This is a genomic window from Bacillus basilensis, assembly GCF_050630465.1.
Taxonomy (GTDB): Bacteria; Bacillota; Bacilli; order Bacillales; family Bacillaceae_G; genus Bacillus_A; species Bacillus_A basilensis.
Map to the genome: position 1 here is coordinate 1 of NZ_JBNTQO010000010.1, position 115,343 is coordinate 115,343.

At 34.0% G+C, this 115,343-nt stretch carries 118 protein-coding genes, 8 pseudogenes and 1 other annotated feature (1 of these 127 running past the window's edge); of the genes and pseudogenes, 93 read left to right on the top strand and 33 right to left on the bottom strand.

From position 1 onward, the window contains the following. Window positions 1-204 precede the first annotated feature (204 nt). Window positions 205-436, top strand: a binding site (T-box leader). A gap of 154 nt (window positions 437-590) precedes the next feature. The 21 genes from ACQVV1_RS18390 to bcbE all read left to right on the top strand — a co-directional run bounded on the left by ACQVV1_RS18390 (window position 591) and on the right by bcbE (window position 23,608). After that, a complete protein-coding gene (locus ACQVV1_RS18390) occupies window positions 591-1,886 on the top strand; it encodes a homoserine dehydrogenase (protein ID WP_431169334.1) in 1,296 nt (431 codons plus the stop codon). After that, window positions 1,879-2,937: a threonine synthase gene (gene thrC, locus ACQVV1_RS18395; protein ID WP_309260028.1), complete on the top strand. Its 1,059-nt coding sequence runs from the start codon at window positions 1,879-1,881 to the stop codon at window positions 2,935-2,937. Before ACQVV1_RS18390 ends, thrC begins: the two co-directional genes overlap by 8 nt. Next, entirely contained in the window at window positions 2,934-3,827 is an 894-nt protein-coding gene (thrB, locus tag ACQVV1_RS18400; RefSeq protein WP_309260029.1) for a homoserine kinase, read from the top strand. The genes thrC and thrB overlap by 4 nt, the downstream gene beginning before the upstream one ends. Window positions 3,828-3,942: 115 nt before the next feature. Next, window positions 3,943-4,152 carry a DUF6366 family protein gene (locus tag ACQVV1_RS18405; RefSeq protein WP_063221738.1) on the top strand — a complete coding sequence of 70 codons (210 nt, stop codon included), beginning with the start codon at window positions 3,943-3,945 and terminating at the stop codon, window positions 4,150-4,152. Window positions 4,153-4,367: 215 nt separating this feature from the next. Then, complete coding sequence (locus ACQVV1_RS18410; protein WP_431169335.1) at window positions 4,368-6,668, top strand: glycoside hydrolase; 2,301 nt, start codon at window positions 4,368-4,370, stop codon at window positions 6,666-6,668. A 201-nt stretch (window positions 6,669-6,869) separates the two neighbouring features. Beyond that, the gene (locus ACQVV1_RS18415; protein ID WP_431169336.1) at window positions 6,870-7,871 is read left to right on the top strand and encodes an LCP family protein; all 1,002 of its coding nucleotides are present in this window, start codon (window positions 6,870-6,872) and stop codon (window positions 7,869-7,871) included. A gap of 163 nt (window positions 7,872-8,034) precedes the next feature. After that, entirely contained in the window at window positions 8,035-9,282 is a 1,248-nt protein-coding gene (locus tag ACQVV1_RS18420; protein ID WP_431169338.1) for a hypothetical protein, read from the top strand. Window positions 9,283-9,295: 13 nt separating this feature from the next. Beyond that, a complete protein-coding gene (locus tag ACQVV1_RS18425) occupies window positions 9,296-9,985 on the top strand; it encodes a response regulator transcription factor (protein ID WP_063221735.1) in 690 nt (229 codons plus the stop codon). Next, the gene (locus ACQVV1_RS18430; RefSeq protein ID WP_431169340.1) at window positions 9,982-11,343 is read left to right on the top strand and encodes a sensor histidine kinase; all 1,362 of its coding nucleotides are present in this window, start codon (window positions 9,982-9,984) and stop codon (window positions 11,341-11,343) included. Before ACQVV1_RS18425 ends, ACQVV1_RS18430 begins: the two co-directional genes overlap by 4 nt. 100 nt (window positions 11,344-11,443) lie before the next feature. After that, the gene (locus tag ACQVV1_RS18435; RefSeq protein ID WP_063221733.1) at window positions 11,444-12,265 is read left to right on the top strand and encodes a peptidoglycan-N-acetylglucosamine deacetylase; all 822 of its coding nucleotides are present in this window, start codon (window positions 11,444-11,446) and stop codon (window positions 12,263-12,265) included. Between the two features lie 14 nt (window positions 12,266-12,279). After that, on the top strand, window positions 12,280-12,936 hold the full coding sequence (locus tag ACQVV1_RS18440) for a YkyA family protein (RefSeq protein WP_431169341.1): 657 nt from the start codon (window positions 12,280-12,282) through the stop codon (window positions 12,934-12,936). Between the two features lie 158 nt (window positions 12,937-13,094). Beyond that, window positions 13,095-13,775, top strand: coding sequence for an MgtC/SapB family protein (locus ACQVV1_RS18445; protein WP_000119510.1), 681 nt, complete (start codon window positions 13,095-13,097; stop codon window positions 13,773-13,775). Window positions 13,776-13,870: 95 nt separating this feature from the next. Then, a complete protein-coding gene (locus ACQVV1_RS18450; protein WP_431169342.1) occupies window positions 13,871-14,410 on the top strand; it encodes a GNAT family N-acetyltransferase in 540 nt (179 codons plus the stop codon). Between the two features lie 310 nt (window positions 14,411-14,720). Then, entirely contained in the window at window positions 14,721-16,529 is a 1,809-nt protein-coding gene (gene asbA, locus ACQVV1_RS18455) for a petrobactin biosynthesis protein AsbA (RefSeq protein ID WP_431169343.1), read from the top strand. 59 nt (window positions 16,530-16,588) lie between these two features. Next, complete coding sequence (locus ACQVV1_RS18460; protein WP_431169344.1) at window positions 16,589-18,427, top strand: IucA/IucC family protein; 1,839 nt, start codon at window positions 16,589-16,591, stop codon at window positions 18,425-18,427. Continuing rightward, on the top strand, window positions 18,414-19,652 hold the full coding sequence (locus ACQVV1_RS18465; protein ID WP_063221728.1) for an AMP-binding protein: 1,239 nt from the start codon (window positions 18,414-18,416) through the stop codon (window positions 19,650-19,652). Before ACQVV1_RS18460 ends, ACQVV1_RS18465 begins: the two co-directional genes overlap by 14 nt. After that, the gene (gene asbD / locus ACQVV1_RS18470) at window positions 19,649-19,924 is read left to right on the top strand and encodes a petrobactin biosynthesis protein AsbD (protein WP_063221727.1); all 276 of its coding nucleotides are present in this window, start codon (window positions 19,649-19,651) and stop codon (window positions 19,922-19,924) included. Before ACQVV1_RS18465 ends, asbD begins: the two co-directional genes overlap by 4 nt. A gap of 23 nt (window positions 19,925-19,947) precedes the next feature. Beyond that, window positions 19,948-20,931 (top strand): DUF6005 family protein, encoded by a 984-nt coding sequence (locus ACQVV1_RS18475; protein ID WP_431169345.1) that lies wholly within the window; start codon window positions 19,948-19,950, stop codon window positions 20,929-20,931. A 37-nt stretch (window positions 20,932-20,968) separates the two neighbouring features. Next, window positions 20,969-21,811, top strand: coding sequence for a petrobactin biosynthesis 3-dehydroshikimate dehydratase AsbF (gene asbF / locus ACQVV1_RS18480; protein ID WP_242251585.1), 843 nt, complete (start codon window positions 20,969-20,971; stop codon window positions 21,809-21,811). Window positions 21,812-21,934: 123 nt separating this feature from the next. Then, the gene (locus tag ACQVV1_RS18485) at window positions 21,935-22,141 is read left to right on the top strand and encodes an alpha/beta-type small acid-soluble spore protein (RefSeq protein WP_000113545.1); all 207 of its coding nucleotides are present in this window, start codon (window positions 21,935-21,937) and stop codon (window positions 22,139-22,141) included. Window positions 22,142-22,378: 237 nt separating this feature from the next. Then, window positions 22,379-23,608, top strand: coding sequence for a bacillibactin exporter BcbE (gene bcbE / locus ACQVV1_RS18490; RefSeq protein WP_309260265.1), 1,230 nt, complete (start codon window positions 22,379-22,381; stop codon window positions 23,606-23,608). A gap of 53 nt (window positions 23,609-23,661) precedes the next feature. Here bcbE and ACQVV1_RS18495 read toward each other — a convergent pair whose 3' ends face one another. Next, complete coding sequence (locus ACQVV1_RS18495; RefSeq protein WP_063221724.1) at window positions 23,662-24,276, bottom strand: LysE/ArgO family amino acid transporter; 615 nt, start codon at window positions 24,274-24,276, stop codon at window positions 23,662-23,664. A gap of 118 nt (window positions 24,277-24,394) precedes the next feature. Here ACQVV1_RS18495 and ACQVV1_RS18500 point away from each other — a divergent pair, with 118 nt between their 5' ends. Together ACQVV1_RS18500 and ACQVV1_RS18505 are read left to right on the top strand one after the other, a co-directional pair. Beyond that, window positions 24,395-25,837: an aminotransferase-like domain-containing protein gene (locus tag ACQVV1_RS18500; RefSeq protein WP_431169347.1), complete on the top strand. Its 1,443-nt coding sequence runs from the start codon at window positions 24,395-24,397 to the stop codon at window positions 25,835-25,837. A gap of 12 nt (window positions 25,838-25,849) precedes the next feature. After that, window positions 25,850-26,017, top strand: a complete 168-nt coding sequence (locus tag ACQVV1_RS18505; protein ID WP_000816383.1) for a DUF3933 family protein — start codon at window positions 25,850-25,852, stop codon at window positions 26,015-26,017. A gap of 109 nt (window positions 26,018-26,126) precedes the next feature. Here the strand turns inward: ACQVV1_RS18505 and ACQVV1_RS18510 are convergent, their stop codons facing one another. Both ACQVV1_RS18510 and ACQVV1_RS18515 read right to left on the bottom strand, forming a co-directional pair. Continuing rightward, window positions 26,127-27,092, bottom strand: coding sequence for a patatin-like phospholipase family protein (locus ACQVV1_RS18510; protein WP_431169348.1), 966 nt, complete (start codon window positions 27,090-27,092; stop codon window positions 26,127-26,129). Window positions 27,093-27,179: 87 nt separating this feature from the next. Beyond that, window positions 27,180-27,323 carry a YjcZ family sporulation protein gene (locus ACQVV1_RS18515; protein WP_000540420.1) on the bottom strand — a complete coding sequence of 48 codons (144 nt, stop codon included), beginning with the start codon at window positions 27,321-27,323 and terminating at the stop codon, window positions 27,180-27,182. A gap of 224 nt (window positions 27,324-27,547) precedes the next feature. Here ACQVV1_RS18515 and ACQVV1_RS18520 point away from each other — a divergent pair, with 224 nt between their 5' ends. The 4 genes from ACQVV1_RS18520 to ACQVV1_RS18535 all read left to right on the top strand — a co-directional run bounded on the left by ACQVV1_RS18520 (window position 27,548) and on the right by ACQVV1_RS18535 (window position 30,399). Further along, on the top strand, window positions 27,548-28,300 hold the full coding sequence (locus ACQVV1_RS18520; protein ID WP_431169349.1) for a YwqG family protein: 753 nt from the start codon (window positions 27,548-27,550) through the stop codon (window positions 28,298-28,300). 145 nt (window positions 28,301-28,445) lie between these two features. After that, a complete protein-coding gene (locus ACQVV1_RS18525; protein WP_431169350.1) occupies window positions 28,446-29,606 on the top strand; it encodes a transglutaminase domain-containing protein in 1,161 nt (386 codons plus the stop codon). Window positions 29,607-29,709: 103 nt separating this feature from the next. Continuing rightward, complete coding sequence (locus ACQVV1_RS18530; RefSeq protein WP_242251591.1) at window positions 29,710-29,907, top strand: DUF4083 domain-containing protein; 198 nt, start codon at window positions 29,710-29,712, stop codon at window positions 29,905-29,907. 30 nt (window positions 29,908-29,937) lie between these two features. Then, entirely contained in the window at window positions 29,938-30,399 is a 462-nt protein-coding gene (locus ACQVV1_RS18535; protein ID WP_431169352.1) for an NUDIX hydrolase, read from the top strand. A gap of 47 nt (window positions 30,400-30,446) precedes the next feature. Here the strand turns inward: ACQVV1_RS18535 and nadE are convergent, their stop codons facing one another. Further along, window positions 30,447-31,265: an NAD(+) synthase gene (gene nadE, locus ACQVV1_RS18540; protein WP_063222807.1), complete on the bottom strand. Its 819-nt coding sequence runs from the start codon at window positions 31,263-31,265 to the stop codon at window positions 30,447-30,449. Between the two features lie 271 nt (window positions 31,266-31,536). Here nadE and ACQVV1_RS18545 point away from each other — a divergent pair, with 271 nt between their 5' ends. The 3 genes from ACQVV1_RS18545 (at window position 31,537) to ACQVV1_RS18555 (ending at window position 35,049) form a co-directional block, all read left to right on the top strand. Continuing rightward, a complete protein-coding gene (locus ACQVV1_RS18545; RefSeq protein ID WP_242251594.1) occupies window positions 31,537-33,417 on the top strand; it encodes an FtsX-like permease family protein in 1,881 nt (626 codons plus the stop codon). 114 nt (window positions 33,418-33,531) lie between these two features. Further along, complete coding sequence (locus ACQVV1_RS18550) at window positions 33,532-33,819, top strand: AbrB/MazE/SpoVT family DNA-binding domain-containing protein (protein ID WP_063222805.1); 288 nt, start codon at window positions 33,532-33,534, stop codon at window positions 33,817-33,819. Window positions 33,820-34,098: 279 nt separating this feature from the next. After that, window positions 34,099-35,049: a serine protease gene (locus ACQVV1_RS18555; protein WP_242251595.1), complete on the top strand. Its 951-nt coding sequence runs from the start codon at window positions 34,099-34,101 to the stop codon at window positions 35,047-35,049. 41 nt (window positions 35,050-35,090) lie between these two features. Here the strand turns inward: ACQVV1_RS18555 and ACQVV1_RS18560 are convergent, their stop codons facing one another. Beyond that, the gene (locus ACQVV1_RS18560) at window positions 35,091-35,399 is read right to left on the bottom strand and encodes an ArsR/SmtB family transcription factor (protein WP_242251596.1); all 309 of its coding nucleotides are present in this window, start codon (window positions 35,397-35,399) and stop codon (window positions 35,091-35,093) included. 65 nt (window positions 35,400-35,464) lie between these two features. On the opposite strand from ACQVV1_RS18560, the gene ACQVV1_RS18565 reads away from it, so the two are divergent. From ACQVV1_RS18565 to ACQVV1_RS18575, 3 genes and pseudogenes are all read left to right on the top strand, one after another. Further along, window positions 35,465-36,400, top strand: a complete 936-nt coding sequence (locus tag ACQVV1_RS18565; protein WP_242251597.1) for an aldo/keto reductase — start codon at window positions 35,465-35,467, stop codon at window positions 36,398-36,400. A 49-nt stretch (window positions 36,401-36,449) separates the two neighbouring features. Further along, window positions 36,450-37,625, top strand: a pseudogene (locus tag ACQVV1_RS18570) (MFS transporter). Between the two features lie 496 nt (window positions 37,626-38,121). After that, complete coding sequence (locus ACQVV1_RS18575) at window positions 38,122-38,484, top strand: DUF805 domain-containing protein (RefSeq protein ID WP_063222800.1); 363 nt, start codon at window positions 38,122-38,124, stop codon at window positions 38,482-38,484. Window positions 38,485-38,691: 207 nt separating this feature from the next. Here the strand turns inward: ACQVV1_RS18575 and ACQVV1_RS18580 are convergent, their stop codons facing one another. Both ACQVV1_RS18580 and ACQVV1_RS18585 read right to left on the bottom strand, forming a co-directional pair. After that, window positions 38,692-38,916: a hypothetical protein gene (locus ACQVV1_RS18580; protein ID WP_000162601.1), complete on the bottom strand. Its 225-nt coding sequence runs from the start codon at window positions 38,914-38,916 to the stop codon at window positions 38,692-38,694. An 84-nt stretch (window positions 38,917-39,000) separates the two neighbouring features. Beyond that, window positions 39,001-39,348 (bottom strand): DUF4257 domain-containing protein, encoded by a 348-nt coding sequence (locus tag ACQVV1_RS18585; RefSeq protein WP_000426313.1) that lies wholly within the window; start codon window positions 39,346-39,348, stop codon window positions 39,001-39,003. 196 nt (window positions 39,349-39,544) lie between these two features. On the opposite strand from ACQVV1_RS18585, the gene ACQVV1_RS18590 reads away from it, so the two are divergent. The 5 genes from ACQVV1_RS18590 (at window position 39,545) to ACQVV1_RS18610 (ending at window position 44,619) form a co-directional block, all read left to right on the top strand. After that, the gene (locus tag ACQVV1_RS18590; RefSeq protein WP_431169353.1) at window positions 39,545-40,072 is read left to right on the top strand and encodes a DinB family protein; all 528 of its coding nucleotides are present in this window, start codon (window positions 39,545-39,547) and stop codon (window positions 40,070-40,072) included. 182 nt (window positions 40,073-40,254) lie between these two features. Then, a complete protein-coding gene (rsgA, locus tag ACQVV1_RS18595) occupies window positions 40,255-41,304 on the top strand; it encodes a ribosome small subunit-dependent GTPase A (RefSeq protein ID WP_431169354.1) in 1,050 nt (349 codons plus the stop codon). Between the two features lie 204 nt (window positions 41,305-41,508). Then, on the top strand, window positions 41,509-43,491 hold the full coding sequence (locus ACQVV1_RS18600; RefSeq protein WP_242251601.1) for a HAMP domain-containing methyl-accepting chemotaxis protein: 1,983 nt from the start codon (window positions 41,509-41,511) through the stop codon (window positions 43,489-43,491). A gap of 200 nt (window positions 43,492-43,691) precedes the next feature. Beyond that, window positions 43,692-43,997 (top strand): hypothetical protein, encoded by a 306-nt coding sequence (locus ACQVV1_RS18605; protein WP_242251603.1) that lies wholly within the window; start codon window positions 43,692-43,694, stop codon window positions 43,995-43,997. Between the two features lie 253 nt (window positions 43,998-44,250). After that, window positions 44,251-44,619 carry a DUF3979 family protein gene (locus tag ACQVV1_RS18610; protein WP_048527400.1) on the top strand — a complete coding sequence of 123 codons (369 nt, stop codon included), beginning with the start codon at window positions 44,251-44,253 and terminating at the stop codon, window positions 44,617-44,619. A 36-nt stretch (window positions 44,620-44,655) separates the two neighbouring features. On the opposite strand, the gene ACQVV1_RS18615 is transcribed toward ACQVV1_RS18610, so the two are convergent. Beyond that, complete coding sequence (locus ACQVV1_RS18615) at window positions 44,656-45,696, bottom strand: YkvI family membrane protein (protein WP_048527401.1); 1,041 nt, start codon at window positions 45,694-45,696, stop codon at window positions 44,656-44,658. 241 nt (window positions 45,697-45,937) lie between these two features. On the opposite strand from ACQVV1_RS18615, the gene ACQVV1_RS18620 reads away from it, so the two are divergent. From ACQVV1_RS18620 to ACQVV1_RS18630, 3 genes are all read left to right on the top strand, one after another. Beyond that, complete coding sequence (locus tag ACQVV1_RS18620) at window positions 45,938-46,381, top strand: Dps family protein (RefSeq protein WP_242251605.1); 444 nt, start codon at window positions 45,938-45,940, stop codon at window positions 46,379-46,381. Window positions 46,382-46,487: 106 nt separating this feature from the next. After that, the gene (locus ACQVV1_RS18625) at window positions 46,488-46,943 is read left to right on the top strand and encodes a DUF3939 domain-containing protein (RefSeq protein ID WP_063222792.1); all 456 of its coding nucleotides are present in this window, start codon (window positions 46,488-46,490) and stop codon (window positions 46,941-46,943) included. Window positions 46,944-47,169: 226 nt separating this feature from the next. After that, entirely contained in the window at window positions 47,170-48,114 is a 945-nt protein-coding gene (locus ACQVV1_RS18630; protein ID WP_252209207.1) for an alpha/beta hydrolase, read from the top strand. A 45-nt stretch (window positions 48,115-48,159) separates the two neighbouring features. Here ACQVV1_RS18630 and ACQVV1_RS18635 read toward each other — a convergent pair whose 3' ends face one another. Beyond that, window positions 48,160-49,161, bottom strand: coding sequence for an LLM class flavin-dependent oxidoreductase (locus ACQVV1_RS18635; RefSeq protein WP_242251609.1), 1,002 nt, complete (start codon window positions 49,159-49,161; stop codon window positions 48,160-48,162). Window positions 49,162-49,266: 105 nt separating this feature from the next. Further along, the gene (locus tag ACQVV1_RS18640; protein WP_242251610.1) at window positions 49,267-49,458 is read right to left on the bottom strand and encodes a DUF3896 domain-containing protein; all 192 of its coding nucleotides are present in this window, start codon (window positions 49,456-49,458) and stop codon (window positions 49,267-49,269) included. 177 nt (window positions 49,459-49,635) lie between these two features. Between ACQVV1_RS18640 and ACQVV1_RS18645 the strand changes: the two genes are divergently transcribed. Further along, window positions 49,636-51,099 carry a flavin monoamine oxidase family protein gene (locus ACQVV1_RS18645; RefSeq protein ID WP_242251611.1) on the top strand — a complete coding sequence of 488 codons (1,464 nt, stop codon included), beginning with the start codon at window positions 49,636-49,638 and terminating at the stop codon, window positions 51,097-51,099. Between the two features lie 84 nt (window positions 51,100-51,183). Then, on the top strand, window positions 51,184-51,768 hold the full coding sequence (locus tag ACQVV1_RS18650; RefSeq protein WP_242251613.1) for a GNAT family N-acetyltransferase: 585 nt from the start codon (window positions 51,184-51,186) through the stop codon (window positions 51,766-51,768). A gap of 23 nt (window positions 51,769-51,791) precedes the next feature. On the opposite strand, the gene ACQVV1_RS18655 is transcribed toward ACQVV1_RS18650, so the two are convergent. Further along, window positions 51,792-52,694: an aldo/keto reductase gene (locus ACQVV1_RS18655; protein WP_098557048.1), complete on the bottom strand. Its 903-nt coding sequence runs from the start codon at window positions 52,692-52,694 to the stop codon at window positions 51,792-51,794. 165 nt (window positions 52,695-52,859) lie between these two features. Between ACQVV1_RS18655 and ACQVV1_RS18660 the strand changes: the two genes are divergently transcribed. Further along, complete coding sequence (locus ACQVV1_RS18660; protein ID WP_242251615.1) at window positions 52,860-53,810, top strand: CobW family GTP-binding protein; 951 nt, start codon at window positions 52,860-52,862, stop codon at window positions 53,808-53,810. A 97-nt stretch (window positions 53,811-53,907) separates the two neighbouring features. On the opposite strand, the gene ACQVV1_RS18665 is transcribed toward ACQVV1_RS18660, so the two are convergent. Beyond that, complete coding sequence (locus ACQVV1_RS18665; RefSeq protein ID WP_000172416.1) at window positions 53,908-54,378, bottom strand: GNAT family N-acetyltransferase; 471 nt, start codon at window positions 54,376-54,378, stop codon at window positions 53,908-53,910. A gap of 537 nt (window positions 54,379-54,915) precedes the next feature. On the opposite strand from ACQVV1_RS18665, the gene ACQVV1_RS18670 reads away from it, so the two are divergent. Beyond that, on the top strand, window positions 54,916-55,110 hold the full coding sequence (locus ACQVV1_RS18670) for a hypothetical protein (protein WP_306475100.1): 195 nt from the start codon (window positions 54,916-54,918) through the stop codon (window positions 55,108-55,110). Here ACQVV1_RS18670 and ACQVV1_RS18675 read toward each other — a convergent pair. The 3 genes and pseudogenes from ACQVV1_RS18675 to ACQVV1_RS18685 all read right to left on the bottom strand — a co-directional run. Next, window positions 55,072-55,209 (bottom strand): annotated as a pseudogene (locus ACQVV1_RS18675) (exosporium leader peptide-containing protein); the annotation flags it as partial. The gene ACQVV1_RS18670 and the pseudogene ACQVV1_RS18675 sit on opposite strands and share 39 nt — an antisense overlap. 171 nt (window positions 55,210-55,380) lie before the next feature. Continuing rightward, on the bottom strand, window positions 55,381-55,545 hold the full coding sequence (locus ACQVV1_RS18680; protein WP_000017081.1) for a hypothetical protein: 165 nt from the start codon (window positions 55,543-55,545) through the stop codon (window positions 55,381-55,383). A gap of 146 nt (window positions 55,546-55,691) precedes the next feature. Next, a complete protein-coding gene (locus ACQVV1_RS18685; RefSeq protein ID WP_001042534.1) occupies window positions 55,692-55,886 on the bottom strand; it encodes a hypothetical protein in 195 nt (64 codons plus the stop codon). Between the two features lie 144 nt (window positions 55,887-56,030). Between ACQVV1_RS18685 and ACQVV1_RS18690 the strand changes: the two genes are divergently transcribed. Continuing rightward, complete coding sequence (locus tag ACQVV1_RS18690) at window positions 56,031-56,282, top strand: transcription initiation factor TFIIIB (protein ID WP_242251617.1); 252 nt, start codon at window positions 56,031-56,033, stop codon at window positions 56,280-56,282. Window positions 56,283-56,779: 497 nt separating this feature from the next. Here the strand turns inward: ACQVV1_RS18690 and ACQVV1_RS18695 are convergent. Beyond that, window positions 56,780-56,965 (bottom strand): annotated as a pseudogene (locus tag ACQVV1_RS18695) (hypothetical protein). A 1,498-nt stretch (window positions 56,966-58,463) separates the two neighbouring features. Here ACQVV1_RS18695 and ACQVV1_RS18700 point away from each other — a divergent pair. The 4 genes from ACQVV1_RS18700 to ACQVV1_RS18715 all read left to right on the top strand — a co-directional run bounded on the left by ACQVV1_RS18700 (window position 58,464) and on the right by ACQVV1_RS18715 (window position 66,442). After that, window positions 58,464-60,296, top strand: coding sequence for a GAF domain-containing sensor histidine kinase (locus tag ACQVV1_RS18700; protein ID WP_242251619.1), 1,833 nt, complete (start codon window positions 58,464-58,466; stop codon window positions 60,294-60,296). A gap of 1 nt (window position 60,297) precedes the next feature. After that, complete coding sequence (locus ACQVV1_RS18705; RefSeq protein WP_242251621.1) at window positions 60,298-60,939, top strand: response regulator; 642 nt, start codon at window positions 60,298-60,300, stop codon at window positions 60,937-60,939. 403 nt (window positions 60,940-61,342) lie between these two features. After that, on the top strand, window positions 61,343-65,584 hold the full coding sequence (locus ACQVV1_RS18710) for a S8 family serine peptidase (RefSeq protein WP_242251623.1): 4,242 nt from the start codon (window positions 61,343-61,345) through the stop codon (window positions 65,582-65,584). Window positions 65,585-65,842: 258 nt separating this feature from the next. Next, window positions 65,843-66,442, top strand: coding sequence for a TasA family protein (locus tag ACQVV1_RS18715; RefSeq protein WP_242251626.1), 600 nt, complete (start codon window positions 65,843-65,845; stop codon window positions 66,440-66,442). 146 nt (window positions 66,443-66,588) lie between these two features. Here ACQVV1_RS18715 and ACQVV1_RS18720 read toward each other — a convergent pair whose 3' ends face one another. Further along, complete coding sequence (locus ACQVV1_RS18720; protein ID WP_242251628.1) at window positions 66,589-67,035, bottom strand: hypothetical protein; 447 nt, start codon at window positions 67,033-67,035, stop codon at window positions 66,589-66,591. A gap of 333 nt (window positions 67,036-67,368) precedes the next feature. Between ACQVV1_RS18720 and ACQVV1_RS18725 the strand changes: the two genes are divergently transcribed. After that, the gene (locus tag ACQVV1_RS18725; RefSeq protein ID WP_242251630.1) at window positions 67,369-67,548 is read left to right on the top strand and encodes a DUF4083 family protein; all 180 of its coding nucleotides are present in this window, start codon (window positions 67,369-67,371) and stop codon (window positions 67,546-67,548) included. Window positions 67,549-67,795: 247 nt separating this feature from the next. Here ACQVV1_RS18725 and ACQVV1_RS18730 read toward each other — a convergent pair. Continuing rightward, window positions 67,796-68,002 (bottom strand): annotated as a pseudogene (locus ACQVV1_RS18730) (IS4 family transposase); the annotation flags it as partial. A 205-nt stretch (window positions 68,003-68,207) separates the two neighbouring features. Between ACQVV1_RS18730 and ACQVV1_RS18735 the strand changes: the two are divergent. The 3 genes and pseudogenes from ACQVV1_RS18735 to ACQVV1_RS18745 form a co-directional block, all read left to right on the top strand. Further along, a pseudogene (locus tag ACQVV1_RS18735) lies at window positions 68,208-68,425 on the top strand (helix-turn-helix transcriptional regulator). A gap of 1 nt (window position 68,426) precedes the next feature. Further along, window positions 68,427-68,897 carry a DUF6773 family protein gene (locus ACQVV1_RS18740; RefSeq protein WP_242251632.1) on the top strand — a complete coding sequence of 157 codons (471 nt, stop codon included), beginning with the start codon at window positions 68,427-68,429 and terminating at the stop codon, window positions 68,895-68,897. After that, window positions 68,898-69,178, top strand: a pseudogene (locus ACQVV1_RS18745) (transposase); the annotation flags it as partial. A gap of 129 nt (window positions 69,179-69,307) precedes the next feature. Here the strand turns inward: ACQVV1_RS18745 and ACQVV1_RS18750 are convergent. After that, on the bottom strand, window positions 69,308-70,258 hold the full coding sequence (locus ACQVV1_RS18750; RefSeq protein ID WP_063222780.1) for a metal ABC transporter substrate-binding protein: 951 nt from the start codon (window positions 70,256-70,258) through the stop codon (window positions 69,308-69,310). A 266-nt stretch (window positions 70,259-70,524) separates the two neighbouring features. Here ACQVV1_RS18750 and ACQVV1_RS18755 point away from each other — a divergent pair, with 266 nt between their 5' ends. After that, on the top strand, window positions 70,525-70,674 hold the full coding sequence (locus ACQVV1_RS18755; protein WP_000540925.1) for a hypothetical protein: 150 nt from the start codon (window positions 70,525-70,527) through the stop codon (window positions 70,672-70,674). 115 nt (window positions 70,675-70,789) lie between these two features. Further along, window positions 70,790-71,449, top strand: coding sequence for an oxidoreductase (locus ACQVV1_RS18760; protein WP_242251634.1), 660 nt, complete (start codon window positions 70,790-70,792; stop codon window positions 71,447-71,449). A 29-nt stretch (window positions 71,450-71,478) separates the two neighbouring features. Here the strand turns inward: ACQVV1_RS18760 and namA are convergent, their stop codons facing one another. Beyond that, window positions 71,479-72,516, bottom strand: coding sequence for an NADPH dehydrogenase NamA (gene namA / locus ACQVV1_RS18765; protein ID WP_242251636.1), 1,038 nt, complete (start codon window positions 72,514-72,516; stop codon window positions 71,479-71,481). Window positions 72,517-72,649: 133 nt separating this feature from the next. Here namA and ACQVV1_RS18770 point away from each other — a divergent pair, with 133 nt between their 5' ends. The 6 genes from ACQVV1_RS18770 to ACQVV1_RS18795 all read left to right on the top strand — a co-directional run bounded on the left by ACQVV1_RS18770 (window position 72,650) and on the right by ACQVV1_RS18795 (window position 77,519). Continuing rightward, window positions 72,650-73,102: a methylated-DNA--[protein]-cysteine S-methyltransferase gene (locus tag ACQVV1_RS18770; protein ID WP_098556281.1), complete on the top strand. Its 453-nt coding sequence runs from the start codon at window positions 72,650-72,652 to the stop codon at window positions 73,100-73,102. A 25-nt stretch (window positions 73,103-73,127) separates the two neighbouring features. Next, on the top strand, window positions 73,128-74,111 hold the full coding sequence (locus tag ACQVV1_RS18775; RefSeq protein ID WP_242251639.1) for a DUF2628 domain-containing protein: 984 nt from the start codon (window positions 73,128-73,130) through the stop codon (window positions 74,109-74,111). Window positions 74,112-74,200: 89 nt separating this feature from the next. Continuing rightward, window positions 74,201-75,862: a peptide ABC transporter substrate-binding protein gene (locus ACQVV1_RS18780; RefSeq protein WP_309260041.1), complete on the top strand. Its 1,662-nt coding sequence runs from the start codon at window positions 74,201-74,203 to the stop codon at window positions 75,860-75,862. 58 nt (window positions 75,863-75,920) lie between these two features. Beyond that, on the top strand, window positions 75,921-76,337 hold the full coding sequence (fosB, locus tag ACQVV1_RS18785) for a FosBx1 family fosfomycin resistance bacillithiol transferase (protein ID WP_063222774.1): 417 nt from the start codon (window positions 75,921-75,923) through the stop codon (window positions 76,335-76,337). A 12-nt stretch (window positions 76,338-76,349) separates the two neighbouring features. Further along, window positions 76,350-76,895, top strand: a complete 546-nt coding sequence (locus ACQVV1_RS18790; protein ID WP_242251643.1) for a short-chain dehydrogenase — start codon at window positions 76,350-76,352, stop codon at window positions 76,893-76,895. A gap of 12 nt (window positions 76,896-76,907) precedes the next feature. Further along, on the top strand, window positions 76,908-77,519 hold the full coding sequence (locus ACQVV1_RS18795) for a phosphoserine phosphatase 1 (protein WP_063222772.1): 612 nt from the start codon (window positions 76,908-76,910) through the stop codon (window positions 77,517-77,519). Window positions 77,520-77,564: 45 nt separating this feature from the next. On the opposite strand, the gene exsB is transcribed toward ACQVV1_RS18795, so the two are convergent. After that, window positions 77,565-78,143 carry an exosporium protein ExsB gene (gene exsB, locus ACQVV1_RS18800; protein ID WP_063222771.1) on the bottom strand — a complete coding sequence of 193 codons (579 nt, stop codon included), beginning with the start codon at window positions 78,141-78,143 and terminating at the stop codon, window positions 77,565-77,567. Between the two features lie 181 nt (window positions 78,144-78,324). Between exsB and cotH the strand changes: the two genes are divergently transcribed. The 8 genes from cotH (at window position 78,325) to ACQVV1_RS18840 (ending at window position 86,253) form a co-directional block, all read left to right on the top strand. After that, on the top strand, window positions 78,325-79,401 hold the full coding sequence (gene cotH / locus ACQVV1_RS18805) for a spore coat protein CotH (RefSeq protein WP_242251644.1): 1,077 nt from the start codon (window positions 78,325-78,327) through the stop codon (window positions 79,399-79,401). A gap of 106 nt (window positions 79,402-79,507) precedes the next feature. Next, complete coding sequence (locus ACQVV1_RS18810) at window positions 79,508-80,125, top strand: NUDIX hydrolase N-terminal domain-containing protein (RefSeq protein WP_242251645.1); 618 nt, start codon at window positions 79,508-79,510, stop codon at window positions 80,123-80,125. Between the two features lie 104 nt (window positions 80,126-80,229). Further along, complete coding sequence (gene uptA, locus ACQVV1_RS18815; RefSeq protein ID WP_000881206.1) at window positions 80,230-80,832, top strand: undecaprenyl phosphate transporter UptA; 603 nt, start codon at window positions 80,230-80,232, stop codon at window positions 80,830-80,832. A gap of 96 nt (window positions 80,833-80,928) precedes the next feature. Further along, the gene (locus ACQVV1_RS18820; protein ID WP_242251646.1) at window positions 80,929-82,308 is read left to right on the top strand and encodes a putative polysaccharide biosynthesis protein; all 1,380 of its coding nucleotides are present in this window, start codon (window positions 80,929-80,931) and stop codon (window positions 82,306-82,308) included. A gap of 333 nt (window positions 82,309-82,641) precedes the next feature. Further along, the gene (locus ACQVV1_RS18825; RefSeq protein ID WP_000932392.1) at window positions 82,642-83,583 is read left to right on the top strand and encodes a magnesium transporter CorA family protein; all 942 of its coding nucleotides are present in this window, start codon (window positions 82,642-82,644) and stop codon (window positions 83,581-83,583) included. A gap of 198 nt (window positions 83,584-83,781) precedes the next feature. Beyond that, on the top strand, window positions 83,782-84,678 hold the full coding sequence (locus tag ACQVV1_RS18830) for a permease (RefSeq protein WP_000418728.1): 897 nt from the start codon (window positions 83,782-83,784) through the stop codon (window positions 84,676-84,678). A 3-nt stretch (window positions 84,679-84,681) separates the two neighbouring features. Then, complete coding sequence (locus tag ACQVV1_RS18835) at window positions 84,682-85,551, top strand: TIGR03943 family putative permease subunit (RefSeq protein ID WP_242251647.1); 870 nt, start codon at window positions 84,682-84,684, stop codon at window positions 85,549-85,551. 195 nt (window positions 85,552-85,746) lie between these two features. Further along, window positions 85,747-86,253: an acyl-CoA thioesterase gene (locus ACQVV1_RS18840; protein ID WP_000141167.1), complete on the top strand. Its 507-nt coding sequence runs from the start codon at window positions 85,747-85,749 to the stop codon at window positions 86,251-86,253. Between the two features lie 126 nt (window positions 86,254-86,379). Here ACQVV1_RS18840 and ACQVV1_RS18845 read toward each other — a convergent pair whose 3' ends face one another. Then, window positions 86,380-86,466 (bottom strand): YjcZ family sporulation protein, encoded by an 87-nt coding sequence (locus tag ACQVV1_RS18845; protein ID WP_000505094.1) that lies wholly within the window; start codon window positions 86,464-86,466, stop codon window positions 86,380-86,382. 160 nt (window positions 86,467-86,626) lie between these two features. On the opposite strand from ACQVV1_RS18845, the gene cls reads away from it, so the two are divergent. The 4 genes from cls (at window position 86,627) to ACQVV1_RS18865 (ending at window position 89,389) form a co-directional block, all read left to right on the top strand. After that, complete coding sequence (gene cls / locus ACQVV1_RS18850) at window positions 86,627-87,811, top strand: cardiolipin synthase (RefSeq protein ID WP_242251648.1); 1,185 nt, start codon at window positions 86,627-86,629, stop codon at window positions 87,809-87,811. Window positions 87,812-87,842: 31 nt separating this feature from the next. After that, window positions 87,843-88,301 carry a spore coat protein gene (locus ACQVV1_RS18855; protein ID WP_242251649.1) on the top strand — a complete coding sequence of 153 codons (459 nt, stop codon included), beginning with the start codon at window positions 87,843-87,845 and terminating at the stop codon, window positions 88,299-88,301. Window positions 88,302-88,487: 186 nt separating this feature from the next. Continuing rightward, window positions 88,488-88,667, top strand: a complete 180-nt coding sequence (locus ACQVV1_RS18860; protein ID WP_001045957.1) for a hypothetical protein — start codon at window positions 88,488-88,490, stop codon at window positions 88,665-88,667. A 101-nt stretch (window positions 88,668-88,768) separates the two neighbouring features. After that, the gene (locus ACQVV1_RS18865) at window positions 88,769-89,389 is read left to right on the top strand and encodes an NAD(P)-dependent oxidoreductase (protein ID WP_242251651.1); all 621 of its coding nucleotides are present in this window, start codon (window positions 88,769-88,771) and stop codon (window positions 89,387-89,389) included. Between the two features lie 24 nt (window positions 89,390-89,413). On the opposite strand, the gene ACQVV1_RS18870 is transcribed toward ACQVV1_RS18865, so the two are convergent. The 3 genes from ACQVV1_RS18870 to ACQVV1_RS18880 form a co-directional block, all read right to left on the bottom strand. Beyond that, window positions 89,414-89,896, bottom strand: coding sequence for a DUF456 domain-containing protein (locus ACQVV1_RS18870; RefSeq protein WP_242251652.1), 483 nt, complete (start codon window positions 89,894-89,896; stop codon window positions 89,414-89,416). 1 nt (window position 89,897) lies between these two features. Beyond that, window positions 89,898-91,205, bottom strand: a complete 1,308-nt coding sequence (locus tag ACQVV1_RS18875; protein ID WP_063222762.1) for a hemolysin family protein — start codon at window positions 91,203-91,205, stop codon at window positions 89,898-89,900. Window positions 91,206-91,413: 208 nt separating this feature from the next. Beyond that, entirely contained in the window at window positions 91,414-92,283 is an 870-nt protein-coding gene (locus tag ACQVV1_RS18880; protein WP_063222761.1) for a hypothetical protein, read from the bottom strand. Window positions 92,284-92,538: 255 nt separating this feature from the next. Between ACQVV1_RS18880 and cbpA the strand changes: the two genes are divergently transcribed. From cbpA to ACQVV1_RS18900, 4 genes are all read left to right on the top strand, one after another. Continuing rightward, window positions 92,539-93,186, top strand: a complete 648-nt coding sequence (cbpA, locus tag ACQVV1_RS18885) for a cyclic di-AMP binding protein CbpA (protein ID WP_063222760.1) — start codon at window positions 92,539-92,541, stop codon at window positions 93,184-93,186. A gap of 435 nt (window positions 93,187-93,621) precedes the next feature. Next, a complete protein-coding gene (gene brnQ4, locus ACQVV1_RS18890; RefSeq protein ID WP_396022990.1) occupies window positions 93,622-94,959 on the top strand; it encodes a branched-chain amino acid transport system II carrier protein BrnQ4 in 1,338 nt (445 codons plus the stop codon). Window positions 94,960-95,025: 66 nt separating this feature from the next. Next, window positions 95,026-95,355, top strand: a complete 330-nt coding sequence (csaA, locus tag ACQVV1_RS18895) for a chaperone CsaA (protein ID WP_242251654.1) — start codon at window positions 95,026-95,028, stop codon at window positions 95,353-95,355. 17 nt (window positions 95,356-95,372) lie between these two features. Beyond that, window positions 95,373-95,900 carry a DUF1572 domain-containing protein gene (locus tag ACQVV1_RS18900; protein ID WP_098555904.1) on the top strand — a complete coding sequence of 176 codons (528 nt, stop codon included), beginning with the start codon at window positions 95,373-95,375 and terminating at the stop codon, window positions 95,898-95,900. Here the strand turns inward: ACQVV1_RS18900 and ACQVV1_RS18905 are convergent. Continuing rightward, window positions 95,873-96,178 (bottom strand): permease, encoded by a 306-nt coding sequence (locus ACQVV1_RS18905; RefSeq protein ID WP_242251922.1) that lies wholly within the window; start codon window positions 96,176-96,178, stop codon window positions 95,873-95,875. The genes ACQVV1_RS18900 and ACQVV1_RS18905 overlap by 28 nt on opposite strands. 4 nt (window positions 96,179-96,182) lie before the next feature. Continuing rightward, window positions 96,183-96,479, bottom strand: coding sequence for a hypothetical protein (locus ACQVV1_RS18910; RefSeq protein ID WP_063222757.1), 297 nt, complete (start codon window positions 96,477-96,479; stop codon window positions 96,183-96,185). Window positions 96,480-96,567: 88 nt separating this feature from the next. Here ACQVV1_RS18910 and spoIIP point away from each other — a divergent pair, with 88 nt between their 5' ends. From spoIIP to ACQVV1_RS18935, 5 genes are all read left to right on the top strand, one after another. Then, window positions 96,568-97,722 (top strand): stage II sporulation protein SpoIIP, encoded by a 1,155-nt coding sequence (gene spoIIP / locus ACQVV1_RS18915; protein ID WP_242251655.1) that lies wholly within the window; start codon window positions 96,568-96,570, stop codon window positions 97,720-97,722. Between the two features lie 269 nt (window positions 97,723-97,991). After that, complete coding sequence (locus ACQVV1_RS18920; protein WP_242251656.1) at window positions 97,992-98,489, top strand: GNAT family N-acetyltransferase; 498 nt, start codon at window positions 97,992-97,994, stop codon at window positions 98,487-98,489. An 11-nt stretch (window positions 98,490-98,500) separates the two neighbouring features. Next, window positions 98,501-99,241, top strand: a complete 741-nt coding sequence (locus tag ACQVV1_RS18925) for a M15 family metallopeptidase (protein ID WP_242251657.1) — start codon at window positions 98,501-98,503, stop codon at window positions 99,239-99,241. A gap of 23 nt (window positions 99,242-99,264) precedes the next feature. Beyond that, a complete protein-coding gene (locus ACQVV1_RS18930; protein ID WP_098555908.1) occupies window positions 99,265-99,711 on the top strand; it encodes an NUDIX hydrolase in 447 nt (148 codons plus the stop codon). A gap of 186 nt (window positions 99,712-99,897) precedes the next feature. Beyond that, entirely contained in the window at window positions 99,898-101,373 is a 1,476-nt protein-coding gene (locus tag ACQVV1_RS18935) for an amidase family protein (protein ID WP_431169360.1), read from the top strand. Window positions 101,374-101,427: 54 nt separating this feature from the next. On the opposite strand, the gene ACQVV1_RS18940 is transcribed toward ACQVV1_RS18935, so the two are convergent. Then, complete coding sequence (locus tag ACQVV1_RS18940; protein WP_242251659.1) at window positions 101,428-102,639, bottom strand: MFS transporter; 1,212 nt, start codon at window positions 102,637-102,639, stop codon at window positions 101,428-101,430. A gap of 273 nt (window positions 102,640-102,912) precedes the next feature. Between ACQVV1_RS18940 and ACQVV1_RS18945 the strand changes: the two genes are divergently transcribed. From ACQVV1_RS18945 to ACQVV1_RS18975, 7 genes and pseudogenes are all read left to right on the top strand, one after another. Beyond that, window positions 102,913-103,341, top strand: a complete 429-nt coding sequence (locus tag ACQVV1_RS18945; RefSeq protein WP_242251661.1) for an NfeD family protein — start codon at window positions 102,913-102,915, stop codon at window positions 103,339-103,341. A 2-nt stretch (window positions 103,342-103,343) separates the two neighbouring features. Next, entirely contained in the window at window positions 103,344-104,312 is a 969-nt protein-coding gene (locus ACQVV1_RS18950; protein ID WP_242251662.1) for an SPFH domain-containing protein, read from the top strand. Between the two features lie 104 nt (window positions 104,313-104,416). Next, window positions 104,417-105,007, top strand: coding sequence for a histidine phosphatase family protein (locus tag ACQVV1_RS18955; protein WP_063222748.1), 591 nt, complete (start codon window positions 104,417-104,419; stop codon window positions 105,005-105,007). Between the two features lie 6 nt (window positions 105,008-105,013). Beyond that, the gene (locus ACQVV1_RS18960) at window positions 105,014-105,790 is read left to right on the top strand and encodes a Cof-type HAD-IIB family hydrolase (RefSeq protein WP_242251663.1); all 777 of its coding nucleotides are present in this window, start codon (window positions 105,014-105,016) and stop codon (window positions 105,788-105,790) included. Between the two features lie 145 nt (window positions 105,791-105,935). Next, window positions 105,936-106,481: a MarR family winged helix-turn-helix transcriptional regulator gene (locus tag ACQVV1_RS18965; RefSeq protein WP_242251665.1), complete on the top strand. Its 546-nt coding sequence runs from the start codon at window positions 105,936-105,938 to the stop codon at window positions 106,479-106,481. 281 nt (window positions 106,482-106,762) lie between these two features. After that, window positions 106,763-107,457 (top strand): annotated as a pseudogene (locus tag ACQVV1_RS18970) (MFS transporter); the annotation flags it as partial. A gap of 24 nt (window positions 107,458-107,481) precedes the next feature. After that, window positions 107,482-107,880 (top strand): MFS transporter, encoded by a 399-nt coding sequence (locus tag ACQVV1_RS18975; protein WP_242251924.1) that lies wholly within the window; start codon window positions 107,482-107,484, stop codon window positions 107,878-107,880. A gap of 24 nt (window positions 107,881-107,904) precedes the next feature. On the opposite strand, the gene ACQVV1_RS18980 is transcribed toward ACQVV1_RS18975, so the two are convergent. Next, window positions 107,905-108,366: a DinB family protein gene (locus ACQVV1_RS18980; RefSeq protein ID WP_242251667.1), complete on the bottom strand. Its 462-nt coding sequence runs from the start codon at window positions 108,364-108,366 to the stop codon at window positions 107,905-107,907. 171 nt (window positions 108,367-108,537) lie between these two features. On the opposite strand from ACQVV1_RS18980, the gene alr reads away from it, so the two are divergent. Beyond that, a complete protein-coding gene (gene alr / locus ACQVV1_RS18985; protein WP_097949752.1) occupies window positions 108,538-109,713 on the top strand; it encodes an alanine racemase in 1,176 nt (391 codons plus the stop codon). 20 nt (window positions 109,714-109,733) lie between these two features. On the opposite strand, the gene ACQVV1_RS18990 is transcribed toward alr, so the two are convergent. From ACQVV1_RS18990 to ACQVV1_RS19000, 3 genes and pseudogenes are all read right to left on the bottom strand, one after another. Then, entirely contained in the window at window positions 109,734-110,447 is a 714-nt protein-coding gene (locus ACQVV1_RS18990; RefSeq protein ID WP_242251669.1) for a class I SAM-dependent methyltransferase, read from the bottom strand. After that, window positions 110,440-111,327 carry a GNAT family N-acetyltransferase gene (locus ACQVV1_RS18995; protein WP_242251671.1) on the bottom strand — a complete coding sequence of 296 codons (888 nt, stop codon included), beginning with the start codon at window positions 111,325-111,327 and terminating at the stop codon, window positions 110,440-110,442. Before ACQVV1_RS18995 ends, ACQVV1_RS18990 begins: the two co-directional genes overlap by 8 nt. 23 nt (window positions 111,328-111,350) lie before the next feature. After that, window positions 111,351-112,203: pseudogene (locus tag ACQVV1_RS19000) on the bottom strand (protein kinase family protein). A 386-nt stretch (window positions 112,204-112,589) separates the two neighbouring features. Here ACQVV1_RS19000 and ACQVV1_RS19005 point away from each other — a divergent pair. Both ACQVV1_RS19005 and ACQVV1_RS19010 read left to right on the top strand, forming a co-directional pair. Then, window positions 112,590-113,798 (top strand): macrolide family glycosyltransferase, encoded by a 1,209-nt coding sequence (locus ACQVV1_RS19005; RefSeq protein WP_431169364.1) that lies wholly within the window; start codon window positions 112,590-112,592, stop codon window positions 113,796-113,798. Window positions 113,799-113,967: 169 nt separating this feature from the next. Beyond that, the gene (locus tag ACQVV1_RS19010; protein ID WP_098555912.1) at window positions 113,968-114,813 is read left to right on the top strand and encodes a YitT family protein; all 846 of its coding nucleotides are present in this window, start codon (window positions 113,968-113,970) and stop codon (window positions 114,811-114,813) included. 46 nt (window positions 114,814-114,859) lie between these two features. On the opposite strand, the gene pdxR is transcribed toward ACQVV1_RS19010, so the two are convergent. Continuing rightward, window positions 114,860-115,343, bottom strand: the 3' end of a protein-coding gene (gene pdxR / locus ACQVV1_RS19015; protein WP_242251675.1) for a MocR-like pyridoxine biosynthesis transcription factor PdxR. Its footprint extends 917 nt past the window's final position; 484 of the gene's 1,401 nt are visible here — the last part of the coding sequence; its start codon lies beyond the right edge, outside the window — the gene reads right to left on this strand; its stop codon occupies window positions 114,860-114,862.

The window sequence follows — 115,343 nt, forward strand, 5'->3', positions numbered from 1 at the left end:
TCAGCCGTTATCTGAACTTGAGCAATCTAGGGGGAAATATGTCTAGATTGGAACAAGGGTGGAACCACGAAAACACACTCGTCCCTTTCCTAGGGACGAGTGTGTTTTTTTACGGATCTTAAGATTGAAAATTTTAAATAATTAAAAAATAGTATTGATTTTGTTTTTTATGCGAGTATAATGAGTTAACAAATAAACATGAACGAAAAAGTAACGATAAGGACACGAAATCATTTTTACGGTTTACAGAGAGGGAAGTCAAGGGTGTGAGCTTCCTAACACGAGAAATGGTTTTACCACCTTTGAACTTCAATAGTGAACGAGCAATCTAGTAATTATTGACGGTATCAGCCGTTATCTGAACTTGAGCAATCTAGGGGGAAATATGTCTAGATTGGAACAAGGGTGGAACCACGAAAACACATTCGTCCCTTTCCTAGGGATGAGTGTGTTTTTTTATTACTTTGAAAGGAGGTGCTGTAACATGAAACGATTTGTACGTACGGAAATAACCACCACCTGCACAATTAAAAGGCAGAGCAAGGTGATTGATAGAGATAAAAAACAAAATTGTAGGAGGAGATTAGAAGATGAATAACGTTATTAATGTTGGGGTGTTAGGATTAGGTACAGTCGGAAGTGGTGTTGTCCATATTTTGAAAGAACATTATAAAAAAATCGCTCTTGATACAGGATATGAAGTAAAGGTAAAGACAGTCGTTGTACGTGATTTAGAAAAAGAACGTGATGTTTGCATCGATGGAATCGTAGTAACAAGTCATGTCGATGAAGTTCTAAATGATTCAAATATTGATATTGTAGTAGAGGTAATGGGCGGAATTGAAGAAGCAAAACAGCATATTGTTAAGGCTTTACGAAATAAGAAACATGTCGTAACAGCAAATAAAGATTTAATGGCTGTATACGGTGCGGAGCTTCTCCAATTAGCGAATGAAAATGATTGTGATCTATGTTATGAGGCAAGTGTAGCGGGTGGTATTCCAGTGTTAAGAGGATTAACGGACGGATTAGCTTCAGATCAAATTGAAAAAATAATGGGAATTGTAAATGGCACAACAAATTATATGTTAACAAAGATGAGTCAAAAGGGATGGTCTTATGAAGAGGCTTTACAGGAAGCACAAAAATTAGGTTTTGCAGAATCGGATCCGACTGCAGATGTAGATGGATTAGATGCAGCGAGAAAAGTAGCAATTCTTGCAAATTTAGGTTTTTCGATGAATGTTTCTTTAGATGATGTGCAAGTAAGAGGGATTCGAAAGGTCGAAAAAGAAGATTTACAAATGGCTGAAAAGTTAGGGTTTACTATGAAATTAATTGGTAAAGCAGAGAAACAAGGATCAGCCATTCATTTAAGTGTAGAACCGACTCTTTTACCAAGTCATCATCCATTATCAAATGTAAATAATGAATTTAATGCCGTATATGTTCACGGTCAAGCAGTAGGAGAAGTAATGTTTTACGGACCTGGAGCAGGTAAATTGCCGACTGGTTCTGCTGTAGTAAGTGATATTATTTCAATCGTTAAAAATATGAATCAAGTTCAGAAAAATAAAAGTGCGTTAAAAGAACCAGAACCATATGAATTACAAGGGGATGAAGAAGTCTTTTCGAAATATTTCTTACGTATCTCATTACGAGATGAACCTGGGATGTTACAAAAAATAACAGAATGTTTCGTTAATTATTCTGTAAGTTTAAAAGAAGTTATTCAATTACCTTTAAATCGTGAACTTGCAGAAGTCGTTGTTGTGACACATCAAACTTCAAAGTATCAATTCGAACGAGTTTTAGAGGCGATAGAAGATGTCGCAAGTGAAATAAACAGTTACTACATTATTGAGGAGGAAAAACAATATGTATAAAGGACTATTAAACCAATATGCTTCTTATTTACCTGTAAATGAAAACACACCTGATGTGAGCTTAATGGAAGGAAATACACCCCTTATTCCGTTATTAAATATATCAAAACAATTAGGGATTCAGTTATACGGTAAGTACGAAGGAGCGAATCCGACAGGTTCTTTTAAAGATCGTGGTATGGTAATGGCAGTCGCAAAGGCGAAAGAAGAAGGTTCGGAGGCCATTATTTGTGCATCGACAGGTAATACATCAGCATCGGCTGCCGCATACGCGGCACGCCTTGGAATGAAATGTGTTATCGTAATACCGGAAGGAAAGATTGCGCATGGAAAATTAGCGCAAGCAGTTGCCTATGGTGCTGAAATCATTTCAATAGAAGGAAATTTTGATGATGCACTAAAGGCTGTAAGAAATATTGCTGCAGAAGAGCCGATTACGTTAGTAAACTCTGTAAATCCTTATCGAATTGAAGGGCAAAAAACAGCAGCATTTGAAATTTGTGACCAATTGCAAAGTGCACCAGATGTTTTAGCGATTCCTGTTGGGAATGCCGGGAATATTACAGCGTACTGGAAAGGTTTCTGTGAATATGGGAAAGAAAAAGGCTATAAAAAGCCAAGAATTCACGGATTTGAAGCGGAAGGAGCAGCTGCTATTGTAAAAGGGCATGTCATTGAAGAGCCCGAAACAATTGCAACAGCGATTCGCATCGGTAACCCAGCAAGTTGGTCATATGCTGTAGAGGCTGCCGAGCAATCTCACGGTGAAATAGATATGGTATCAGATGAAGAGATTTTACATGCGTATAGATTATTAGCAAAATTGGAAGGGGTTTTCGCTGAGCCAGGATCAAATGCTTCATTAGCGGGCGTAATTAAACATGTTCAATCTGGAAAAATCAAAAAAGGAGAAACAGTTGTTGCAGTTTTAACTGGAAATGGCTTGAAAGATCCTGATATCGCAATTTCTTCTAATACATTAGATATTGCAAGTGTTTCAAATAATTTAGAACAAATTAAGGAGCATATTAAAGGGGTGATTATGTCGTGATACCATTAAGTATTCGTGTTCCTGCTAGTACAGCAAATGTTGGACCTGGATTTGATTCAGTAGGAATAGCTTTGTCATTATATTTAAATGTAGTAGTAAAAGAAAAAGCTGATAAATGGCAAGTAATCCATTCCTTTGAAGAGTCTATTCCGACAGACGATAAAAATTTAATCGTAAGCACGGCATGTAAAGTATGTCCTTCTTTATCACCCCATATAATAGAAGTTACTAGTAATATCCCACTAACAAGAGGACTAGGAAGTAGCGCATCAGCAATTGTAGCTGGGATAGAGCTTGCGAATCAACTAGGCAATTTGAACTTAACTACTAATCAAAAAGTTCAAATTGCTACAAATCTTGAAGGACATCCTGATAATGTTGCTGCTTCTATATTGGGAGGGACTGTAATCGGAGCACTTGATGGAAAGGATGTTTCTGTTGTAAGAATTGAAAGTAAGGAATTAGGCGTAATTTCTCTTATTCCAAATGAAGAGCTAAATACAGATGAAAGCCGATCTGTATTACCAGATATGTTTCCGTTTCATGAAGCAGTAAAGGCTAGTGCGATAAGCAACGTATTAGTAGCTGCGTTTTGTCAAAAGAAATGGGAAGTTGTAGGAGAAATGATGGAAAGAGATCATTTTCACGAGCCATATCGTTTAGAGCTCGTACCGTTATTACCATCTATACGTAAATGTGCAAAAGAATTCGGAGCATATGGCACAGCACTTAGTGGCGCAGGACCATCTATTTTTATTTTAACGCCGTATGAGAAACGTCAAGAAATTGCTGAGCAATTAGCGAGAGTATTTACGTCTATGAAAGTGTGTGAGTTAGAAATTGATCATAGAGGGACTACTGTAAATAAGAAAGAACATATTGGATTATAAAGAAAGCTAGCATCGCTAGCTTTCTTTATGTTGTAAATATCTTTTAAGTTTGCATATAAAAGAAAAATATTAATGTATAATTTAGTAAAGAGTGTATTAATTTGGAGGTGATCGTATGAAGAAAGAATCACCGGAAGAAAAAAGAGAACTTATAAGGCAAAGTGAATTGAAAAATAATCCTACAGGTTCTTTAAAGGATGGACTTAACAGAGCTGAAACAGGTAGTCCAGTTGATATGACGGGTGGTATGAATTGGAAAGGTACAGGGCTAGTAATTTTAGTGCTAGTTTTAGGATATATTATATACACTTATTTTTTTAGTTAAGAAATGCATGTTAAAACTTTGAATGATTTGCTTTCATATTTAGTGAGGATAAAAGACCACGGTTAGAGTACTACATATATATTCTAAGCAGATAATAGTTGTTCATATACACTTATTTTTAATACTCAAAATAGAGCTAGCGTTATGCTGGCTCTATTTTTTTGCCATATTCCTGTAACAAAGCCCCTGTATATTCAGTGGTGGAGGTGCAGAAGATGAAAAAAATGATAGCGATATGTCTGCTTACAACCATGTCATTTTCGACTTTAGTCGGGTGTGATGTAAAAGATAACAATGCTGTACAAAGGTCTAAAATAAAGAAAGCGACATATAAAGAGTTTACTTACGATGTAAATCCAGAGACTTTCACGTTAATTGTAGAACATGACGGTGTAAAGGAACAGGCGTCACAGCCGTTGCCGAAAATGAAGGTGTCGAATGTAAAAAAAGACAAGGGTCGCACATCTTGGGAATATCCAGATCAAAAAGTAAAAGTGAATCTAGTAAAGAAAAAAGATCACTTAAATATCGAGGTGGAATCGACTGGTGCAGAAAGCTTTACATGGCCGAAAGTACAAGCTGAAACTTATACACTTCCGTTATGGGAAGGGAAGCAAATTCCGAGTAATGATGAAAATTGGAAAAAGTTTTTAAAGGATGATGCATATTCATTTGCTGAATCATTTTCTATGAAGTTTTTTGCATTACATGGTTCGAAATATTCCATTGTATATATTGCGAACAATATGTTTAATAATGAATTGAAATTTCATTCGGATCCGAAAATAGGATTTGATTTCATACATGAATTTCCGCGTATAAATAAAAACAAAACATATGGATTTCAGTTATACGTGACAAATAATGATGCAGTAAGTATTGCGAAACTATATAAAGACAATATCGCTCGAAAAGGTGAATTCAAAACATTAGAAGAAAAGGCTAGAAAAAATAAAGAGATAGAAAAGCTTTACGGCGCAGCTCATTTTTATTTTTGGAATCAAAATGGCTTATCAGAAAGTAATGTAAATTGGCCAAAGTTAAGAGAGCAAATAAATAGTCCTGTGTTCAGTCATATAAAAGAGCTTATTCAAAAGAATAGTTCAGAGCCTGGGGAGCTGAATGTATTTGAGCAAGTAAATAAACAAGATTTTGTTGATAAGTATCAAAAAAATGTTATTTTGCATTATATGAATGAAGTATTATCAATGAAGGAATTGTATAAAGAGGACATTTTCCTAAAAGTTGATCAGAAAGCTAGTGAGTTATTAAACAAAGGTGTAGATCATTTATCGAAGATGGAGTTATATAACTTAAATAAGCATGTATTAAAGTCGGTGCTCGGTGATGCGGTTGAAGAAGTAAGTAAATGGGGTAAGGCAGATGGAACGGATATTATAAAGGAAATGAAATCGGCAGGAATAGATAATGCATGGATTGGGTTACCGAACTGGGAACAAGGGTATATGCAGCCTGATTTCGTGACAGAAGCTAAGAAAATGGGATATTTAGTTGGCCCGTATGATTCTTACCATTCTATTCACGAAAAAGCTGATAAAAATTGGAATACAGCTTCTTTTACTGATCCATCGTTATATGAAGAGGCAACTGTGACGAAGAGAAATGGAGAAAAGGTGCAAGGGTTTTTAGGTAGAGGACGAAAATTAAATCCAACTTTATCTCTTCCTAGTGTAAAAGAACGAATGAACGACATATTACAAAATGGACCTAAATACAATTCATGGTTTATTGATTGTGATGCAACAGGTGAAATTTATGATGACTATTCGGCTAAACATATAACGACACAAGAAAAAGATTTAAAAGCAAGATTACAACGAATGGATTATATTGTGCAAGAAAAAGGTATGGTAGTTGGCTCTGAGGGCGGAAATGATTTTGCAAGTAGCACGATTGCATTTGCCCACGGCATTGAAACGCCTGTTATTAAATGGGACGATGATGATATGAGGAAAAACAAAACAAGTCCGTATTATGTGGGCGGATATTGGTCACCGAATCAAAATGTTCCAGAAAAATATGCAAAACAAGTACCGTTAAAAGAAGAGTATAAACAAGTGTATTTAAATCCTGTATATTCAGTACCGTTATATAAATTAGTATACAATGATTCTGTAATTACAACGCATCACTGGGAATGGGGAAGTTTGAAAGTAAAAGATGAGGTAGGAAACCGTATGCTATACGAATTATTGTATAACGTTCCTCCGTTGTACCATTTAGATGAAGTAGAGTGGAATAAGCATAAACAAGAAATTACGCAGCATCTGAAAGTTTGGAATGAAGTTCATGAAAAGGCAGTGAAAGAAGCAATGACGAATTTTGCATATTTGTCAGAAGATAATTTAGTACAAGCAGCTTCGTATGGGGAAAATATTAAAATTATTGTAAATTTCTCAAATGAAGATATGGAAATAGAAAAGACGAAAATAAAAGCAAAATCAGCTTTCATTATTAATAATGGAAAGCAAACTATGTATACACCAAACCAATAAAATTATAATATATAAATTTTATCGTATTTTTGTATAAATAGTGACTTGCCAAAAATAAGTACAAGAGTATAATGTGAAATGGAGTACATATTGGATTCATGCAGTAACCTTACAAAATTGTAAGGTAATTGAAAGGAAATTCAATATGAAGGTTAATAGACTTGCATTATAATTGGGAAAGAGAAAGAGAGGCGAATGGATATGAGCTCTGAATTAGAACAGAATACAAGAAGCAGTAAAAAACGTTCTAAAAGAAAGTCAATAAAATGGTTCATTTTAATTCCATTTTTCCTACTTATTTTTGGTGGAGTAGGATATGGATCGTTAATATATAATAAAGCAAAAGCAGTGGTAAGTGATGCATATGCACAAATTGATAAGTCATCGAAGCGTGATAAAGAAGTTGAACCTTTAAAGGATAACATTTCAATTCTAATCATGGGTGTTGATGGTAGTGAAATGAGAAAAAGTCAATACGGAGAAGCTGTTCGAACAGATGCACTTTTATTAGCAACAATTAATAAAGATGATAAATCAGTTAAATTAGTAAGTATTCCGCGTGATTCACGTGTATATATTCCATCTAGAAAGAAATTAGATAAAATTACACATGCACACGTATTTGGTGGTGTGGAAAGTACACGGGATACGGTGGAAAGATTTTTAAATGTTCCTGTTGATTATTATGTGAAGTTTAACTTTGAATCATTCGTACAAATTGTCGATTCACTTGGTGGCATTGATATTGATGTACCAGTTACTTTCACAGAACAAGATAGTAAAGACCAAGCTGGTATGATCCATTTAGAAAAGGGTTATCAACATTTAAATGGAGAGCAAGCACTTGCGCTTGCAAGAACGCGTAAAATTGACAGTGATGCAATGCGTGGTCAAAGACAGCAACTTGTAATTGAAGCAATTGCTAAAAAAGCAATGTCTGTCCAATCAATTAGTAAAATGGGCTCATTACTTGATGCAGTTGATAAAAATATGAAAACGAACTTAACTTTCGATGATATGCTTGCTATTACGAAAAATATGGCAGGGTCTACCTTGGAAATGGAAAAAATGCAAATTGAAGGTACAGATAAACGTATCGGTGGTATTTATTATTACATTCCAAACGAAAAAAATGTCAAAGATATTTCGAAAAAATTAAATGATCATCTAGGTGTAACACCAAAATCAGTTCGAAATGAATAATAAAAAAGATTGGCTTCTGCCAATCTTTTTTTATCGGAATTGATTTGTAACTTTTCTGTAACGATTTTTTATTGTAGAAAAATTATACTCATATGTATGAGAATATTGGAGAAGTAAAAAGTAAAAACAAATAATTAAAATCTGTAATAAGGAAAGATATTATATGCAGAAATGGATAGGTATTATGGGAATCATTTTTATGTTGACTGGATGTAAAATGTCTGAAGCTCCAACAAATTTAATGGAAGCTCCTGCCAATGAGAAATGGATTAATGAACTAAAAGAGCAAATAGATAAAGATTTGCCTGTTAATTATCGATTGCTTACTCCAATGTCTAATAAAGATAAACAGATGATTTGGTCAATGGATTTTAAACAAGATAATAAAAAAGAAGCCATCATATTTTATAAATTATCGAATGAAGATCATAGCGTATATTTAGCTGTATATGAGGAAAGCGGCAATGGGTGGAAAATAAAGTCTACGCAAAAATTTGATGGTGGAGATGTAGATATCGTTGAAGTTGGTGATTTCACAGGGAACGGGAAGCGAGAGTTATTAATTGGAATCTCTGTAAGTCGTGAATCGCTAGAACATGTTATGTATGTTTTTTCGGAAGAAAATGAAGATATGAAGGAGATTTATAATCGACGTTATACAAAGTTATTTATAGATGATTTAAATAGAAACGGTCTTAATGATTTAAGCCTTGTTACGTATGAAAAAGATGAGAAGTTGACAGTTGAATTCATTGAACAATTTAAGACTTTATCTGAAGCGTCATTCGATCCATTTATAAATAGCATTCAAAGAATACAAATGGGCCGTATTTCAAAATCACAAAAGGCGATTGTAATTGATGCAGGAATTGGCGCTCATTCAGGTATAACGTATGTAGCAAAATTTGATGAGAATCATTATGAGGTACTACCTATAGATGGGAAAGAAGACTTGTTCAATGAATATGTTGTAGAAAGTAAAGATGTTAATGAAGACGGCATTATTGAATTTGTTCGTACTGTACGTCCAAAAGGTTGGGAAGATAAACCACATGGTGATAGCCCGCTCTTTGAACGTTACATACAGTGGAGTGAATCTGGAATTAAACCAATTGAAGAAAGATATATCGATATAGAAAAAGGGTATTATGTAAAAATTCCTAAAGAGTTAATAGGAAAAATTACGATACCAGATCAGCAAAAGGAATCAAATTCCCAAAAGTTTTTGGATATAAGTAAAAATGACATATGGCTTGAAGTCTACATTTTTAAGCGAAAAGAATGGTTCAAAATAAAAGGATATGAGGCAGCAGTTAAAACGGCTTCTCACGTATATGCAGTACCGAAACAACCAAAGTTTGAAAAAGTGAAAGTATATATAAAACCGCTAGCGGATTATCAACAAGAGTAGGGAGGTGGAAATTATGCCAACAATTTTAGTTTTAGAAGATGAAATGCCTATTCGTAGTTTTATTGTCTTAAATTTGAAACGTGCTGGATTTTATGTGTTAGAAGCTAGTACTGGAGAAGAGGCGTTACAAATTTTATGTGAACATACTGTAGATGTAGCATTGCTTGATGTAATGTTACCGGGAATTGATGGTTTTCAAGTTTGTAAAGCGATCCGAGAAGGAAATAAAAAAATGGGCATTATTATGTTAACAGCACGTGTACAAAATGAGGATAAAGTACATGGACTAGGGATTGGTGCAGATGATTATATTGCAAAGCCGTTTAGTCCAGTGGAATTAACTGCACGTATACAATCTTTATTAAGAAGAATAGAGGTACATGAAGAAAAAACAAATATAATTATGTCTGGTCCGTTTTCGTTACACATTATTGAAGAAAGAGTATATAAAGGTGGACAATTAATTGATTTAACCCCTACAGAGTATATGATATTACAGTATTTAATGAATCAGGCTTCAAAGCCCGTTTCACGTGATGAAATTTTAAATATGATTTGGGGAAACAATTATGTAGGCGAGACGAAAGTAGTAGATGTAAATATGAGACGGCTACGTCAAAAGATAGAATGTAATCCATCAGAACCTGAATTTATTCTTACTGTGTGGGGAAAAGGATATGTGTGGAAGGAAAGTATAAGATGAAACGGAAAGTGACTTTATATTTTATGACGGTCATTATACTTATGCTTGTATTATTTGAAGTAGTATTTTCAGTCTCTATTTATCGATATTATTATAATGGTATTGTGCAATATGTAGAATCTCATGCGAAGACGAGTACACGATTTTTCTCTGAATACAATTCATTATATTTTATTCGTTTGCAAGAATATAGTGGTGACATCATTAGTAGTTTTGAATTAGAAGGAACAGAATTACAATTAATTGATCGTCATGGTTCGATTATACAATCTTCAAGTGGACAAAAGGTAGAAGGTAAAGTAGTTATTCCGTATTCGTTACTAGAAGGAGAAATGTATCATCAAGTCACTACTACGAAAGACAATGTGAAACAATTGGAAGTGATTAGTCCACTTATTCATCAAGGACAAACTATCGGTGTTTTAAAATATACGACTGTATTAACACATATAAATGCTAAGATTATTGAAATTATAATGTTTACTATTTCTGTAGGTATTGTTATTTCAGGAATTGTGTTCTTAATCAGTAGACGATTAGCAAATTTGTTTGTGAAACCTATTGAATCTATTATTCATGCTTCTTCACAAATTGCAGAAGGCACATTAAAGAAGAAAATTAAAGAGGATTATCCTGGTGAATTAGGGGAGTTAGCGCGCAGTTTAAATCATATGTCTAATAAAATAGAAAAAGCGGAACAGATGAAAAATGAATTTATTGCTTCTATTTCTCATGAAATACGAACGCCTTTAACAGGAATTAAAGGTTGGAGTGAGACGTTAAAAACGGTAGATTATTTAACGGAAGAAGAGATCAAGCAAGGCATGGGAATTATTTCAGGTGAGACAGACCGATTAATTCACTTAGTAGAAGAATTGCTAGATTTTTCAAGATTACAATCAAATCATTTTAATTTATATAAACAAAAGGTGCAATTATACGATATACTAGAGGAGACGATTTGGCAATTAACTCCTAACGCTGAAGAGAAGCAAATGCAATTCATCAAAACTATAGAACGAATTGAATTGATAGGAGATCGAAATAGGCTAAAGCAAATTTTCTTAAATATTGTTCAAAATGCAATTAAATATTCACATAAAAATGGTACAGTATATATTGAAGCGACCAAAAATGAAGGACAAGCAGTCATAAAGGTGAAAGACGAAGGGATTGGGATTGCTAAAGAGCATTTACCATATATAGAACAGTCATTTTACCAGATTAATAATCATGCTACAGGTGCTGGTCTTGGTTTAGCTATCGTTAAAAAAATGGTAGAGCTTCATGGAGGTACAGTAAATATTATAAGTAAAGAAGGAATAGGAACAACCATTATGATAAAAATCCCATTATAATACATATAAAGTCTGTTTATATAGTTTAATAAAATAAATAGATGTATAATTATATTGGGTGATTTATATATAAGATTAATAGGGAGAGGAATTCGATAGAATGGAAAAAGCTTTTAAAATTAAACGAGTAGTATTCGTTTTAATAGCGATTGCAGCGGTAGCTATTGGGTATTTCATGTTTCAATCCATTACTTCACCAGCAAAGGCTGTTGCAAAACAAGAAAATGTAGTACAACTCGCAAGTGAACAACCAAAAGTAGAAATGAATAAAACGGCACCAAGTCGTTTTAATGGTAAGGAAAGAAAAGTTGCTTATCTTACATTTGATGATGGCCCAGGGAAATATACGGCTGAATTATTAAATACGTTAAAACAACATGATGCGAAGGCGACATTCTTTTTAATTGGAGCAAATGTAAAAGAATTTCCAGATTTAGTGAAACGTGAAAATGCAGAAGGTCATTATGTAGGAATGCATAGTATGACGCATAATTTTGCAAAGTTATATAAAAATGGCGAATATGTAAATGAGATGAAAGAGGATCAAAGCTTAATCGCAAATATTATTGGGAAATCACCTAAATTAACACGTCCACCATACGGTTCGATGCCTGGATTAAATGAAGGTCTTCGAAATAAAGTGGTAGAAGGCGGCTTTAGAGTGTGGGATTGGACAATTGATTCATTAGACTGGAAATATAATAAAATGCAAGTTGATGCAGCTGCAGCACAAATTGCTCAAAATGTATTAACAAATGCAACAAAACCACAGGAAGTCATTTTAATGCATGATATCCACCCGCAATCAGTTGCTGCTGTGCCAGCAATTTTAAAAGGGTTAAAAGAAAAGGGTTATGAGTTTGAAGCTTATCATGAAGAGAGTCACTTCCCAGTGAACTTCTGGCATGATAACCGTATGTAATGGAGGAATGAACGTTGAAGTATGGAAAAGTAGCAGTAGTTGGAGCACTATCAGTAGGACTATTAGCAGGTTGTTTCGGTGAAAAACCAGAAGAAAATCTATATACAGCTTTTGAAACAGCAGCGACACAAGAAAAATCTTTAGTTGATGAAGCAAAGAAACTAGAGAAGTTAGAGAAGGAAGGTCAAGATCTATATTCTCAAATTTTACAAGAAGGTAAAGATCATAATGAAGCTGTTATGAAAAAAATCGAGCAAGCTACTGCAAATGTAGATGACCGTGAAAAAGTATTAAAAAATGAGAAAGAAATGCTAGAAAAAGCTCAGAAAGAAACGAAATCCGTTCAAGGAAATATAGAGAAGCTTGAAGATAAAAAGTTACAAAAACAAGCGAAAGCAGTAGAAGAGTCGTATAAAAATCGTTATGATGCATTCCAAAAGATGAATGAAAATTATACGAAGGCGTTAGCGACTGAAAAAGAACTGTATGAAAAATTAAAAGTAAAAGAAACGAAATTAAAAGAGATTGGTGAAAAAGTTAAGGCTGTTAATGAATTAAATGTGGAAGCACAAAAATCAAAAGAGCAATTTAACAATTTTACAAAAGAGTATAATGACAGTAAATTAGCATTTTACAAAGATGCAGAGATTAAGATTAAAGATCAAAAATAAAGAAGAGTCTTAAGCGTAATAATAAGCCGGAGAAACATCGTCACAAATGTTTTTTCGGTTTTTTACGTTAAATGAATAGAAAAGACTGGAATTGATATCATAAAAGAGTTATAGTGAATTATTCCAAGGGAACATTGTAAAGTAAGGAGAATGGAAATATGTCATATGAATTTTTACTCAAATTAGGTTTAGCACTCTTTTTAGGATTATTCATCGGGATAGATAGGCAGCTAAAGAATAAACCACTTGGTGTGAAAACAAGTATGGTTATTTCTGTAGCAAGTTGTTTAATTACGATGGTTTCAATTGAATCCGTACATGTATATTCTGTTCCAGGGCATACAAATATGGATCCAATGCGTCTAGCTGCTCAAATTGTGAGTGGGATTGGTTTTCTTGGGGCAGGTGTTATTTTACGAAGAAGTAATGATGTTATTTCTGGATTAACGACAGCTTCTATGGTGTGGGCTGCTTCAGCTTTGGGTATAGCAATTGGGGCAGGATTTTATTTACAAGCGACGGTTGCTATGGTTTTAATTATTTTAGCAATTAATGTACTTCCGCAACTTGTGAAAATTGCAGGACCGTATTCATTAAGACAAAAGGACTTATCTATAAAAATTACTGTAAAAGAGCATCATGAATTAGATGGTATATTTAAGCAGATAAAAAATTTAGGAATGCATGTGAAACGAGTGAAGATTAAAGATATAGATAGTGGAGCATTTCAACAATTAGAGATGGTCATTTTAGCTCCAGAAGATTTATATACAACGGAGCTATATAGTTCACTAAAAGAGATAGATCGTGTTGTTTCAGTTGAAGTGGAAAGTAGATAATTGTAAGAAAAAAGAGTGAAGTCAATTCACTCTTTTTTTATTTGGGTTTTTAAGGAAGAAAATTGATATAATGATGAGTAAACGAGGGGGAAATAATGGAGATACATATTAGAAGAGCGATAAAAGATGATATACCGGGTATAGCAAAGGTACACGTTGATAGCTGGAAAACAACATATAAAGGGATATTCCCTAACGGATTTTTGGGGAATATAACATATGAGCAACGAGAAAAACAGTGGGAAAACATTTTTCAACAAGAAGGTAATCATCAATTTAGATTTGTAGCAGAGACGTTAAATGGAGAAATAGTTGGATTCATTGATGGGGGAATAGAAAGAAGCGATGTATATAACTGTGACGGGGAATTATATGCGATCTACCTTTTACAAACGTATCAAGGAATGCAAATAGGACAAAAGTTATTTCAAGCTTTATTATCGGAATGTATAAACAATGATATGCAATCCCTTTTAGTTTGGGTCGTTACGAATAATCCTTCTAAAAAGTTTTATGAAAAATTTAATCCTGAAAAAATTGATACGAAATTTTTAGAGAGAGTACAGATAGAAGAGACAGCGTATTGTTGGAGAGATTTGAATTTGTTATATGAACAGCTAGATAGATTGATATAAATAATAATATTATGTAAACAAATTGCGGGAAAAGGTATACCAAATAAGGTATACCTTTTTATTAATCCATTTTTGATGGATTAATAAAAAATAGTAGGTAATTAGTTTGAAAACAAGAATTTTTTTAGCGTATTTTCAACTAGGTTAAATAAAAGAAAGAAAAAAAGAAAAATTAAATTTCATAAAAAAATTCTGAAATATACTCTTGAATTGAATATCATTATCAATTAGAATCATAATTGATAACGACATTCAATTATCGTTTATTATATAAAATTTCGATAGCTTTAATATAAAGAGGAGGACCAGTATGCAGCATGCGAAACAAATCGCAGAACATGCAACATTACAAAGCTTTTTAAACTGTTATTTAAGAGAAACAGGGAGTGGAGAATGGATTACAGAGGATGAAGGAATGGAAAGTATCTTCAGTAATACGTTGAATAGAGATACAGTCCCCACATATTTATGCTGTCGGCTATCGGCACAGAACGTTACTTTGTATGGAGAAGTTATTTATAAATCATTAACAGATCGCCATTTGTTTGGAGAACAATTTTATTATCAAATTGGAGATAGTAATTCTGTTATTAAAGCAGATTACGTAACAGTTATTACTTTCTTAATAAAAGAGATGTCTATCAACTACGGAGAAGGGACGAATCCTGCTGAACTTATGCTTCGAGTTATTCGTAGTTGTCAAAATATTGAGGGATTTACAAAAGCGAGAATAGAAGACACATCTGCATTATACGGTTTCCATACAACTTTTATAGAGGCGGAGCAGTCTTTATTATTTGGACATTTAACTCACCCTACACCAAAGAGTAGACAAGGTATATTGGATTGGAAAAGTGCAATGTATTCTCCAGAATTAAAAGGAGAATGCCAGCTGCATTATTTTCGGGCACATAAAAGTATAGTGAATGAAAAATCATTATTATTAGATTCTACAACAGTAATTTTAAAAGAAGAGTTACGTAATGATGAGATGGTTAGTAAGGAATTTATCTTAAAGTATTGTAATAAAGATGAATATTCATTAATTCCAATTCACCCGCTTCAGGCAGAATGGTTATTACACCAATCTTACGTCCAGGATTGGATAGATCAAGGAGTACTTGAATATATTGGTCCTGCTGGTAAGTATTATATGGCAACATCATCACTTAGGACGTTATATCATCCCGATTCAAAGTATATGCTTAAGTTTTCATTTCCGGTAAAAGTAACAAATTCAATGCGCATTAATAAATTGAAGGAACTTGAGAGTGGTCTTGAAGGGAAGGAAATGTTAAATACGGCTATTGGTGAAGTACTAGAAAAGTTTCCCGGCTTTGATTTTATTTGTGATCCAGCATTTATTACATTAAATTATGGAACACAAGAATCAGGATTTGAAGTAATTATACGAGAGAATCCTTTTTATAGCGAACATGTCAATGACGCTACATTAATTGCTGGGCTAGTTCAAGATGCTATACCTGGAGAACGTACTCGCTTATCAAATATTATTCACCGCCTAGCAGATTTAGAAAGTAGAAGTTGTGAAGAAGTAAGTTTAGAGTGGTTTAGACGATATATGAATATTTCATTAAAGCCGATGGTATGGATGTATTTACAGTATGGTGTTGCATTAGAAGCTCATCAGCAAAATAGCGTTGTTCAGCTAAAGGACGGTTATCCGGTCAAATATTATTTCCGTGATAATCAAGGTTTTTATTTCTGTAATTCAATGAAAGAAATGCTTAATAATGAGTTAGCTGGTATTGGAGAACGTACTGGAAATTTGTATGACGACTATATTGTAGATGAAAGATTTCGTTACTACTTAATTTTTAATCATATGTTTGGACTTATTAACGGATTTGGTACAGCTGGATTAATTAAGGAGGAAATTCTTCTCACGGAATTAAGATCTGTACTTGAATCGTTCCTTCCTTATAATCGTGAACCTTCTACCTTTTTAAGAGAATTGTTGGAAGAGGATAAGTTGGCATGTAAAGCAAATTTATTAACGAGATTTTTTGATGTCGACGAGTTAAGTAATCCTTTAGAACAAGCAATTTACGTACAGGTACAGAATCCGCTCGTTAGAGAAGTGGCTGTTCGTTCATAAATAGTATTAAAATTTCACGTAATACAATTAATGGTATTTTTCGTAAGGTAGAGGAGGTTATGAGAATGGACATGTATCATACGAAAATATTGAAAGCGCTTGAGTCAGAAGATTACATTTCAGTACGAAGAAGAGTTTTATGTCAATTAGTAGAGTCGTTAATTTATGAGGGTATCATTATACCAGTTCGTATAGAAAAAGAAGAAAAAATTCTTTTTCTTATACAAGGACTTGATGAGGAAAACAAAAGTGTCACGTACGAATGTTACGGAAGAGAACGAATGACATTTGGACGTATCTCTATAGATTCATTAATAGTAAGAGTTCAAGAGGAAAAACAAGAAATACAATCAGTTTCGCAATTTTTGGAAGAAGTTTTTCGGGTTGTTAACGTAGAACAAACGAAATTAGATTCTTTTATTCACGAATTAGAACAAACGATATTTAAAGACACGATTGCACAATATGAAAGACGTAATAAGTTGAAATTTACTCAAAAATCATACGATGACTTTGAAAGCCATTTAATTGATGGTCACCCATATCATCCAAGCTATAAAGCACGCATTGGGTTTCAATATCGTGACAATTTTCAATATGGATATGAATTTATGAGGCCAATAAAACTTATATGGATTGCAGCTCATAAGAAATATGCGGCTGTAGGTTATGAAAATGAAGTGATTTATGACAAAATTTTAAAAGATGAAGTAGGTGAGCACAAATTAGAAGCGTATAAGGAACGAATTCACAGTGCGGGATGTGATCCAAAGCAGTACGTGTTTATACCTGTTCATCCTTGGCAATGGGAGAATTTCATCATTCCAAATTACGCTGAGTATATACAGGATAAAAGTATTATTTATTTAGGGGAATCAGCGGACGATTATTGTGCGCAACAATCTATGAGAACGTTAAGAAATGTTACGAATCCAAAGAGGCCATATGTAAAAGTATCGCTGAATATACTTAACACTTCGACACTCCGTACGCTGAAACCATATTCAGTTGCGAGTGCACCAGCTATATCGAATTGGTTAAGTGATATCGTAAGTCAAGATTCTTATTTAAGGGATGAATCACGTGTAATTTTGTTAAAGGAATTTTCGAGTGTAACGTATGATACGAATAAGAAAGCCACATATGGTTCATTAGGATGCATTTGGCGTGAAAGTGTTCATAATTATTTAGATGAGCAAGAGGATGCAGTTCCCTTTAACGGCTTATATGCAAAAGAGAAAGATGGGACACCAGTTATTGATGCATGGTTAAGCAAATATGGGATAGAAAATTGGCTGCGATTACTTATTCAAAAAGCGATAATACCTGTATTACATCTTGTTGTAGAGCACGGAATTTCACTCGAATCACACGGTCAAAATATGATTTTAGTTCATAAAGAAGGGCTACCTGTCCGTATTGCATTAAAGGATTTCCATGAAGGACTTGAGTTTTATCGTCCATTCTTAAAAGAAATGAATAAATGTCCGGACTTTACTAAAATGCATAAAACGTATGCGAATGGAAAAATGAATGATTTCTTTGAAATGGATCGTATCGAATGTTTACAAGAGATGGTACTAGATGCACTGTTCTTATTTAATGTAGGGGAATTAGCTTTCGTACTTGCGGATGAATATGAATGGAAAGAAGCAAGTTTTTGGATGATAGTGGTTGAAGAAATTGAAAATCATTTTAGAAAATATCCACATTTGAAAGATAGATTTGAAAGTATTCAGCTATACACTCCTACATTCTATGCGGAGCAATTAACGAAGCGTCGATTGTATATGGATGTGGAATCGCTAGTTCATGAAGTTCCAAATCCATTGTATAGAGCAAGGCAACTTAACATACAAAAATCAGTTGTTACAGGGGGAAATTATGCTAATCGTTAATAAACAAGAGTATAGCAAAAGTGATTTTGATTTGAGATTACAAGTTTACGAAGAAATGGAACAATTTCAAGAAGCGGAAGGAAATAGATTTGCGCTTTGTCTGAAGGACCCATTTGACATTATTACGCTTGTATTTTACTTAAAAGAAAAGAAATCATCAGTATTACTTATACATGAAGATACGCCAAAAGAAACGGCTATTGAAATGGCAAAGCGTGCAAATTGTATAGGGGTTTTATATGAAGAATATAGAGATTTTACAAAACTAGAAGTAGAGGATTTTTTACTAGAAGAGCCTTCTTTATTGCAATATAGTTCTGGAACAACAGGGGAACCGAAACTGATTCGTAGAGCATGGACGGAAGTTGATAAAGAAATTACTGCTTATAATGAAGCTTTAAACTGCAAAGAGGATGAAGTGCCGATTGTTATGGCTCCTGTTTCACATTCATACGGACTAATATGTGGTACGTTATCTGCAATTACGAGGGGAAGCAAGCCTATCATCATTACGAATAAAAATCCTAAATTTGCATTAAATATCGTTCGCAATACAGAAAAACATATCATATACGCAGTACCACTTATGCTACATATTATGGGGAGTTTCCCGCAAGGAACGTTTCAGTTTCATAAAATTATGACATCCGGAGCGCCTTTGCCAGAAGCATTATTTTATAAACTAAAAGAAACGACAACATATATGATGCAACAATACGGTTGTTCTGAGGCAGGTTGTATTAGTATATGTCATGATATGAAAAGCCATTTAGATTTAGGAAATCCGCTATCTCATGCGAGTATAAGCATAGGTTCAGATGAAAATATGCCTGAAGAAATTGTAGTGAAAATGAACGATAAGGAAATTTTTACGAAAGATTTAGGGTATAAATCTGAACGTGGCATTCATTTTATGGGGCGTATGGATGATGTGATTAACGTTTCAGGATTAAAAGTTTTTCCTATAGAGGTAGAAGAAACAATGCTTCGATTGGAAGGTGTTCAAGAGGCAATTGTATATCGAGGGAAACATCCTGTGATGGGTGAAATTGTTAAAGCGAAAGTAATCTCTCAAATTGATCCCGTGCAAATAAGAGAATGGTGTATGCAGCATTTACCATCTTATAAAGTTCCGCATGAAATTGAAAGTGTAACTGAAATTCCGAAAAATAAAACTGGAAAAGTAAGTAGAAAGTTACTAGAGATGGGAGAGGTTACAGCATGAGACGGGAAGCATTAAAGAATGCCGTATTAAAAATTATGACAGAAAAAATGGAACTGAAGAATATAACGCATTTAGAAGAAACGATGCACTTAAATCAAGATTTATATATAGATTCGGTAATGATGTTACAACTCATTGTATACATAGAAATGGATTTAAAGCTATGCGTTCCAGAGGATGAAGTAGATCCAAAGGCATTTCTTACTGTAGGATCTTTGCTTGATTTTATGGAAGAGTTACAGCCGTTACAGGATATAAATGTGAATAACTAACCTTTAGGAAAGTGGATGAGAGTATGACTTCAATAAAAGTGCATTGTTTAGTAAGTTGTTTTTGTGAAATTATAAAAAGACGAAGCGATATAGATTTTCGTCCATTTTATTTTGGTTTATGGGATGGAGATTTTGATATAACAGATGGTGGCATTATTTCGTATCACTCCGAAAATATTAACCATGATAATTATTTATTATGGTATGAAAGATTATACGGTATTAAAGTGAACGAATGGTATGATCATGCAAAAGATAAAGATAGCAATGTAGAAACGTTTTTAGAATTAGTAGAAAATAAGCCTGAAAATCGTTTCGTAATTGTAATGGTTGATATGTCTCTATTACCAGAGAGAGAAAATAAGTTTCATCAAAAGCCATTTCCGCATTATTTAATGATATCGAAGACAGAGAAAGAAGAAGAATGGTTCATGCTAGATCCTGATTTTCGCTGGGAAGGGAATATGGAAAGAGAAAAAGTGCTTCACTCTGTTCAAGATAACCCATTTGGTGGAGGCTATTTCATTGATGTAGAAGGAATTCAAGAACCAACACAAGAAATGGTAGCTAGTTATTTCACAGAAACATTCAAAAAGAACGACAATGAACTGACTATGGAGCTAAAAAACTTAATTATAAAAATGGCAAATGAGGAAGATGGATATGCGCTTTCTGGTCTTGTAGCAGGAGTAAAACAAATACCAGTACTTGCAATTCGTAAATATAGTTATGAACATGCCTTTGCATACTTCCGTGAAACGTTGCAATATTCGGAGCGAGAATTTGATTATTGGTGTGATCGGGTAGAAGATATTGTACAAGGATTTACAAATGTACAGTATCGTGCAATTAAAATGGCAATGACGAACAATAAAGGTATGTTATTATCAATTGTTGAAAAGCTGGATGAAATGAATGCAATTGAACTGCAAATTAAGGAGGAATTAGAGAAACAATTTCTATCTTGGAAAGCTATAAAAATAAATCAGTCTGTCGTAACTCTTTAAAAAGTTTACTGAATTTAAGACAAGGGAGTTTAAAGCTATGAAATATTCACTATGTACCATTTCATTTCGCCATCAATTAATTTCATTTACTGATATTGTTCAATTTGCATATGAAAACGGTTTTGAAGGAATTGAATTGTGGGGGACTCATGCGCAAAATTTGTATATACAAGAGTATGAAACGACAGAACGAGAATTGAATTGTTTAAAGGATAAAACCTTGGAAATTACGATGATAAGTGATTACTTAGACATATCATTATCGGCAGATTTTGAAAAAACGATAGAGAAATGTGAACAACTTGCAATACTAGCTAATTGGTTTAAAACGAACAAAATTCGTACGTTTGCTGGACAAAAAGGTAGTGCAGATTTTTCGCAACAAGAGAGACAAGAGTATGTGAATCGTATTCGCATGATTTGTGAAGTATTTGCTCAGCATAATATGTATGTACTTTTAGAAACACATCCAAATACGTTAACGGATACGTTGCCTTCTACTTTGGAACTATTAGGCGAAGTAGATCATCCGAATTTGAAAATAAATCTTGATTTTCTTCATATATGGGAGTCTGGTGCAGATCCAGTTGACAGCTTCCAACAACTAAGGCCGTGGATACAACATTACCATTTTAAGAATATATCGTCAGCAGATTATTTACATGTGTTTGAACCGAATAATGTATATGCAGCAGCTGGAAGTCGTACTGGTATGGTTCCATTATTTGAAGGTATCGTAAATTATGATGAGATTATTCAAGAAGTGAGAGATACTGACCATTTCGCTTCACTTGAATGGTTTGGACATAACGCGAAAGAGATATTAAGAGAAGAAATGAAAGTATTAACAAATAGAAATTTGGTAGTAGTAACTTCGTAAAGTGAAATGGTGAAAGAGTCTCGTTAAGTGACTCTTTTTTTATAATGAAAAATAACCAAAAATTACCATGTATCTTAATTCGAATTTAACACAATTTATATATAAATAAGGAGGTGATTGGTAATGGCTAGAAATCGTAATTCTAATCAATTAGCATCACATGGAGCACAAGCGGCTTTAGATCAAATGAAATATGAAATTGCACAAGAGTTTGGTGTACAACTTGGCGCTGACACTTCTTCACGTGCAAACGGTTCTGTAGGCGGTGAAATCACTAAACGCCTAGTAGCGATGGCAGAACAACAACTTGGTGGCGGATATACTCGCTAATTGTAGAAGGTTATAGGAGAAAGGAAGGATTCTTCCTTTCTTTTTTTTTTCAATTAATTGGTATGGATATATTGCGAACTGGATTCAAAGAATAGGAATAATACTATATTTTCCCCAATTTCTTTTGTTGTAAATGGGAAGTAGTACAGATGTAATAGCCCTGGTGGAATGAACAATTACGTTCCAGCAGGGCTATTATATGGTAAGAAATATATGATGAAAGGTTCCGAAGCCGACATGTTAAAAAAAGAAAACTGTTGTTTAATTGCGCTTGCATCAGTTCCACTTGTTATGACATTAGGGAATTCAATGCTCATTCCAATCCTACCGACTATCGAAAAAAAATTACATATTTCATCGTTTCAAGTATCCATGATTATTACAATTTACTCTATTGTAGCCATTTTACTTATACCGATTGCTGGTTATTTATCAGATAGATGGGGACGAAAGATGGTAATGGTTCCGAGTTTGCTGATTGCGGCTATAGGAGGAGCGATAACTGGTTGGGTATCTTGGAAAGTTGATAATCCCTACACTTGGATATTGATTGGTAGAGCGATTCAAGGTATTGGTGCTGCTGGTGCAATGCCAGTTGTTATACCGTGTGTTGGTGATTTATACAAGGATGAAAAACAAGTTAGTACAGGTTTAGGAATCATAGAAACATCCAATACATTTGGGAAAGTGCTGAGCCCTATTTTAGGTTCTGCTCTTGCTGCCATTGTATGGTTCTTACCGTTTTGGGCGATTCCAGTTTTATGCGTAGTATCAATTGTTTTATTACTTGTTCTAGTAAAGGCAAAGAAACAAGAAGGAGAAGTACCACCACTTAAAGAGTTTATAAAATCAATTCTTGCTACGTTTCGTGAAAAAGGAAGATGGTTAATTGCCATTTTTGCATTAGGTGCAATTATTATGCTTATTTTATTCGGAATTCTCTTTTATTTGTCAACTATACTGGAATCAAAGTATGACATTCATGGTATATGGAAAGGATGTGTACTTGCGATTCCGTTACTTGTACTGTCAATTAGTTCATATATGGCTGGTAAAAAAATTGGAGATAATCAAAATATGATGAAGAAGTGTATTTATATTGGTTTTTTAATGGCAGCTGCATCAGTCATCATTCCTTTATTTATAAAAGGGATTTATTTACTACTTCTTTGTCTCGTTATTATGGGGATAGGAATTGGTATGGCACTCCCATGTTTAGATGCTTTAATTACACAAGGAATTGAAAAGGAGCAAAGGGGAACGGTTACGTCATTTTATAGTTCAATGCGATTTATCGGTGTAGCAGCTGGACCACCTCTATATTCTTTTTTCATGAAAGGTGCTGACCATGAAGTATTTTATTTAACAAGTATATTCGCTGGGATCGGTGCTGCTATAGCAATCATCTGGATTAAACCAGCAAAAGATGCAAAGACGGTAAAACAGAAACCGGAACCTACTTCATAATTTGTAAGAGAATTGCATGATGTTTTCAGTAACATGCAATTCTCTTTCGTTCATTAGGAATAAATAACTTGTTTTAACATATAAAGTGCGACACCCCATATGATGAGACCAGAAAATTTATTTAATAATACGATTGTCTTTCCGGTTGAGTCTAGTCTTTTTAGAAATTTCCCCGCTAAAGCTAAGCTTATAAACCAAATCCAAGAAACGATAATAGTTGCAAGTGTGAAAGCCCATTTTTCGTTTCCTATGTATTGGATAGAATTTGTTCCAATTACACCGATTGTATCTAAAATTGCATGTGGGTTTAATAACGAAACCGATGCAGCGAAAAGGATTTGCTTTTTTAAGGGCATACTTTTTTCTTGTTTTACATCGTTGGAAGGGTTACTTCTCCAAATAACAAAGCCCATGTATAGGAGAAAGAAAAATCCAATTATATATAACGAGTTAGTTAGCCAAGAAAAAGTAAGGAGCACAAGGGAGACACCTTGCACCGCTATCAATATGAGTAACGTATCACATATAGAGGCAGTTAATACTACAGGGGCTGCCCTCCAAATATTTGGTTGGCTCGCACCTTGGTTAAAGACGAAAACATTTTGGACTCCTAATGGAATGATAAGGCCAAATGCAAGAATGATACCATGAATAATTGCTTCACTCATTATATTACCTCCTATTTTAATTCGTTATGATAGTGTATATTGTATAGAAGAAATGAAAATTTGTATCCATCCATATGGTTGGGGAGGTTACCAACCAAAAAGAATATAAGGTGATATGATGGAAAGATTCGTTTGGAAACCGAATATGTCTCTAGCGATGCCTCTTTATAAACAAATAGAAACGTATATAAAAGAAAGAATCGTTAATGGAGAATGGACTGTTGGAACGAAATTACCTTCACAAAGAGAATTGGCACATACATTTGGTGTGAATCGAAGCACAATTGTAATGGCTTTCGATGAACTAGTTGCAAAGGGATACATTGAAGGGAATGGCAGAAAAGGAACAATTGTTGTAAATAATAATGAGAATGCTTCAACATACGCACCCCCACCCAATTGGCAGTCTTATGTAGAAACAGGACTTCATTATCCGAATCTGCCTGCTATTCAAGAGATTAATCAAGCTGAATTTTGTCCGCATGTAATTCGTTTAGGAACAGGTGAGCTCGCGCCAAGTCTTTTACCTGAAAAAAAGATGAAAGATATTATGAATAAGCTTTTAGGATCAAAGATGACACTTGGCTATGAAGAGCCGAAAGGAAATCTCTTTTTAAGGGAGAAGATTGCGGACTATTTAAAAGGACATGGTATTTATGTAACTCCTAATTCTATATTAATTGTTTCAGGAGCAATTCAAGCATTGCAACTTATCTCTATGGGGCTTCTTCCAAAAGGGGCATCTATCTTATTAGAAAAACCATCCTATTTATATTCGCTTAATGTTTTTCAATCAGCAGGAATGCGTTTCATTGGAATACCAATGGATGAGAACGGTTTAAAACCATCATATATTACAAAATATAAGAAGCAATTTAATGCATCTATTTTATATACAATCCCGTCTTTTCATAATCCGACGAACTTTAGTATGAATGCGAAGAAACGAATAGAAGTGATGGAAATATGTAATGAAATTGGATTGCCTATTATAGAGGACGCGGTATATCAAGACTTATGGTTTGATGAGCCTGTTTCAAAGCCTTTAAAAGCATTTGATAAAAACGGAATTGTACTACATATCGGGAGTATGTCTAAAGTCATTAGTCCAGGATTAAGAATTGGATGGATTGTTGGATCTGAGCCTGTTATTCAAAGGTTGGCAGACATAAAAATGCAAACAGATTATGGTTCAAGTTCTATTTCTCAGCAAATTGCAGCGGAATGGTTTGCGGATGGATTGTATGATGAACATTTACAGTTTGTAAGAACTAAGTTGAAAAAAAGTAGAGATTTTATGTTGCAAATGTTAGAGAAATATTGTCGTGATATAGCAACATGGTATGAACCGACAGGTGGTTTTTATATTTGGTTACATATGAATGTACCCGTTTCAAACCGTAGCTTATTTGACAAAGCTTTGAAAGAAAAGATTTTATTAAATCCAGGTACTTTGTATGATAGAAGTGCAAATCAATTTTTGCGCCTATCCTATTCATACGCAACGTTAGAAGAAATTGAAATAGGTATAAAAAAACTTGCACAATTAATGAAAAAGTAAGAGGAGAAAGTAATGAAACAATATGTAATTTGCCAAATCATCAATGGAGAAAAATATTTAGCTGCTTATGCGGAGACGAAGCAAGAGGCAATTGAAAAAGCGGAATTGTTAGGATTACGAACAGGAAATCGATACACAGTTATTACTGCGGAGGAAGCTGAAGGGTTAACGTATCCGTAACCAACGTATAATAAATTATACAGGAAGTAAATAAGCCTAGTAATATATAATATTACTAGGCTTATTTTTTTTGAAAGCGTTACGTGTTCTCGTATGAAAAATAATATTATTATGAGTCAAGTTGACGGAAATACCGATTTGTTTTTCGGTCCTGATTTCCGTTTCTATATTCATCAATATATTGTCTGAAGTTCCACGATTGTAAAAACTTATTTGCGGCGTTATAACCAGAATTGTAAAGCCAATCTTTTTCTTCCTTTGTTAACTCAAAGTTTGTATTAGTAATGGACCCTGTTGGAATTGTAATTGTCCTTGCTTTTGATTCTTTGTCTAAATGACGTAAATCATGGGCTTGCATCATTGTTTTAAATAGTCCTTTGAACATGGAGATAGGCTCATTATAGTGGGCAGGGTCAGCTTGGATCTCATCTTTTACGAAATGAAATCCAAAAGTCGGCCAGCGAGGAGAGGTAGGTGAGTCGAAAATCCAAATTGGATAATTGCTTAAAATCCCTCCATCAACCATATAACAAGGTTGCTTCCATTTAGGGGTTCTCCATTTTACTGGTTCAAAAAAGAAGGGGATTGTACTACTCATTCTTACAGCTTTAGCAATAGAGAAGCGATAATTTAAAAATCCGTAGTTCGGTAAGTCATCAGGAAAGATAACCATTTTACCATTACTTATATCAGAAGCGATAATTTTAAGCTTATTTAAATCAGGTAAATCTGTAAATAAGTGAACTCCTTTTTTTCGAAGCAATTCTTCAATCCATTCTTCTATAAAAATATTAGAGTAAATACCAAGAGTAGTCCATGCGCTTAATCCTTTTCCGATAAACGGGATTCTGTCAATGAAGGTTCTCTTCGTAAATTTATTATAATCAATACCAGTTATAATCGTTTTTAACTCTGAACAAGAATATCCTGCTGCTAGGAGCGCAGCAATAATGGAACCAGCTGATGTTCCAGCTACACGCTCCCATTCATAGCCTTTTTCAGCTAACGCGCAAATTGCTCCTACATGCGCAATTCCGCGTACACCGCCTCCTTCAAAAACACCATCAATCTTCATTAATCATACTTCCTTTCGAATAAAAAATTTGAAAATGGCAAAAAAGCACGTATTGTACGTGCTTTTTTACAATAGTTTTTAAATTTACTAGCAGCCTACAAAGCCACCCCAACAGCTAGCTCCGATGATGATTAGAAGGATAAATAAAACGATTAATAAAGCGAAACCTCCATAACCACAACCACCGCCACCACCGTATCCGTAACCACAGCAACTATATCCGTAACCCATGTGGAATGCCTCCTTAAATTAAAAATAAAAATGAACGAGGGGAAAATGTACTGGAAGAAATAATGAACTATCGTGTTTGTAGGAACAATGTATACTATGCTTTTTTAAACTTGTTCGCGTATGGAGGAAGAGCCCGTTTTTTTGAAGGCTTGTTGTTTTTACAAAGAATGGAGTATAATTTTTGTGCGATGATACAAATAAGTATGTAAATATAAGGAGAATTTATGAATAAACAAATTGAAGTATTAATTGATAAATATGGGCTGACACATTTAAAAGAGGAACTTATTAATACTGTATTTCCTTGTATAAAAGTTGTGCCAAAGCAGGAGGAAACCGTTACGATAGGTAATTCAAAAATGGGAGGAGTTCCTGATTTACCAGCTGCATTTGAATACCCAACGCATAAAGGAAATCCGTTACAGTTTATCGCTCAATTTAATTTAAATGATTTACAAAATGTTGGTATAGATCACAATCTACCTAAGACAGGAATGTTATACTTTTTCAGCATTGAAAATTACTTTGAAGAAGACGTGAATCCAACTGAAGCGGGGCGTGTACTTTATTATGATGTTCCTGTAGAGCAGTTACGAAGAGCAGATGAATGGCAAACGAATTATAACCAGTGTGCAACTACTTTTGAACTAACGTATAAATTGCCAGAGCTTTTCATTGAAGATGAGGCTGATTCAGATCGTTTCTTGCAATTACTTGAAGAGCTAATTCCAGATAACTACGATAACCATCAAATGTTTGGTGAGCCATTCTCTGTACAAGATGAGGTATTGTACGAGACTGGACAATATATGGACATAGATCCGCAGCAAATGACGCTTTTATTCCAAATTGATTCAGATACTAAAAATTGTAATATGATGTGGGGAGATTTAGGGATGCTTTATTTCTGTATAGGAAATGAAGACTTGAAAAATCGACGTTTTGAAAATGTATGTTGTGTATTACAAACTTGTTAATGAAGAAGGTTGTTCTTGTAAAAAGAACAACCTTTTTACAATGTTAAATATGCATAATCTCATATGACCTATACGAAAAAGTATTGTATACTCTGAAACTATACGATACTTTTTCGTATAGTTATAGAATGTAAGGAGTGACATGATGGGAAAGACAAGTAAGTATGTGACAGCTGCCGCACTTTGTTCAACTATAGTAATGGGGGGCTTACACGCGTCATCGGTATCTTATGCAGCTACGAATCCAACTGTAGCGACATCACAATCAGATGCAAAATTGTTAAATGATTTCAAAAAAGAATTAAAAAAACAGATTGATAATCGAGAAGAAAATATTACAATCGCATATAAAACAAAAGATAGAAATGCTAGAAATATTATGGATCAATTGTATGGGGAGTTTAATAAAATTGTAGATGCAGATGAGTATGTAAAATATAATGTAGCTTCTACTAGATATTCTATTAAAGGGTTACCAGGAAACTATACGTTTACACTGCAAGTGAAGTACCGTGAATCAAAAGAGCAAACACAATATGTAAAATCTCAGGCAAAAGCAATTATCGGCTCGATTGTAAAACCAGGAATGGATGAGCATGAGAAAGTAAAAGCGATTCATGATTACGTTGTAAAACATGTATCGTATGACACGTCTTATCAAGCATATACAGCATATGAAGCGTTAGCGAATCGCTCTGCTGTTTGCCAAGGTTATACGTTATTAACATATGAATTGCTAAAAGAAGCGGGTATCCAAAATCATATTGTAACAGGCACAGGAAATGGACAAGCTCATGCATGGAATTTGGTGAACATTGAAAACAAATGGTATCATCTTGATACGACTTTCGATGATCCAGTACCAGATAAAGCTGGGCGCGTAACATATTCATATTTTAATATGACTGATGAGCAATTAAGTAAAGATCACGACTGGGATCGTAGTAAATATCCAGCAGCAACTACAAGTTACTTTAATGAATTAACAAACAAAATAAAAGCTGGTAGTTCAAAAACTGCAGCATATGAGCAAATGTTAAAAGAAACAAATTTGAAATATTTGTCTGCACAATACGGAGCAGACAATTACAGTGAATTTAAGAAAAAATTACAGCAACAATTCGCTTCTAAGCCAGAAAAGGTAGAAGTGCGATATAAGCAGTCTATGGATGGAACAATGCAAGATATAAAGAAAGTGTTAAATGAAATAAATTGGCCAAAAGGTGCAAAGCGTGTATCTTATCAAGTAGCACCATATAGTGCAATGGCAGATTATTCATTAGCGACAATTACATTTACGTATTAATCGGTGAAAGAGAGCATCTGTAAAGGATGCTCTTTTTCTTATGTATTACCCTAAAAATCAGAATTGTATGATAAAATAAAAGGAGGAAGGATGTGGAATCTGAATGAATTTGTTCGAGAGTAATATTTTTACATTGATATATACTTGTTTAGTAATCGGACTTATCGTTTTGTTTTTCCTATCATTTACTTTGTTCATTAAAAGAGTATTGCAAAACAGCGCTGCAAAAAAACAACATTTGATTAATATGACCGAGAAGCTAGATCGAATTATCGAATTGCTTGAAAAAGATAAGAAATAGCGACAGAAGATATATGAAAAGGAGAAGGGGATGGCTAATTATATAAAAGAATTACGTGAAAAAGTAGGACACGACTGTGTTCTCATAAACTTTGCGGGTGGTTGCGTATTGAATGAGCATGGAGAAATATTGCTGCAAAAAAGAGGTGATTTTCACGCTTGGGGATTTCCTGGTGGTGCAATGGAAATCGGAGAATCTGCCGCAGAAACTGCGATTCGAGAAATAAAAGAAGAAACAGGTTATGATGTAGAAATAAATGAGCTTATCGGGGTATATACAAAATATTTTCAATCATATCCAAATGGAGACAGAGCCCAGTCAATTTTAATATTCTTTTCATGCTCAATTACCGGAGGAGAGAAAAAAGTAGACGGTGATGAAACATTGGATTTGAAGTTTTTCCCGCTAAACAAAATGCCACCATTGTTTAATCAACAACATGAGGATTGTTTGCAGGATTTAATAGAGAAAAGAGTAGGAATGTATCGCTAACATATAAAAAAGAAGCTAATCTTATTAGCTTCTTTTTTATATGTTATTTATTTCCACCAATCATCAAACATTGAAGCTGGTACGTGTCTTTTATGTTCGCTCACTGTGTAACGTTTTTCAATTTTTTCTGCAACGTCAGCTGGAACTGCTTTACCTTCTAAATAGTCATCAAGTTGATCATACGTAATACCTAACTCTGTTTCATCAGCTTGACCTGGTTTTTCATCTAATAAATCAGCTGTTGGCATTTTTAAGTAAAGTCGCTCGTCCGCACCTAATTCTTGTAATAGAGCGCGTCCTTGGCGTTTCGTTAATCCTGTTAATGGTAATAGGTCTGCGCCACCATCTCCGAATTTTGTAAAGAATCCTGTTACAGCTTCTGCAGCGTGATCTGTTCCGATAACAAGGAGCCCTTTTTGTCCACCGATTGCATATTGTGTAACCATGCGGATACGTGCTTTCACGTTACCTTTATTGAAATCAGTTAATGATTCACCTAATAAGTTTTCGTATTGATTTGAAAAAGTATCAACTGTTGAAGCGATATCAAATGCAACAGATTGATCCGCTTGAATAAATTGTAATGCTAATTGCGCATCATCTTCATCTTTTTGCACTTTATAAGGAAGGCGCACGGCGATAAACGTTGCTTTGCCACCTTCATTACGAATTTCCTCAACTGCAAGCTGAGCTAAACGTCCAGCTAATGTAGAGTCTTGTCCGCCACTAATTCCAAGTACAAACCCTTTTGCACCTGTTTTTTTCACATAATCTTTTAAGAAATCAACACGTTTACGGATTTCTGCTTTCGGATCAATTACAGGCTGAACATGTAATGCTTTCATAATCTGTTCTTGTAATGTCATTATGTTTTCCTCCTATTCATATTAAAGCGGTAAATAAGTTTATATGTATATTGGTACATACTTCTATCCTTTATTATTTCGCAAAACTAACGAATATACAATAGGATACGTGTATGAATATGAATGTAGTCATTATAATGAAACTGCTTCGTTTAAGCAATTTTTTTGGAACCTTTCAATAATGTAAGGTTTTTGTCATTTGAATCGATGGAAGGTATTTCCGGACTTTACTAATATAAGAACATAGTTAGTAGAAGGGCGGAGAAGTAATATGAACATTAGAGAACTCGCATATCGGAATGTCACGCGAAATAGACGAACATATTCAGCGTATTTTTTAAGTAGCGCATTTGCTATTATGGCCTTTTTTGTGTATTCATTTTTTGCGTTTCATCCAGCCTTAAGTGCTGGGAAATTGGGAAAATATGTGTTCGTAAGTATGTCTTTTGCACAGTCCATTATTTACTTATTCACATTTTTCTTTATTTTATATTCGATGGGAATGTTTTTAAAAACGAGAAAGCGTGAATTAGGAATTTTAATGATGTTAGGTATGACGAAATATCAATTAAAGCGTCTTATCTTTTTTGAAAATATTATGATCGGGATAGGGGCAATTATTTTTGGGATTCTTGCAGGAATGTTATTTTCTGGAATATTAATATTTGTAGCGCCAATGATATTAAAGTTAGATATTTCCTTAGCTTATTACATACCAATGAAAGCCATTGTTGTAACGAGTATTATGTTTTTCGTATTATTTATGATTATTTCATTGTTTAGTGCAGGAATGATCCGGAAGAATAAAATTATGAAATTGTTTAGAGGATCAGCAGAAGCGAAGCCGGAACCGAAAGCATCCATTATTTCTTCTATATTAGCAGTCATATTACTTAGTGCGGGATATGCAGGAGCGCTTATGTCACACGGTGCAATGGTATTTATCATGATGATTCCAGTTACAACGGTAGTCATTATTGGTACGTATTTGCTGTACAAGCAGTTGAGTGTATTTATTATTAGACTATGTAAAAAAAGTAAACGTTTCTATTGGACACAGACAAATATTATTACTTTGTCAGATTTAGCTTACCGTATGAGAGATAACGCAAGAATGTTTTTTATTGTAACCATAATTTCAACTGTAGCATTTTCAGCAATAGGTACATTAGTTGGCTTTACATCAATGACAAAGACGATTATGGAGAGACCAATTGCGTTTCACTATCATTCTAAGCAAGGAAATAGTAATGAATTACAGCATATAAAAATGATTGACGACGGATTAAAGAAACATAGTATAACAGTTTCAAAAACTAATATTTCGACGAAGAAAACGGAGGAGCAGTCGTTAAAAAGCGCCACATTTATAAAAGAATCAGACTATAAGGAATATGCAAAGTTAACAGGAGAACCCTTTAATGCGGTATCAAAAAAAGAAGTTTTATTTTTGTCAGTCGATATACCAGGACCACCGATGAAAGAAAGAAAAGAAATTACTTTGTCACATTTGAATGAACCTTTAAAAGTGAAAAAATTTAATACTTCCTCATTAAGTAAAATAATAAGAGGTAACGTTTATGTAATCTCTAACAATCAGTATGATGCATTACAAGATGGATTTAAAGAGGAAAAAGATTATGTGTACAAAACAGAAGGAACGAAAGATGAAATTGAGGTTGGTAAAGAACTTACTAATCAGATGAAGCCTTATGAAGAACATGCAACGTTTAGTGCAGAAGAGTATGAACAAAACCAAAGTTTACAAATCGCAGGACCAATTCTATTTGTAGGTTTCTTTATTGGTATTGTATTTTTCGTATGTGCAGGAAGCTTCCTTTATTTCCGTTTGTTTTCTGATTTGGAGGATGATACTCGTTTGTTTGAAATGATTCGAAAAGTAGGCTTAACGAGTGGGGAATTATCGAAAGTGGTTACAATTCGATTGGCACTTTTATTCTTCGTTCCAATAGGTGTTGCAACATTACACGGAGCAGTAGCATTAACTGCATTAGGACAGATGTTTGAGTACTCACTATTTAAAGAAAATGCAATTGTATTAAGTATTTTCGTAGGAATTCAAATTGTATATTTCTTACTGATACGATCTCGTTATTTAAAACAATTGAAAGAGCGATTATGTATTCGTTAAATGTGTTTTTTTAACTTGAGTACAAAAAATTCTAAAAAGAGGCAGGTATTACCAAAAAGTGATAAAATGGAAAGAGCGAGGTGGAAAAATAATAGAAAGTAAGGAGGGAATAATATGAAAGCAACAGGAATTATTCGAAAAGTAGACGAATTAGGACGAATTGTTATTCCTAAAGAGTTACGAGAAGTATTAGGAATCCAAATCAAATCACCACTTGAAATTTTCGTAGAAGAAGATAAAGTCATTTTACAAAAATATCAACCTTACAATGCTTGTCAAATAACAGGTGATGTTTCAGATAAAAACATATCATTAGCAAATGGGAATATTACTGTTAGTATAGATGGAGCGAAACACTTAATAAAAGAAATAGAGAAGTTTTTAAACAAGAGTGAGGCTTAGTCTTAATTTATATTATTTTTAAAATTTCATATCATTCTTGAAAAACTATAAAAGGACCAATTTAATGGTCCTTTTATTTTTATTTATTATTGGTTGAACCAATCGGATTTTTGTTACCTAAAAATTACGAGATAAATAAAAAGAGTAATATAGAGTTAGTAAGCATTATTGAGAAATATTTTGAAGGAAGGAAAACGAAACGAATAAAACGAATGTTACATTTAAGTGTTTCTTATAGTGGTCTGAAATGAAAATAATATATTTTCAGGGGGGATTACGATGAACAGTAGTACAGCGAATAAACAAAAAGGTATACAATTGATTCCTTTTACTGTAAATAAGGTGGTTGAACAAGTAAATGAAATTCCACCAGGTGTACAACTCATTCATGCTCCGCAAGTATGGGAGAAGAGTGCGCAAGGAAAAGATATTGTTGTTGCCGTATTAGATACAGGATGTGATATGAACCATATAGATTTAAAGGATCGTATTATCGGTGGAAGAAATTTCACGAAAGATTACGAAGGGGATCCGAATATTTATCTTGATAATAACGGACACGGTACTCATGTAGCGGGGACAATTGCAGCGACTGAAAATGGTGTCGGTGTTTTAGGAGTCGCACCACTTGCTAAAATGTTAGTATTAAAGGTTTTAGCTGGAGATGGTTCTGGGAGTTATGAACAAATTATTGAGGCGATTCATTATGCTGTAAATTGGAGAGGGCCTAATAAAGAAAAAGTTAGAGTTATTTCAATGTCACTTGGTGGCCCGGAAGACGTTCCAGAATTACATGAAGCAATTCAAAATGCGGTAAAGCAAGATGTTCTTGTTGTATGTGCTGCTGGTAATAATGGGGATTGTAATGATAATACGGAGGAACTAGATTTCCCAGGTGCCTATTCCGAAGTAATCGAAGTTGGCGCTGTCAATTTAGAGCGGAAAATCGCATGTTTTAGTAATTCAAATCAAGAAATTGATTTAGTGGCGCCAGGCGATGAAATATTATCTACGTATCCTGAGGGGAAATATGCGGTATTAAGTGGAACTTCTATGGCGACACCGCATGTCGCTGGAGCGCTAGCATTGCTTATAAAGCAGTGTGAGAGGGAATATGGTAGAAAATTATCAGAGCCAGAAATATATGCACAACTTATTAAAAGAACTATACCTTTAGGATATGAACGTACATCTGAAGGGAATGGATTAATAGATTTATTAAAAGAATAGAAAATACTAAAAAAACATCTCATATGAATATGAGATGTTTTTTAGTATGGTTCTGTCGCATGTGTTACGACGTTTAATAAACCCGGGAATCTAGCATGTAAGTCATCTTCACGAATTGAAATGAAACGTTGAGTTCCTTCAAGGCGTGTATACATAACACCGGATTCACGTAAAACTTTGAAATGGTGAGATAAAGTTGATTTCGCAATCGGAATGTTTAACGAACCACAAGATTGTTCATTTTTCTCTAGTAGCATAGTTACAATTTGTAAACGAATTTGATCGCTAAGTGCGTATAAGACAGAAGAGAATTGAATTTCTTCTCGATTTGGATGATAGAGAGTACGCATTTTTTCACCTGCTTGTATAAGTTAATATATTTGCACTATAACATAGAAATATAGGGGGAGAAAAAATGAAGTATACAAAATTGCAAAAGGCAGGACTAAATATTTCAAAGTTGGGGTTAGGAACAAACGCTATTGGGGGACATAATTTATATGCTGATGTGAACGAGGAAGAAGGGAAACGATTAATAGAAGAAGCTATCCAGCAAGGGATTACCTTTTTTGATACAGCAGATTCATACGGTTTCGGTAGATCAGAAGAATTAGTAGGAGAAGTATTAAAAGGAAAACGCCACGAAGTTGTACTTGCTACAAAAGGTGGAATACAGCCGTTATTAAATGGAGGGGTTTATATTAATAATGAACCAAGCTATTTAAGAAATGCTGTAGAAAATAGTTTAAGAAGATTACAAACTGATTATATTGATTTATATTATTTACATTTTACAAATCCAGAAATAAGTTACATAGATTCGATTGGTGAGCTTACTCGTCTAAAAGAAGAAGGGAAAATTCGTTCAATAGGAATATCAAACATAAACCTAGAGCAATTAAAGGAAGCGAATCAACACGGACAGATAGATGTTGTACAATCACCCTATAATATGTTGGATCGTGCTGCTGGGGAAGAACTTTTGCCGTATTGTATAGAATCAGGTATTTCATTTATTCCGTACGGACCTCTTGCCTTTGGGATACTAGGTGGAAAATATACAGAAGATTTTAAACTAAGTGAAGGTGATTGGCGTCAAAGTGTAAATCTATTTGAAGAAAATACATATAAGAGTAACTTTAAGAAAGTTGAAAAGTTAAAAGGCTTAGCTAAAGAAAAGGATCTCGAAGTATCGCATTTAGCTTTAGCGTGGTTATTAAACAAAAAAGGAATTGATACTGTTATTCCTGGTGGGAAACGAGCGGAGCAAATAAAAGAAAGTGTAAGAGCGGTGGAAGTTTCATTGAATGAAAAGGTTATAAAAGAGATTGAATCTATTTTAGAAGATTAATTGAAAGGAGGGATATTTCCCTCTTTTTATATAAAAGGAGAAGATTTAAATGAAAAGAGTACTAGCTGTATTCTTTACAATCATGTTTATGATCGGTACAGATAATTTCTTAATTTCACCACTTTTACCGACTTTACAACAGGTGTATCATATTTCAACTGAGTTGTCAGGGTGGATGGTGAGTTCATATGCTTTAGGATACGCTGGATTTGCGCTTATCACTGGTCCTATATCAGATGGCTTAAACAGAAAAAAAGTGATGGTAATAGGAATGAGTTTTTTTGCGTTAAGTACGTTTTTATGTGGAATTGCACCGAGTTTTCTATGGATGCTAGCATTTAGATTTTTAGCAGGTGTGAGTGCAGCCTTTGTATCTCCACAAGTGTGGGCATCTATTCCGCTCCTAATAGAGAAGAAGCAAATTGTAAAAGCAATTGGAATTGCAACAGCAGGGCTATCAATCGCCCAAATTTTAGGGCTGCCAATTGGAGCATATTTAGCAACGACACATTATACAACACCATTCTTCGTCATTGGTATATTATCAGCACTACTTGTCGTTCTTATTTATGTAGTATTACCAGAAATACAACCGGTTCACATAGGTGGAAATAAAACAAACATTTTAAAACGCTATAAACAATTACTTACAGATTCAAAGGCTTCATTATCTTATTTTGCATATTTTGTTTTTTAAACTGGTAATTTTGCTGCATTTTCATTCTTTGGTGTGTGGCTTTCCAGTCAATTTGGCTTACAAGTTCATGAAGTAGGTACAGCTATGCTCGTATTAGGATTAGGAAATTTAACTGGGAATATTTTTGGTCCTAGAATCGTAAATAAAATTGGTTATAACCTTTCTTTCTATGGCGGCATTATATTTATAGCAGTGCTATATGTATTACTTCCTCATATAAAGAACATTATATTTGTGGAGTTATTATTTTTTGTTTTATTTTTTGTGACAGGAATTTTGTTTGTATTGATGATGAGGCACTTACAAAACATGTCTATTGTAGCAAGAGGAACAGGAGCAGCTCTTGCTAATGCTTCGATGTATATTGGTCAAATGATAGGAGCGGCAATAGCAGGACTGCTATTTGCGGCATCTCACAATTTTATATTTGTAGGTAGTTTTACTGCTTTCCTATATGTAGTCGCTTTATTATTGTTTAGAAAAAGTGAAAAACTTACTGGAAATCGTGAAACAGGAATTGCTTCATAAAGCCTGTTCAAATAAAAAATAGCTGTATTTCTTCGGTTGAGGTGACATCAAATAAAACGAGTACAAGAAGTGCGGTTAGTGTAGCAATGAAAACTTCAGTTGAAAACCAAATATGAAATATATTAAATCAATATTAGAAGAGTAATAATACAAGAAGTAGTTTTTAAGTGCAGAAGCTACAGAAAGTAGAGAAATAGTGTATAGGCATTGTAACAAAGCTATGGAGAATCAAAAAATAAAAATCCCTACAGAGATAGGGATTTATATATCGGCATATAGTTCCTTGGAAAGGATGTACTAAGTATAACATATAGGACTACTTATATTTGTGAAGTAGATGTGAAAGTAATGTGAAAAATGTTGAAAAAAACACTATTTAAATAGAGAATAATGTAGATAAGAGTATGGATTTTGCATAAATATTATGTTATATTTTTACTTATATGTTAAATATTACATATTTTTATATTGTTGGGGATAAAAGGGAGAGATTTAAATGCAATGGTATTTGAACGCTCTAAAGAATTATGGGAATTTTAGTGGTAGAGCTACGCGAAAAGAGTACTGGATTTTTAGTCTATCCAATATCGTAATTTTTTGGCTACTTTTGTTTTTATCATCATTTTCAGAGGTTTTGGTTGCTATTATTGCATTGCTATTTATGTTAGTAATGATTATACCAAGCTTTTCGGTTGGAGCACGTCGGTTACATGATATTGGGAAAACAGGATGGTGGCAACTACTAAATTTTGTACCATTTGGTAGCGTTGTTTTACTTGTATTTTTCATCATTGAAAGTGAAGAAAATGACAATCAATACGGACCAAATCCGCATACAAAGTTAAAAGAAGCGATTTAATAAACTAATTTCGTATATAGCATTACTAGTTCAACAAATTTTGCTTAATATATCTATTCTTAAAATGTTTTACATGAGGTTATATTATTAGGTTGATCTAAGCCAATATGAATTTTGGATCAGTAAAAATGGGAAGAATAAAGGTAGAGTGAAAGTATCATGGTAAGAAAAAATTTCTAAATAAAAAGCACTGTTTTAGCTAATTAACTAAAACAGTGCTTTTCTTTTTGATTGAACAGTTGCTGCATTTTCATCATGTATGCCTGCATCTTTAATAATTCGTTGTTTTGCTTTATTTAATAGATGGTTTACTGCTTCTCCAAAATAGTTAGCTTCGCTTTTCGTGCGGGCTTCTCGTAAACATTTATAGTTTTCTAGCAGTTCCTCTTTTTCAGTGTCTGTTAAGAAATCTTCTATTTTCTTTTTTGTCATACGAAACACCCTTTCTTCTGACAAACGACGCAATAGAAAATATTTATTATTTATTATAGCAATAATTTTTAAAAAAAGTATAGACTAACGTCGTAATAATTTGTCAATTTCTTGAATCTTCTCATCAGCTTTCCCAATTTGTGTATTTTTAGCCTGCTCACCACCAAGCGCTTGGTGCAGTAAGAAAGTCTGACCGGAAATAGCAGTCACAATGGATACTTTAATAATTTCTTTTATTAAGGTGACATCGAATAGAACGAGTCCAAGAAGTGCAGCTAGGCTACCAGTGAAAATATCAGTCAAAAACCCAAAGTGAAAAAAAGTTTTCAAACGGCGTGGAAGCAATAACTTGCCTTGGTTATTGATAAGATGGGAAACGAAACCAGTAATGCCACCAACGAGAATAGCAGTTAGCCATTGATACATTTCCATCGAATCCACTCCTTTTAGTGAATAAGATTCGATTTTTTTATATTGATTCCTTTTAATATTTCATAGAAGCATATTGAGAAAGTTTGTTTGGGTTTATTATGTATTCAATTTAATTATAACAGAAAAATCTGATATATATGAGTCTATTATATGACGCAGTTATTCCTTAATATGAATGTAGAAAGGGGTGCGTGATATGAATATAGATTTCCGAATAAGAAGTGTGGATGGTTATACAAAAAATATAGGGGAATTAGTAAGCATGCTGGAGTACACGAGGGCTGTAACATTACAGGAAATAAACGATCTGTCAGTTGAGCAATTAGATTTAATGATACCGAGTGGAGGGAATTCCATTGGAGCGTTACTAAAGCATATAGCAGCTATAGAAAAAGCTCACCAACTTATTTCATTTCAAGAGCGTGACTTTACTAAAGAAGAATTAGAAATATGGGAAGACGCACTGTATTTAGGGGAAGTGGGGAGAACAATCCGTGGTCATGAAATAAAGTATTATGTACAACTTCTACAAAGTGTCCGAGAAGAATCTTTGAAGTATTTGAGTGAACAAGATGATGAGTGGCTTAAGTCAGAAAGAAAGTGGCCTAACGGTGTAGCATATAACCAGCACTATCTGTGGTTTCATGTGCTAGAAGATGAGATTAATCACCGTGGACAAATTAGAATGATGAAAAATAAATTGTTTGAAAATTACGTTAAATAAGGTAGCTTTTTGTATAGATATTCCATATAATGAGAGTAATTAAAATAAGAACGGGGTGATGTATTATGGCGAAAATAGCTTATATGAATAATAAACCAAATACAAAGGTGGATGGAAAGGGCGAGACTATATAAGGGAGCGCACGATCCTTCCGCTTAGCTTAAACTAGGGAGGATATCAATTTGAATCAAAATATTTTAGAATCGTTCGGCTGGGATTCTTTTTTTGAGGAACAAGCTGTAGAGAACTTTGAAGTAGGGCGTATTTTACTTGAGCATAAGCATATATATCGAATTATTTGCAATGATGGTGAATATATGGCAGAGCTGTCTGGTAAGTTTCGGCATGAAGCAGTAACGAAGGGTGATTATCCAGCGGTTGGTGATTGGGTGTATATAAAAAAAATAGAGAATGAAAAGAAAGCAATTATTCATCGTATTTTTCCTAGAAGAAGCTCTTTTTCTAGACAAGAGGCTGGTAATCGAACGGGAGAACAAGTAATAGCAGCAAATGTAGATTATCTATTTTTAGTGAATGCACTGAACCATGATTTTAACGTAAGAAGAATGGAGCGCTATTTACTATTAGCGTATGAAAGTGGTGCGCTGCCTGTTATTGTTTTAACAAAGAGTAGCTTATGTGAAGACGTGGAACAGAAAATCGTTGAAACGGAAGCTGTAGCAATTGGTGTTCCAATCTTCGTCGTTGATAGTTTAGAGCATACTGGGATTGGATCGTTGCAGCAATTTGTTGCTTCAGGAAAAACAATTGCTTTAGTCGGTTCATCTGGGGTTGGAAAATCCACTTTATTAAATGCACTCATAGGAATTGAAGTAGCAAAAATGGGAGATATTCGTGAGGAAGATAGTAAAGGAAGACATACGACAACGCATCGTGAATTGTTCCGATTACCGAGTGGTGGTTTAGTTATTGATACACCAGGCATGAGGGAACTACAACTTTGGGAAGGAAGCGATGCGATTCAAACAACATTTTCTGATATTGAAGAACTAGCAAAAACGTGCCGTTTTAGGGACTGTAAGCATGAAAATGAGCCAGGGTGTGCAGTGCATAATGCAATTGATAACGGAATTATTACGATAAATCGTTTGCAGAGCTATAAAAAATTACAAAAAGAACTGGCGTATTTTATGAGAAAACAAGATGCTATTCTTGCAAGAGCAGAGCGTGATAAGTGGAAAAAGATTACTAAACAGCATAAAAAAATGTAAAAAGCCAAAGGGGGATTCCCTTTGGCTTTTTACATTTGTAAATTTTATAATAATATTATTCATATATATGGACAAAGGGAAATTATTTGTTTAAACTTTACAAAGTATTCATCATAATAGGTTATGAAAATAATAATTAGGGAATGGGAAATATTTATAGTTCACTAAATTTAACTTTTGAAATTGAAAAGCAGGAGGTTTGTAATGGGTAGACTATTAAATTGGTTTCGTGATATGAAAGTAGCAAAAAAACTACTAATTTCATTTTTCGTCATTTTAATTGCGGCTGTTTCTATTATCGGAGGCATGTCTTATCAAACAGCTAAAAAGAATTTTGAATCACAAATTACGAGTAGTGCTAACGACAATATAAAAATACTGGATAATTTAATCAATCAAATGATTGATGCGAAATTTAATGACGTGAATAGTTTTGCACGGGTGATTCAAGGGAATATGTATCAAAGCGATAGTCATGATGAATTAAGGAAAATGTTATCTCAATATATAAATTTAAATAAAGATGTTGAACAAGTATATGTTGCCGGAAATGATAAAAAATTTGTGCAAGAACCAAATATACAAATGGCAGCAGACTATGATCCCACAGAGCGTTCTTGGTATAAAGATGCAGTTGCAAAACAAGGTGGTATTGTCATTACTGAGCCGTATAAGGCGAAAGGAAATGGACATATTGTCGTAACAATTGCAAAACAAACAGAAGATAAAAACGGTGTTGTTGCAGTAGATTTAAGTTTAGATAATTTATTAAAAACAACAAAGTTAATCAATATTGGTAAAAAAGGATATGCTTTCATTTTAGATGGGAAACAAAAAATAATTGCTCATCCACAAGAAAAATCAGGAGATAAGGCAGCTGATTCTTGGGCAAAGAAAATTTACGAAGATAATCATGGTGCTTTTTCTTACTCTTATGGCGGTAGCGAAAAGCAAATGGTATTTGCTACAAATGTAAAAACTGGTTGGAAAATTGGCGGGACGATGTACTCAAATGAAGTAATTGAAGCTGCTCAACCTGTATTTTATAATATGTTAATTGTTATGCTTATCTCATTAGTAGTAGGTGGAACACTTATTTATTTTGTAACACTGTCAATTACGAAGCCTTTAAAGAGATTAGTTGTTACCTCTAAAGAAATCAGTGAAGGGGATTTAACACAAACAATTGAAATTCATTCTAATGATGAAATTGGTCAACTTGCAAAAGGATTTAATGAGATGACAGATGCATTGCGAACGTTAATCGGAAGAATTAATACTTCGGCTGGACATGTTGCAGCAGCATCAGAAGAGCTAACGGCAAGTGTAAGACAGGCCAGCGAAGCGACTGAGCAAATTACAACGGCAATGGATGAAATATCGAGCGGGGCAACAACGCAAACGACAAGTGTAGAAAATGGTGCAATGTTACTATTTGATGTAACGGAAGGAATTCAGCATGTAGCAAATAGTTCATCATCAATTAATACGGCTTCTGCTCATACTCGTGAAAAAGCAGAAGATGGTGGAAAACTGGTCGGAAAAACAGTAAATCAAATGCAGTCTATTGCAGAATCTGTTTCGCAATCAGATGAAGTTATACAGTTATTAAATAATAAATCAAAACAAATTGGTGACATACTAGAAGTAATTCAAAATATCGCAGATCAAACAAATCTTCTAGCTTTGAATGCAGCAATTGAAGCTGCAAGAGCAGGAGAGCACGGAAGAGGATTTGCAATCGTTGCAGATGAAGTACGTAAATTGGCGGAGAAGTCTAGCGTATCTTCTAGTGAAATTAGTAAATTAATATGTGAAATACAAGATGACATGAGTAAGACGGTAAAGTCTATGGGGCATGTAAATGAAGAAGTTCAATCTGGACTTGTTATTGCGAATGAAACGAAGCAAAACTTTACTGAGATTTTACAATCTACAAATGAAATTGCGGATCAAATTAAAACGATGGTTGAAACGGCTAACGGGATGTCAAAAGGTGCAAATGAAGTGTCTATTTCGGTAGGTCAAATTGCAATGACAGCACAGAATAATGCGACGAGTACTCAAAACGTTGCAGCATCGGCAGAAGAACAACTAGCGTCCATCGAAGAGATTAGTTCTGCAGCTGGTACATTATCTCAAATGGCGGAAGAGTTACAAGGGTTAATTGAAAGATTTAAAGTTTAACAGAGGACAGGCTATCTCCAAAATAGCAGTATGCGATTTTGGAGTAGTCTGTTTTTACTATGTAACATGAAATGTGATAGAGAGTATGTTTATGATGTTTAAAGGTATATCATGTATAATATTTGTCGAAAAATAGAGGTATTTGTTAACTTTATGTATAATTATAATCATATAGAATGCAAATAAAGGAGATTATTAATATGGGAGTGTACTGGGGGACCAAAAGACATTCTTGGCTTAGTTATGTCTCATTTTGGTTAAGTATTTCATTTTTTATTGTTTTTCTAATTGAAGTGTTTATTTTAAAAACACTTTCGAATAGTTCGGTGCAAATTGTTAAATATTTTTATTTGATATTTGTACCAGTAAACATCTTTCTTAGTTTAAAGTTACTCTTTAAGAAGAATGAAAAGAAAGCATTACCTATTTTTAGTTTCATTGTATCATTATTATTTACAATTTTAATACTAGTATTAGCATTAGTAGCTACTGGAAAGTTCTTTTAAGGAGAGTGATGTAAGTCACTCTTCTTTTTTGTTGTGAGCAAATAATGAATGGGTACAGGTTTAAAATATAAGGGGGGGGAAGTAATAAAGTAAGCCATATAATAATAAAGACTAAATAAAGTGTTTTATATAGACTTATGAAGCAAATGAATACGGTAAGAATAGCGATATATGGTACAATACATATGGATAGTGATAGAGATAAAGGGTATATAAAATACTCATCGTTTTTTAGTAAGAGAGGGGTTATCTTATGCTATACGAGGATTTGATGACATTATTTCAAACAGCTCCGAAAGAAGAAGGTAGAGGCGGCTGGAAATATATAATCCAGGAACGAAATGATAAATATGAAATTGTTGATGAAATGTTAAAAAATGAAATGAGTGTTGAATTGTATTTTAATGAATATGATGAGGTGAAAATCACTTTATATAAAGATGGAATGCCTATTTCTACTATGCAAAGAATTGCGATTTCAAAAGTTGAATTAGACGAAGAGGAAGAAGGAATTCAATTCGTTTTAGAACGTATGCCTAGTCGGATGATTCGCTTGCAATTAAAGCCATATTTAGCACTCGAAATGGGACCGTACTGGGAAGTTTGTGATGATTGTGAATAAACATAAAAGGAGCATCCAATGACATGGATGCTCCTTTTATGTTTTTTGAAGTCGTTTAAAAGCAATAATCGGGAGTAAAATAATACTGACCCATCCGATTATAGGATATAAAATGTGGAGCAATTCACTGTAACCAACGTAACTAAAGCAATAACTAATTAGTAAAATGAAGAAAATAATATTGTTGTTTTGCCATCCGGTAATCGATTGCATCTGTTTTGTCATTCCGAATACATTGCCAACTAAAGTTGTGAACACTTCACCGAAAATAACAAGAACAAAGAAGAAGTGGAAAGTTGCATTAAATCTTCTTATGACTTCAGCCATTGGGATGTTATATTGATAAAATTGATCGACTGATAAGATCGCTAAATGGCTGCATAGTAAAATTAAAGAAAGTCCTGCCCCACCTAAAATACCACCCCATAAAATGGCTTTTCGATCTTTCACTTCACTGGCTAACGGGACGAGAACGCTTTGGGCGAGAGAAAGATTTAAGGCGACATATGTAATAGGGCTAGTTATCCACTTCATATTCCAGCTTTCTGCAGGAATAGTGTTACTAATGGGAGTTGTACCGTGAAAAAATGTTGTAATAGCAAGTCCTATAATAAAAATCATCATAATAGGTACGACAAGAGTATTTACCTCAAAGACACCTTGTAATCCACGACTACCTATAATGAGGCATGCAATTACTGTAATGAGAATGCCGAGTTGTCTTGGTAAACGAAGTTGCTCTTCAAATACTGCTCCAGCTCCTGATAACATAACGCTCGTTACACCAAATAATACGAGTAATAATAGTGTATTTACAACATTACCAAATACATCTCCAAATAAATATTTGTTAAATTCTTGCGCTGAAAATGCACCGATTTGTGATGAAAGCAACATCATCTTCGTGCCAAGCCAAATAAAAAAAAATCCACTGACACATATACCAATTGTTCCGTAAAATCCGTTCACTGTAAAAAATTCAACAATTTCTCGTCCAGTAGCAAATCCAGCTCCAACGACTGTTCCAATATAAGTAGCAGCGACTTTCTTTGCTACTTGCCATTGTTGATTGTCCATGTTATCCCTCTTTCTACTACGATGAGCTTGATTTACTATTATGCATATGTATGAGCTTGGACAATTAGACGTATGAAGTGTTTGAAAACATACATGAATTAATAGATATTAGGGAAGTATTAAAGGTGTTAAAACTTTGTTACATATGAGCCAATCGTTCGAAAGGATAGGGAATGTATGGTAAAATGTAACTAGGTTATTAAAAGAAAAACAGTATGAAATAATAAGAGGAGTGGATTGTATGAGTACGAAAACAAATGTTGTTGAAGTATTAAACAAGCAGGTAGCAAACTGGAATGTGTTATATGTGAAACTACATAATTATCACTGGTATGTGACAGGACCGCACTTCTTTACATTACATGAGAAATTTGAAGAGTTTTACAATGAAGCTGGAACGTATATTGATGAATTAGCAGAACGTATTTTAGCATTGGAAGGTAAACCGCTAGCGACAATGAAAGAATATCTTGCTACTTCTAGTGTCAGCGAAGGGACAAGCAAGGAATCCGCAGAGGAAATGGTGCAAACATTAGTGAATGATTACTCTGCACTTATTCAAGAATTGAAAGAAGGTATGGAGATTGCTAGTGAAGCTGGAGATGAAACATCAGCGGATATGTTGTTAGCAATTCATACAACATTAGAGCAACATGTATGGATGCTAAGTGCGTTCTTAAAATAAATATAAGAATATAAAGAAAAAAGTCATTGAAAAATTCTTTCAATGACTTTTTTGTGATTTTTCAGTTTTCTTTTATGCTATAATATAGTAAAAAGGAGGCGATGCAATGTTTCGCTTTTTCAAAACTGGAAAAGAAGAGCGTGAAATTACGAAAGATGAATTAGAACAAGCGATGGCTAAGTTTCTAGAAACGAATGCTAATATCGTTTATACAGTATTAGTAAATGATGATTATACAGTAAATTATGATTTGTTAAAGCCGTATTTACCTGCATTTCCAACAAACCTTTTTCTTATTACGAAGGAAACGCTTGAGGTATTTGAACATACAGAAGAAAACTTAAACCTAGTGAAAGAAATTGATATCGTACAAAAAGCAGTAGATCAATATGTAACAGAAAAAGAAATGTTTCCAATTGTTGAAGGTAGTGAAGATCGCCTTATATGCGGGGTGAAATTAGGGCCGTATTTAAATCGTATATTAAAAAGAAACTTATATATTTCAGAAAAGCATTATTTAGTTTCAAGTAAACCAGATAGAAAAAAACAAAAGAGTGGGTAGATGTATGGAAAACAACAATAAATATATTGTTGTCTTTTTTTGTTTGTAAAAATATTGATTTTTCAGTTTATTCAACTTTATAATAAAATTATTGGACAAAGTGGAGTAATGATTAAGTGTCATTCTAAGAATAAAGTATTGTTAGCGTGGGTTATATACATTGATTATAGAATGGTATAAAGGTTTGAGAAATAAATATTATAAAAGGTTACGGGGGAATTGGGGTATGAAAAATAGTATGACTTATATTCAATTATTAAATGAAACGTTACATTGTTATGCAAAGAAAGGAAGTTTGGAAGCGTATACTTATATAATGGAGCATGCTAAAGGTATAGTGGGGAATGAGGCGCAAATATATAATTTTAAATATGCATTAGCGAGTGCAGCAGGACTTGAAGAAGAAGCGTTGCATTTAATGAAGGAAGCTATTATAGAAAAGGGTTTTTGGTATGGAAATAAGTATTTAATTTCGGACGACGATTTAAAATCATTACATAAATTTGAAGACTTTCACAAAATGGTTCAATTATGTAAAGAGAGAGAAGAGTTAGCAAAGAAAACAGAACGAGCAGACGTGAAATATATAGACGGCAAGAAAAAAGAAAAACTATTTCTTGCAATGCACGGTGATCAAGAAAATATAGGAATAGTAGAACCATATTGGAAATCTATTTTGACACAAGATTATACGTTAGCTTTACCACAGTCTTCGCAAATTCAGTTTTCAGATGGGTTTGTTTGGGATGATATACATAGAGCAAAAGAAGAATTAAAAGAGCATTACGTTAAGTTTATAGAAAATCATACAGTAGAAAGAGTAATAATTGGTGGTTTTTCTGCTGGTGCAGGAGTAGCTTTGTATACGATTTTACACAAAGATATAGATGTAGATGGTTTTATTTTTATGGCGCCGTGGCTTCCAGAGATTGAAGAATGGAATGAGTGGTTGGAAGCGCTACAAGATAAAAATATAAAGGGATATATAGTGTGTGGGGAGCAAGATGAAGATTGTTTCGAATGTACGCAGCAATTTGTACGATTATTAAGAGATAAGAATATAGAACATAAGTATAAAGTTGTGCCTAATCTAAACCATGATTATCCTGAGAATTTTGATGAGTTATTAAAAGAGGCTATTGAATATATAGATGACAAAAGTAATAAGTAGTAAGGAAGGGAGATGCATCATAATTGATGTATCTCCCTTTTATTATTATAAATTAAAAACATTTGCTAGTAAGCGATAAGAATTCAATTTATCTTCAAATCGATGAGTAATTGTGACAATCATAAATTCATCAGTATTGTACGCTTTGCTTAAGTTTACGATTTTTTCTTTCACAGAAGATGGATCACCGACAATCATACGTTGACGATTTTCTTTTATACGGAATAAATCATAAGCGCTGTATGAATAATTTTGTGCAGTTTCGATAGAAGGAGTACCAGTTGTTCGCTTTCCTTGCTCTAGTAATAAGATTGATAAATCTAAACTAGAAGCAATCCTTTCCGCTTCCTCATTTGTTTCTCCGCAAATAACAAAAATAGCGACGATTGATTTTGGTTTATCTCCTAAATAGGAAGGTTGGAATTGTTCTTGATAAGCCTCCATTACCTCAGGTCCACCGTATCCGTTTATGAACTGTGCGAATGCAAAAGAAGCACCTTGTTGTGCGGCAATCTTTGCGCTCTCTCCACTAGAACCAAGCATCCACATCTCGGGAGATGTTGGAATCACAGGAGTAGCCTTTAAATTTGCATAATGATGGTTTTCTGGTACTTGATCATGTAAGTACATTGCAACATCTGCAATTTGTTCTGGATATTGATCAAGTGAGACCATTTTTCCTTCTTGAAGTGCGCGAGTCGCAATTGGCATACCGCCAGGTGCTCTGCCGACACCAAGGTCAATACGATTTGGATAAAGCGCTTCTAAAACGCGGAAGTTCTCAGCAACTTTATAGGGGCTATAATGCGGTAACATAACACCACCTGAACCAACTCTCATACGGTCCGTTTTTGCTGCAATATGAGATATAAGTATTTCTGGACTTGAACCAGCAAGGCTTATCGAATTATGATGCTCTGATACCCAAAAACGTGTAAATCCAAGTTTTTCAACTTCTTGTGCAAGCGTAACTGTAAGAGAAAAAGCTTGGGCTGCTGTACTACCATCTGAAATAGGGGATTGGTCTAATACACTTAACTTGATCATAGAATATACCTCTCAATCTTAATGTACATCCTATTATATATTTACTTATGAAAAATGCGTAATGAAATGCTCAAAATAAAAAGTGGATAAATTACATATCCACTTTTAACGTGAAAATCCTCGTTCATAATGATTCATTTCGACTACATTTATAATATATTCGTAGTTATCAATCTCAAGTTTTAATTGTTCACGTTCTTTTTTAGATAGATGCATATTACTAAGTTTGTTGCATAGCTGTTGTTTCTTTTCTTTTAAATACTTTTTTGTAGCATTGTAGTCGTAAGCTGGTTTCATTTTTAACCACTCCTTATTTGCTGTTGCTATATTATACGAAGCGTGAAGAGATGTGAGAGCTATCTCTTATGTATTTTTAGTGAATATTCAACTTGCTCAGTTGTTATGTTTATGGGAATTTATGAATAAAATGCACTAAACCACTAATGCCCATTTGATGAAGTAAGGGGTGGAATTGTGCAGAAAGATATAATGTTTAACACTGAGATGGATGAAACGTTACAAGTTATAAATAAGGGATTGAAGAAGACGACAAGTCCGAAACAAATTATTGTAGTAGGGGCTGGTATGGCTGGTTTAGTTTCGGCCTCTTTATTAAAGGCAGCAGGACATGAGGTGAAAATTTTTGAAGCAAACAACCGGGTAGGTGGCCGCATAGAGACAGTTAGAATGGAAGATACCGGATTATATTTGGATGTTGGGGCAATGAGAATTCCGTATTCGCACACATTAACGATGGCATATATAAGAAAATTTGGGCTACAGGTGAGCCCATTTATTAATAGGAATGATACGGATATTATTTATGTAAATGGCCGGAAAACGACGTTACAACAATACGAAAAAGATCCAAGTATTTTAAGATATCCAGTGGAAATGAATGAAGTTGGGAAAACGTCTGAGGAACTATTACTGTTAGCGGTACAGCCCATTATAAATTTTATAAAAAAGAACCCAGAAAAAAATTGGGATGTTGTAGTAAAGGATTTTGGAAGATACTCTACGGGACAATTTTTAAAGTATCATCCTTATCAATATAATACGTACTTTTCTCCAGTAACGATTGAAATGATCGGTGTTCTTTTAGACTTAGAAGGTTTTTTGGAAAGGTCGTTTGTTGAAACGTTGCGCTTTTTATATATTATGCAAGAGGAGAGTGGATTTTGTGAAATAGTAGGGGGGAATGATAGATTACCAAAGTCCTTTTTACCACAATTAGAAGAAAATATTATTTATAACCAAAAATTAATGAAACTGCATCAACACGATAATGGGGTGACGGCTTTCTATCGGAACGAAGAAACGTTTGAATATAGTAGTATAACTGGTGATTTAGTTATTGTTACGATTCCGTTTTCGACAATGCGTTTTGTGGAAGTAGATCCATTTGATTCTATATCTCATGAAAAATGGAAAGCAATTCGTGAATTGCATTATATGCCTGCGACGAAAATAGGGATTCAATTTAAAAGCCGATTTTGGGAAGAGCAAGGACAATTAGGAGGCAGAATTATAACAGATTTGCCAATACGTTACGCTTATTATCCAAGCTATGGAATTGGAGAGAAGGGACCAGCTATGATGCTAGGAAGCTATACATGGTCATATGATGCGTTGTTATGGGATGGATTATCAAAGGGGGATCGTATTTATTACACATTACACAACTTAGCAACGATACTAGGTGGTCAAGTATATGATGAATTCTTGTCTGGAATATCAAAAAGTTGGACATTGGATCCATATGCACTTGGAGGGTTTGCGCTATTTCAGGCAGGTCAAGAATCTGAGCTACAACCAGTGATTGTCAAACCAGAGGGAAGAATATTCTTCGCTGGAGACCATACGACGTTATATCACGGTTGGATTCAAGGGGCAATTGAATCTGGGGTTCGTGTAGCGGTAGAGGTGAACAAGTAAAATGTGTAAAATTCAGAAATTTCTTTACTATATAGTTTGAGATGGATATTATTATATATAAAAGAATTATAGGGAGTGTTTACAGTGAATCCATTATTATTCGATTTTCCTTCTGAATTTTATACTGAAAGGCTATGTATTCGAATGCCGAAACCAGGTGACGGTAAAGTTGTATACGATGCAATTCAAGCTTCTATGCAAGAATTAAAACCATGGATGGTTTTTGCTCAAAAAGAGCAAACAGAGGAAGAAGTAGAAGAAAGCATTAGAAAATCACATATCCAATTTTTGCAGCGTGAGGATTTGAGATTGCTAGTATTTTTGAAAGAAACAGGTGAATTTATTGCATCAGCTGGATTACACCGTATTAATTGGGATATACCTCAATTTGAAATAGGGTATTGGATTGATTCAAGATTCAGTGGAAAGGGCTATATGGTAGAGGCAGCAAAGGGTATAACAGATTATGCTTTTTCTGAGCTGAAAGCAAACCGCGTAGAAATTCGTTGTGATTCTTTAAATAAGAAGAGTAGAGCAATACCTGAGAAATTAGGCTTTAAGTTAGAGGGTACGTTAGAAAGTGCGAGTGTAGCAGTAGATGGTAATGGATTAAGAGATATGTGTGTATTTGCGATGACTAGAAATACATATGAAAAAGAAGAGCTGTAAGAAGCAGCTCTTCTTTTTGTGTATTATGGTACAGGATGTCCATTAGAACTTTCGAAAATTGTAAACCATTGTTGACGGTCTAAGTGAACTTTTGTGGCAAGAGCGGCCGTTTTAACACGATCTAATTTACCAGAGCCGATGATTGGCATCATTTTAGCTGGATGTGCAAGTAACCATGCATACATAACAGTATCAATGCTACTAACACCTAGCTCAGTAGCAACCTTTTGTAAAGTTTCACGTACACGTACGGCACGTTCTGATTGACCAGTAAAGATTTCTCCGCCAGCAAGTGGTGACCAAATCATTGGATTGATTCGTTTTTCTTGGCATAAATCAATTGTTCCTTTTTCAAAATGTTCAAGCTGCATTGGGGATACTTCAATTTGATTCGTAATAAGCGGGAAATCTAAGTACGAACTTAACATATTAAATTGGGAAGGTAAGAAGTTAGATACACCGAAGTGACGAACTTTTCCTTCTTGCTTTAAGCGTGAGAACGCTTCTGCCACTTCATTTGGATCCATAAATGGATCAGGACGATGGATAAGTAATACGTCAATATAATCTGTATGTAAATTTTTAAGTGATGCTTCTGCACTTTGAATAATATGTTCTGCACTAGTGTTGTAGTGAGCAACATATCGCTCTGGAAATTTTGGTGATGGGGGAGCGATTCCACATTTTGTGATGATCTGCATGTTTTCACGTAAGGAAGGCTTTAGATGTAATGCCTCTCCGAACAGTCCTTCACATGTATAACCGCCATAAATATCAGCGTGATCGAAAGTAGTAATCCCCATATCCATGCATTCTTCAATAAAAGAAAGTAATTCTTGTTTCGTCATATTCCATTCTGCTAAACGCCAAAAACCTTGAATAATACGAGAAAATTCTAGCTTTTCAGCCATTTGAACTCGTTCCATTATAAGTGCCCCCTTGATGAATAATAATATTTCTGAAAAGGCTTTCTTTCTACGTATTATTATATAGTCAGATGGGTGTACATACAATAAATATGTTTTGCCACAAAAACGATTATTTCTATATGCTATAATGTAAAAACATATAGCTATAAGGAGAGGTACGAAATGATTCCAGTAACAATATTAACTGGTTTTCTTGGTTCAGGGAAAACGACACTATTAAATCGCATTTTGTCAGAGAATCACGGTCAGAAATTAGCGGTGATTGTAAATGAAATAGGGCAAATTGGTATCGATAATCAGTTGATTATGAATGTTGAAGAAGAAATTATGGAAATGACAAACGGTTGTTTATGCTGTACTGTACGGGAAGATTTACTCGTTGCATTAAAACAATTACTAGATGTAAAAGCAGAAGGGAAAATGGACTTTGATGGATTAGTAATTGAAACGACTGGTCTTGCAAATCCGGGTCCGATTATTCAAACATTCTTTTTAGATCCAGTCATTCAATCTGCATACCAAATTAACGGTGTTGTAACAGTAGTAGATAGTTATCATATACATAAACATTTTGAAAAAGGGCTAGAAGCAAAGGAACAAATTGCATTTGCTGATGTCGTTTTAGTAAATAAATTAGATTTAGTGAATGAAAGTGAAAAGGAAAATCTCTTGCAGGAACTGCAAGGTATTAACCCAACTGCAAATTTAATCGAGGCCACTAACTGTGATGTAGATATTCCATCATTACTACAAATTCAAACGTTTAAAACGAAAGATACGTTACAAATTTATCCTCATACAGAACATAACCATCTAGAAGGTGTAAAATCGTTTGTATTACGTGAAGAGCGCCCGTTAGATTTACAAAAACTAAATGAGTGGATGTCAGCTGTCGTTCAAGAGCTAGGGGAGTATTTATATCGTTATAAAGGGATTTTATCCATCGATGGAGTAGATAAACGTATCGTTTTCCAAGGTGTGCATACATTGTTTGCTGCATCATACGATAGAGAGTGGCAAGAGGGCGAAGAACGAGTAAGTGAAGTCGTGTTTATCGGAAAAGATATTAATAAAGAATGGTTTCAAGAACATTTCGAGGAGTGTGTGAAATAAGTCTGCGTATATTGCAGGCTTATTTTTTGGACGTAACTAAGTGTTTTGTAGAAAAATACTAGATTGCCAAAAACGAAGGGTTAAAAAAAGCCTGTTTTCACAGGCTTGTATGTTCATCTAAAAGTAACTCCATTACAACACCTACAACTGGGCCTTCATCATCAATATCCCCGTTTAAACGGAAACCAAATGATTCGTATAGTCCCATTGCAAGTTTGTTGTCTGGGTGTAAACTTAAATAAATTATTTTACATTCAAATTTATCTTGTAAGAATTGAAGGAGTATGCGAAGGAAACGTTTTGCGTATCCTTTTCCTTGATATTGTTGGTCAATCATAAAGCGGTCTAACCACACACTTTTACGCTTTTCCCAATACCATCCGTACATTGCATATCCTACAAGTGTTTCTCCATCATATAAACCTATTGACGTTCCGTTTCCTTCATATAATGATTCTGCTAAAGAAAACGCATTACTTTCAATAAATTGCTGCTGGTCTTTTGCGACGTTTAAAGCAGCTACTGAACGCCAATTTTTTGCTGTTACTTCACAAATGTGAAGAGTCATAATTCCAACTCACCTTCTAAATTAATATAGCTCAAAAGCTAATATGGATAATTTTACTTGTTATTTTGGTCAAGTCAAGCAGAAATACATAAAAAAGAAGAGGTTGCCCAAAAGTAGCTGAATAGCTAATTTTGGGCAACCTTTTTAATATTTATGCTTCATTATGCTAATAAGAGCATCTCCATTGGTGAGCTCAATATTTTTATTCACTGCAAATTGCGCTCGTTGAAGGGGCACTTGGTTTTGTATTGTCTGCTGTATGTAATATCCTACAGGAGAAATCTTGCCAAGGGGTGTAAAAAAGATGGAGAATGCAAGTTCAATTTTCGTTTACCGACTCTTACTGCATCAGAAGTAGTGGTAGATCAATCTAGATTAGAGAAACTGCAATTTATTCCAGGAAGATATATATGAAGGAAAACGCCACCATACTGCAAGTTCTGTATATTGACGACAAGGTCGAGTGGAAACATCTAAAAGAATATGAGATGGATAAACATGAACATACAGAATCACATGAACATCAACCATTGTGTGGTGATACTGGCTACGATTAGAAAGCTACAGTTTGCAACAAGAAGACATGTAATTAGTATTCATGATATGGGGAGTATCCGAAATGCAAAACTTATTATGAGAGATTTAAAGTCATATGTGAGCAAAACAATGCCAGGTGGTCCGGTATTGCCAATAAGGCTCAGTGTTACCGGTTGCCCCTGTAGCACCCGTTGAATCAGTGGGACCTGTAGGGAATTGAAAAGGTTGCATAGGTGGAAGTGTCGGTTCGACTGAACCTGGATTTAATGCAGCGGAGGATAAAAACTCGTCCAATAAAATTCACCTCTGAAAAATTCGTATTACTAATAGTAAATGCGTGAGTAGAGCCAAATGAAATGGACAAGCGATTGTATATATGAAATTTAATAAAATAGTTATTTAATAAAAAAGCAGTTAGCTTTCGCTAGACTGCTTTGCTCCCTAATGTAGTTCTTGTTATGTAATTTAGATGAAGATACTACCTACTAGGATTAAGGCTCCTAGCAAAATTAGAGAATCAACTAAAATCAAGAACTGGTTTTTCTGTGGCTTTTTCAATTCTTTTATTAAGCTGAAAACTGCACTTAATCCGAAACAAATGTATAACAAAATCATTATCGTTCCTGACATGATTAACACTCCTAATATATCGATATCTTAATTATATAACGAAAAATATATACATGTAAGTTTTTAATGAAATCCTTATTTAAATAGGGAAATACAGCTGAAATGATAAGTATATCTACTGAATATTTCAGCTGGTATTCAAAGTTTTAGAAACCAATTTTTTTAAACATCTTAGTATATGTAATTACAAGTGCAGCTTGTACAATTACGAATAGTGAACCCATAAACATTTTGTGGTTATGATCTAATGCACCGAATATTGCCATAGATATTCCAATTAAGATAAAAAGTACACTTAGGAAAGGCGTAATTTTCATTAACACATTAAGTCTTTTATTTATATACAGACTTCCTGTTCTCAATAGATTTAAGTATTAAACGAACTTATAAATGTATTTTACTATATTTTTGTTTTTGGATATACAGGGACGTATATAAGTACAGGAGAAATTTGAACGAAAACGCTATTTGGGTAGGAAAGGATAATGAAAACTGGTTACAACTTTAAATGTAACAAGTGTGGCCATAATAATACTGAAGAAGATATTGATTATACGAATATGCTTTGTGGAGAACCTTGTGGTTGTGAGTGCAATGAATACGAATTAATTTGTAGTTCTTGTGGTGATGAAATTTGCAGCGGTAATGGATGGGGAGAATTCGACAGAAAAGAAGCTGCTGAGGATGCTCAAGAAAAACTACTTTATATGAGCAAAAGAGCAGCTAGCAAAAGCTAACTGCTGATCTCCTCCAAGATGTAATTTACTATGTAAATTACATCAACTTATTCGTTAGTAAGTATGTAAATCCTATGAGAATTAACAAATTGAACGAAATCAAAAAAAGAGTTATAGAATTTATAGAAAAACCATAAAAAGATTTAAATTACTGGCAGAATTGTGCCGGTTGTTTTGAAATCATCGTGATATATTTGTATTGTGAGAAATGGCGGAAAAGAGAAAAAAGTATCTATTCAGTAGGTGCTTTTTCTTTTGCACAAAACAAACGAACACAACGAACGAAAAAACAAGACGTTATGTTTTTTTTATATTTTTCATTTTGTTTTGCTAACTTGATTTTGATGTGACGTAACCTTAAGTATTTAAAAAATTAAAAAAGTCCCTCAATAATGTTAAAGGGACCTTGCTCACGCAAATGATCTGTAAATCAATTCATCTTTGATATACAGATCATTTGTATGATAATATTTATAAAGAATTGCTAAATAATGAAATTACATAAATGCTTTTAGAAGTTCTTGAATTAATGGGATTGCTCCACCAATAAATTTTAAAACTGCCATTGCGATTTCCATATTATTCTCTCCTCTGTTTTTGTATTAAGATGTGTGAATCTTTATAACCTTATTATAGTAAGCGTTTACATTTATAACAATACATTTTCGTATGTAATATTGCATATTTATACGTTTAGACAAAAATTAGGCTCTATTAGTCATTCTTTAATGGTATCATAGCGAGGTGTGAGTCTTTAAGGGTTTTCCCTAATAGGAGGAAATATGGAAAGAGTACAAGTGATTTACAGTAATCTGAAAATTAAAAGTTGGGCTAAACAGGTATTAGCTGTAGGAGGAATATTAGGGTTCTGCTACTTGGTGTTATATGTTTTTAGTTTCTTAGTTGTTATGTAAATATTATATAACTAAACTAGTAGAGTCTTGCCAAGATAGGTAAGGCTCTTTTGTTTTTATCTGTGATGAGCAAACTACATACAAAACCTTTCAAGTTTGTCAGATACTATGTATGGTGCCTTATTTTTCTATGTTTTAGAACACTACCTCTTATTATTGAAAGTAAATAAACTTCTATTAAAAATTTTTCATTTATATTGAAAACACAATTGTATTGATAAAAAAATGTATTTTTATCAATACATCTTAAAAAGACAAGCATAAGTTATATTAAGTTTTGGTGAAATTTTTTTATCTTTGAAAAGGATTTAAATCTTACAAATAGATTTGATCCCTTTCTGTATACCATAATTCCTATATTATCATATGAATATAATATACTGAAATTAATTTAAAAGCAAGAATATTAGTAGGTGTCCACCATATGCCCATCAACTTAAGATTTTAAAGTAGCCCCTAAACGAAGAATTTTTTTAAAATTGATTGTTAGTAAACAAGATAGATTGGCAAATCACTAACTAAAGAAATCTCTTCAGGTAAGCTAATCAGTAATATATCAAAAGATTCTTTACAAAATTTAGAGATATATTTTGTAGGTGTTTATCCTTCTATTAGTAGATTGGAAATGCTGATATAATTCTACCAGTTGATTTATCAAGACAAATTTGGATTTGCCGTCTGTTCATTGATTTTCCGATATATGTATTTCTAGCTCCTTTTAAAAATTGAGCGTTTTGATAAGCTTCATTTTATAAGCGATACATGAAGAAAGCGATGAAGTTGCAATGTATTGGTATTTGCATTTCAAATGAAAGTACACCAAAATGCGGATATATAAATTCTTTGCTGTTATATTCGGGACACGCAAATAACTAAAAGAAAAAGGAGGTTTTTTTTCTGACAGTAGGGGGTATTTTTGATCTTGCTACCGATAATCAAACGATATGTTAATTAGATTTAGATAAAATAAATACGTAGGTATTTACGGTTGACTTCCTATTTTTTTAGAATTATTTTAGTGAATCAAAATTAAAACTTTGTATACATCTTTTGTACTAGTAGACCTAAGTCTAAAAGTATGTACAATTACAACATTTGGCTAGTGGGTAAATTTTACGAACTGATATATACTAGTATTGTGTCTTGCCTTTTTAGGTGCAGTACACAGCCGGTGATTGGCTAGTGGATGTTCTTCCATTTTGCCAGTGCCGGTTTTTTGTTGGATAATAGAGAAAATGAAGTTTTTATAAAGAAAGAAGGGGTTGTTTTGAAAGATGTAAATTCTATCTTTATGAGAGAAAAGATTGCTAGTACTTATCTTTATTTTATTTCTTTTCTTGGTTTGGTCACTATAACTATATCTTTACTTGAAATTAAAATCCCTTCTCATCCAACAATACTAATATTGTTGTTACTATTTATGGGGATTGCAGAGTATTTTCCTGTAAGATTTTGGAGAGGAACTAGTTCGCTTACCTTTCCAATCATTTACGCTATGAATTGGCAGTTTGGAATCCATATAACTATTATTGCTATTGTACTCGTAACGCTAATTATTCACCTGCATCGTCGTTCACCGATACAAAGAATGTTATTTAATAGTACTCAGCATGCACTTAGTTTGATTTTGGCCGAATGGTTTTCAAACAAATGTATGTCCTTATTAATTAATAAGATTGATATGTCAGTTCTATATGAAAATTTAATATCTTTGTTATTATTTTGCGTGTTTTTTTGTTTTTTCAACAATCGTTTTTACGATTTGTTAATGCTACTCCTTCCGCAGCCATATTCAATCCATCAGTGGTATAAAAAAACTGTAACGGTATTTCTTTGCGAAACTTTTGGTTTCTCTTATGCGGCACTGATGCACGTATTAATTAGTACATATAGTGTGGAAGTAAACGAGATTACAGTACTGTTTTTCTTTTTTCCACTTGTAGCAACTTCCGTTATTAGTTCTTTTTCTGTACGGATAAGGATGGAGAAGGAACGATTATATGAGTTATTTCTTATTACGACCGAAATTAGTCGAGGATTAACCGGAGGAAACTTGAAACATATTAAACAAGCACTTAAAGGGTTTTTTAGCATACAAGCATATGTAATATGGACAAAAGATGATGGGAACTGGAATATTCTATTGAAAAATGGGAAAGTCCGCTCTGATATATCTGATGATTTAGAAAAATCCGGGGGGTTTGAGGAACTTTCTAAAAATCTTGTATTTAATGATTGGAAAATTGGTACGGCTCCTGGAGATGAAATATTTGATAGTGTTATACGCTCACTTGTATATTTTCCTCTTATAGTAAATGATGAATTAGTCGGAATGTTTGTTGCAGGGAAAAGTAGAAATGCGGGTTTCTTTCCAGAAGATGTACAGTCGTTAGCTACATTTTCTAACCAATTAGCTAACGTTGTTAAAACAAGGATATTGATTTCTGAACAGGAAAAAAGAATGATCTTAGAAGAAAGAAATAGAATCGCCCGTGAAATTCACGATGGTATTGCGCAAACATTAGCCGGGGTGATATTCCAACTAGAATCCGCGCAGAAAAAATACCGTGATAAACCAAAAGATATGCAGCAAGTAGTAGAGAAAAGCATAAAAGATTTAAGAGGAAGCCTAGGAGAAGTTCGCTATTCAATTTATGCTTTAAAACCATATCCGACACAACAATTAGGCCTTAAGCAGGCAATAGCAAGTAAAATAAAATCTTTAAAACAAGAATATGAACTAGACATTACCTATCATGAAAGAGGTCATGCACGTGCGCTTAGTTTTTCAAAAGAAAGAGTTATATTTGATACATTACAAGAGAGTTTGCAAAACATTGTAAAACATGCACAAGCAAAAAAGGCTGATGTTTTACTCAGTTATCAAAGTGAGCACGTGCTTTTAAGGGTTAAGGATAATGGAGTTGGCTTTTCACTATTTGAGTCTATGGTTAAAACAAAGAATGAGCCACATTATGGTATATTACATATGAATGAACAAGCCGACCAATTAGGGGCTACTTTACAGATTGATAGTTCTGTAGGGAAAGGGACAGAAATTACACTGTTAATTCCAGATTCACAAACAAGGGGTGCGTAAAATGATTAAAATATTAGTAGTAGATGATCATGCTTTTTTACGAGATGCAATTCGGAGCATACTAGAGGATGAATCTGATATGAAAGTGCTTGGAGAAGCTAGCTCTGGGGATGGAGTATTGGGAAAAGTAGAAGAATGCCAACCAGATTGTATTTTGATGGATATTAATCTTCCAGGGAAAAATGGAATTGAAGCTACAGAATTAGTGAAAAAAAATTATCCGAGTTGCCGAGTACTTGTGTTTACAATGTATGAACATGATGAGTATTTAATGGATGCACTCCAGGCGGGTGCTGATGGTTATTTATTGAAGGATTCCTCATCAGAGCAGGTAGTAGCAGCAATTCGAATGTTATATCGAGGCGATTCAGTTATTCATCCGCGTATGACTAAAAAATTAATTACATATCATCAGCAAAAAATGAAAGTAGAATCAAATGAAAATGAACTAACGGAACGTGAAAAGGAAATTCTCTTTGAACTAGTAAAAGGACTTAGTAATAAAGAAATTGCTGAAGTTTTATATATTAGTGATAAAACAGTTAAAATACACATCAATAAAATTTTTAAAAAACTAAATGTGAAAAGTCGATCGCAAGCAGTGATTTATGCAGTTCGAAATCAATTGGTTCCGCTAGATTAAATAAGAAATCTATCAAAGAACTATCGTGTCGCTTTATTCTGTATCACAAAGAATAAAGGACAAGATAGTTCTTTTGTACTATGTAGGCATAGAATCCTTAGAGAAAAGATACTCCTTTTGATTAATTTTCAGAATAATCAAAACGTGAAATAATAATAATAGAATTACATTTTAATCCTATTAATAATTCATTTTGTGAAAATCTTTTGTTGAAAATAAATGATGGGGGGCTCCTATAGAAAGAGTAAAGTGAGTAATTAGCTATATGAGGTATGGGGATGGTAGTAGTGTTGGAAATCTTTCATGATACAACAGATTAAGATTGATAGAGTTTCCAACGCTAAGTAGGAATGGAAGAATCAATTGGTTTCAAAAAATAATATGAATAATGGGGAGATGCAATATGAAACGAGGGAAATTTGGAAAGATTCTTATTGGAACGTTAACAGTTGGAATGTTATTGTCTCAAGGAATTCCATATAACGTATTAGCAGAAGAGGTAAATACATCTACTTTAACTGGAATTGATGATGCAAATGCTATCTTGAAAGGTCTTACCAAGGAACAACGTAATGCCTTAAAAACGTTAGATACAAAACCAGGTTTTGTTATTTCGCCAGGTATCAATACAGCAAGTCCTAATAATGTGAATGTGATTATAGAATTTAAGCAAGCACCTAGCAAAATTGAGGTATTAAAACAAGCGGCTAAAGGGAAAAAGGTAGCTCTTTCAAATGCGGAACAAAAGGTAGAGGCATCACATAAAGGATTTAAAGCAGAGCTTGAACAGCTTCAAAAGAATAAAGAGAAAGGGACAAATGTAAAATCTGCAAAAATAACAAGAGAGTATAAGAATGCTTTTAATGGTGTAGCGATTTCTTTACCAGCGAATATGATTGAGGACTTAGTTCGTACCGGTATCGTTAAGCGCGTATGGGAAGATCATGAGGTTAAAATTGATTTACCAAAAGAAACAGCTAAGACTGCTGTTGAACCGAAAATGGCAGATAGTGTACCGCAAATTGGTGTGGACAAGCTACATGATGAAAAAATAACAGGTAAAGGAATTAAGGTAGGTGTACTGGACACAGGTATTGATTACAACCACCCGGATTTGAAAGATGCATATAAAGGATATCGTGCAAAACAAGGTGAGGATCCAAGCAAAATAGATCCGAACTCAATAAAAGGATGGGACTTTGTTAATAATGATGCTGATCCAATGGAGACAACGTATAAGGATTGGCAAAATTCTGGGGGATATCCTGAGATTTATGATGGAAGTGCATATTATACATCCCATGGTACGCATGTAGCTGGGACAATTGCTGCAGACAAACAGAATAGTGTAGATTATGCAGTGAAGGGCGTTGCTCCAGATGTAGATTTATATTCATATCGCGTATTAGGTCCATATGGAAGTGGACAAACAAGTGGTATTCTTGCTGCGATTGATAAAGCAGTGAAAGACGATATGGATGTTATCAATTTATCACTAGGAGCATCTATTAATGATCCTTTATATCCTACTTCTGTCGCAGTGAACAATGCAATGTTAGCAGGTGTTGTTACGGTAGTAGCAGCTGGTAATAGTGGTCCGGATGAAGGTACTATAGGATCACCTAGTGCAGCGGCACTTCCCATTACAGTTGGAGCCAGTGACGCTGCAATGAATATTCCAACGTTTTCCGCCGATGCAGGTGATGTACATGTAGATAAGATGATGCTACTTGGAAAAAGCTTTACTGATAAGATTGAAGATTTGAAAGGTCAATCCTTATCGGTTGTATATGCAGGGCTTGGGAAATCAGGTGATTTTACAGGGAAAGATGTGAAAGGGAAGTTAGCTCTGATCCAACGCGGTGAGATTACATTTGATGAAAAAATTAAAAATGCTAAGGAAGCAGGCGCGAAGGCGGTAATTGTATACAACAATGTAGATGGGGAAATTACAAGTTATCTTGGGGAAAGTACTTCATCTATTCCATCGTTCCGCTTAACAAAAGTAGATGGTGAGAAATTACAAGCAAAAGCTGTACAAGGAGATGTGTCGTTAGCGTTTGGAGAACTTAGTAATATAAAAACAGAGGGAGATCACTTAGCTGATTTCAGCTCCCGTGGTCCTGCAACTAAAACAGATGATATTAAGCCAGATATTGTAGCACCAGGTGTGTCTATTTTCTCAACTGTTCCTGAATATATTAATGATCCAAAAGATGGAGAAAATTATCCGGTAGCGTATGGACGTATGTCAGGTACATCTATGGCAACTCCTCATACTGCAGGGGTAGCGGCACTTATTTTACAAGAACATCCAAACTATAGTCCATTTGAAGTAAAAGAAGCACTTATGAATACCGCAGTTGACCTAAAAGAAGAGCGTTCTGTATTTGAGGTGGGCTCTGGACGAATTGATGCATATCGTGCAGTTCATGCAGATACATCTATCGAGGTTATCGATAAAACATCAAACGTTGTAGATGATGAAGAAGTAGAAATTGAAGAAAAAACAGGTTCTATTGCGTTTGGGTATAAAAATCAAATTGAAAATGGGCCTATTAAAGATAGTCGAAAAGTCTTAATTCAGAACAGCAGTAAAACAGATGGGAAAGAATTTAAATTAGAGGTAGAATTTTCACCTACAAGTGTAGGGGTGCAAGATGCAGCGAAGAATGGTGTGAAGCTAAATGTACCAGATTCTATTAAAGTAGCTCCTGGTACATCAGAAGAAATTAGCCCTGAAATTATCATTCCAGATAACGCTGAATTTGGTAGATATGAGGGATATATTCATATTTCAAATAAAAACAATGAAAAAGAAGTATATCAAGTACCATTTGCAGTTAAATTCACAGAAAAAGGGATTGCGTCTGTAGATTTACTGAGAGATGCAATGGCAACAGATGCATCTAAATTCCATCCATTTATGGAGAGACCAAGTTCGCCTTTGACATTTAAAGTAAATAGTCCTCTTGAAACTATTGATGCAGTTGTGAAGGACCGAAAGACAGGGAAGGCATTAGGAATCGTTGGTACACTTGATGCAAGTAGTCTAACACCGAATGTTGAATATATGATGTTTTCTGGTATGGGAGGGTATGTACTTCCATTTACAGGAGATCCAGCTCATCCAATTGGGGATAAACCTGTTATGTTGCCTGATGGAGATTACGAATTGAACTTCGTTGGATATGATAAGGAAAGAAAATCGTATACAAAAGGCGATAGCATTATCATTGATAATGTTATACCGGAAATGAAATTTAAGGATGTACAACCTGGTATACACGAAGTAAATGATTCTATGTTTAAAGAAGAAGACGGCCAACATGCATTATGGGTGCATGGTAATATTTATGATTCTACAGTAGATGCATTAAAAGCAAAAGGCTTGCAGTATGATCAAAAAGCGAATCAAATTGTATATTATCAAAACTCAGCCTTCCCATCAGGTTGGTTGAATACAGTTCAAGCAAATGGTGATTTTAAATTTGGAGTACTTCCAGAGGAAATAAATGAGCCGTTAAATTTAAGATTATTTGGATATGACCTTGCCACTGCAGGGAATATGGCAACTGGATATAAAGATTATGTCTTTGTAAAAGAAGGGACAGAATACGCTGTTCCAAGTTATGACAAAGATAAAATAAAATTAGGTGAAAAAATTACGTTAACTTTGAATCTCAATAATGTAAAACAGCTTATGTCAGGTACATTTGAAATTCCTTATTACAAGCAGCTCTTTAAATTTAAAGATGTGAAACCAAATCCAGCACTTACGGAATATGTAAAACAACATGGACTGAACCTTAAATTAGAAGATCCGAAGGTAAGTGAAGAAGGAGCTTGGGAAAACAAGGTGAAAGTTGGCGCGTCATTGGAAGGAAAAGAATTTAAAGGATTAGATGGAGATACACCATTTTTAGATGTTACATTCGAGATGACGAGCGATGAATACTTTAATGATTTAACTGCATTTGGAGTAGATAAGTTCTCTTATACAAAAGTTGGTGCAACAGAAGGTAATGAGATTCCTGTGTTTAAAGATAAATCTTTTGCTATTGTTTCGAAACATTCAACGGTTACAGGATATATTGGTCCGGAAGCTTTCTTGAATGAAGAGGGGTATTTAGGTAAGAAAGACTATACAAAACTAGGAGCAAAAGTGTATGCAGTTGGTAAGGATGGAAAGAAATATACAGGAACAATTGATGATAACGGGCAATTTGAAATTCGTAGTGTCCCTGTAAGCGATAAAGAATATGATATTTTCGTAGAAATGCCAGGTCATTTAAATAGTAAATTAACAACAAAAATAGGAAAAATGCAGGATGGAGAATTAGTGGGACAAAACTTTAGAGCTGACATGGATGATAACCTTGCAGGTGATGTAAACGGCGATAAAATGGTAGATATTCAAGATGCTAGAATAGCAGCTCTGTCATATGGAAAAGGAAAAGTATCTGTAAAGGATGGAGATATAAATCAAGATGGTGTTGTAGATGAAACAGATATTCGTTTTATTGAGAAAAACTTCTTGAAAAAGGGTCCAGATGCCAAAGAAAATCAGAAACCGAAAGAAAATGTAGGGCCAGTGACGCTAGATAAAATCTTACGCTCTATTGGTTTAGAACCAAAAAAATAAGTGGGCAAACTTCTAGAGTAAATAATGCAATTAGACAATGAATAGTAAATGAAATGAGATTGGCTAACAAATAACCGGTAATGATTCACGTTAATATTACCGGTTATTTTAAAAGTAATAGTTGTTGGGGTACATGAAGTAACTAGTTTAAAATATATTTACTTTTGTTATGGGAAAAGGTAGTTGCTTAATGATTATTGTTTGCGGGATGGAAATAAGGTTTATGGTTTGAACTTAAAAAATAGGGGGACTTGTGAAATGGGTATGAAGAAAAAACTTGGTATGGGTGTCATAACTGCAGCGCTGGGCTTATCTTTAATTGGCGGGGGAACATATGCGTATTTCAGTGATAAGGAAGTATCACAAAACACGTTTGCAGCGGGTACTTTAGATTTGAGTGTAAATCCTGAAGTTGTTATTAATGTCGACAATCTGAAACCAGGTGATGAAATGGAGCGCGGTTTTCAATTAGTTAACAAAGGAACCTTAGCAATAGGAGATGTGAAACTCCTGACAGATTACAGTGTAATCGATGCGAAAGGGGATAATGGAAATGCTGATTTTGGTGATCATATCCGTGTGGATTTCTTGTGGAATTTGGATAAAAATGAAGTTCCAGTATGGTCTACTACATTATCTGAATTAAAGGTAGCTACGCAAAATGGAAGTATTCCTGACCTTGTAAAGAAAGGTATTGTAGATCGAGAAGGAAATGGACTAGCTCCTGGTGATGATGATACATTTTATGTAATGTTCACATTTATAGATAGCGGTGAAGACCAAAATGTATTTCAAGGAGATGCATTGAAATTAAATTGGACATTTAATACCATGCAAACAAGTGGTGAAGAAAAGTAAGTGTAACAATTTGTTTACTGTATGTTTAAAACGTATAGTATACGATTAAAAGAACTTAGAAGTCTTAGAAGTTCAAATTATGTTTCTATTAAATAAAAAATACATCCTTATAGGGATGTATTTTTTATTAATAATAATGTTATAAATTATTCTACATGAACCGATATGCTTTTAGATAATACTTGCATTGAGAAAGGAACTCTAGATTCAAAAGCAATAGTGTTTGTTGAATTTGGTGTGTTTGAGAAGATGTAAGAATCCTTAATACGTAATCTAAATGTTTTTTCAGATCCGAATGGACCAGTATAAGAACTGACTTCGTCTAAAGAACTTCCCGCATATCTAACACCATTAACAGTCAAAGCCTCAGAATATGAATCCGGTGTACCTACTTCACTAACTTTCACATAAAGGTAATCGCCTTTAAGAACAGGAATAGTTAAGTAAGAACTTGCACTATACATTTTGTTATTATCCCCTACAGCGCTAATGCTAACACTTCGTAGTGGAGAAGAATCCGCCTTTGAAATAGTTGGTAAAAATGCTAGTGTAAGTGCAAAACACATAGCTAACATGCCCATAAATTTTTTCATATTAACAACCCCTTAGATATTTATTTAACATCCTGTATTTTACAGGTTAAAAATGTAAATTTTAATATCGTTATATAAGGAATGATTATGAAATTATGCATATCTAATATAAAGCACACCAAAAATCGGATACATAAATCCCTTGGGGTTACATTTGGGCTACGCAAATAACTAAAAAAAAGGAGATTTCTTTATGAGAGTAGGGGATCTCTTTGCTTTTTGTATCGATAATGAGATGTTATACGAACCTGACATGTATAGAGTATACAAACAAAATCAAACAACAAATCACTTCTTTTAAATAGTAAAATAGAGGAAAGGAGGTCCTGTATAATGCCTTTAGAAAACTCTATTTATTACGTAGGAGTTGCTATTATATTAATGATCATCGGTGCATTGCTTGGGGGGATTATACGTATAATTCGATATTCTAGCAATCGTAAAAAGCAAGATTCAGTTGAGCAAAAGTTAGATAAAGTTATTCAACTGTTAGAAAAACAAAACAAAGATTGACCTTACTCAAAATAGAAGTAGTTTGCAATAGCTCCCAATAACGAAAATTATGTAAATGAGCTGTCCATATGGATGGCTCATTTTACTTTTTCTTAGCGTGACTTTTCTTCGAAATACTGCAGGTACCCAATCACTATCAATCTAACAAAAGCAAATATCCTCAAAACAAAAAAATAAGTCGCACTTTGTCAAAAAGTAGGTGTTGTAACAGTGGTACGGTCCCATTATTAAACCGTTGATTCAGTCACTCCGGGCTGATGAGTACTTTTGTTGATGCTTCTAAACAGCTAGATAACTGAGCTAAAGAAGTTATAGCTATATTTTGGCCAACTCATACACATAAATTTACTAAACCTTTTGCTTGGTACTTACTGTTTTGTTGCACAAAACCAACATCTCTAGCAAGATACTGTAAGGTATATGGAGATAAAAAAATTCGAATTTCGTGAGCAATTAGTTCTAATTCATCTTACAGAGAAACAGACGTGAAAAAGCCATCCTTTCCTATGATTCTACAGAAAAAATTTCTATTTTTATATTTGTAGGATAGTTTTAGATACAAAAATAAAGAGATTGGTAATATATATATGCCGTAAAATAAAATATATACTGCATTTATGCAGTTAATAATTTAATATATAGAATATGAGATTTGCGGTATGAAGTTATCATTTACTAATGAGACGTATTTAAAGTCTATAAGTAAAGAGAAAATTGCAAGAGTTAAAAAAGTCTAATTCAACTGGAGTTTACCGATATTGTAAACGCTACGCGAAAAACCAGTAGTTATATTGAAAGTAATAAGTTTAACCCTTCTTTAAAACTTTGTATGCATATAGCTAAAACATTAGATAAATTATTTTGGGAGGAACTCTAAAATGGAAAAACTAAAAAAATGTTTTTCACTCAGTACACACTCAGATGAAAGAATTCAACAAATCGAAATGAAAATTTGGGCTCAATCTGGAATTGTTGTCCTACTTTTAGCTTTTATTGATGTTATTATAAGGGGAGCATATCTACACCGCCCATTCCTAGAATGGATTGCTTCATTAGCCATTATAATTTGTTATATGATTTTCTTCTTTATTAAATCTATTCTAACTGGTGTTTATGAAACAGATATTAATAATAAAGAGCAATTAAAAGAAAAATTAAAAGAAAAAATGAGTGATACCTTTATTTTGTGTTTTGTAGCAATAGGTGCTACCACATACAAATATAATTTCCCTGAAGATTTCGTTGGATGGTTAGCAGTAATAGCAAGATTTATTATACTTTTCGCTTTCCTATTTGATATACAATATCTTATTACAGTAATAGCATGGAAGAGATCCAATAAAATATAAGGAAACGAAACAAAATCTATCAGCGTCTCTGTCAAAAATCAAAAACAGCGAAAAGAAGTACGAGAACGTTTACGTACAAAAGAAGGTAAAGAATTATATGTAAAACGACAAATAGAGGTAGAACCGTATTCGGTCATATTAAATACAATCGCTTCTTCCGACGTTTTTCCTTACGATACCTTTCCAAAAATCGACTGGAATGGGGTTTTATTTGTGTTGTCCATAATTTACGGAAATGGACAACAAGAGCTCAATCCAAAGCGAAAAACGCCCAGTTATAGTAGGAAATCTGTTGATTTTCTACTATAATCGGGCATTTTCTCATCCATATTAAAGTTAAAATAAAAAACTGTCTCCAAAAGGCTTTATTTAAAGACCTTTTGAGACAGCCTCTTCTTATCAAAAGTTGATTAGTTAGTAGCTTCTTTCAATGTATTCACGTTTTCTTCCATTAAAGTGAAGTAATCTTTATTATTTTTCGCATCGTCTTCAGAAATAGTAGCTAAGTGATTTAAACGTAGAATCTTTGTACCTGTTTCTTTTTGAATAACGGATGCTACTTTTGGAGTAGAGAATGTTTCAAATAAAATATATTTTAAGTTATGTTCTTTTGCTGTTTTTGTAATATCAGCAAGTTGCTTTTGAGATGGTTCATCAGAAGCTGAGATTCCAGCGATAGGAATTTGCTTCAGGCCATAACGTTGTTCCCAGTACCCATATGCAGCATGAGAAACTAAAATTTCTTTCGTTTTTGCATTTGCTACAGCAGCTTTAAATTGATCATCTAAATCAGTAAATTTTGTTTGAAGTGCTGCAAAGTTTTTTTCGAACTCTTGTTTATGGTCAGGTTGTAATTCTACAAGTGCATTTTTAATTTTTTCTGCCTGTTTCATTGCTAGAGTAGGGTCTAACCAAATGTGTGGGTCTTTATCGTGATGATGTTCATCCTCTTTGTGGCCGTCTCCATGATCATGATGCTCTTCTTCAGTAGAAGTACGCAGTTCAATACCTTTGGATGCATTTACAATTTTAACATTTTCTTTTTGTAATGCTTTTTCCATTTTTTCAGCAAATGGCTCTAATTCAGCGCCGTTATAAACGAATAAATCGGCTTTTGCAACCTGTACTGTTTGTTTTTGACTTGGCTCAAATGTATGAGAATCTGCACCAGGTGGGTAAATCGCTTCAACAGTTACATAGTCGCCACCAATTTTTTTTGCGAAATCTGCAAGAGGAAAAATAGTTGTATAAACAGTTAGCTTTCCGTCTTTCTTGGCATTACCTTCTTTTTTATTTGAGCAGCCAGTAAAAATTAAAGTGAAAATAAGTAAGAATGAAAATATAGTCAGTCTTTTAGGCATGAAGTTCTCCTCTTTTCTTTTTTACGGATATATTTTCCCCAATTATAGAAGAAAAATATCATTTTAATACAAAACGGAATAATTACGTTTTAGTTTGCGAACTTAGTATAATACATCTTTTATAAAGTTGCAATAAATAATAATCATTCCGATTTGATTTTGTTATAAAGTTGTCAAATATAGATGTGTTATTTTTGCGAATACATGCATATGTGACAACGCTGTGTTCATATATATGAAAGGAGGGTGTAGAGGGGGATGAGTGTTTGGGCTACTTAATGGAAGCTATTTTATTGATATTAGCGGTAGTATTACCATTAGCCTTAGTCTTAATTTTTTTAAGAAGATTAATAAGTAATTTAGGAGATGCATCAACAGTAACAAAATTACGAGAGAAAGATGAGAAAAAAGAGTGAGTAAAGCACTATGCGTACGCATAGTGCTTTACTTGTGGTAAAATGAGAGAAGGAAACTCCTAAAAGTTGTATTTTACTGAAGGAGAGAAAAGTAAAATAAGAGGTATATGCATATATGAATAAGCGAACAGCGTTAGTACTTGGTGCAAGTGGTTTAGTTGGACAAGAAATAACGCGTCTATTACTTGAATCAGATTACTACGATTCGGTTACTATTTTTGTAAGAGAACCAATACAATGGCAACATGAGAAGTTACAGCAAAAACAAGTAGATTATTCGGTATTAGAGGAATATAAAGAGTTTTTTGCTGTGGATGACGTATTTAGTTGTCTAGGAACAACAATCAAGAAAGCAAAAACAAAGGCAAATTTCAAAAAGGTAGATTATGAATATACGTTAAGAGCTGCTTGTTTAGCTGAGAAACAAGGGGTGCAAAATTTCCTTGTTGTGTCCTCAATGGGAGCGAATCCTAAATCGTTTTTCTTTTACTCACAAGTGAAAGGAAGAATGGAAGAGGAATTGCAAAAGTTAGTAATCGGTGGTATTCACATTTTTAGGCCATCTTTATTAGTAGGAAATCGACAAGAATTTCGCTTTGGTGAACGAATGGCGGAAAAATTATCTCGTATGATTCCTTTTATATTTAAGGGGGCATTCAAAAAGTATAAACCAATTTCAGCTAGAGATGTGGCGAAAGGGATGTATATAACTGCATTGCGAGAAGAATCGGGTATCCACATTTATAATTCCAATGAAATTACAACGATAGAATAAATAAAACCGAGAAGGATAGCTTCTCGGTTTTATTTATTTGTACTGATTTTCCCAGGTGCTCGCTCGTATTGATACGGTTCTTTTAACTCAAAGCCAAGTTCATTAGCCGCTATTCTTGGGAAGTAAGGATTGCGAAGTAACTCACGTCCGATAAAAATTAAATCTGCTTCGTTATTATTTAAAATTTGTTCCGCTTGAGACCCAGTCGTAATCAACCCAACTGCACCAGTTGCAATGTTAGCATGTTCTTTAATATGTTTAGCGTATTGTACTTGATACCCAGGATAAACATCGATGCGTGCAGGTACAACAGCCCCAGAGCTACAATCGATTAAATCTACTCCTTGTTCTTTCATCCATTTCGTATACTGAACATAATCTTGAACCGTTAACCCGTCAGGGTGATAATCATTTGCTGAAATACGAACAAATAACGGTCCGTTCCAAACTTCATTTATCGAGTCAATGATTTCGCGTAAGAAACGATATCGTTTTTCAGGCGAACCACCATAATCATCAGTCCGCTTATTGGAAAGCGGAGAAAGAAATTCATTAATAAGATAACCGTGAGCACCGTGTATTTCAATAACGTCAAATCCAGCTTGTTTTGATCGTATTGCAGCCTGCTGAAAAGCTAATACAGTATCTTTAATTTGGTGTTTACTCATTTCTATTGGCATTTTCATCGTTTCATTAAATGGAATGGCTGAAGGAGCTAACGCATCTGTTTCTAATTCTGCTTTTCTTCCAGCGTGAGCGAGTTGAATGGCAGCTTTTGCACCGTTATCATGTATAAAAGTTGTCGTTTTATGTAAGCCTTCAATTTGGCTATCATCCCAAATACCTAAGTCTTTATTAGAAATTCGCCCTTCAGGTAATACGGCTGTTGCTTCAATCATAACTAAACCAACTTGACCAGCAGCTCTTGTTCCGTAATGGACGAGATGGAAATTAGTTACTTGGCCATCCTCGTTTTCTGACGAATACATGCACATAGGTGACATAACGATACGATTTTTTAATGTAATGTCCTTAATTGTATAAGGTGAAAAAAGTTCGGAATTCATCCAATAGCCTCCTAGATTGAATTTTCTTACATTGTATCATTCTCGTTTTTGTTTCCCTAATAAAACGCTTATACGAAAAATTTTGTCTATTCGTGTTACAATAATTAATATGAATTGAATTGGAGGATGACATATGTACCAGGCTTATTATGAAAGTGAATTAGGTCTGCTGGAAATTACAGCGAACGATAAAGGAATTACGTCTGTTATATTTGTTGATGAGAGACAAGAAGAAATTACAAACGAAATGATAGATCAATGTATAAATGAGCTAGATGAATATTTTAAGGGGAATAGAAAAGAGTTCACGGTCCCGTTGTCTGCCGAGGGAACAGCATTTCAAAAAAATGTATGGGATGCGCTCTATACTATTCCTTATGGCGTAAGTGCTTCATATTTAGATATTGCAGAGAAGGTCGGAAATACGAAAGCTGTACGAGCGATAGGAGGAGCAAATAGTCGTAATCCAATTTCAATTATCGTTCCGTGTCATCGTGTAATAGGGAAGAGCGGGAAGCTTGTCGGGTATGCGGGTGGTTTATGGAGGAAAGAGTGGTTATTAAAACACGAAGGTATTTTGAAATGACGTATGGATGGGAAGAGGGATTGTTTTGAACTGTATAAATTGTGGGCAACCTTGCTCGAATGACCAATTAAATTGTACAAGTTGTCAGCGTAACTTGCACAATGAACAAGATGAAGGAAGCTTACTAATAGATAAAGAATTAGAAGTATATGTAGGGAGACAGTATCCGTATTACAAAAGGAAGTGGGAGCTTGAGGAAAAGCGGATTGCTAGGTGGAGCTGGAATGGTTGGGCAGCTATTTTCAATGTAGGTTGGCTTGGATATCGTAAGTATTATTTACCTGCAGCTTTATTTTTATTGTTATTAGTAGCATGTGATGCGTTTTCTTATTATATGGGCTTCAACGTAGCATTGCCAATCATAAATATGGTGCCTCTTACGTTTCTATTACTTGTTTTTATTTTATTTGGAATGGCGATTTTTGCAAATGGATTATATTATCAATTTGCAGAAAGACGTATATATCGAATAAAAGCACGGGAAATTCAAGATGCATCGGTGGAGAATTACCTCATTCGTGATAGCGGTGGAACGAGTAAAATGGGAGCGACAATTGTTACGATTTTAGCAGTTGCTAGTATTTTTTTCAGCCATTTCTTTTTCCCGACTGATCGAGATATTATTCAAAAAGTTCGTACAAGCTCGCTATATGAATATCCGTTCTTTTCCATTGGTGAATCATTTGAAAATTACTTTAAAAACCCAGATTGGGTATATTATCGCGGAACGGAAGGATTAGAATTAGTAGAATTCCAAGGAAATAGTCCTGATATGGCAAGGAAAAAGGTGAGAATCCAATTTATTGTTGATTATAAATTGGGTGAGATTGAGCCGTACTCACTTACGATTAATGGAGAATCTAAAAATGAGGAAGAATTTTTGAAGATATTGGACGAAATATTTAAAGTCCAAAATCCATTTGACATAGAAGATGGATTACAAGTAAAAGAAAAAGAAAAAGAAGTGGATGGAAGAGCGCTCTATCCATTTCTTTTTTTGTGTATATGAAAATAATATTTGAAATAATCTGAATCTTTTGTATAATAATATATATTATACTGGCTTTCATGTATACATATAGATTGGGGGAAGGAAGAATGAAGAGAAAGGTAACAACGATTGCTGCAATTGCATTATCGACTAGTGTATTAGTTGCAGGTTGCGGAAATGGGGAGAAGGCATCTACAACGAAGAAAGAAGCAGGTAAGGGAGCAGCAGATAAGCAAGTATTAAACTTACTAGAAACAGCAGAAATTCCTTCAATGGATACGTCAAAATCAACAGACTCTGTGTCATTCCGTGCCTTTGTAAATGCAATGGAAGGATTATATCGTTTAGATAAGGATAATAAACCAACTCCAGGTATGGCAAAAGACGTGAAAATTAGTGAAGATAAAAAAACATATACATTTGAATTACGAGACGCAAAGTGGTCTAATGGCGATCCAGTTCGAGCACAAGATTTTGTATATGCATGGCAACGCGCATTAGATAAAGCAACGGCAGCTGAGTATGCATTTATTTTATTTGATGTGAAAAATGCACAGAAAGTCAATAAAGGAGAATTACCGTTAGATCAATTAGGAGTGAAAGCAAAGGATGATAAAACATTAGTAGTAGAATTAGAACAACCAGCACCATATTTCCTTGAGCTTACTTCATTCCCAACATTTTTCCCTTTAAATGAAAAATATGTGAAAGAACAAGGAGATAAATATGCATTAGAAGCAGATAAACTATTATACAATGGACCATTTACGATGAGTGAATGGAAACATGAACGAAGTTATCAGTTAAAGAAAAACCCTAATTATTGGGATAAAGATACTGTGAAGTTAGAAGAAATTAATGTAAATATTGTGAAGGAAACGAGCACGGGAGTGAATTTATATGATAGTGATCAAGCAGACCGTGTTATTTTAAGTTCTGAATTTGTTGATAAATATAAAAAGAATAAGCCAGATGAATTTAAAACGAAGTTAGATCCACGTATGTATTTCTTGCGCTTTAACCAAAAAAATGTAACGTTTAAAAACCAAAAAGTTCGTGAAGCAATTGATCTGGCATATGATAAAAAAGGAATTGCAAATGTTATTTTAAATGACGGATCATTGCCAGCATATTTCTTAGTACCTGAAAAATTTACGACAGGACCAGATGGGAAAGATTTCCGTACTGTAAATAAAAATTTCCGTGACAGTAAAGATAATGCAGCAAAAGCAAAAAAATTATGGGAAGAAGCGAAGAAAGAACTTGGCCAAGATACAATTACAGTAGAATTTCTAAATGATGATAACGGTAGTCGTAAAAAAGTGGGCGACTTTATTAAAGAAGAGTTAGAGAAAAATTTACCGGGTATTAAAGTGAATTTGAAACAACAGCCATATAAGCAGAAGCTAGAGTTAGAAAAGAAATTTGAATATGAATTCTCATTATCCGCATGGAGTCCGGACTATCCAGATCCAATGACTTATATTGATATGTTTGTTACTGGAAGCTCATTTAATGAAATGGATTATTCTAATCCGAAGTATGATGATTTAGTAGCGAAATCAAAAGGAGAGCTATTAAAAGATGATAAAGCCCGCTGGAATGCACTTGCAGAAGCTGAAAAAATCTTAATTGGTCAAGATGCTGCCATTTCTCCTGCGTACCAACAAAGTACCGCATATTTAGAGAAACCATACGTAAAAGGTATTGCAAATCATACGTTTGGTGGAGATTTCAGTTATAAATGGGCATATATTACAAAGAAATAGTATAATAAAAGATGAGTGAATTTTCGCTCATCTTTTATTTGTATAGGAGGAATTAGAGTTGTTAAAAGGAATCAATCATCTTTGTTTTTCAGTATCTAATTTAGAAGATTCTATTACATTTTACGAAAAAGTACTAGAAGGAGAATTATTAGTTAAAGGGAGAAAGCTTGCATATTTTAATATATGTGGAGTATGGATAGCACTTAATGAAGAAACACATATTCCTAGAAATGAGATTCATCAATCTTATACGCATATTGCGTTTTCAGTTGAACAGAAAGACTTTGAACGCCTACAGCAGCGATTAGAAGAAAACAAAGTTCATATTTTACAAGGAAGAGAACGTGATGTGAAAGATTGTGACTCTATATATTTTGTAGATCCTGATGGTCACAAATTTGAGTTTCATTCAGGGTCATTGCAAGACCGACTTAATTATTATAGGGAAGATAAACCTCATATGACATTTTATTAAGGGGGGAAAAAGTTGCATGCGCTAGTAATTGGTGGAACAGGAATGTTAAAGAAAGTTTCTATGTGGCTTTGTGAGCAAGGGTTTCATGTTTCTATTATTGGAAGAGATGAAGTGAAATTAGAAAATGTTAAGCGGGAGAGTGCTATACCAGAAAGTATCACATGCCTTCCGTTAGATTATCATAATGATGACGATGTAAAGCTAGCTATTACAAGTACAATTGAGAGGAATGGCCCAATAACATTAGTTGTTGCGTGGACACATTCAAGTGCGAAGGATGCGTTATCACTCATTTGTAGAGAATTAGACATGTCGTCTGAAACATACAACGTTTTTCATATTTTAGGCAGTAAAGCGTCGAGAATAGCCTCACAAAAAATAGGCGGTACGCAATGTAGCTATCATAGAATAATATTAGGTTTTATATTAGAAGATACATACGGAAGATGGCTTACTCATGAAGAAATATCGGATGGGGTAATCGATGGAATTGAAAGTAATTGTGATGAATGGATTGTAGGACGAGTAGAACCGTGGGAATTACGGCCAACATGGTAAGGGGGAATTGAAGTGAAGACAACTGTATATGTGACAAGGCACGGTGAAACGGAATGGAATGTAGCGAAGCGAATGCAAGGGCGGAAAAATTCTGCTTTAACTGAAAACGGTATGCTACAAGCTAAGCAATTAGGAGATAGAATGAAAGATTTATCTATCAATGCAATCTATAGTAGTCCGAGTGAAAGAACCCTTCATACTGCAGAGTTAATAAAGGGCGATCGTGATATGCCGATAATCGCGGATGAGCATTTTTATGAAATTAACATGGGGATTTGGGAAGGACAGACAATTGATGATATAGAAAGGCAATACCCAGACGACATACAGTTATTTTGGTATGAGCCACATCTTTTTCAGTCCACATCAGGAGAAAATTTTGAGGCTGTTCATAAAAGGGTAATGGAGGGGATACAGCTTCTTTTAGAAAAGCATAAAGGAGAAAGTATATTAATTGTCTCCCATGCGGCAGCTGCAAAACTACTTGTAGGACATTTTGCGGGTATTGAAATTGAAAATGTGTGGGATGAGCCATTTATGCATAGTGCTAGTCTAAGTATAATAGAATTTGAAGACGGTAAAGGTGAAGTGAAGCAATTTGCAGATATAAGTCATTTTCAATAAACGTAAAAAAGGCCGCAAAACGGCCTTTTTTTGTAGGCATAAAAACTAGCAATTACGTTTTTTATACCAGAAGTGATCAAATTTCTTGTTTTTGCAAGATGGGAATTTATGTCCGCCTTTGCAATCATTCCATTTGTGTCCATCATCGTGACAGTCTTTACCATGATCGCATGAATCATCACAAGAGCCACCATGTCTATGAGGGAAGAATTCGCATTTTTTACAGAAACTTCGTTTTGTCCAGAAAAATTTCTTTTCAAAGCGGATGCATTTTGTAACGAATGTACAATGCTTCCTACGCGTCACTTTCGTAACTAAAACGCATTCTTTTCTACGTGTCACTTTCGTAACGAACGTCCATTTTTGAACGCGTACACGAGTACATTTTGTAACAAATGTCCATTTTTTTACATGCGTACATTTTGTAACGAACGTACAATGTTTCACGCGAGTACATCTTGTTCTTGGACATTTACCCCCAGTTGTACATTTACATCCTGTTGTACATCGATGATGAGAGAATTTATCATCATCGCACTCAAAAGTACTTGGATCTTGGTGTAAGAAATCCTCCATCCCAGCACTTTTGATTTCTTCAACCGCTTTTCTAATATCACGTTTCATAGAAATCCTCCTTATCATGTATTAAGTTGAAAAGGTATTCTTTTTCCTTAACATGATATGAGATATGAAGTCTTTCTGAACAGGACAAGAGTGTAATTTTATATAAATAGATGATAGCGGATGTATGGACAAGACAAGGCGCATACATTGAATGAAGAGAACCGAGAAGGGATGAGAAAACATGCTACCTTCATATGATTTTTTTATTCATCCAATGTACTTAGTGGAATTGAAAAAAGACATTTGGTCAGAAAGTCCAGTACCAGCAAAATTAACTTATGGAAAAAAGAAGTATGATATTGATATCGTATACCGGGGTGCTCATATTCGTGAATTTGAGAAAAAGTCTTATCATGTTATGTTTTATAAACCGAAAAAATTTCAAGGCGCTAAAGAGATTCATTTAAATTCTGAGTTTATGGATCCGTCTCTCATACGAAATAAATTATCTTTAGACTTTTTTCATGATATTGGTGTACTTTCACCGAAATCACAACATGTATTTATAAAAATTAATGGTCAAATTCAAGGTGTATATTTACAGTTAGAATCAGTTGATGAAAACTTTTTGAAAAATAGAGGATTACCGAGTGGTTCTATTTATTATGCGATAGATGATGATGCGAATTTTTCTTTAATGAGTGAGAGGGACAACGATGTTAAGACCGAGCTCTTTGCGGGTTATGAATTTAAATATTCGAATGAAAATAGTGAAGAACAGCTGAGTGAATTTGTATTTCAAGCGAACGCTTTGTCGAGGGAATCTTATGAAAAAGAAATTGGGAAGTTTTTGCATGTTGATAAATATTTACGATGGTTAGCTGGTGTTATTTTTACACAAAACTTTGATGGTTTCGTTCATAACTATGCACTATATCATAATGATGAAACAAATTTATTTGAAGTGATACCGTGGGATTATGATGCGACTTGGGGGCGAGATGTACAAGGGAGACCACTTAATCATGAATATATTCGTATTCAAGGTTATAACACGTTAAGTGCAAGATTGTTAGATATACCTGTATTTAGAAAGCAATACCGAGGTATTTTGGAAGAAATATTAGCAGAACAATTTACCGTTTCATTTATGATGCCGAAAGTAGAAAGTTTGTGTGAGTCGCTTCGTCCTTATTTACTACAAGATCCATATATGAAAGAAAAATTAGAAACATTTGATCAAGAAGCTGATATGATTGAGGAATATATAAATAAAAGAAGAAAGTATATACAAGATCATTTACATGAATTGGATTAATTTTGAAAGAGATTGGAACATTATCAATCTCTTTTTTTGTATAATAAAGATGTATTGGTGGGATTGACTTAATATTCACTTGAAAGAGAATGGGGGATGTAAAAGCATGACGGTAAAATGGATGGAATGGGTAAAACAAATACAATCTATAGCCCAAGCAGGTTTAACGTATTCTAAGGATGTGTATGATATAGAGCGTTTCCAACAATTACGGGATATTTCCATTTCGATGATGTCACATTACACAAAGACAGATTGGGAAGTTGTAGAGAAGTTATTTGCAAGTGAGACAGGCTATCAAACACCAAAAGTTGATATAAGAGCAGTTGTTTTTCAAAATGATAAACTATTATTTGTGAAAGAAAAAAGTGATGGGAAATGGGCATTGCCAGGTGGATGGGCTGATATCGGTTATACGCCGACAGAAGTAGCAGCAAAAGAAGTTTTAGAGGAGACGGGTTATGAAGTAGATGATTTTAAGCTACTCGCTATATTTGATAAAGAAAAACATCAACCATCACCTTCAGCAACACATGTATATAAAATTTTTATTGCCTGTAAGATTATTGGTGGTGAAAAGAAAGCTAGTATTGAAACAGAAGATGTGGAGTTTTTTGGTGAGAATGAATTACCTAATTTATCGATTGCTAGAAATACAGAAGAGCAAATTAAAGAAATGTTTGCTTACATGAAAGAACCTCAGAAAGAAACATTAATAGATTAATAATGCTTATACCGATGATATTGTTGGAATGAAGATATTGGCAGAATGCAACCTTTATGTAATAATGGGATGGTATGTGAAGAAAAAAGGAGATAGAAAATAAAATGTTAGCAAGCATAATAGATCAGTTATTGCAATTTTTTGCAAGCTTAGGTTACTTTGGAGTAGCACTAGCTTTAATGATTGAAATTATCCCGAGTGAAATTGTACTTTCGTATGCTGGTTTTTTAGTCGCAGATGGTAAAATTAGTTTTGTCGGTGCAGTTATTGCGGGAACAATCGGTGGTACTTTAGCTCAAATATTTTTATATTGGCTTGGGTACTATGGAGGACGTCCAGTTGTAGAGAAATATGGAAAATATCTACTTATTAATAAACACCATTTAGACATAGCAGAAAATTGGTTTAAGCGTTATGGAGCAGGAGTAATCTTTTCTGCGCGCTTTATTCCAGTAGTACGTCATGCTATTTCTATTCCAGCAGGATTAGCTAAAATGCCGTTAAAACTATTCACACTGTATACAGTAGTTGCGATTATTCCATGGTCAATACTATTTATATATTTAGGTGAAAAGCTTGGTGGAAATTGGCGACATATTAAAGAGTATGCATCTGATTACACACATTACATAATTATAGGAGCGATTCTTTTTGTTGCTCTATACTTCGGCTTAAAGTATTTCAAAAAGAAAAAAGCAGCGCGTTAAAGTCAATGATTTTTCATTGGCTTTTTTTACTTGTTTCGGTTCTAAAAAAAAAAGTTGTCCATAATGTATAATAATAAAGCGTAGCGGAGGAATGTGATGAAAGGGTCACCGTTTATACGTGGAACGATATTTTTAACAATGGCAACGATGATATCTAAAATGTTAGGGTTTATATATGTGATACCATTTACAGCTATGGTCGGTACAAGTGGGTACGTTTTATACACGTATGCATATCGTCCATATACCATTATGCTCAGCATTGCGACGATGGGACTACCACTTGCAGTTTCAAAAATGGTATCAAAATATGATCAACTGAATGATTATCATACGGTTAAGAGAGTGTTGAAAAGTGGAATCGTATTTATGTTTATAATGGGAATTATTTCGTGTTTTGCTTTATATATGCTAGCTCCACATTTGGCTAAACTTGTAATTGATGGAAACGATCAAACGGGGAATAGTGTAGGGGCGGTCACTACTAATATTCGAATTGTGAGTTTTGCGTTAATACTTGTGCCAGTAATGAGTTTATTAAGGGGCTTCTTTCAAGGATTTCAATCGATGGGGCCTTCTGCTCTAAGTGTAGTTGTAGAGCAATTTTTTCGGGTTCTAACCATTTTGATAGGAAGTTTTGTCGTTTTATATATTTTAAAAGCTTCTGTCTCGCTAGCAGTGGGTATTTCAACGTTCGGTGCCTTTATGGGAGCGGTAGGTGGATTAACTGTTTTAAGTGCGTATTATATAAGAAGGAGAAGGCATTTAAAGAAAAAGGAAATGGCAAGTATACCACAAACAACGAAATCTTTTTTCTCACTATATAAGGAGCTCTTTACATATTCAATACCATTTGTTGTGGTTGGTTTAGCAATTCCGTTATATCAGACGATTGACACATTTACAATTAATAAATTACTTATACAAATAGGATATATGCAAGGAGAAGCGGAGAAGATAAATGCAATAATTGGACTTGTTCAAATGGTTGTACTTATCCCAGTTTCCGTTGCCACTGCTTTTAGTATGTCACTCGTACCTGAGATGACAAAAGCTTATACAGCAGGAAATGTGAAGTTACTGTACAAACATTTTACAAGGACGAATGTATTAGTTGTAGGGATTACGGTACCAGCGGCAATTGGAATGATGGTGTTAGCAAAAACGGTCTATACTCTTTTATTTGGCGCGGGGAATGATCCAGAGCTGGGCAGCCTTATATTACAGTATTATGCTCCTGCTTGTATACTATTTTCTCTTTTTACAGTAACGGCTGCTATGTTACAAGGAATTAATCAACAACAGAAAACAGTGCTAGGATTAGTGCTAGGAATTATTATGAAGATAGTTTTAAATATTGTATTGCTTCCGTATTTCGATTATGTAAGTTTTATTATTTCAACATACGCTGGCTATACGATTTCGGTTGGCTTTAACTTGTGGATGCTTTCTAAATATGTTATAAAGGCAACATAAGCTTTTTAAGGCAGAGAGCACTCTGTCTTTTTCTTTGTTTATCCCGCTTTAACGGGCAGTAAGATCCTCACCTCAAAATTCAGCGAAAGAAAAGAAGTTTGGTTGGGATCAACTGCCCGTAAAAGCCCGATTGGTTCAACTAATAATCAGTGGGGGGGTGAAGCCCCCCACTGATTAAAGTTTCACTTTATAATATTTTTCTTATAAAAACGTTTTCAAAATAATTTTTCTATTGAAATTTAAACGTATGTTTCATATGCTGAGAATGGCGGTTCAAAAACTGTTATGTAAGAGAGGTAGATTCCTACATGTAAAAAGAATCGGGGTGATAGTATGTTAAATATTTATTTAACAGACCGAAACGGAAAACTACAAGAGGTTGAGGAAATGCAAAAGGGTTGCTGGATTAATGTACTTCATCCAACGGAAGAAGAAATTCAATATCTAGTACAAACTTTAAATGTAGACTTAGATTTCATTAAAGACCCTTTAGATGATGAAGAACGCTCTCGTATTGAAAAGGAAGACAATAATACTTTAATAATCGTGGATATTCCAACAGTTAGACATGATGAAGAAGGAAATTCGATTTATGACACGATTCCAATAGGGATGATTGTCATGCCAGATTGCTTTGTGACAATTTGTTTAGAAGAAAATCCAATTTTTGAACGTTTTATTAATCAACGTATTAAAGAATTTTATACGTTTAAAAAGACACGCTTTGCACTTCAGCTCTTATATACGATTTCTACTTATTATTTAAGATACTTAAAGCAAATTAACAGAAAAACAATCGATTTAGAGCATCAATTAAATAAGTCGATGAAAAATAAAGAGATTTTCACATTGCTAGGCCTTGAAAAAAGTTTAGTTTATTTTACAACATCATTAAAGGCAAATAAAATTGTAATTCAAAAACTAATGCGTAACAGTACATTTTTAAAAATGTATGAAGACGATCAAGATTTATTAGAAGATGTATTAATTGAAAATAAACAGGCTATTGAAATGGCGGAAATATATAGTCACATTTTAAGTGGAATGATGAATACTTTTAGTTCCGTTATATCAAATAATTTAAATAGTGTTATGAAACTGTTAACGTCTATTACAATCATTTTATCGTTACCAACGATGGTTTCTAGTTTCTTTGGAATGAACGTAAAGGTTCCGTTTGAAGGAGAAGCACATGGCTTTGTAATTGTACTTATAATATGTGTAACACTATCTTTCACATTAGCATTTGTTTTTTGGAAGAAACGTTACTTTTAATGAAAAGAAAGCTGCTCTAGCATAGTTGTATAACTGCGCTAGAGCAGCTTTTTTGCTATGAAATCCAAAGTTTTGAATAGAATATAACTTATAAAATGTAATGTATATGAAAGGTATGAATTCCGTATAAGTCTTGTCCAATTAATAAAATGGGGTTAAAATTACATATTGTTAATGAAAAGTTGGAGGAAATACATCATGGAATTGTTTCAATTACCGAAAGCATTCCTGCAAATGAATACAATCTTTATTTCCATATTGATCGAAGCACTTCCTTTTGTGCTCATTGGTGTATTTATTTCAGGATTCATTCAAATGTTTGTGACAGAAGATATGGTAGCAAAATGGATGCCGAAAAACCGATTTCTGTCTGTTTTAGTAGCTACTTTTTTAGGTATGATGTTTCCGGGCTGTGAATGTGGAATCGTTCCGATTGTAAGACGATTAATCGGAAAAGGTGTTCCACCATATGCGGGGATTGCATTTATGTTAACTGGACCGATCATTAATCCAGTTGTATTATTTGCAACATACGTTGCCTTTGGAAGTAGTATGCACATGGTATGGTATCGTTCTATTGTAGCGATTATCGTAGCAATTATCGTTGGAATTATATTATCATTTATGTTTAAAGAACATCAATTACGAGATGATCACTTCCCAGAAGTGAATCATAAGCGTCCATTACGTAAAAAAATGTGGGATGTATGTACGCATGCTGTTGAGGAGTTTTTCTCGATGGGAAAATATTTAGTATTAGGTGCGTTAATTGCAGCTGCAGTTCAAACGTTCGTACAAACTTCAACACTTCTTGCTATAGGACAAGGGCCGTTCTCTTCACCAGCAGTTATGATGGGACTTGCATATATATTATCACTTTGTTCAGAAGCGGATGCGTTTATTGCTTCATCATTCCAAAGTACATTTTCAACAGCATCACTTGTCGCGTTTCTCGTATATGGACCGATGGTGGATATTAAAAATATGTTTATGATGCTTGCGACATTTAAAACAAAATTTGTAATTGTCGTTACAGTTACAGTTACACTTGTTGTTTATGCAAGCTCACTACTCATTTATGCGATGGGGTGGTAGGTTATGTTTCGAGCATATATATTATTAGGTTTTACAATCTTAATCGCGCAGCTTCATATTTCAGGTAATATTACGAAGTATATCAATATGAAGTATGCCTATTTATCAACAACAGCAGCTATTATTTTAGGGTTTTTAACGGTCGTTCAAATTATTATTGTTTTCCAACAAGAACACCAGAAAGAACAAGGGAAACAGGATTGTAGTTGTGACCATAACCATTGCGGGCATGATCATTCAAAAGATGAGAACACATGGTGGAAAAAAGCATTCTCATATACATTGTTCTGCTTTCCGATTGTCTCAGGATTGTTTTTCCCGATTGCAACGTTAGATTCAGATATCGTTAAGGCGAAAGGATTTCATTTTCCTGTTGCGCAAGCAGAAAGTAAAGATCCGTTTATGACAAGGCAATTCTTAAGGCCTGACACGAGTATTTATTACGGGAAAGAAGGATACCGTGGTGTAATGGAAAAAGGGAAGAAAGAGTTTGTAACGAAAGATAGTGTTACTTTAAATGATGAAAATTTCCTAAAGGGAATGGAAACAATTTATAATTATCCTGGCGAGTTTACTGGGAAAAAGTTATCATTTAAAGGGTTTGTTTTCAAAGATGATTCTTCTAAAAAAGAACAATATTTCTTATTCCGTTTTGGTATTATACATTGTGTAGCAGATTCTGGTGTATATGGTATGTTAGTGAAAAAGCCAGAAGGTGTAGAATGGAAAAACGATGATTGGATTCAAATAGAGGGAGAAATTTCTACTGAATTTTATCAACCGTTCCATGCGAATATTCCTGTTTTAGAAGTAACGAAATGGAATAAAGTTGAACAGCCGAAAGAACAATATGTATTTAGAGGAGCCGATTGATAACATCGGTTCTTTTTTGTGGACTAAAAGTTCTGAATGTTGTTAATATTAAACGTGTAATGATAATAAGCTCATACTGTTCTAGGGTGAATGGGAAATGGAACTCTTACCGAACTTCTTTACTCCAACCGAACTTTGTGGTGGGAGTCTTAATGTCTGCAAATAGCGGGTTAAATAATCAAAGAGGTGATAACAATGACTGAAGTAAAAGGAAAAACAGCTAATGAGTCTAGAGTGTTTAAAACGAGCCGAGTATTTCCAACAGATTTAAATGATCATAATACGCTATTTGGTGGAAAGATATTAGCCGAGATGGATATGGTTGCTTCTATTTCAGCAACGAGGCATGCAAGAAAAGAATGTGTCACAGCGTCTATGGATTGGGTAGATTTCTTACATCCTGTTCGCTCTTCAGATTGTGTTAGTTATGAATCCTTCGTAATTTGGACAGGTAGAACTTCTATGGAAGTGTTTGTGAAGGTAGTAGCGGAAGATTTAATTTCAGGTGAGAAGCGTATCGCAGCAACGTCATTTGTTACTTTTGTTGCACTTAGTAAGGAGAACAATCCAGTTCCTGTGCCGCGAGTAATCCCTGAAACAGAAGAAGAGAAAGAATTACATCGTATTGCAGTGTTACGTGCAGAACAACGTCATATACGTAAGGCAGAGAGCAAGAAAGTAGCTACATTACTTACTTTTTGAGTTGAGTATTTAGTCATTACTGGTATCATAACAGACCGAAATGTTTGTCATATGAAAAGCGGACACCTAAAAGTAGGTGTCCGCTTTTATAGTTTTTTCATCCACATATCATATGACAGTAACTACTTAGCAGAAGCAAGCAGCACCGACGATGATTAAGAGGATAAATAATACGACTAATAGCGCGAATCCATTACCATGTGCGAAGCCCATTGTTATTTCCTCCTTTTATTTTAAGATACAACATACAATATGCAAATGAGCTATCGTTTGATATGGACATATATCATGCAATGACATATTTTCTTGAATGATATTGTATTAAAAAAGGGAAGATATAGAAATAACAGTAAGTGGAGAAAGGAAAATATCCATGAAACACTTTTTCGTTGTAATCCTTTGTTTAATAGGTGTATTCATTTGGATTAACATCGATGTGGAAATGGGGAAAAAAATGGCTAGTGAATATGAATTAGGACAAGTTCGATTGGGTGAATTTCAACTGTATACGAACGGTGAAGAATTATATACGAAATTATTTGAGGATATACGCAATGCAGAAAAGTACATATATATCCATTTTTATATTGTAGGTAAAGATGAAATAAGCAAAGAGTTTTTGCAGTTGCTCGAGAAAAAGGCATCGGGTGGAGTAGAAGTGAAATTGTCAGTCGATCGAATAGGTGGATATAAGCTGAAGAAAAAGATAATTCGTCAACTAAAAAGCAATGGTGTCCAGTTTACATTTAGTAAAAAGCCTAAACTGAAACATATATTCTACTCGTTGCATCAACGGAACCATAGACGCATTGTTACGATAGATGGAAAAGTATCATACGTCGGCGGCTTTAACATTGGAAAGGAGTACCTTGGACAAAATCCGAAATTTGGTCCGTGGCGTGATTATCATGTACGAGTCAAGGGGAATGGTGCCACGGATATGGAAAGAAAATTCTCTGCTGACTGGAAAGAAGATACGGGAGAAAAAATGCCTGTACATGAAAGTTTACCTGCAATAGGGAATGTAAAGTATCAATATTTATTTTCAGACGGAAAAGGTTTATGGGAAAAATATGGAGCGCTTATAAAGCAGGCTAAAACGTCTTTAATTATTGCTACACCATATTTTGTACCAAGTAAAGAAATGATAAAAGCGTTAAAAGATGCATTAAACCGCGGTGTCAATGTGAAAATTCTCGTACCATTTAAAAGTGATGCAGTATTGTTAAAACAAGCTGCCTATCCGTATTTGAAAGACATGTTACATGCTGGAGCAGAGATTTATCAATATCAGAATGGTTTTTTTCATGGGAAAGTAACAATCATTGATGGGGAAATTGTTGATATTGGTACCGCAAACTTTGATAATAGAAGTTTTTATTTAAATACGGAGTCTAATTGTATTATCTATGATAAGGAAGTAACAGCGGACGTATGGAACCGATTAAAAGAAGACTTTCATAAGTCAAAAAGATTTTCGCAAGAAGATTTTGAGAAAATTAGTAAATGGGATTGGTTTTTAGCAAGAATAGCAAATGTTATAGCAGCATATTTATAACATATAGACAAAAGAGAAGGGAGGTACTCTCATGGATTGTATGAAAGAATTAATGAGGTATAGTTATATGCTTATATACAAGGTTGGGGAGTATACAGGAGAGGTAAGAGATGAAGAATTAAAGGAGCTATTACAGCATCATTTACCATATATGTTGCAAGCGTATAATGAACAAGTGAATTTTCAAGAAGGAGAGAATGTACAGCATATAACCTGTGAACCAATTTCATTTCATTTGCATGGAATGGAGAAGGAAACTGATAGTAAATATTCAGGAGATATCCAAATAGCAACTTGTTATATTGCGCATTTAAAACGGTTAGCGTTAAAGTTTGCTCAAGTGGCAGTTGAAGTTGCAAATCCAGAATTTCGTTCATTTTTAGAAAATTGCTTCCTAAAAATGAACCGTTATGCCTATAGTGTATGGCAATATGTTGTGAAGAAAGAGTATAAGATTAAACATGTATATGAAAATGAGAAGTTTGCATAAAAAACTGAGGCGGAAAGATAGGCGCCTTAGTTTTTTATTTTTCGTAGAGAAAAATGATTAGGTGTACATATTTATTATCAGAAAATTTACAAATATTTACCGTTTATTTACTATTTGTCAATCTTTCCTTTAAAAATAGAGAGTAATATGGGATTGTACATATTCTATCAAAAGGAGGAAACGCAAATGAACAAATGGGTTAAATCATTAACTGCTATGGCACTTGCAAGTTCTTTATTAATGGTAGGTTGTAGTAAAGATGAGGACAAGAAGAAAGAAGACGATACAACAACACAACAAGAGGACAAAAAGGATAAAGAAACAAGTGGAACTGAGAAGTCTACGGATTCTAAAGAAAAGAAATAATGTAATAATAGAGCTTCCTCTTATATGTGAGGAAGCTTTTTTGTTGTAAATTGATTGAGATTATTGAAAAATAGAGAAAGAATGAAAGAGGAGGAAAACAAATGAAAGTATGTATATTAGGAGCAACAGGGAGAGTAGGTTCAAATATAATAAAATTAGCATTAAAGGATTCAGCTGAAGTGACTGCATTAGCGCGTGATTTAAATAGAATAGAAATACATCATGAAAGATTACAAGTTATAGAAGGTAATGTATTGAACGCAAATGATATAAAGAAAGCGATAGAAGGAAGCGATATAGTAATTAGTGCACTTGGAACGGATCAAAATGGGACGTTAACGAAAAGTATGCCACAAATTATAAAGCAAATGGAAAAAGAAGGGGTTCATAAAATCATTACAATAGGAACAGCTGGTATTTTACAAGCAAGAACAAATCTAAATTTATATCGTTTTCAATCAACGGAATCAAAAAGGAAAACGACAACAGCAGCAGAAGATCATTTAGCTGCATATAAGATACTTAGTAGTAGTAATTTATGTTGGACGGTCGTTTGTCCAACGCATTTAATAGACGGTGATGTGACAGGTGTATATCGGACTGAAAAAGATGTATTACCAGAAGGTGGTGCGAAAATAACAGTTGGTGATACAGCACAATTTACGTGGAATCTGTGTAGTAAAAACAAATATGAGAATAGTCGAGTAGGTATTTCATATTAAAAAACCATCCCGAAATTGGGATGGTTAAAAGACGATATAACATACAAATATGATAATCATAATGGTTTGGAGAATGGCTTTCGCTACTGTACTGCTTAAAAAACCAACTACAGTAGCAACTCCTACAAGAAAAGCGTCTTTTGGCGCTTTTTTATGCATTAATTCGGTTATAAATACCGCTAAAAATGGTATGATAATAAGTCCGAATGGTGGGAAGAAGAAAGATCCGGCAATGATCGAAATCATTCCGACACGTTCGCCCCATTTAGAACTACCGTATTTCTTTAAGAAATATCCATTTGCAATAAAATCAGCAACGAAAATGAATAGTGTGAAAATAGCTTGAATAATCCAAAAAGAAATCGTTAGTTCTCCGCCATTTATACCAAAATGGTAAATGAAATATCCAGCCCAGACAGCTAGGATGCCGGGTATAATAGGATAAATAAAAGCTAGAAATGAAATAATGAAACAGGCAATGATACAGATTGTTAAGAAAACAGTCACTTTATAACTCCTTTTTTATATCTAATTTATGTACAGCAATTTTTTTGACTTGATGTCCATCAAGTTCTAATGCTTTAAATTGAAAACCGGCATATTCGATGGAGTAGCCAGCTTCAATATTTACGTCAACTGCCTGAGATAGTAGCCAGCCTCCGATTGTATCTAAGTCGCTCTCATCAATATGTAAGCCAAACATATCATTTACTTCAGAAATAAGTACTTTTCCATCTAAAACAGTAAGCTTCGGCGTACGTTTTTCAATCATAGGCGATTCATCTGCATCAAACTCATCTTGAATTTCTCCAATGATTTCTTCAAGAATATCTTCCATTGTTAAAAGTCCAGCAGTACCACCATATTCATCCATAACGATTGCCATCTGAACGCGATTCTTTTGTAGATGTACCAGTGTTTTACGAATTGGAACAGTTTCAAATACAGTTAGTACTGGATGTATGTAAGATTCAAGTGGCTTATGAATGCCTTTCGTTTGATCATGAAATACTTCTTTCGTATTGATCATACCGATAATATCATCTTTATCTTTTTCGATGATAGGGTAGCGTGTATACTTTTCAGTTGCGACGATATCCATATTTTCTTCTAACGTATTTTCAGTAGATAAGCAAATCATTTCTGTACGAGGGACCATAATTTCTTTCGCAACTCGGTCGTCAAATTCAAAAATGTTATTTACATATTTATATTCGGTTTGGTTTATTTCGCCGCTTTTGAAACTTTCACCTAAAATGAGTCGTAATTCTTCTTCAGAATGGGCAAGTTCATTTTCTTTCGCAGGCTCTAAACCGAGTAATTTTGTGAAAAAGATAGCTGTACTATTAAGTAGCCAAATGAACGGATACATAATTTTATCAAATAAAATAAGTGGTCGTGCAAACTTAAGTGTGATTGCTTCTGCTCTTTGGATTGCGAAAGATTTCGGAACTAATTCACCTAATACAACATGGAAAAATGTAATAACACTAAAGGCAATTATAAAGGATAAAGTATTTGCCATTGTTCCAGTAATATTAATCTTTTCAAAGAGCGGTCGTAGTAAATGTTCCACAGTCGGTTCACCAAGCCAACCCAGTCCTAAAGAAGTAATGGTAATCCCGAGCTGACAAGCTGATAAATAAACATCTAAATTAGAAATGACACTTCTTGCAGCTAAAGCTTGTTTATTGCCTTCATTTGCAAGCTGGTCAATTCGACTTTTTCGTACTTTTACAACAGCAAATTCTGATGCAACGAAAAAGCCGGAAATAAGGATAAGTACAAAGATGAGAAAAATATTTAATATGTCCAAGTGTGTTCTCTATTCCATAGTTTGGAATAAAGATGTCACCTCCTGCAATTATGTTATACTTTTATAATAAATCCAAACGAAAAGAATAGTCAAAGGAAAAGGGTAAATATTGGTATGTTTCTGTAATAGTTTTTGAATTTGCTGTTATTTTGTCCGCTATACAAAAGGAATAACCCCCTACTTTCAGATTATAGAGGGTTATTTCAAATTAAGGTTTTGAAATACTTCTTGTTAAAGCGTATGACTGTTGTTTAAAGTGGTTTGTCGTCCATAGTGTTTGAAGGAATGAGAGTATGCAATACGGGATATACAAAAGTAATAAGCTAATTGTAACAATAACAGGTGCATTTCCGCCGAATTGAACGATAAATTGCAATAGTCCGCTTGCGTGAAAAACGCATTCCATAAAAAGGAATGAAATAATAATGGAGCCTAAAATTGATTTATGATTCGAAGTAAGAGCTAAAAACAATGTATCTACAAGAAAAGAAGATTGTTTTATTTCATATTCATTTGTGTTACTTAAGAAAGGAACCCATTTTTTTATTGCTTGCATAACGATAATCATGGAAGTACTACAAACGATGATTAAAGATGAGTAGTAAGGAAGCTTTATAAATTTTGCGATGTATAGGAGTAGTAATAAGACTGAACATTGTAATAATACAGTGCAAAAAGAGTATGGTATCCATCTTAATAAAGAAGGGAACTTTTTAACCGAATGAGGTGCTTTAAAAAATAAATGGCCGATCCCTAAACTGATGAAGAATCCGATCGCAAGAGTAAAGGTAAAACGAACAATCGATAAAAAATATATTTCCCATATGTAAGGGAATAATGGAGTTGAATGATTAGAAGTATGTACCATCTCATTTGCTGAGAAAAAGATAGATTCGTGCATCCAATCAATCTTTGGAATTGTCATAGAAGAAAGCTGTGCGAAGTTATGAAAAATGCTTATAAAGCCAGTGAAGTATGAGTATTTATGTGTAATAAATAATGACGGAATAGGACTAATGATAAATATAATAAGAACACCAACTGTAAATTTACAAATATGTGAGCGTAATAAAGACATGTAATCACCTACTCTTGGAATATTCAGAAAATTCTTATTCTTATTTTAGCTGTTTTCGGCGTAAGTTACAATATATTTTCTTAAAGAAGTTTCGAGAGAACGTTTGGTATTGTAGAGATATAAGTGAATGAAACGTGAATAAATTATGACAAGAAAATGAAAAATTTTCAGAAAAGTAAAATAAATTATTTATTTTTTTGTGAAAATATAATATAGTTATGGCACAGAAAGTATTTTAACATAAGGAGGCTGTTTATGAGGATTAAAGGGAATTATGTGTCGAAAAGGGAAGTTTTATTTTGTTCAAGTTCAATTACAATAGGGGAAGCACTGGAGCATTTAAATAAAACTGGCTATCGTTGTGTACCAGTTTTAGATGAAAAAAAAGAGAAATATTTAGGGAATATATATAAAGTAGATATTTTAGAATATAAAGGTTCACTGGAAGAGAGTGTATTACAATTATTAAACGATAAAGAAGGATATGTGAGAGAAGATTCTTCGTTCTTTAAAGTATTTTTTACAATAAAAAAATTACCTTATTTATCAGTAGTTGATGAAAAAGGAGTCTTTCTTGGGATTTTAACGCATAAAAAAGTTTTTGAGTTATTAGAAGATGCTTGGGGTGTGCATTCTAGTAAATATTCTGTCATGATTGGGACACAGGATTATAATGGAGCAATTCAAAAATTATCCACAGTATTAAAAAAATATACAGGTATCCAAAGTTTAATGACTTTTGATAATGATGCCTTATTAGTTCGTAGAATTATGTTTACATTAGGAGAAGAGTTTAACGACGGTGAATTAGAGACGTTATTGAAAGATTTAGAAGATCACGGATTTAGAGTTGTGTATGTGGAAGAAATGAAAAATCCACGTGAAGTTGAAACGATAGATTAACATGCAAAAGCCGTCTAATTATGTTGGATGGCTTTTGTTATGTTGCGCGTATGAGGTTATTTGAAAATAACGATAGAATAATAGATGAGATTGTTATAATATTTGTGCAAAAGAATAAAAAATGTAGATAATTTTGATTTTCGAAAAAATCAATTTGAAAATATGTTTTTATTTTTCAACTAAATATGTTACTATATGTGTGATAAAAACAAAGAGGTCTGACAACTTTACTCCACGTAATACCACTCTAATGAGTTAAATATTCAAAAAAATCAAAATTAATAATTAGAGTAAGAATAAGGGGAATGGAGAAATTATGGAGAAAGACACTGCTTTGTAAGGGGCATATTTTATCATCTTGAGCAGAGAGGAGGATGCATAGCATATTGTGAAAATAGAGATAAACAATGAAAAAGTGCTATGCAAATGAAAAGCATGAAGGGACGTTTAAGGCCAGGTGATACGGTAGCAATTGGTTTAATGTTATTTGCACTATTTTTAGGAGCAGGAAATTTAATTTTCCCACCAGTTTTAGGGCAACAAGCTGGAGAGAATGTTTGGGTTGCTACAATTGGATTCCTTGTAACGGGAGTCGGATTACCCCTATTAGCTGTAACAGCTGTCGCGTTTGTAGAGGGGGACTTGAAAGCGCTATCTTCTAGAGTTCACCCTATATTTGCGTTTGTTTTTCCATTAATTAGTTATTTAGCGATTGGACCATTTTTCGCGATTCCGCGTACTGGAGCCGTTTCATTTGAAATGGGTATGAAGCCATTTTTATCAGAGGCACTGGTTTCAGAGTGGTACATGCTATTTCTTTTCACGATAATTTTCTTCGGAATAACGTGGTATTTATCTTTAAATCCATCTAAATTAGTGGATTGGTTTGGGAAATTTCTTACACCAGTATTAGTATTGATTGTTGCTGTTATTGTCGGAAAGGCAATTATTGATCCGATTGGAGAACCAGCTGCGCCGCTAGCGGCATATAAAGAAAATACTTTCTTTGGTGGTTTTATTCAAGGATATTTAACGATGGATGCAATTAGTGCGCTTGTATTTGGAATTGTCGTTGTACAAGTTATCCGCTCTAAAGGAATAAAAGAGAGTAATCAAATTGCAAAAATAACAGTAGTATCAGGTATTATTGCTGTACTTGGTTTAACGTTAATCTATTTATCACTTGCTTATCTTGGTTCAACAAGTACATCACTTGGTGTATCGGAGAATGGTGGACTTATTTTAACGAATGTTGTAAATGAGTTATATGGAACAAGTGGTAAAATTTTATTAGGACTTGTTATTATACTTGCTTGTTTAACAACTTCTGTTGGATTAACATCAGCTTGTGCTGGTTTCTTTACAAACTTATTCCCAAAACTTTCGCATAAAACGATTGTAACAATGGTATGTGTGTTTAGTTTAATTGTATCTAACCTAGGTTTAACACAATTAATCGCAGTTACTTTACCAGTGTTAATGATCATTTATCCAGTTGCAATCGTATTAATCGTACTTTCTTACTTCCATAAATGGATTGGGAAGCGTAATACCATTTATATTGGAGCTATTTTAGGTGCGTTGTTGATTAGTTTCTTTAACGGTTTAGAAAGTGCGAAGATTAAAATTGACGCGATTTCTAATGTACTACAAATGTTACCGTTATATAACGAAGGAATCGGATGGTTAATTCCATCATGTATTGGCGGGATTCTCGGTTTCTTCTTCTATAAGTCAAATGAATCAAGTGAATTACAAAAGAAAGGTGCTTAGGCGCCTTTCTTTTTTAAAAGGGGATTTTTGTATTTTGTCTAAGTAATAATGGGGAGGAATGATATAATGGCTAATTTTGAAGATTTTTTAACTTTGGATTTGCGGATTGGAACGGTGATACATGCAGAGGAATTTAAAGAAGCGAGGGTGCCAGCGATTAAACTAGAAATTGATTTTGGGGAAATTGGGATAAAACAGTCGAGTGCTCAAATTACGAAAAGGTATAATCCAGAAGATTTAGTGGGTCAACAAATCGTTGCGATTGTAAACTTTCCGCCAAAGCGTGTAGCTGGGTTCAAATCGGAAGTACTAGTATTAGGAGGAGTACCTGAAGCGGGTGATGTTGTAGTACTTCAGCCTAATATGGAATTACCAAATGGAACAAAAATTAGTTAGTGAAAAGGCGGGGGAGCATGGATATTGGACGCGAATATTTACAATGTGCCATTTCGAATTTTGAAGCAACAAAGAAACAAGGGGAACGGGTGCTTTCACAATTATCATATGAACAGATTGAATGGTCTTCTCATGAAGCAACAAATAGCATAGCGATCATAATTAAGCATCTGCACGGTAATATGCGTTCTAGATGGACGGATTTTTTAACATCTGACGGTGAAAAAATAGATCGTAACCGAGATGCTGAATTTGAAGGTGGTTATTCTTCTAAGGAAGAGGTACTCGCAGCATGGAATGAAGGTTGGGAATATGTTTTTAAAACGATGAATGTGCTAACGCCGGAACATTTAATACAGACGGTATATATTCGCGGTGAAGCACATACTGTCATGCAAGCAATTGAAAGACAAAATTCTCATTATGCTTTGCATATTGGACAAATGATTTACATCGGTAAAATGTTAAAAGAAAACGAGTGGGAATGTTTAAGTATTCCTAAAGGAAAGTCTAACTTTCATTTAGAGAAAAAACGTTCAACATAATAATAGGAAAGAAACCGATATAAAATGGGAAATAAGAAAATAAGCCAAATGATAGATGGCTCTGCAATCATAAGAATACTACCAACAATCAGCCCATATATAATAAGAAAGAAATTAATAAGTGTATTCACAGGGATAAATCGTGAGATGAAAACTTGCTGTCGTTTAAAACAATCACTGTGAAATACATAAAAGCGGAAGTACCATGTGGTAGTAATAAGATCTTTCTTTCGCGTAATTCTTTTTTTGCATGTATGACAGATGAACGGTGGTTGCATTTCATTACGCTCCATTTTTCATATTTGTAATCATGTAGGACAAAAGTAGGTACAAAGTGTATATCCCTATATACGCTCCTGATATAAGAAAAAATGGATTTAGTAAAATCCCATGAATGCTTGTCATAAAAACTAAATCTTGTATTAAAACCTCATATATATTAATAGAAATAATTGTTCCGAGTACATACAGAGTCAAGTACGCTGAAATATGTAACGCAACACGGATTGTAGGTTGCTTAGCAAGCCAATAAAAAACAAATGATAATACAATGGGTAATGTTCCTATTAGTAGCTTCAATTCATTTCACCTCATTAACAATATAGCCGGAATTTAGACGGTCTATTCTCTAGAGCTTGTACATAACTTGAAATAGAGAGGTGATAGTATGAATCGAGGCTTTTTTTATGTGAAGTTCACGAGTGTACGTAAGTTAGTATTATTTATTATTGCTACAGTACTAGCGACTTTTTTTCTTATTAGTATGATGGTAACCTCTATGAAAGAGACAAAGTCAACGTATTTATATAATTGGTTAAATGAGTTATCGATGAATGGTTACATGTATGTTCTTGGGAAAGAGAATCATTATTTTACACAGGAATATAGGAATTTAAATCAAGATTTTTCAATATCGTCGTTTCTCTTTTCCATGGCTACGAATATTCGTTTTAACGATGTACGAAGTTTTGTCGGTAAAGAGCTACCTGGTTTTGGTAAGTACGATACAGAAATTGTTATTGCGGGTGAAGGGACAAATTATTCTAACTTACCGATAGAGTCGAGCGTTCCACTTGAAGAAGTAGTAAAAGAACGGACTGGAGAAGGTGGACAGGCTCCAAAACCGGATAAGAACAAAGAGAAAAAGCAACCTGCTCAAACGACAGGAAAAAGACAAGTTGCTTTTATTTATCATTCGCATAGCTGGGAATCTTATTTGCCGTTATTGAATTTAACAAACGATCCAAATCCGAATAAAGCAACAAGTTCCGTCACGAATATTTCAATAGTCGGTGACCGATTTCGTGAACAATTAGAAGGTGAAGGAATCGGAGCAACAAACGATAAGACTGATGTTGGTCAAAAGTTGATTAGTAAAGGATTAAATAGTAATAGTTCTTATAAAATGTCACGAGAAATTGTACAAGAAGCAATGACTGACAATAAGGAACTACAGTACTTTTTTGACTTACATCGTGATAGTGCTCGGAAAAATGTAACGACAAAAGCAATTGGAGATAAATCATATGCAAAGCTTGCTTTCGTAATAGGAAAAGGAAATAAAAACTATGAAAGGAACCTACAATTAGCAACGGCTTTACATGAGACAATTAATAAGAAATATCCAGGGGTTAGCCGTGGTGTCATTCAAAAAGGATTCCAAACAGGCAATGGAGTCTATAATCAAGATTTGTCAGGGCAAGCAATATTAATTGAAGTTGGTGGTGTAGATAATACAGAAGAAGAATTAAATCGATCAATTGACGCACTTGCTAAAGCATTTGGTGAATACTTTTGGCAAGCTGAAAAAGTGAATGGATAAAGTGAAACTAAAATAGTGGGAGGCCCCCGCTAATAATTATTAGCTCATACCAATTTTGGAAAAACGTAAGTGTAATGCTTACGTTTTTTTTCTTTGGTTTGAAATGTGGATGATACGATGTCACATAATGGACATAATTTTTAATTGTTATAGTAATATCGAAATTTGTCTATTTATACTGGGTAAATTAGAAAGGGATTTTCGGAAGAGTAGAGAAAATCTTTTTACAAGGAAAATTTTTATATTATGAAATTGGTAGGGTGATTCAGGTGATCAGGGAAATTAAAGTAGAAGATGCAGCATCATTTTTGCAATTAAGTAAGCAATTAGATGAAGAAACAAAATTTATGTTATATGAACCAGGAGAAAGAAAATTTACAGTTAAGCAACAAGAACAAATGATTCATCGCTTTATAGAAAATGAATATGCAACAATATTGGTAGCAGTTGAAGAAGAGAGAATAGTAGGATTTATTTTAGTGAATGGAAATAATATTCAAAGAAAGCGACATGTAGCAGGTATTGTAATTGGTATTTTGCAAGAGTATAGCGGGCGAGGTATTGGGACGAGTTTGTTTAAAGAGGCTGAGAAGTGGGCAAGATTACATGATGTATGGCGTTTAGAATTAACGGTAATGGCCCACAATACAAGAGCTCAGGCACTATATAAAAAAGCTGGATTTGAGAAAGAAGGTGTCAAAAAAGCTGCTCTTATTATCGATGGTGAGAACATCGATGAGTATGAAATGGCCAAATTATTAAAATAAGAGGTCGTTATATGAAAAAAAGATGGATACTACTTGGTATCGTAGCGGCGATACTCATTGTTGGAGTAGCAGGAATCAATTATAAAATGTATAAGGATAAGCAGGCGCGCGAGGTAAATGTAAATAACATATTTCCGAAAGCGAAAGAAACGATTGCGAATATGGATGGTGATATTGCGGTAATTAGTAATCCGAATTCGATGCTTGTGCTTGTGAATAAAAGTAGGCGTTTGCCAGATGGGTATAGACCGCCAGATTTAGTTATTCCGAAAGTGCGCTACTCAAGTGAAGGTGATCAAGAAAAGAAAAAAATGAGGAAAGAGGCAGCGAGAGCGCTTGAGGAAATGTTTCAGCAAGCTGATAAGGAGCGTATTTTCCTTTTTGCAGTCTCTGGATTTAGATCTTTTGATCGACAAAAAGCATTGAATACGATGTATAAAAAACAAGATGGAGAAGCAAAAACAGCAATGTCGAGTGCAGTTCCTGGAACGAGTGAACATCAAACTGGACTAGCTATGGATATTACATCGCAATCTGCTAAGTTTCAGTTAGAGACAATTTTTGGTGAAACGAAAGAAGGGCAGTGGCTTTCTGAAAATGCTCATAAATTTGGTTTTGTCATTCGATATACAAAAGAGAAAGAATCGCTTACGGGCTATCGATTTGAACCATGGCATGTGAGGTATGTGGGGAATCCACAAGCTACATATTTATATGAAAATCAACTGACACTTGAAGAAGTAACAGAGTGAACAATTGAGGGGAGAGAAGGATTATGACGGTGTTATATAAGAAAAAAGTACACGCATATGTGACAAGAGAAAAAGAGGGAGTTATGCAACTGCTTGTTTTTAAACATCGTGATGTACCTGAAGCTGGTATACAAGTACCAGGGGGAACAGTTGACGTAGGAGAAACGTTAGAAGCAGCACTTTTACGTGAAGTACAAGAAGAGACTGGATTACGTCATTTATGCATAGAGAGTTTTTTAGCAGATTACATCATACATGTGAAAGAGAAAAAGGAATATCAAAAACGACATTTTTTCCACGTAACGTTACTAACAGATGTAAAAGATACTTGGGAACATATAGTAAGTGCGGGTGAGGAAGATCAAGGTTTAGTATTTTGCTACGAATGGGTTAATATTGCAAAATGCCCTGAATTAGCCGGGAAACAAGGTGAGTTTTTACATTTGTTAGATGAGGTATATGTAAAGTAAGAAAAGAGTCTGAAGCGGTAGTTTATTCGTTTCAGACTCTTTTTATTTTTCAGGAAATAAAAGGTTTTTACATTGGAAAGTTGAATTCTCTTAAAGGGATTGTAGTTGTATATGCGAGGAGCGGAGAAAATGAAAAAGTAATAGAGACATATTATCAATAAAAGGTTTTATAGAAGGAGAATGAAAATGGAGATGCAGTTCAATGCACTATTACAAAAAGAATTAAATATTCCTGATATACAAGCAGCGATGGAAGCGGGAAAATTAACTTCAAAAGAACTAGTTATGTATTATCTTCATAGAATCGCAAAGTATGATCAAGACGGACCTAAAATCAATTCTATTTTAGAAATCAACCCGGACGCTATCTTTATGGCAGAAGCGCTAGATCATGAAAGAAAAACAAAAGGTGTAAGAGGTCCGCTACACGGCATACCTGTTTTACTTAAAGACAATATCGAAACGAATGATTCTATGCATACAAGTGCAGGTACGATTGCACTAGAACAACATATAAGTAGTGAAGATGCATTTCTCGTTACGAAACTGCGAGAAGCAGGAGCAGTGATAATAGGAAAAACAAATATGACAGAATTAGCAAATGGAATGTCTTTTGACATGTGGGCTGGATATAGTGCAAGAGGTGGGCAAACAATAAACCCTTACGGTACAGGTGAGGATGATATGTTTGTTGGCGGCTCAAGTACAGGGTCTGCGATAGCAGTCGCCGCTAATTTTACAGTAGTATCTGTTGGAACAGAAACAGATGGTTCTATATTGAGTCCAGCTGTTCAAAACTCTGTAGTAGGTATTAAACCGACTGTTGGTCTAATTAGTCGTAGGGGAATTATTCCGTTTACTTATTCACAGGATACAGCGGGACCATTTGCTAGAACGGTAACAGATGCTACTATTTTGTTAGGGAGTTTAACTGGGTTAGACGACAAGGATGTAGCTACTCATAAAAGTGAAGGTATAGCAGAAGATGACTATACAAAGTATCTTGATGATAATGGTTTAAATGGAGCAAAGATTGGTGTATATAGCAATGCGCCAAAAGATTATTATGAATCTGGTGAGTATGATGAAAAATTGTTTAAGGAAACGATTGAGGTATTGCGTAGTAAGGGCGCGACAGTAGTAGAGGATATTGATATTCCATCTTTTCATAGGGAATGGAGTTGGGGAGTATCGCTTTATGAACTAAAGCATAGTCTAGATAATTATCTTTCTAAATTACCTTCAACTATTCCAGTACATTCTATTTCGGAATTAATGGAGTTTAATAAAAACATAGCAGAAAGAGCTTTGAAATATGGACAAACTAAATTAGAAATAAGAAAAGATTTCCCTAATACATTAAGAAATTCAGAATATTTAAATGCAAGGTTAGAAGATATATATTTTTCTCAAGAACAAGGCATTGATTTTGCACTGGAAAAATATAATCTTGATGCGATTCTGTTCCCTTCTTATATAGGCTCCACTATATGTGCGAAAGCAGGTTATCCGTCTATTGCAATACCTGCAGGATATATGGAGAGTGGGAGACCTTTTGGGATTACTCTTGCAAGTACAGCTTTTAGTGAAGGAATATTAATTAAACTAGCATATGCTTATGAACAAGCGACTAAACATAGGGGAATCCCTAATTTGTCATAAATAGAATATACAAAAAGGACAGGAATTTCTGTCCTTTTTGCTTTATTGATTACATTAAGATATTTTTTGATCGGTCTTATCATATTTTAATAAACTAAAAGATAAACAAGCAGAACATAAAATAAGAAAAGAAGCGATGATATAAATTGTACGAACACCGAACATATCAGTAATAATACCAACACTAAGCATAGAAAGACCAGAAGCTGTTGAAAGAAGTGCGCCATGTGCTGTATACATTCTTGATAATAAAGAAGGAGCGACACTTGATTGTAGAACTGTCGTTTGAGAAATATCTCTAATTTGATAACATGGACCCATTAGAACACATAGAAAAAGCGCAATAAATCCGCTACTTGTCATACCATATAAAAATGTAAGAATACTAAACATAAGAGAGCCTATCGCCATGGATCGTATTAAATTGTTTTGAATGTATATACTCATTTTCCACGCTAATAGCCCGCCAATTAACGTCCCAACATAATAACTTGTATTAATATATCCCCACCATTCTTCTCCTTTATGAAGGGCAGTCGTTACATAAGCCATCGTAATAGCGCCGATCCATATTGTCCCTGCGAATGTTTCAATTAAGTCCATACATGTAACGGTACGGAGAGCAGGATTTTGAAATAAGAGTTTCCAACCTTCTAATAAAGCGGCGCCTTTTGAAGAAGAAGGCTCTATTACTCGTTCATTATGTATGGAACGTAATGAAAAGTGTAGTGCAACACATCCGAAAATCATCAAAATGTTATTTATCATAAGTGTAGAAGTAGCGCCGATAAGAAGAACAATAACACTTGTAAATGAATAAGCAGCGGCTTGCGCAATTTGTATGGAAAAGGAAAAAATACTATTTACTTTTACTAAATTTTCTTGTGGTGTAAGGCGGGGTAGAATACCGTATAGTAATGGAGCGCTCCAGCCACTACATAATGAAATGAAAAAAATGAAAATTAATAGTGCTACAATGTTTGTGGAAAGGACCGGGAATAATATCATTAATAAAAATAATAGAGCAGTTTTTGACCATTGTAGTGTAAACAGTAATGAATAAGATGGAAATCGATTCATTATAAGTGGTGCAGATGTATTTGCTATAAGATTAGTTAGGACTTGTAATAATGGAAAGAGAGCAGTTAATGTAGCGGATTTAGTTGTGATATACATATGAGTTGTAATTATCATTACGTATACGATGTCAGCAAGAGTAATGCATATTTTAGAGCTTAAATAGTATGTTAGGGAACGCTTGTGCAATAAGCACACAACCTTTCTGAAAAAATATTACAATAGTTAGAATAATTATAGTTTGAAAATTTAATTTTCGAAAGAATTTAATTTTTTGTCACTTTTTGAAAGGGAATTTCATGTATAATGAAGAATATATTAATATAGTATTTTAATAATGCTCATTATAACAGTGAATATGTACAATAGCTTGTAGTAAGCGCCCACGTATTAGAAAGGGCGGATAAACCATACTTTTCTTCATATACATATAGAAAATGAGAAAGAAAGTGAGGGTTGTATATGGCTGCTTGGGTAATTTGGTTTATAATAGCTGGTATTTTATTTATTGCAGAAATGTTGTCGATTACGTTTTACATGCTTTGGCTTGGAATTGGAGCTGTTGTCGGAGGTCTTATTGCTTTGTTTGTCCCTGAAGCACTATTATTACAAGTTGTTGTTGGTGCGATTGTAAGTTTAACACTGACTTTCTTCACCAAAAGAATTTCAAAAAATTTTCGGGAAGCAAAAGGCTTTACTGATACAGTAGATATGCTTGCAGGTAAAAAAGGGATTGTTATGCAAGCGATTACAAATGAAGTGAATGGTATTGTAAAGGTTGATGGAGATACTTGGACAGCTGTTGCAGATGATCCAATTGATGTTGGAGAAAAAATCGTTGTTATAAAGAGGCATAGTACTATTTTACAAGTGAAAAGGGAGAGTGAATAAATATGGTAGCATTAACGTTAACGATTATATTTGCACTAATTGTTGTTACATTTATTGCATTAACAATTAAAATTATTCCTCAGCAAAAAGTTGGGGTCGTTGAAAGATTTGGTAAGTTTCAACGTATTATGCAACCAGGATTAAATTTATTAATACCAATTGTGGATCGCGTTCGCGTATATCACGACTTACGTATTCAACAAACGAATGTACCACCGCAAAAGGTGATTACAAAAGATAATGTTCAAGTAGAAATTGATACAATTATTTTCTATCAAATTGTGGAACCAGAACTTGCGACATATGGTATTTCAAACTATGAATATGGTGTTCGTAACATTACTTCTGCAACGATGCGTCAAATTATTGGTAAAATGGAACTGGATGAAACGTTATCTGGTCGTGAAAAAATTTCAACAGAAATTCGCTTAGCGCTTGATGAAGCAACAGAAAAATGGGGCGTTCGTATTGAACGTGTTGAAGTAGTAGATATTAACCCACCAAAAGATGTGCAAGCATCAATGGAAAAACAAATGAAAGCAGAACGTAATAAACGTGCGATTATTTTAGAGGCTGAAGCTGCCAAACAAGATAAAGTCCTTCGTGCTGAAGGGGAAAAGCAAAGTAAAATCTTAATGGCTGAAGGGGATAAAGAAGCACGTATCAGAGAAGCTGAAGGGTTAAAAGAAGCAAAAGAATTAGAAGCGCAAGGGGAAGCAAGAGCGATTGAGGAAATTGCAAAAGCAGAACAAAATCGAATTGAATTACTTCGTGAAGCGAATCTAGATGAGCGTATACTTGCTTACAAATCATTTGAATCATTAGCTGAAGTTGCAAAAGGGCCAGCAAATAAAGTCTTTATTCCATCTAATGCAATTGAAACACTTGGTACTCTCGGGGCAATTGGAGAAATCTTTAAAGAAAAACAGGCGAAGAGATTACCTTCAAATGATACAGAAAAAGAACAATAAGAGTGCAAAAGAGAAATGGGATGCCATTTCTCTTTTTTGTTATAGAAAATTCAGAGTATGATATAATGGAATTTTTCGGATATTAAAAAGGGGAGTGAAGAAACATGCAAATACTACTAATACGCCACGGAGAATCAGAAGCTGATATCTTAAACGTACATGAAGGACGAGCTGACTTTGAATTAACAGAAAAGGGAAGACAGCAAGTGCAAAGGCTTGTACAGAAAGTGAAAACAGATTTTCCGCCAGATTTCATTTGGGCAAGTACATTAAAACGTGCTCGTGAAACTGCTGAAACGTTAGCTGAAGGAATTGGGTGTCCAATTCAATTAGAAGAGGAATTAATGGAGTTTAATAATGGAGTGCAAGCAGGCTTATCATTTGAAGAAGCAAAGAAATATCCAGAGCCAAAGTTTCTTCATGATCGTTTTGAAAACGGGGAATCGTTTATTGAGTTTCGAATGAGAATAGAAGGAATCTTTTCTAAAATCGTGACAGAGAATACATATGACCGAATTGCAATTGTTGCACATGGTGGTGTAATAAATAGTCTATTACGTGCATTTTTCAAAATGCCAATTTCAATGGACTATTATTTTAAAATGGGAGATACAGGAATAAGCTTAATTGAAATTGATGGAGAACAAAAAACGGTACATTTCATTAATGATACGAGTCATTTGGACGGGATGTAAAGACCTATGTACAAAGTAGTGTTTTTTGATGTTGATGGCACTCTTTTAAGCGAGATTGATAGAAGTATGCATGAGAGCACAAAAGAGGCAATACAAAGATTAATAGATAAAGAAATTCATGTAGTTGTTACTACAGGGAGACCATATAGCTTATGTTCGCAATTTAAAGAGCTGGGCATACATACAATTATTTCTGCAAATGGTGCACATATTAAGTGTGGAGAAACAGTTATACATAAATCAGTACTTTCAAGTGACATCGTTCATGATATCTCGGGGTTTGCTGAATTACATGGTCACGGTGTTTCTTATTTTACAGAGGATTTTGCAATGAACGGGATAGCCTCGGATAATGAACGTGTAATTCAAGCGCTTAACGAGACGTTAAATTTAGCAAAGTATCCTGAAAAAAGCAGGGATTTGTCAGAAGAGATCTATTGTTTATGTCTGTATGCGGATGAAATAGAAGCTCAAAAATTTATTGAAAGATATCCAGTGCTTACGTTTGAGCGTTTTCATGGTTATGTCATAAATGTATTGGAAGATAATAAAGTATCAAAATTAACGGCTATTCAAAAAGTATTGGATCACTTAAATGTTTGTAAATCAGAAGCCATGGCTTTTGGTGACGGTAGAAATGATATTGAGATGTTACAGTATGTAGGATTAGGGATTGCAATGGGTAATGGCGGAGAAGAGTTAAAAACAAGAGCTGATTTCGTTACAAAGAAGGCAAGTGAAGGTGGTATTGCTTTCGCCTTAAAGGAGTTTCGGATAATTTAAAAATAATAGCTAGTCAGTTTGAAAAATCCTGTTTGAATTACAGGATTTTTTTGTCTAACAATATTCTTGCAATAAAAGGAAAAATATGAGTATAATGAAAAAGTAGTTAGGTAAGCTAATTAAGAAGAAAGGAGAGTGAAGATGAATGGGTTCAAGAAAAGATTCTCTTCCTTTAGGGATTGAGCCATATGCTGAGCTAATAAAAAAAACAGCATCAGCGGATACGGATCCAATTGCAGCAAAACTTGGTTTGTTAATGTTATGGACGTCTGATAATGTTCTGGATGCTGTTGACGTAGATTTAGCTCCGCTTGGTATTTCAGAAAGTAAATTAGATTTTTTACTGTTGTTTATTTTGCGTGAAATGGAATCAAATGGGGAGGAAGTGAACATGAGTCCTTCGGATATTGCGAGTCGATTAGGGATAACACGTGCTTCTGTCACTGGCTTATTAGATTGGATGGAGAAACGAGAGTTAATCGTAAGATTCCATCATTCTGAAGATCGAAGAAGATTAAAAGTGAAAATTACTCCGAAAGGAAAAGAACTAGTTACGCAATCTTTACCAACTTTTTGGTTATCTTGCGCTTCGTTAGTTGACGACTTTAATCAAGAAGAGCGTCAAGTTTTAGAGAAGTTATTAAATAAAATGCAAGTAACTATGCAGGTGAAATTAGGAGAAGGTAGATAAATAAGTTGATTATGAGGGTCAACTTATTTATTTGGGAATATAATTAGTCTGCCTTATTATAAGTTTAACTAACTTTAATTGTAAGTCATAATTTTTCAATGTAATAAAATAAATAACAGTTAAAGAAATACTATTTTAAGTGCTTTAGATTAGAGGTTTTAAATTAACAAAACAAATCGTATTAAGGGAGAGATATTATGATGGAAATAGGAAAGGAAATAAATAGTGAAAAGAATTACACAATAATGACGGTTGTATTATGTTGGTCGGGTATGGTAGCTATGTCTAGTTTATATGTAACAATCCCTTTAATTGCTCTATTTTCAGACCTTTTTACTGTTTCACTAGCGCAATCTGCAGCTACAGGCAGTATATTTTCTATTGGCTTTGCTATAGGGTGTTTGTTATTTGGGGCAATCTCTGATAAATATGGGCGAAAAAAGGTGATCTTCATTGGATTACTTGCTCTGTCGAGTATTTCTTTTTCCTTAGGGCTTGTAGATAGTATATTTTGGCTTGTTATTCTTAGAGGATTACAAGGGATAGCAGCAGCTACATTTTCTCCGGTAGCGTTAGCCTACGTTGTAGAAATGTTTCCAGTAGAAAAAAGGTTACAACAATAGGATTTGTTAGTACCGGTTTTTTAGTAGCTGGAATTGTAGGTCAGGTAATAAGTACGGTTGTGAGTCAACATTTTGGATGGCATATGGTGTTCTTTCTTCTTAGCATTGTCTATATGATTACTGCTGTATGGGTTCAGTATTCTCTTCCAAAAGGGGCGACATCTCAATCTTATACTGATATTTTAGGACCGATTAAACAGATGGGTAAAGTATTTACACATAAAAGCTTAGTATTGAGCTATATGATAGCTTTTGTTTTATTAATGGCTTTTGTTAATATGTATACTGTTTTAGGGAATTATTTGAGCTCTTCTATTTACAATTTAACTGCAGAACAAATCCTTTATTTTCGTTTAGCGGGGCTATTTGGTATGGTGATGTCACCGATTGCGGGTCGTTTAACAAAGAGGTTCGAAGTAAGGAAAGTTCTTCAGGGTGGACTGTTGGTCGCTCTTTTTAGTCTAAGTGCAATGGGCTTTGTTTCATACCTCCCTTTACTTGTTATAATGAGTGTCTGTTTTGTAATAGGTATTGCTATATCAGTTCCGTCTTTAGTTGCTCTTGTAGGTCAATTAGGAGGGAAAGCAAGAGGAATAGCAGTTTCTATTTATACTTTTATTTTATTTTTAGGTACTAGTATAGGACCCATCATTTCTATATATCTTTTGAAAATAGGAAGCTATGCTCAAACATTTATTTTATTAGGAATGATACTTTTTATTGGTTTTATAGCTTCTCTATTTATAAATAAAGAACATATATTTGATGATATGTAGATTGGATACTGAATGAGTGGGAATTTACTCAAATAAAGAAATGCAAGGATCTTTCATATGCTCGCATAATAAAATATGAACTTGCCCGCGATGATGATAAAAATGCGAGAGAATTTCAAGCAACCATTCAAAACGCGAATAAGAAATACCCCAATAGGCAGTCATAACTTCTGCTAATTCTTCTTTGGAATAGGAAAGAAATGTTTTAGGGAGAAGATTGTATCCTTCAATCATTATTTGTTGCATGTAGGCTATTGTTTCCGGTGTATGTTCTAAATAAAAGGTATGTAACTCTTTTTCCGTAATACCATTTAAAATGAGTAAATCTGCATGGCAAATAAGAGAAAGATGTGCACATATTTCAAATACTGATCGCTTCGAGTGAATAGGTTGTATTTTTAAATCGTCTTCATTGTATTGGTTAAGCATTTGAATAGAAGTATCAACAGCAATTTTAAACTGATGCAATGCAGATTCAACAAACATTGTAATTCTCCTCATCTCCGTATATAATAATTTCTTAAGGGTATTATATCGTACTCAAAATTCCGAAAATTCTAGTAGTTTGACTAGCATATTGAAAAGTATTATATTGTAAAAGGTCATATGAAACGTGAAATAGAATGGAATGCAATTATTGAGTTAGGAGTTAGACCAATGAGTTTGAAATATGGAAGAGATACAATTGTTGAAGTGGACTTAAATGCAGTAAAACATAATGTAAAAGAATTTAAAAAACGTGTGAATGATGAAAATATTGCAATGATGGCTGCTGTAAAAGCAAATGGGTATGGCCACGGGGCAGTTGAAGTTGCGAAAGCTGCTATTGAAGCAGGAATAAACCAGCTTGCAGTTGCATTTGTAGATGAAGCGATAGAGTTAAGAGAAGCAGGAATTAACGTGCCGATTTTAATTTTAGGCTATACATCAGTAGCGGCTGCTGAAGAGGCAATTCAATATGACGTTATGATGACTGTTTATAGAAGTGAAGATTTACAAGGTATAAATGAAATCGCAAACCGTCTTCAAAAGAAAGCGCAAATTCAGGTGAAAATTGATACAGGAATGAGTCGTATCGGTTTACAAGAAGAAGAGGTTATACCATTTTTAGAAGAATTAAACCGTATGGAGTATATAGAGATAGTGGGAATGTTTACACATTACTCTACGGCAGATGAAATCGATAAATCATATACGAATATGCAAACAAGTTTATTTGAAAAAGCTGTTAATGCAGCAAAAGAATTAGGAATTCATATCCCATATATTCATAGTTCAAATAGTGCAGGCTCAATGGAACTTAGCAATACATTTCAAAATATGGTTCGTGTAGGTATTGGAATTTATGGAATGTATCCTTCAAAAGAGGTAGATCATTCAGTTGTTTCTTTACAGCCTGCGTTGTCGTTAAAATCAAAAGTAGCTCATATTAAACATGCGAAGAAGAATCGCGGTGTAAGTTATGGGAATACGTATGTAACGACTGGTGAAGAATGGATTGCAACTGTACCGATTGGTTATGCTGATGGTTATAATCGTCAGTTATCTAATAAAGGGCATGCATTAATAAATGGAGTTCGAGTACCTGTTATTGGCCGTGTTTGTATGGATCAGCTCATGTTAGACGTTTCAAAAGCAATGCCAGTGCAAGTGGGAGACGAAGTAGTATTCTACGGTAAACAAGGCGAAGAAAACATCGCAGTAGAAGAAATAGCGGATATGTTAGGTACAATTAACTATGAAGTTACATGTATGTTAGACAGAAGAATTCCACGTGTGTATAAAGAAAATAATGAAACGACTGCTATTGTAAATATACTAAGAAAAAACTGAATCGTTATGATTCAGTTTTTTTATTTTTGACAAATGAAAAATGCTCTATTTGTACCATGTGATTGAATGTTCTTAAAACCTACGGATTCTAATGAAGAAATTATTTCTTCATTGGAATAACAAGCTTCCTCAAAAGAAAAGTCACTTCTTGCCCAATTATTCTCTATGTCATGCTGAAATAGTATAAAGTTCATGTCTGCTTTTTTATTTTCATTATCATATGTAGAATCGATTGTACAAACATATTCGTCTGCTGAAATGTGAAACGAAGCAATCCAATTTTCAAGAAAACCTTTCTCCATATTCATATCAAATACGAATGTACCTTCGCTATGTAATACGGAGTAAACATTACGAAAAACATTTTTTAATTCATCTAATTTTAAAATATGGTTTAAGCTATCGCCAGTAGAGATAACATAGTGAAATTGCTCATTTATATTGAAATAACGGGCATCATCGATGATAAAGTTTGCGTCTGGCGCGTTTTGACGTGCGTATTCAATCATTTGAGCAGAACCATCTATACCAGTTACTACAAAATTATTATCCATTAATTTCTTAGTAAGGTGACCAGTCCCGCAGCAAAGGTCTAAAATATGAGAATGTGGTGGTGCATATTGTAAAACGAGTTTTTCTAAAAGTAGATAGGCGTGTTCAGCATAATGCCCCCAATGCTTATTATAGATGTCTGCAAAAATGTCATAATCAGAATAAATTACTTTTTTAGCCATATGTATTCACCTCGAAATTCATTACATTATAATAGTCATGCTTCGTTTTAATTTCAAAACCACATTGTGTATATAATTTTAAAGCATGGTTGTTTTTCGTTTCGACGTCTAATTCAATTGTTGAAATGTCTTCTGTAATAAGGGTATGTACCATATAACTAAGAATATCTTTGCCGTATCCCTTGCCTTGATAAGAAGGATGAACGGCGAATCCTGATAGTGTAGTAGATTGCTCTTGCTCAGAAACTGTAATCGTTCCTATCACTTTTTCATTGATAAGAGCACTGTAAACTTGATGGGAAGATGAATTCATCATCTTTTGTAACCATGTAGTGGTATTTTCTACTGAATCTCCAAACGCTTTACTGGAAATTTCGATAAGATCAAGAAGTGATTCTGAAGATGCAAGAGTAAGCTGTATAGTATTCTTCGTTGTTTCTTGAACTTCTTTTGCTCTGAACGCCATACTATATTCACTATATAAAAAAGGTAACTTCATATGTTTTGCAAAGTCTTTTCCAGAAACAGAATCCCCATTCATAATAAGAAGAGCTTCATCTGCCTCTCTTAATCGTATTTCTTTCATTGCGGTTTGTAAAAGAGTAGTGCCTATATGTTGTTTTCTATAATTCGGATGAACAAACCCTATTAACTCGAGTTTTGTCGGTCTTTCAAAGTCATACATACTTAATGCACTGACTAATTTGGTATCGTCATAAAATAGAAAATCATTTATCTCTTCTTTATTACGAGCAGTTAAAAAGTTTACATGTAAATCTGACGAGTAATCAATTTGATCATGTTGCCCGCAAATATGGGCTAAGTCTTTCATTTGCTGAATTTCGTTTGCTGTTAAAAATTTCTTTCGTTCAATATTCATTTCATAATCCCTCACATTCGTATTTAAAAATAGGATGGATGACTTAACCATTTTTCTAATTCCACACTTCCTTGAACAGATAACAGTCGGTACAAATAACGGTAAGGCTGTCTACACTTTTCAAGTTGAGGAATAGGCATAATTGTTTCGTAACCACTTTTAAAGGCATGAGCTTCTTTTTCAGTAAGTACATATTCTAGTCCGATAAAATCAAACTCTCGAGGAGCAACTGCGTAAGCTTCTGTATCTACTAAACCTGTAATAGTTGAACCATCTGATAAAAACGAGCGTAGATTTCTTCGGTGCTGGTAAGGAAGAGAGTTGTAACTCAAAAATAGGGAATGCGTTACGGATGCTCACGTTATCTGAATAAAACCTATTTACAAGGTCTTTACTGACATTTAATATGTGAGTCTTAAATTCTTCTAGTGGAATGTGGAAAGTACTTGATGGATTTCCTATAAATTCTGCTTGAAACGAATGAATTTCTGCTAGTCCTTTTCCAAGACTGAATAAAATTGAATCAGGTTGTCCGAGAAAGGATTGCAGCGTACTTCCTGTTAATTTTTCGACAATAACATACTTTCGTCCATTTAAAACGTGTTTTTGCAAAATAGTCGGGATGGGCAAGTTAGTATGCTTTTTCAATAATGTGTGTATTGTTTCTAATTGATGTACGTTCCTTGGATCAATTCCAAAAAGGTTTTTGCATCCCCACCAAAAATCATTATTTGGCTCTTCATTTATTTTAGAAGAACGAACGATGACTTCTGCATCTTCTGTTCGGACGAGAAACACATCGCTTGCATGGTCTTCATAACCTGGGTGTAAAGTTTGAACAGATAAAATAGGTGAAGTGAAAAGTTGTTGTAGCATGAAGTTACTCCTTTTTCTGTAAATTCTATAAATTTATTATATAACAGAATATGTGCCACGTGGATAGTGATAGGGGAAAATGTAGAACCTGCATAAATGTATAGTAAAAATCAGCATGAAAATTATATTTTTCTAGTTTTGTATGAATTATCAAAATAATATTTCTGATGATAAACCTGTAAAAATGCCTGGATGTAAATCTCGTATTTTTCAGTAAATGAAGAGTTAAGCGTACTTTTATGAGAGTTATAATGTAGGTTTTGAAAAATATTTCTCAATAATAAAATGAAGAGAAAAATATGAAAAAGTAGAATAGATTCTTTTATAATAGTTTTAAATTAATTAACATAATTAATTATTAATTATGTTAGATAGGAGAGAATGTTATGGCAAATGTACTCGTAATAAATTTCCCTGGAGAAGGTCATATTAATCCGACTATAGCTATTGTTAGTGAGTTAATTCAGCGAGGGGAAACAGTTGTTTCGTATTGTATTGAAGATTATAGAAAGAAGATTGAAGCAACAGGTGCAGAATTCCGAGTGTTTGAGAATTTTCTCTCTCAAATTAATATTATGGAACGAGTAAATGAAGGTGGGAGTCCTTTGGTGATGTTATCTCATATGATTGAAGCATCAGAGCGTATTGTGAATCAAATTGTAGAAGAAACAAAAGGGGAAAAATACGATTACTTGATATACGATAATCATTTTCCGGTAGGACGTATTATAGCGAATGTTTTACAATTACCTAGTGTTTCTTCTTGTACAACGTTTGCTTTTAATCAGTACATTACTTTTAACGATGAACAAGAATCGAGGCAAGTAGATGAAACGAATCCGTTATATCAATCTTGTTTAGCTGGAATGGAAAAATGGAATAGGAAGTATGGAATGAAATGTAATAGTATGTACGATATTATGAATCATCCTGGTGATATTACCATTGTATACACTTCAAAGGAATATCAACCAAGTTCAGATGTATTCGATAAATCGTATAAGTTTGTCGGTCCATCAATTGCTACTCGAAAAGAAGTAGGTAGCTTTCCTATGGAAGATTTAAAAGATGAAAAAGTGATTTTCATTTCTATGGGTACAGTTTTTAATGAACAACCTGAGCTATATGAAAAATGTTTTGAAGCGTTTAAAGATGTAGAAGCGACAGTCGTATTAGTTGTTGGTAAGAAGATAAATATAAGTCAATTTGAAAACATTCCGGATAACTTTAAGTTGTATAATTATGTGCCACAATTAGAAGTATTACAGCATGCTGATGTATTCGTGACACATGGTGGTATGAATAGTTCGAGTGAAGCACTATATTACGGTGTCCCGTTAGTTGTAATTCCGGTAACAGGAGATCAGCCTTTAGTTGCGAAACGAGTGAATGAAGTAGGGGCTGGAATAAGGCTTAATCGCAAAGAATTAACTTCTGAATTGTTACGTGAATCTGTAAAGAAAGTGATAGATGATGTAACGTTTAAGGAAAATAGTCGTAAAGTTGGAGAGTCACTTCGAAATGCTGGTGGGTATAATAGGGCAGTTGATGAAATATTTAAAATGAAAATGAATTCCTACTTAAAACTTAAATAAATGTTTGGAGCACACTTACTGTAATATGTAAGTGTGTTTCTATAAAAAAATTACATAAAAAATCACTGTAAAGGTGAAACTTTTGTGTATATAAACTGATATCTTTGAATTAGTAGTAAAATTACGTTAAAATAATACTAAGAAAATATATAAGTTTTGGGGGTAATGAATGAAGAGAGTATTTGAATACATATTATTAACAATTGGCTCAATTATTGTAGCGGGTTCATTAGAACTTATTTTAGCGCCTAATGGATTAGTAGATGGCGGGGTAACGGCCATTGCTATTATGGCGAATAAAGTTGCCGGATTGCCGCTTTATGGAGTGTTCTTAGGAATTAATATCCCGATTTTATTATTTACTGCAAAAGTAATGGGAAAGAAGTTCTTTATCCGTACATCCTATGCAAATGTTGTTACAACACTCGGATTAATCTATTTAAAACCATTTCCAGCAATTACAACTTCTGAATTGTTAATTGTTCTTTATGGAGGAGTCCTATTTGGTGTTGGTGTAGGGATTGTAGTAAAAATGGGCGGAGCAATTGATGGCTCAGAAATGTTAGCTGTTTGGATGAATAAACATTTTAAAGTGCCGATTAGTACATTTTTACTTGCAGTAAATGCGGTTATTTTCATCTTTGTTGCCATTTTGTTTTCAATTGAACAAGCGATGTTCTCATTAGCAATTTTCTATATTGTTACGAAGATGATTGATTTCATATTAGATGGTATTAATCAAGGAAAGAGCGTTATGATTATTTCTGGTAAAAATAAAGAAATAGGCGATCTACTTATGAAAGAATTGCAATTATCCGTTACGTATCTACATGGAGAAGGTGGTTTTTTGGGAGAGCACAAGAGAATCATTTATTGTATTACAAACCGATTCATTTATCCGAAAATGAAAGATCTCGTTCTCTCTGTAGATCCAACTGCTATAATTGAAGCATCCTATTCAACAGAAACAACTGGTGTCAAACGTCCGGGAAGGGCAATGAGATCAGAAAAATAGTGAATGAAAATAGCTCCACGTAAGTATAACTTGCGTGGAGCTATTCTTATTTAGAAAACCAGACTTTTTTCAGTAATTTGACAACAGTTTCGATACAATCCTCTGGAATACTACCAAAACCGAGTAATACATACGACTCCTCCTGTACATTATGAACAGAATCATATGTGGAGAGAGGGTATAACTTAATACGTTGTTTTGCAGCTGTATGAATAAGTTCTTGTTCGTTCATCCCATTATGAACGTGAAGTACAATATGAAGTCCGGATTGTTCACCGAGTATATGAACGTTATTCCCCATTTCGTTTGTAATAGATTTAATTAAAGACATGTGTTTTCTTTTATATAACGTACGACTTCGGTTAATATGACGTTCCCAATCACCATTTTGAATAAAGGTTGCGAAGGTAAGTTGTTGCAGCGTAGAAACGGTTTGTTTAAACATACCACCAAGTTCTTTATAGGCTCTTAAAAGATGAGGTGGTAAAACGATATATCCCATTCGTAAAGAAGGTAAAAAAGATTTCGAG

Coding starts and splice junctions, on each gene's coding strand:
- ACQVV1_RS18420 (WP_431169338.1), top strand. CDS start 8,035: ATGCAGAAATGGATAGGTATTATGGGAATCATTTTTATGTTGACTGGA.
- ACQVV1_RS18855 (WP_242251649.1), top strand. CDS start 87,843: ATGGATTGTATGAAAGAATTAATGAGGTATAGTTATATGCTTATATAC.
- ACQVV1_RS18545 (WP_242251594.1), top strand. CDS start 31,537: ATGAACATTAGAGAACTCGCATATCGGAATGTCACGCGAAATAGACGA.
- exsB (WP_063222771.1), bottom strand. CDS start 78,143: ATGAAACGTGATATTAGAAAAGCGGTTGAAGAAATCAAAAGTGCTGGG.
- ACQVV1_RS18705 (WP_242251621.1), top strand. CDS start 60,298: ATGATTAAAATATTAGTAGTAGATGATCATGCTTTTTTACGAGATGCA.
- ACQVV1_RS18825 (WP_000932392.1), top strand. CDS start 82,642: ATGTTAAATATTTATTTAACAGACCGAAACGGAAAACTACAAGAGGTT.
- ACQVV1_RS18475 (WP_431169345.1), top strand. CDS start 19,948: ATGACTTCAATAAAAGTGCATTGTTTAGTAAGTTGTTTTTGTGAAATT.
- ACQVV1_RS18515 (WP_000540420.1), bottom strand. CDS start 27,323: ATGGGTTACGGATATAGTTGCTGTGGTTACGGATACGGTGGTGGCGGT.
- ACQVV1_RS18530 (WP_242251591.1), top strand. CDS start 29,710: ATGAATTTGTTCGAGAGTAATATTTTTACATTGATATATACTTGTTTA.
- ACQVV1_RS18950 (WP_242251662.1), top strand. CDS start 103,344: ATGGTAGCATTAACGTTAACGATTATATTTGCACTAATTGTTGTTACA.
- ACQVV1_RS18860 (WP_001045957.1), top strand. CDS start 88,488: ATGAACAAATGGGTTAAATCATTAACTGCTATGGCACTTGCAAGTTCT.
- ACQVV1_RS18510 (WP_431169348.1), bottom strand. CDS start 27,092: ATGAAGATTGATGGTGTTTTTGAAGGAGGCGGTGTACGCGGAATTGCG.
- ACQVV1_RS18935 (WP_431169360.1), top strand. CDS start 99,898: ATGGAGATGCAGTTCAATGCACTATTACAAAAAGAATTAAATATTCCT.
- ACQVV1_RS18390 (WP_431169334.1), top strand. CDS start 591: ATGAATAACGTTATTAATGTTGGGGTGTTAGGATTAGGTACAGTCGGA.
- nadE (WP_063222807.1), bottom strand. CDS start 31,265: ATGACATTACAAGAACAGATTATGAAAGCATTACATGTTCAGCCTGTA.
- ACQVV1_RS18410 (WP_431169335.1), top strand. CDS start 4,368: ATGAAAAAAATGATAGCGATATGTCTGCTTACAACCATGTCATTTTCG.
- ACQVV1_RS18550 (WP_063222805.1), top strand. CDS start 33,532: ATGAAAGCAACAGGAATTATTCGAAAAGTAGACGAATTAGGACGAATT.
- ACQVV1_RS18840 (WP_000141167.1), top strand. CDS start 85,747: ATGACTGAAGTAAAAGGAAAAACAGCTAATGAGTCTAGAGTGTTTAAA.
- ACQVV1_RS18715 (WP_242251626.1), top strand. CDS start 65,843: ATGGGTATGAAGAAAAAACTTGGTATGGGTGTCATAACTGCAGCGCTG.
- ACQVV1_RS18820 (WP_242251646.1), top strand. CDS start 80,929: ATGAAAGGGTCACCGTTTATACGTGGAACGATATTTTTAACAATGGCA.
- ACQVV1_RS18740 (WP_242251632.1), top strand. CDS start 68,427: ATGGAAAAACTAAAAAAATGTTTTTCACTCAGTACACACTCAGATGAA.
- cbpA (WP_063222760.1), top strand. CDS start 92,539: ATGAGGATTAAAGGGAATTATGTGTCGAAAAGGGAAGTTTTATTTTGT.
- asbA (WP_431169343.1), top strand. CDS start 14,721: ATGCAGCATGCGAAACAAATCGCAGAACATGCAACATTACAAAGCTTT.
- ACQVV1_RS18425 (WP_063221735.1), top strand. CDS start 9,296: ATGCCAACAATTTTAGTTTTAGAAGATGAAATGCCTATTCGTAGTTTT.
- ACQVV1_RS18880 (WP_063222761.1), bottom strand. CDS start 92,283: ATGTCTTTATTACGCTCACATATTTGTAAATTTACAGTTGGTGTTCTT.
- uptA (WP_000881206.1), top strand. CDS start 80,230: ATGTTAGCAAGCATAATAGATCAGTTATTGCAATTTTTTGCAAGCTTA.
- ACQVV1_RS18415 (WP_431169336.1), top strand. CDS start 6,870: ATGAGCTCTGAATTAGAACAGAATACAAGAAGCAGTAAAAAACGTTCT.
- ACQVV1_RS18560 (WP_242251596.1), bottom strand. CDS start 35,399: ATGCGTACTCTCTATCATCCAAATCGAGAAGAAATTCAATTCTCTTCT.
- ACQVV1_RS18435 (WP_063221733.1), top strand. CDS start 11,444: ATGGAAAAAGCTTTTAAAATTAAACGAGTAGTATTCGTTTTAATAGCG.
- ACQVV1_RS18565 (WP_242251597.1), top strand. CDS start 35,465: ATGAAGTATACAAAATTGCAAAAGGCAGGACTAAATATTTCAAAGTTG.
- ACQVV1_RS18600 (WP_242251601.1), top strand. CDS start 41,509: ATGGGTAGACTATTAAATTGGTTTCGTGATATGAAAGTAGCAAAAAAA.
- ACQVV1_RS18900 (WP_098555904.1), top strand. CDS start 95,373: ATGGATATTGGACGCGAATATTTACAATGTGCCATTTCGAATTTTGAA.
- ACQVV1_RS18430 (WP_431169340.1), top strand. CDS start 9,982: ATGAAACGGAAAGTGACTTTATATTTTATGACGGTCATTATACTTATG.
- ACQVV1_RS19010 (WP_098555912.1), top strand. CDS start 113,968: ATGAAGAGAGTATTTGAATACATATTATTAACAATTGGCTCAATTATT.
- ACQVV1_RS18680 (WP_000017081.1), bottom strand. CDS start 55,545: ATGTCAGGAACGATAATGATTTTGTTATACATTTGTTTCGGATTAAGT.
- ACQVV1_RS18965 (WP_242251665.1), top strand. CDS start 105,936: ATGGGTTCAAGAAAAGATTCTCTTCCTTTAGGGATTGAGCCATATGCT.
- ACQVV1_RS18725 (WP_242251630.1), top strand. CDS start 67,369: ATGCCTTTAGAAAACTCTATTTATTACGTAGGAGTTGCTATTATATTA.
- ACQVV1_RS18590 (WP_431169353.1), top strand. CDS start 39,545: ATGAATATAGATTTCCGAATAAGAAGTGTGGATGGTTATACAAAAAAT.
- spoIIP (WP_242251655.1), top strand. CDS start 96,568: ATGAATCGAGGCTTTTTTTATGTGAAGTTCACGAGTGTACGTAAGTTA.
- ACQVV1_RS18460 (WP_431169344.1), top strand. CDS start 16,589: ATGAGAATGGACATGTATCATACGAAAATATTGAAAGCGCTTGAGTCA.
- ACQVV1_RS18690 (WP_242251617.1), top strand. CDS start 56,031: ATGAAAACTGGTTACAACTTTAAATGTAACAAGTGTGGCCATAATAAT.
- ACQVV1_RS18585 (WP_000426313.1), bottom strand. CDS start 39,348: ATGGAAATGTATCAATGGCTAACTGCTATTCTCGTTGGTGGCATTACT.
- asbF (WP_242251585.1), top strand. CDS start 20,969: ATGAAATATTCACTATGTACCATTTCATTTCGCCATCAATTAATTTCA.
- ACQVV1_RS18865 (WP_242251651.1), top strand. CDS start 88,769: ATGAAAGTATGTATATTAGGAGCAACAGGGAGAGTAGGTTCAAATATA.
- ACQVV1_RS18450 (WP_431169342.1), top strand. CDS start 13,871: ATGGAGATACATATTAGAAGAGCGATAAAAGATGATATACCGGGTATA.
- ACQVV1_RS18655 (WP_098557048.1), bottom strand. CDS start 52,694: ATGGAACGAGTTCAAATGGCTGAAAAGCTAGAATTTTCTCGTATTATT.
- ACQVV1_RS18465 (WP_063221728.1), top strand. CDS start 18,414: ATGCTAATCGTTAATAAACAAGAGTATAGCAAAAGTGATTTTGATTTG.
- ACQVV1_RS18660 (WP_242251615.1), top strand. CDS start 52,860: ATGATTCCAGTAACAATATTAACTGGTTTTCTTGGTTCAGGGAAAACG.
- ACQVV1_RS18610 (WP_048527400.1), top strand. CDS start 44,251: ATGCTATACGAGGATTTGATGACATTATTTCAAACAGCTCCGAAAGAA.
- ACQVV1_RS18405 (WP_063221738.1), top strand. CDS start 3,943: ATGAAGAAAGAATCACCGGAAGAAAAAAGAGAACTTATAAGGCAAAGT.
- ACQVV1_RS18760 (WP_242251634.1), top strand. CDS start 70,790: ATGAATAAGCGAACAGCGTTAGTACTTGGTGCAAGTGGTTTAGTTGGA.
- ACQVV1_RS18835 (WP_242251647.1), top strand. CDS start 84,682: ATGTTTCGAGCATATATATTATTAGGTTTTACAATCTTAATCGCGCAG.
- ACQVV1_RS18925 (WP_242251657.1), top strand. CDS start 98,501: ATGAAAAAAAGATGGATACTACTTGGTATCGTAGCGGCGATACTCATT.
- ACQVV1_RS18520 (WP_431169349.1), top strand. CDS start 27,548: ATGAATAAACAAATTGAAGTATTAATTGATAAATATGGGCTGACACAT.
- ACQVV1_RS18905 (WP_242251922.1), bottom strand. CDS start 96,178: ATGCAACCACCGTTCATCTGTCATACATGCAAAAAAAGAATTACGCGA.
- bcbE (WP_309260265.1), top strand. CDS start 22,379: ATGTTAAAAAAAGAAAACTGTTGTTTAATTGCGCTTGCATCAGTTCCA.
- ACQVV1_RS18995 (WP_242251671.1), bottom strand. CDS start 111,327: ATGAATATTGAACGAAAGAAATTTTTAACAGCAAACGAAATTCAGCAA.
- cls (WP_242251648.1), top strand. CDS start 86,627: ATGAAACACTTTTTCGTTGTAATCCTTTGTTTAATAGGTGTATTCATT.
- ACQVV1_RS18605 (WP_242251603.1), top strand. CDS start 43,692: ATGGGAGTGTACTGGGGGACCAAAAGACATTCTTGGCTTAGTTATGTC.
- ACQVV1_RS18580 (WP_000162601.1), bottom strand. CDS start 38,916: ATGACAAAAAAGAAAATAGAAGATTTCTTAACAGACACTGAAAAAGAG.
- ACQVV1_RS18780 (WP_309260041.1), top strand. CDS start 74,201: ATGAAGAGAAAGGTAACAACGATTGCTGCAATTGCATTATCGACTAGT.
- ACQVV1_RS18665 (WP_000172416.1), bottom strand. CDS start 54,378: ATGACTCTTCACATTTGTGAAGTAACAGCAAAAAATTGGCGTTCAGTA.
- ACQVV1_RS18535 (WP_431169352.1), top strand. CDS start 29,938: ATGGCTAATTATATAAAAGAATTACGTGAAAAAGTAGGACACGACTGT.
- ACQVV1_RS18445 (WP_000119510.1), top strand. CDS start 13,095: ATGTCATATGAATTTTTACTCAAATTAGGTTTAGCACTCTTTTTAGGA.
- ACQVV1_RS18525 (WP_431169350.1), top strand. CDS start 28,446: ATGGGAAAGACAAGTAAGTATGTGACAGCTGCCGCACTTTGTTCAACT.
- ACQVV1_RS18975 (WP_242251924.1), top strand. CDS start 107,482: ATGTCACCGATTGCGGGTCGTTTAACAAAGAGGTTCGAAGTAAGGAAA.
- asbD (WP_063221727.1), top strand. CDS start 19,649: ATGAGACGGGAAGCATTAAAGAATGCCGTATTAAAAATTATGACAGAA.
- alr (WP_097949752.1), top strand. CDS start 108,538: ATGAGTTTGAAATATGGAAGAGATACAATTGTTGAAGTGGACTTAAAT.
- ACQVV1_RS18990 (WP_242251669.1), bottom strand. CDS start 110,447: ATGGCTAAAAAAGTAATTTATTCTGATTATGACATTTTTGCAGACATC.
- ACQVV1_RS18575 (WP_063222800.1), top strand. CDS start 38,122: ATGCAATGGTATTTGAACGCTCTAAAGAATTATGGGAATTTTAGTGGT.
- namA (WP_242251636.1), bottom strand. CDS start 72,516: ATGAATTCCGAACTTTTTTCACCTTATACAATTAAGGACATTACATTA.
- brnQ4 (WP_396022990.1), top strand. CDS start 93,622: ATGAAGGGACGTTTAAGGCCAGGTGATACGGTAGCAATTGGTTTAATG.
- ACQVV1_RS18845 (WP_000505094.1), bottom strand. CDS start 86,466: ATGGGCTTCGCACATGGTAATGGATTCGCGCTATTAGTCGTATTATTT.
- ACQVV1_RS18505 (WP_000816383.1), top strand. CDS start 25,850: ATGAAACAATATGTAATTTGCCAAATCATCAATGGAGAAAAATATTTA.
- ACQVV1_RS18485 (WP_000113545.1), top strand. CDS start 21,935: ATGGCTAGAAATCGTAATTCTAATCAATTAGCATCACATGGAGCACAA.
- ACQVV1_RS18770 (WP_098556281.1), top strand. CDS start 72,650: ATGTACCAGGCTTATTATGAAAGTGAATTAGGTCTGCTGGAAATTACA.
- ACQVV1_RS18615 (WP_048527401.1), bottom strand. CDS start 45,696: ATGGACAATCAACAATGGCAAGTAGCAAAGAAAGTCGCTGCTACTTAT.
- ACQVV1_RS18810 (WP_242251645.1), top strand. CDS start 79,508: ATGACGGTAAAATGGATGGAATGGGTAAAACAAATACAATCTATAGCC.
- ACQVV1_RS18555 (WP_242251595.1), top strand. CDS start 34,099: ATGAACAGTAGTACAGCGAATAAACAAAAAGGTATACAATTGATTCCT.
- ACQVV1_RS18955 (WP_063222748.1), top strand. CDS start 104,417: ATGCAAATACTACTAATACGCCACGGAGAATCAGAAGCTGATATCTTA.
- cotH (WP_242251644.1), top strand. CDS start 78,325: ATGCTACCTTCATATGATTTTTTTATTCATCCAATGTACTTAGTGGAA.
- ACQVV1_RS18830 (WP_000418728.1), top strand. CDS start 83,782: ATGGAATTGTTTCAATTACCGAAAGCATTCCTGCAAATGAATACAATC.
- ACQVV1_RS18720 (WP_242251628.1), bottom strand. CDS start 67,035: ATGAAAAAATTTATGGGCATGTTAGCTATGTGTTTTGCACTTACACTA.
- ACQVV1_RS18625 (WP_063222792.1), top strand. CDS start 46,488: ATGTTTCGCTTTTTCAAAACTGGAAAAGAAGAGCGTGAAATTACGAAA.
- ACQVV1_RS18710 (WP_242251623.1), top strand. CDS start 61,343: ATGAAACGAGGGAAATTTGGAAAGATTCTTATTGGAACGTTAACAGTT.
- ACQVV1_RS18750 (WP_063222780.1), bottom strand. CDS start 70,258: ATGCCTAAAAGACTGACTATATTTTCATTCTTACTTATTTTCACTTTA.
- ACQVV1_RS18635 (WP_242251609.1), bottom strand. CDS start 49,161: ATGATCAAGTTAAGTGTATTAGACCAATCCCCTATTTCAGATGGTAGT.
- ACQVV1_RS18620 (WP_242251605.1), top strand. CDS start 45,938: ATGAGTACGAAAACAAATGTTGTTGAAGTATTAAACAAGCAGGTAGCA.
- thrC (WP_309260028.1), top strand. CDS start 1,879: ATGTATAAAGGACTATTAAACCAATATGCTTCTTATTTACCTGTAAAT.
- csaA (WP_242251654.1), top strand. CDS start 95,026: ATGGCTAATTTTGAAGATTTTTTAACTTTGGATTTGCGGATTGGAACG.
- ACQVV1_RS18980 (WP_242251667.1), bottom strand. CDS start 108,366: ATGTTTGTTGAATCTGCATTGCATCAGTTTAAAATTGCTGTTGATACT.
- ACQVV1_RS18960 (WP_242251663.1), top strand. CDS start 105,014: ATGTACAAAGTAGTGTTTTTTGATGTTGATGGCACTCTTTTAAGCGAG.
- ACQVV1_RS18630 (WP_252209207.1), top strand. CDS start 47,170: ATGAAAAATAGTATGACTTATATTCAATTATTAAATGAAACGTTACAT.
- ACQVV1_RS19005 (WP_431169364.1), top strand. CDS start 112,590: ATGGCAAATGTACTCGTAATAAATTTCCCTGGAGAAGGTCATATTAAT.
- ACQVV1_RS18500 (WP_431169347.1), top strand. CDS start 24,395: ATGGAAAGATTCGTTTGGAAACCGAATATGTCTCTAGCGATGCCTCTT.
- ACQVV1_RS18640 (WP_242251610.1), bottom strand. CDS start 49,458: ATGAAACCAGCTTACGACTACAATGCTACAAAAAAGTATTTAAAAGAA.
- ACQVV1_RS18495 (WP_063221724.1), bottom strand. CDS start 24,276: ATGAGTGAAGCAATTATTCATGGTATCATTCTTGCATTTGGCCTTATC.
- ACQVV1_RS18930 (WP_098555908.1), top strand. CDS start 99,265: ATGACGGTGTTATATAAGAAAAAAGTACACGCATATGTGACAAGAGAA.
- ACQVV1_RS18945 (WP_242251661.1), top strand. CDS start 102,913: ATGGCTGCTTGGGTAATTTGGTTTATAATAGCTGGTATTTTATTTATT.